Source organism: Limnohabitans sp. Hippo4 (assembly GCF_003063605.1).
Classification (GTDB): Bacteria; Pseudomonadota; Gammaproteobacteria; order Burkholderiales; family Burkholderiaceae_C; genus Limnohabitans_A.
This window is the reverse complement of the sequence record NZ_NESE01000002.1, coordinates 507,656-622,998: the sequence shown is the minus strand read 5'-3', so window position 1 is coordinate 622,998 and position 115,343 is coordinate 507,656. Positions and strand designations below refer to the sequence as shown.

Sequence of the window (115,343 nt, the reverse complement as noted above, 5' to 3'; positions counted from 1 at the left end):
AAATGAAAAAAGGATTGAAGCCTTCGCAAGCCTCAACCCCTTTGATTGACTGCGTGAGTACTTAAGCTGCGGCCAACTTGGCCTTGACTTGGTTCACGATGCCAGCAAAAGCGGCCTTGTCGTGCACGGCGATGTCCGCCAACACTTTACGGTCGATTTCAATGGCAGCCTTTTTCAGGCCATTTGCGAATTGGCTGTATGTCAGACCGCATTCACGGGCCGCTGCGTTGATACGCGCGATCCACAACTGACGGAACACACGTTTCTTGGCACGACGGTCACGGTATGCATACTGACCGGCCTTCATCACCGCTTGTTTAGCGATACGGAAGACATTACCGCGGCGACCGCGGAAACCTTTGGCCAGGGCCAATACTTTTTTGTGACGGGCTCGTGCCGTAACACCACGTTTTACGCGAGGCATATTTTCTCCTTGTTCGTCAGTGAATTACAGGCCAGCCGATGGCAGCATTTGTGCCATGTGACCCATGTTGGTCTCATGCACACCTACTGGGCCACGGAGGTGACGTTTGTTCTTGGTTGTCTTCTTCGTCAAGATGTGACGCTTGAAGGCTTGACCGCGTTTAACGGTACCACCAGGACGAACACGGAAGCGCTTTTTGGCGCTGCTTTTGGTCTTCATTTTGGGCATTTGACTGCTCCTTATTTTGTGCTCGTGAGGCGTCTGCAAACTCCTTGCAGCCTTGTTGGCCCCGAGCCACTTTTAATCAGCAATTCACCGAAGTGTTTTGCTGTTTGAGGTTGGTGACAACCTCATTTGTAAGAGCTCCCGAAGGAACTCTTCAAACTCACTCTGAAGCTGCCGGAGCACCTTCGTTGGCTGTTTTACCAGCCGGTTTTTTGCGACCTGGTGCAATCATCATGATCATTTGGCGGCCTTCCAACTTTGGAAACTGCTCCACCACAATCAGATCACCCAAGTCATCGCGAATGCGCTGCAACAGTGCCATGCCCAACTCTTGGTGGGTAATTTCGCGACCGCGAAAACGCAAGGTCACTTTGCACTTGTCGCCATCTGCCAAAAAGCGGCGGATGTTGCGCATCTTGATGTTGTAGTCACCGTCATCGGTACCGGGTCGGAATTTAATTTCCTTGATCTCAATGACCGTCTGCTTGGCTTTGGCTTCGGCAGCACGCTTTTGTTCTTGGTATTTGAACTTGCCGTAGTCCATCAATCGGCAAACCGGTGGTGTTGCGGTGGCTGCAATTTCAACCAAGTCAACATCCAACTCTCCCGCCATGCGCAAAGCATCTGCTAAAGAAACAATGCCCAAGGGCTCGTTCTCGGGTCCGGACAAACGGACTTCAGGGAAAGTGATTTCACGGTTCAGGCGATGCTTACGCTCTTCGCGCTGACGGCGGTCACGAAATTCGGTGGTAGCGATGGTTCAAATCCTTTTAATAAAAACTGCACAAGGCAGCCCAAACCGACGAGCAAGCGTCAAGCTAAAGCAATCGGAAAATATCTTCAAACTTTAGATTCAATGTCTGATTGGACGAGTTCAATGAACGCATCAACAGACATGACACCGAGGTCTTTGTTACCTCGGGCGCGTACTGCGACAGTACCCGCAGCCTTTTCTTTGTCGCCAGCGACAAGGATGTAAGGCGGCTTCTGCAATGAATGCTCGCGTATTTTATACGTGATTTTCTCGTTCCGGAGGTCTAAATCGACCCTAAGGCCTTGATTTCCCGCCAGTTTTTGCATTTTTTGGGCAATTTCACGACAGTAATCGGCCTGGGAATCGGTAATGTTGCACACCACCACCTGGATTGGGGCCAGCCAAACAGGCAAGGCACCAGCGTGCTGCTCGATCAAAATACCGATGAATCGCTCCATGCTGCCCACGATGGCGCGGTGCAACATGACGGGACGATGGCGGTTGCCGTCCTCTCCAACGTACTCGGCATCGAGTCGTTCAGCCATAGAGAAATCAACCTGAATGGTGCCGCACTGCCATTGACGGCCAATAGCGTCTTTCAGGGTGTATTCGATTTTGGGGCCATAGAAGGCGCCATCGCCAGGGGCAATTTCAAAGTCACAGTTGGAGGCACGCAAACTCTCCATCAGGGCATGCTCGGCTTTGTCCCAAATTTCATCGGAGCCAATGCGCTGAGCAGGACGCGTCGCAACTTTGTAAATGATGTCGGTAAAGCCGAAATCTTTGTAGACCTTTTGCAAGAGCGTTGTGAAGTTAACGCTTTCAGCCAAGATTTGATCTTCGGTACAGAAAATGTGGCCATCGTCTTGTGTAAAGCCGCGCACGCGCATGATGCCGTGCAAGCCGCCAGTAGGTTCATTGCGGTGGCATTGACCAAATTCGCCGTAGCGCAAAGGTAAATCGCGGTAGCTCTTCATGCCTTGCTTGAAAATCAAGATGTGGCCAGGACAGTTCATAGGCTTCAAAGCGTAGTCACGCTTTTCAGACTCTGTGGTGAACATGTTGTCGCGGTACTTGTCCCAGTGGCCCGTTTTTTCCCACAAGGACTTGTCAATGATTTGCGGACCTTTGACTTCCTGGTAACCGTTGTCTTGGTAGACCGCACGCATGTACTGCTCAACCTTCTGCCAAACAGACCAACCTTTAGGATGCCAAAAAACCAAGCCGGGTGCATGCTCATCGATATGGAATAAATCGAGCTCGCGACCTAATTTACGGTGATCACGTTTTTCTGCCTCTTCCAATTGGGTAAGGTAGTTTTGCAAATCTTCTTTGCTGGTCCATGCCGTGCCGTAAATGCGTTGCAGCATTTCGTTTTTGCTGTCGCCACGCCAGTACGCACCTGCCACCTTCATTAGCTTGAAATGCTTGAGCTTGCCAGTGCTGGGGACGTGGGGGCCGCGACACAAGTCTTCGAACGCGCCCTCTTTGTACAAGCTCACATCTTCATTGGAGGGAATGCTGCCAATGATTTCGGCCTTGTAGTGCTCACCCATGCCTTTGAAATACGCAACAGCCTCATCACGAGGTAGCACACGACGAACCACAGGCTCGTCTTTGTTGGCCAAATCGGACATGCGCTTTTCAATGGCGGCCAAGTCGTCCAAGTCGAACGGACGGCTGTAGGAAAAGTCGTAGTAAAAACCGTTTTCAATCACGGGACCAATGGTCACTTGCGCGTCAGGAAACAAATCCTTCACGGCGTAAGCGAGCAAGTGCGCCGTTGAGTGACGAACAACTTCCAAACCATCAGCATCTTTGCCCGTGATGATGGCCAGTTGCGCATTGGCCGCTATGGTGAAACTCGTGTCCACCACTTTGCCATCAACTTTGCCTGCCAAAGCCGCTTTGGCCAAGCCAGCGCCAATGGAGGCTGCAACCTCTGCCACGGTGACGGGACCGGGAAACTCACGCAATGAACCGTCTGGAAGTGTGATCTGAACCATGTTCGAACTGAAAAAAGGAAAGGCGCCCTTTTGGCGCCAGAAATGAAAAACGCGGCATTTGCCGCGTTTTCAAACGCTCAGGCCAGATTTTACGCTGTGCCCGAGGTCTTTTTCGATCAGTGGAACTGTTCTTCTTCGGTTGAACCGGTCAAAGCTGTGACGCTAGAGCGGCCACCTTGGATCACAGTGGTCACCTCGTCGAAGTAACCGGTGCCCACTTCTTGTTGGTGCGACACGAAGGAATAGCCACGATCGCGCGCTGCGAACTCAGGTTCTTGCACCTTCTCAACATAGGCAGACATGCCGCGCTGAACGTAGGCTTGTGCCAAGTCAAACATGTTGTACCACATGGAGTGAATGCCAGCCAAAGTGATGAACTGGTATTTGTAACCCATGGCGCCGAGTTCTTTCTGGAATTTGGCGATGGTCGCATCGTCCAAGTTTTTCTTCCAGTTGAAAGAAGGTGAGCAGTTGTAGGCCAACAATTTACCGGGGTGTTTCTTGTGAACAGCTTCAGCAAACTTGCGGGCAAATTCCAAATCGGGGGTACCGGTTTCACACCACACCAAGTCGGCGTATTCCGCATAGGCCACTGCGCGGCTAATGGCTTGCTCCATGCCTTTCTTGGTTTTGTAGAAACCTTCCGCTGTGCGTTCACCTGTCAGGAAAGGCTTGTCGTTTTCATCGTAGTCGCTGGTGAGCAAGTCAGCAGCTTCTGCATCGGTACGTGCAATCACCAAAGTGGGTACGCCGCAAACGTCAGCTGCCATGCGGGCTGCGATCAATTTCTGGCAAGCCTCAGTGGTTGGCACCAAAACTTTGCCACCCATGTGACCGCACTTTTTCACAGAAGCCAATTGGTCTTCAAAGTGAACGCCACCCGCACCTGCCGCAATCATGGCTTTCATCAATTCGAAGGCATTTAACACGCCACCAAAACCGGCTTCAGCATCGGCAACAATGGGCGCGAAGTAATCTGTGTACTCTTTGTCGCCAGGGTTGGTGCCTTTAGACCATTGAATTTCATCAGCACGGCGGAAGCTGTTGTTGATGCGCTCCACAACCTTTGGCACAGAGTCCACTGGATACAAAGATTGATCGGGGTACATCGATGCATAAGAGTTATTGTCAGCTGCAACTTGCCAGCCAGACAAATAGATGGCTTTGATGCCAGCTTTCACTTGCTGCATGGCTTGACCACCCGTCAATGCGCCCAAGCAATTGATGTAGTCTTCTGTGTGAAGCAGATCCCACAGTTTTTCAGCACCACGGCGAGCCAATGTGTGCTCAATGGGGAAAGAACCGCGCAAACGCACGACATCGGCAGCTGAGTAGCCGCGTTTGATGCCCTTCCAACGGGGGTTGGTGGCCCAATCTTTTTCCAAAGCGGCAATTTGTTGTTCACGGCTGAGTTGTTCAACGAGATTTTGTGGCATGACGTTTTCCTTAAGTGTGGTTGAAGTTGAGGCCAATTCATTCCCAGAAATCTTTGGCACTGGGGAAAATTCTAAGTCTTATAGAAGACCAAAAAAACATCTTATGTCTTATATAAGACAATTATTTTTATGTTTAAATTCAATGCGTTATGCAATTAATTTCTCATTGCGAAATATCATCTCTCATATTGAGAAAAATTATTGCGGTGCAACACTGCTATATTTTGTATTGTGAAATTAAATTTCCAAACTGCAAATGCCGCTTTTTCTCAAATCACCACATCAATGGCTCATCCAAGTCAAACAATGATTTTTTGCAAGAGGGATATCTGCAACATCACGCTTAAAAAAACTTAATTGCCCCTTGGAAACACGCACTTTCTCCAGTAGCATCCGCTCAGCCGGATAAATAAGTTTCCGGCTGCGAACCAACTTCCGACTTAAGGAATTTCAAAATGGCAACTGCAAAAAAATCTCCGGCAAAAAAAGCTGCTCCTGCAAAGAAGGCAGCACCCGCCAAAAAACCCGTAGCGAAAAAAGCGGCACCTGCAAAAAAAGCAGCACCCGCTAAAAAAGCTGCTCCTGCAAAGAAAGCTGCACCAGCTAAAAAGCCTGCAGCCAAAAAAGCCCCCGCAAAAAAGCGCACACCTAATGCCGCTTTCATGAAGGCTTTGACACCTAGCGCCGCTTTGGCTGCTGTGGTGGGTGCATCCCCACTGCCACGTACTGAAGTCGTGAGCAAGCTGTGGGTTTACATCAAGAAAAACAACCTGCAAGACAAAGTCAACAAGCGCAACATCAACGCTGATGACAAACTCAAAGCAGTCTTTGGCAAAGCCCAAGTCAGCATGTTCGAGATGGCCGGCCTGATCGGCAAGCACTTGAAGTAATTCAATGCTTCTCGAATGAAAAAAGCCGGGTCATCCCGGCTTTTTTTATGACTTCGATTTCAAAGCATTTTGTGTGATGGCCGAGAGCGTGCCTCGGGTGGTAATGACTTCCGGGTCCAACATGATTTCAATCAAGGTACCCTGCTCACGTTGAAGCGCCTCGATCAGTGCAGGCTCAAACTCTTCCGTCTTGGAAATTCGAATGCCTTCATACCCATATGCTTTGGCCAAATTGGCAAAGTGCGGATTGTTCAAGTTGGAGCCCATGTTGTGGGTCGGAAAATCGCGCTCTTGATGCATGCGAATGGTGCCGTACATGCCATTGTTCAATAGCACCACAATCGATTTGGCGCCATGCTGACAGGCTGTTGCCAACTCTTGGCCATTCATTAAAAAATCACCGTCACCTGCAATGGTGAATGCCACTCGCTTGGACACGATAGAAGCGGCGATACCTGCAGGCACGCCGTACCCCATGGCACCCACCGTTGGCGCCAATTGCGTCTTCAAGCCTTTGCTCAAGCCGTGGTGCTGGTAATAACGGTGGACCCAACTTGCAAAATTACCTGCACCATTGGTCAGCACGGCATCTGCCGGCAAATGCCGCTGCAATGCAGCAACCACCTCGGGCATGTTCACCAAGCCCTGGGCCGAGTCGTGTGGCAGGCCGGCTAAAGACTGTGGCTGAATATTGGCCCGGTAATCCGCATTGGCCTGTGCCGTCCAGTCCGACCAAGGCACTGACGGCGGCGCGGTCAACACTTCAAGGCTTCGTGCGGCGGCATTCATGGTGGCACAGATGGCCAAATCTGCCGAATACACACGGTGAAGCTCTTCAGCACTTGCGTGAATGTGCACGAGCTTTTGCTTGGGTTTCGGAACTTCCAAAAGTGTGTAGCCACTGGTGGTCATTTCTCCCAATCGGGGGCCAATGGCCAAAATCAAATCGCTGTCTTTGATGCGCTGCGACAGTTTGGGATTGATGCCAATCCCGACATCACCCGCATACAAAGGATGGAAGTTGTCAAAGGTGTCTTGAAATCGGAAGGCATTGCCAACGGGCAATTGCCAATTTTCCGCGAACCTTTGCAGCGCTTGTGCGGCTTGCGGGGTCCAACCGCCGCCGCCGGCAATCACAAATGGCCGTTTGGCCGCCAACAACATTTCTCGCAGTTGACGCAAACTACCGGGATCACTCCAAGCCTCCACGGGTTCTAGCTTTGGCAAGGGTTGGGCCGTCACCTCGTGGGTCAACATGTCTTCAGGTAAAACCAGAACCACGGGACCGGGTCGGCCGTTCATAGCGGTGGCAAATGCGCGTGCCACGTATTCAGGTATACGCTTGGCATCGTCGATGCGCTCGACGCGTTTGGCCATGCCCTTGGTGCTGGGTCCAAAAAAAGAACAGAAATCGACTTCTTGGAAGGCTTCGCGGTCACGTGTATCGGTGGCCACATCGCCCACAAACAAAACCATGGGCGTAGAGTCTTGAAACGCCGTATGAACGCCAATGGAGGCATTGGTGGCACCGGGGCCTCGGGTCACGAAACAAACGCCAGGACGGCCCGTTAAACGACCTTGGGCATCCGCCATGAAGGCCGCGCCACCCTCTTGCCGGCAAGTCACAAACTGAATCTGATCTTTGTATTTGTGAAAACCGTCCAAGACGGCCAAGTAACTTTCACCAGGGACACCAAAGGCGTGGGAAATGCCTTGCGCCACCAAACACTCCACCAGGAGGTGACCTCCCATTTGAGTCTTGGAGCCAGTTTCAGCTTGTTTGTCGTTTAGATTGCTCATACAGCCTCTTGTGATCAAGGCCGCATGATACTTTCAAAGCGAATTCTTCAGACGAAGCAAGGTCACCTGGTGATTCACTTTAGCTCACCACACGGTCAAATTTAAAAACGCCTGGGTCCTTCACTGGGTCGACATCCACAGGGATCACCGACTTTGGCAAGAACTTGCCCTCAAGGAGCAGTTTGGACAGCGGGTTTTCAATCCTTTGCTGCACGGCTCGCTTCAAGGGACGGGCACCAAACACAGGGTCAAAGCCCACCTTGGCCAGTTCCGCCAAAGCCGCAGGCGAGACCTCAAGGTGCAAGTCCATCTTCGACAAACGAGCTTCCAAAATTTGGAGTTGAATTTTGGCAATCGATTCAATGTGCTTGGCGTCCAAACTGTGAAAGACCACCGTCTCGTCGATGCGGTTCAAAAACTCGGGACGGAAGTGATTCTTCAATTCACCCCAAACAGCCTCTTTGATGTCGTCATTGGACTCTCCCACCATGGACTGAATCAAGTGAGAGCCAATGTTGGACGTCATCACAATGACTGTGTTTTTGAAGTCGACTGTGCGGCCTTGACCATCCGTCAAGCGCCCATCGTCCAACACTTGAAGCAACACGTTAAAGACATCAGGGTGCGCTTTTTCAACCTCATCGAGCAACAAAACCGAGTAAGGCTTTCTGCGCACGGCTTCCGTGAGGTAGCCGCCCTCTTCGTAGCCGACGTAACCAGGTGGCGCGCCAATGAGACGGGCAACCGAATGCTTCTCCATGAACTCACTCATGTCGATGCGAATCAGGTGATCCTCGCTGTCAAACAAGAAGCCCGCCAAGGCTTTACACAACTCTGTTTTGCCAACGCCTGTTGGGCCCAAGAACAAGAAGGAACCTGTGGGTCTTTGCGGATCGGACAAGCCCGAGCGTGAACGGCGAATGGCATGCGAGACAGCAGCGATGGCTTCATCTTGACCCACCACACGCTCGTGTAACTTGACTTCCATTTGCAACAGTTTTTCACGCTCACCCTGCATCATTTTGGACACGGGTATGCCAGTGGCACGACTGACCACTTCGGCAATTTCTTCAGCACCCACTTGCGTGCGCAACAAGCGTGGCGCAGAACCCGCTTCTGGATTCAATTCCTTAGCCTGTGTCTCAGACAAGAGCTTTTCAAGTTCAGGCAATTTCCCATATTGCAACTCTGCAACCTTGTTGAAGTCGCCTTTGCGGGTGAGCTCTTCAATTTGTTGACGCAATTGGTCAATTTTTTCGCGAACGTTTTGACTGCCCTGTGCTTGCGCTTTTTCGGTCTTCCAAATTTCTTCCAGATCGGCGGCTTCTTTTTTCAGCGTCACAATCTCTTCTTCAATCAGACCCAAGCGTTTTTGAGAGGCCTCATCGGTTTCCTTTTTGACAGCCTCACGTTCAATCTGCAACTGGATCAAACGTCGATCAAGCTTGTCGATCACCTCAGGTTTGGAATCAATTTCAATTTTGATTTTGGAAGCTGCTTCATCAATCAAATCGATGGCCTTGTCGGGCAAAAATCGATCGGTGATGTAGCGGTGACTGAGTTCTGCCGCCGCCACAATGGCAGGGTCGGTAATGTCCACACCATGGTGGATTTCATACTTCTCTTGCAAGCCCCGCAAGATGGCGATGGTGGCCTCCACGCTGGGCTCGCCCACCAAGATCTTTTGAAAACGACGCTCTAGTGCAGCGTCTTTTTCAATGTATTTGCGATATTCGTCCAAGGTGGTGGCACCCACGCAATGCAATTCGCCGCGTGCCAATGCAGGCTTGAGCATGTTGCCTGCGTCCATAGCACCCTCGGCCTTGCCTGCGCCCACCATGGTGTGCAGTTCATCGATGAACACAATGGTTTGGCCTTCGTCCTTGGCAAGCTCGTTAAGGACGGACTTAAGACGCTCTTCAAACTCACCGCGGAACTTGGCACCCGCCAACAAAGAGGCCATGTCCAAAGACAAGACCCGCTTACCCTTCAATGAATCGGGCACCTCGCCGGCCACAATGCGCTGCGCCAAACCTTCCACGATGGCCGTTTTGCCAACACCAGGTTCACCGATCAAGACGGGATTGTTTTTGGTGCGTCGCTGCAAAACCTGAATGGCTCTGCGAATTTCATCGTCGCGGCCAATCACGGGATCGAGCTTGCCCATGCGCGCCCGCTCGGTTAGATCAAGGCAATATTTTTTCAAGGACTCACGTTGTCCTTCAGCTTCTGCACTGTTCACGTTTTGTCCTCCACGCACTGCATCGACTGCAGTTTCTAAACTTTGACGGCTCAAGCCCGCCGCTTTGGCGTTCCGAGCCAACTCAGACTTGCTGTCTGCCAAGGCCAACAAAAAAAGTTCGCTGGCCACAAAAGAGTCACCGCGTTTCAGTGATTCTTTTTCTGCAGCCTGCAACAGTTTGACCAGATCGGGGCCCACTTGAACCTGATCTTGACCCGTGACCTGGGGCAATCGTTCGACAGCCGATGTGGCGGTAGACATCAAGGCTGACAGGTTGACGCCAGCCCGTTGTAACAAAGCCTTGGGGCCATCCTGTTGTTGCAGCATGGCCAACAAGACGTGTGCAGGGTCGATGTATGCATGGTCTTTGCCCAAGGCCAAGCTCTGGGCATCGCCAAGCGCTTCTTGAAATTTGGTGGTCAGTTTGTCAATTCGCATTTGAATCTCCTATTGAGATCCATTTTGGGCCGTTGTGGCTATTTTTCAAGAGGGCGACCAAATTGAGCCACCGCTCTGCCCAGAGCCTCTAGAATGTCAAGAATGAACATTCACCAAATGTCGGTCCAATATGACGAACGTCAAGATCGCTTGGCCTTGCGGGTCAGCAATCAAGACAGTCAGGAGTTCAGGCTGTGGCTCACAAGGGCCATGACACTGCGCTTGCTGCCACATCTGCAGGCCTCCGTGGTTCAACTTGAAGCCCGCGACCCCCAAGTGATGGCGACAGACACAACGGCTCAACAAATGTTGGCTGAGTTAAAGCGCGAGAACTTTCTGTCACAGGCCGATTTTTCAACGCCCTTTGTCTCGCAAAACCTCAGCCTACCTTTGGGCCCCACCCCCATGCTGGTGACCGATGTTCAACTGAATTTGCTCAATAGCGGCAGTTTGAATTTGTTATTTCAAGACAAGAGTGGCGAGAATGCCAGTGGTGCATCTTGTGAATTCAATCTTCAGGCAGCTTTGTTGCATGGCTTGTTGCACCTCATTGAACAAGCTTTGAAAAAAGCGCAATGGCAACAACCTGATTTTTCACAGCGCCCCGACAACTTGGACCCTGCCAGTGCTGAGCGGCCAGCTTACCAACACTGACTGCGTCTATTCATCCGTTAAGCGTTGCTTGACTTGATGCCCCAGCGAGCCAGGGCTTGGTCATCACTGACCCGCGCATCAACCCATTGCGCGCCTTCGGGGGTTTCCTCTTTTTTCCAAAAGGGCGCCTGGGTTTTCAAGTAGTCCATTAAAAACTCACAGGCCTTGAAGCTTTCGCCGCGATGTGCCGAGGTGACAGCAACCAACACAATTTGATCGGCAGGTTTCAAGTCGCCCACTCGGTGAATGACCTTGGCTTGGTAAAAATCAAAACGCTGATGCGCCTCTTCAATCATGGCCTCGATGGAAGACTCGGTCATGCCTGGATAGTGCTCTAAGGTCATTGAAACAACCTCATCCCCAGCTTGTCCGGTGAGCATGCGCGTGTCGCGAACCGTACCCACAAACGAGCAAACTGCACCCACCCTCAGGTCATTGGCGCGAAGCGCAGCCAGCACTTCAGCCACATTGAAGTCTTCAGTTTGAATGACCACGCGAGGCTGCATGTTTCAGCCCCCTGTCACCGGTGGGAAAAAAGCCAACTCGGCGTTGTCCGTAATGGGCGCATCCTCCTCCACCATGACTTGGTTCAAAGCCATTCGGACAGCTTTGCCGCGCGCCAAACACAAATACGCACCGCCTTGCGCAAGCAGTTGATCTCTCAACTCGCCCACTGTTTGCGCATCGGTCAGGAAGTCTTCGTGAGACTTTCCAAGCGACTCTCGCAATGAAGCAAAGTAACGCAAACGGAGTTTCATTGCAGCCACTCGGCAAAGGGATAAAACGACACCCAATCACCCACTTGAATGGCTTGCGCGCCTGGGTTGTCCACCACACCATCACCCCAAACGACGGAAGTCAAAACACCAGAGCTTTGATTGGGGAATAACTCTACCCCGCCTTGGGCATTGCGTTTGACACGCAAAAATTCGCGCCTTTTATCAGGTTTAGGAAGATCGAAATGAGCTTGCAAACGATAGGGCGTTAGGCGAACTGCCGCCACACCTTGCAAAGCCAACAAGAAGGGACGAACCAACAATTGGAAAGTCACAAAGCTTGAAACTGGATTGCCAGGCAGTCCCATGAAATATGTTTTATTGGAAGCGCAGGCGCCCTGTGGATTGAGAAAACCGAAGGCAAATGGTTTACCGGGCTTCATGGAAATTTGCCACAAATTCAAACCACCCAAAGCTTCGACCGCTGGCTTGACATGATCTTCTTCACCCACAGACACGCCGCCACTGGTCAAAATCAAATCATGGTTAGCAGCTGCCGTCTTCATCGCTTGAAGGGTTGAGCTCAAGTTGTCAGGCACGATTCCCAAATCAGTGACGTCGCAGCCAGCACGAACCAACAAGGCGCGAAGGAAAAATCGGTTGGAGTTGTAGATCGCGCCAGGTCGCATGTTCTGCGGCTCAACGTCGCCAGGCATCACCAACTCATCGCCCGTCGAAAACAAGGCCACGCGTGGACGGCGGACCACTTTCACTTTGGCAACGCCAATGCTGGCGGCCAAACCCAATGCGGCAGGATCTAGCCTCGTGCCTTTAGGCAACACAACTGCACCGCGAGTCACATCTTCGCCACTTCGCCGGATCCATTGACCCTGGCTGGGTATCACTTGGACAGCAACTTCAGGGACCTCAGTGGATGAATCGAGTTGGGTATCCTCTTGCATCACAACTGCATTGGCACCTGGCGGAATGGGTGCACCTGTAAAGATGCGCGCGGCTTCACCGGCTTGAAGCGCCTGACCGTTGTGACCCGCTGGAATGCGTTGGGTCACTTTCAATCTTGCACCCGCAACTGGCACATCTTCTAAGCGAATGGCATAACCATCCATCGAAGAATTGTCTTGCGGCGGCACCTGGAGTTGCGACACCAGGTCTTCAGCCAAGACACGACCGTCAGCCTCAAAGCTGGGCACTGACTCGTGTTCAGGGATGACGATGGCCCCTTTCAACACATGGTCCAAGGCCTCGTCCAAGGACATCAGGGGTGGGCGTTTGGGAGTGTTGTCGTTGGCCATCGGGATCAATCGCAGTGCTGCGCAATGTACTTTTTGACGGCGTCGACAGACTTGGGCATCACTTGAACCCGCTTGGGCAAGGCCTCAATGCCCTCAAATTTGGCTGGCCGATCGGGTTCACGTCCCAAGGCTTCCACCAAGGTGGCAGCAAACTTGATGGGCAAAGCCGTTTCCAATACAAGCATGTGAATGCCTGGTTTGGCCAGCGGCACAGCCACTTTCAAGCCATCGGCTGTGTGCGTGTCGATCATAATGTGATTGTCTGCAAAAACCTCTTGGATGGTTTTGAGTCGATCAGCATGTGTGCTCTTACCGCTGATGAAACCGAATTTGGTTTTGGCCGTAGCAAACAAAGGGTCGTGACCTAAATCAAACTGACCTTTTTGATTCAATTGGTCATAGAACAAATCTTTGGTTCGAACAGCATCGCGCTGAAGCAAGTCAAACACAAAGCGTTCAAAGTTGCTGGCCTTGGAAATGTCCATCGAAGGACTGGATGTTTCGTGGGTATCGGCTGTGCCTCGAACGCGATAGACACCCGTTCTGAAGAACTCGTCGAGCACGTCATTTTCATTGGTAGCCACTACCAATTGGTCAATGGGCAAACCCATCATGCGCGCCACATGACCGGCACACACATTGCCAAAATTGCCACTGGGTACGCTGAAGCTAACCTTTTGTGAGTTGTCTTGCGTGGCCTGAAAGTAACCCGCAAAGTAGTACACCACCTGCGCCAGTAGACGAGCCCAGTTGATGGAGTTGACGGTCCCAATTTTGTACTTGCGTTTGAAATCCAAATCGTTGCTGACAGCTTTCACAATGTCTTGGCAATCGTCGAACACTCCTTCGATGGCAATGTTGTGAATGTTCTCATCGAGCAAGCTGAACATTTGCGCTTGTTGGAATGGGCTCATGCGGCCTTGTGGGCTGGTCATGAACACACGCACACCTTTTTTGCCGCGCATGGCGTACTCTGCAGCACTGCCCGTGTCACCGGAAGTTGCACCAAAAATGTTCAACTCGGCATTGCGACGCGCCAACTCGTACTCAAACAAATTGCCCAACAGTTGCATGGCCATGTCTTTGAATGCCAACGTTGGACCATTTGACAAAGCTTCCAAACTCACTTGTGCGCCAGGCGCCGCATTGGTTTTGAGGGACTTCAAAGGCACAATTTCGGGGGTACCGAAAGCGGCTTCTGTGTAGGTCTTTTGGCAAAGGGCTTGCAGATCATTGGATGGAATGTCATCAATGTACAGAGACAGCACTTCGAACGCCAACGCTGCATAGCCTTTGGTTTGCCAAACTTGGCGCAGGTGCGTCAAGTTGTCTGCTGTAATTTGGGGGTACGTTTCGGGTAGATACAAACCACCGTCGGGCGCCAGGCCTTCCAGCAAAATTTCACAAAAACGTTTGCGATCAGCATGACCGCGGGTAGACAAGTAGCGCATCAGTTCAGCTCTTCTTTACGGATTTTGGTGATGGGCGCCATCACCGTGGGCAATGCTTGCATTTGCGCCAACACTTCATTCATCTTGCCCTCAACCGTATCGTGCGTGAGGATGATCACATCAGTTTGGTTTTCACCCGCTTGGCTGACCTGATCGGCTTCGCGTTGAAGCACCGCATCAATGCTGATGTTGGCCTCTGCCAACAGGCCCGTCAACTTGGCCAAAACGCCCGCCTCATCTGCCACGCGCAAGCGCAAGTAGTAACTGGTCACAACGTCGGACATGGGCAAAATTTTCAAATTGCTCATGGCATTGGGTTGGAAAGCCAAATGGGGCACGCGGTTCAAAGGGTCGGCTGTGTGCAAGCGCGTGATGTCGACCAAATCAGCAATCACAGCACTGGCCGTTGGCTCAGACCCTGCACCCTTGCCGTAGTAAAGCGTGGTGCCGACGGCATCGCCCTGCACCATCACGGCATTCATAGCGCCTTCAACGTTGGCAATCAGGCGTTGTGTGGGCACCAAGCTAGGGTGCACACGCAATTCAACACCTGCATCGGTGCGCTTGGTAATGCCCAACAACTTGATGCGGTAACCCAATTGCTCGGCGTATTTGATATCGGCCGCACCCAATTTGGTAATGCCTTCAACATAGGCTTTGTCGAATTGAACGGGGATGCCAAATGCCAAAGCACTCATGAGTGTGGCTTTGTGTGCTGCGTCAACACCTTCAATGTCAAAGGTCGGATCGGCTTCTGCGTAGCCCAATCGCTGAGCCTCTTTGAGCACCACATCAAAGTCCAAGCCCTTTTCACGCATCTCAGACAAGATGAAGTTGGTGGTGCCGTTGATGATGCCCGCCACCCACTGAATGCTGTTAGCCGTCAAACCTTCGCGCAGCGCTTTGATGATGGGAATGCCGCCCGCTACGGCTGCTTCAAAAGCCACCATCACGCCCTTGGCATGCGCAGCAGCAAAGATTTCTGTGCCGTGAACGGCCAGCAATGCTTTGTTGGCCGTGACCACGTGTTTGCCCGCAGCAATGGCTTCAAGCACCAACGTCTTTGCAATGCCATAGCCGCCGATCAGTTCAACCACAATGTCAATGTCGGGGTTGGCAATGATCTGGCGCGCATCGTTCACCACTTTCACATGATCACCACACAGCGATTGGGCCTTGGCCACATCCAGATCAGCCACCATGGTGATCGCAATGCCGCGACCGGCGCGTCGTTTAATTTCTTCTTGATTGCGCTTGAGCACATTGAATGTGCCGCTACCGACTGTGCCCATGCCCATCAGGCCGACTTGTATTGGATTCATAACTCTCTCACTTAAACCGCAGTACCAAAACGCAGACGCGCTTTTTCTAAAAACTTGGCCATTCTTGCAATGGCTTCACGCAAATCATCCAAATGAGGCAAGAACACAATTCGGAAATGATCAGGTTCGGTCCAATTGAAACCAGTACCTTGCACCAACATCACTTTGGTCTCTTGCAACATTTCCAGGAAAAACTGTTGGTCGTCTTGAATCGGATAAATTTTGGGATCGAGTTTGGGGAACATGTAAAGGGCCGCACTGGGCTTCACACATGTCACGCCAGGAATGGCTGTGATCAACTCATAAGCAAGGTCTCGTTGCTTGCGCAGACGTCCGCCCTCGTTCACCAATTCATTGATGCTTTGATGACCGCCCAAGGCTGTTTGAATGGCCCACTGTCCCGGCACATTGGCACACAGACGCATGTTGGACAACATGTTCAAACCCTCGATGTAATCTTTGGCGGGACGCTTGTCACCCGTCAGAAACATCCAACCCGCGCGGTATCCGCACGATCTGTAACTTTTCGACAATGAGTTGAAGGTGATGGTGAGGACATCTTGGCTGAGGCTGGCGATAGGCGTGTGCTTCACGCCATCGTACAAAACCTTGTCATAGACTTCATCTGCAAAAATCACCAACCCGTGTTCACGTGCAATTGCCACGATACCCAACAACAACTCGTCGGAGTAAAGCGCTCCCGTTGGGTTGTTGGGATTGATCACCACGATGCCTTTGGTTTTGGCTGTGATTTTGGCGCGAATGTCTGCCAGGTCGGGCATCCAGCCCTTGGTCTCATCGCAAAGGTAGTGAACGGGCGTTCCACCAGAAAGGCTGGCCGCAGCTGTCCACAAGGGATAGTCGGGCGCTGGCAACAAAAGCTCGTCGCCGTTGTCTAGCAACGCATTGGTGGCCATCACAATCAATTCACTGGCGCCATTGCCCAGATAAATGTCGTCCAATGTGACGCCTTTGATGCCCTGCTTTTGAGTCTCATGCATCACCGCCTTGCGAGCCGCAAAAATCCCCTTGCTGTCCGAGTAACCCGCCGAATTGGGCAGATTGCGAATCATGTCTTGCTGAATTTCTTCGGGCGCATCGAAGCCGAACACCGCCAAGTTGCCGATGTTCAATTTGATGATTTTGTGGCCCTCTTCTTCCATTTGTCTGGCGCGGTCCATGATGGGGCCGCGGATGTCGTAACAAACGTTGGCAAGCTTGGCTGATTTTTGGATAGTTTTCAAAATCCCTCCGAGGGGTGTTGGCGCTGGGGAAAACCTATAATTTGACCACAGAACTGGCCCTTTTTAAGAAACAATACCGCATGAAACTCCATCCTGATGCCAGCAACGCTTATTCGATTCAAAGCTATGGCGCTGAAGGTGTTGTCGTCAACGGCAAACTGCAAACTGGCCCCATGAAGTTGTGCGCCATCCAGGGCCCTCAAACATGGTCCGCAGTATCTTTTGCAGACCTGACACAAGACACCTTTGATGAATTGCTGGCCTTTGGGCCGGAATTGGTGATTTTTGGCAGCGGTCAACGGCTGCGATTCCCCGCCCCCAAGCTTCTCCAAGGCCTGATTCGTCAGGGAATTGGGGTAGAAACCATGGACAGCGGGGCTGCCTGCCGCACCTTTAACGTGTTGGCCGGTGAGGGACGGCACGTCGTTTTGGCCTATCTGCCTCTGAACGAGGCTTGATTGGGTGGTTTTGCGGACTATTTCAAAACCCCCTCGAGTTTCAGGATAAAATACGCGATTGCCGTCCGGTGATGTTGCTACTCAGCACCTGATCGGTTATGCGGTTCATTTCTGTCACGTGAGATTAGTTCTATGGCGATCGTTGTTAACAAACCCCTTCCCGAATTTGAAGCAAACGCAACGGGCGGCCTGAAGGTTTCAAACACATCTCACAACGGCAAAATCATGATTTTGTACTTCTACCCGAAGGACAACACCCCTGGTTGCACCACCGAAGCGATGCAGTTTCGCGACAAATACAAAGACTTCGCCAAAGCTGGCGCTACCGTCTTTGGCGTATCCCGCGACAACATGAAGTCTCATGACGACTTCAAGGCCAAGTTGGAACTGCCATTCGAGTTGATTGCCGACACAGAAGAAAAAATGTGCCACATGTTTGGCGTTGTCAAAAACAAAATCATGTACGGCAAGAAAGTCAAAGGCATTGAGCGCAGCACCTTCTTGATTGGCCCAGACGGCTTGGTCAAAGAAGAATGGCGTGGCCTGAAAGTCCCAGGCCACGTTGAAGAAGTTCTAAAAGCCGTTAAGGCCCTGAAAAAAGCCGCATAATGGCACCATGCCGCTGAAATTACAGCCCCATCCAGATTCAACCCTAAAGCAAAGCCGCCTTGGCCTCCAGGCGGCTTTTTCTTTGCGTTCTCGTTTTTAACTTTTCACCAGAGGCCACACTTCATGCCATTGCCCCCCGCTCCCACACAGCGCGCATCATTGATCTCCTCTAAAGCGCTCGCTAAATCAGAAAGTGCCATCAGTGCACCTGCCAAATCAATGCCGCATGACAACGTGACCAAGAAACCCATTGCGAAAAAAGCAATACCTGAGCTGCAAGAACAAAGCATTACACCCTCTTACTCGCGTGAGCCTGTTCCCCAGCAGGCGCCAAAGAAAACCAAGGCGTCTAAAAAGAACCAAGGCCCCACGAAATTGTTCGTTTTGGACACCAACGTTCTGATGCACGACCCCATGTGCCTCTTTCAATTTGAAGAGCACGACGTTTATCTGCCAATGATTGTTTTAGAGGAACTGGACAGCCACAAAAAAGGCATGACAGAAGTGGCGCGCAATGCACGTCAAACCAGTCGTTTCTTGGATGCATTGGCTGCAACCCCTGGCTCTGACATCAAACTGGGATTGCCACTCAATGCCACAGGTCACATCGACTCTGGCGGCAAATTGTTTTTCCAAACCCAAATCATGGATGTCAGTTTGCCCATGAGCTTGCCTCAGGGAAAAGCCGACAACCAAATTCTGGGTGTGGTTCAAGCCTTGGGCAAATTGCACGCCCCCAGAGAAGTGGTCTTGGTTTCCAAAGACATCAACATGCGCGTCAAAGCCCGCGCATTGGGCCTGGCAGCCGAGGACTACCAAAATGACAAAGTACTGGAAGATGGCGATCTGCTGTATTCCGGCGCCATGGCCCTGCCCCCTGACTTTTGGAACCGCCACGGCAAAGCCATCGAGAGCTGGCAACAAGGCAGTCACACCTTCTATCGCTTGAGTGGCCCCTTGGTGCCAAGCCTCTTGATCAACCAATTTGTGTACCTTGAAGCGCCGGGCGAACCCAGCCTCTACGCCCGGGTGACAGAAATTCGAGGCAAGACCGCTGTGCTGAAAACACTCAAAGATTTTGGCCATGCCAAAAATGCAGTGTGGGGTGTGACCACCCGAAACCGCGAGCAAAACTTTGCCATGAACATGTTGACCGACCCCGAAGTTGACTTTGTCACTTTGGCAGGTACCGCTGGCACCGGCAAAACATTGATGGCACTGGCCGCTGGCCTGACACAAGTCCTGGACGATCGCCGCTACACCGAAATCATCATGACGCGTGCCACCGTCAGCGTGGGCGAAGACATTGGTTTCTTGCCAGGCACCGAAGAAGAAAAAATGGGCCCTTGGATGGGTGCATTGGACGACAACTTGGAGTTCTTGGCCAAAGGTGATGGCGGCAATGCGGGCGAATGGGGCCGCGCAGCCACCAACGAACTCATTCGCAGCCGCATCAAAATCAAGAGCATGAACTTCATGCGCGGCCGCACTTTCATGAACAAATACGTGATCATTGACGAGGCGCAGAACTTAACGCCTAAACAAATGAAAACTTTGATCACTCGTGCAGGCCCTGGCACCAAGATCATTTGCATGGGTAACTTGGCCCAAATTGATACACCTTATCTCACTGAGGGCTCATCAGGCTTGACCTATGCGGTTGATCGCTTCAAGGGATGGGCGCATGGTGGCCACATCACATTGGCACGCGGCGAGCGTTCACGACTTGCCGACTTTGCCAGCGAAGTACTTTGATCTTGATGGGTAAATGAAGGCGGCGATTTTAATAATCGCCACTGTCACCGCCTGAGGCCAAACTCTCAAAGCGAGTGAGCGGTTTCAAGAACGTCAGGCGAACGGCGCCTGTTGGGCCGTTTCGCTGCTTGCCGATGATGATTTCGGCGGTCCCTGGGTCTTTGGAGTCTTTGTTGTAATAGTCGTCGCGGTAAATGAACATGATGATGTCTGCATCTTGCTCAATGGCACCCGACTCGCGCAGGTCACTCATCATGGGCCGCTTGTCGGTTCGCTGCTCGACGCCTCGATTCAACTGCGACAAAGCAATCACTGGGCACTGCAGTTCTTTGGCCAGCATCTTCAAACCGCGTGAGATTTCACCCAACTCGGTGGCACGGTTGTCGCCATCACCACCGGACGAACCACTCATGAGTTGCAAATAATCCACCACAATCAAACCTAGCTTGCCGCACTTTCGTGCAAGGCGCCTGGCATTGGCGCGAAGTTCGCTAGGCGTTAAGCCTGGTGTTTCATCGATGTGCAATGACACCGTACGCAAGCGCTCAATGGCATCTGTCAGCCGAGGCCACTCTTCATCGGTCAATTTGCCTGTACGCAGGTGACCTTGGTCAATCCGGCCAATCGAGCCGACCACACGCACAGCCAATTGAGCCGCGCCCATCTCCATTGAAAAGACAGCAACTGGCAAGCCTTCATTCAAAGCCACATGCTCCGCAATGTTGATCGCGAAAGCCGTCTTACCCATAGAGGGACGCGCCGCCAACACCACCAAATCGCCCGCTTGCAAGCCCGAAGTCATGCGGTCGAGATCGTAGAAACCTGTGGGGACACCGGTAATGTCATTGGGGTTGTCAGCCATCTCTTGGACACGGTCCATCAGGTCCACCACCAAGGTGTCCATGGACTGAAAGCCCTGTTTCATGCGTGAGCCCTCTTCACCGATGTTGAAGATTTTTTGCTCAGCCTCGTCTAAGATTTTTTCAACCGCACGACCCTGTGGGCTGAACGCATTGGTGGCAATTTCATCGCTGGCAGTGACCAATTTACGCAAGATGGAACGCTCGCGAACAATTTCTGCATAGCGCCGAATGTTGCTGGCACTGGGCACGTATTGCGCCAAAGAATTCAAATAACCTAAACCGCCCATGCCTTCGGCTTTGCCTTGATTTTGCAATTGTTCAAAGACGGTAATGACATCTGCTGGTTTGGAGCCATTGATCAAGCTCGAAATGGCACTGAAGATCAGCTTGTGTTCATGTCGATAAAAATCATTTTCCGACAACAAATCTCCCATGCGATCCCATGCGCTGTTGTCGAGCAGCAAGCCGCCTAAAACGCTGGACTCTGCTTCAATGGAATGGGGTGGAACTCGAAGTTGCGCGATCTGTTGATCTTGGGTAGGGGCTGAAAAACCCAACTCGGATTCTGAGTGCGACTGTGGAGGGAAAAGTGCTGACATGGACGTTCTAAATTGAATGCTCGATCTTACGCACGGATCGGCACTTGGTCATGGGACAAGCCTGTGGATAAGTCGTTGGTAAGTGCAGAAAGTCTTGTGAATAAATAAGAAATTCTGGCAGAAAAGAAAAAAGCCGCCAGTCATGCGACAGGCGGCTTTTTGAAGCGCTTGGTAATTAAGCTGTTTCGCCGTAAACAGAAACAGTCACTTCCACCACCACGTCAGTGTGCAATGCCACAGCCACGGAAGATTCGCTCACCGTTTTGATCGGGCCGTTAGGCATACGGATCTGAGCTTTGGACAAGCCATAGCCAGATTTGTTCAACTCTTCAGCGATGTCGTGGTTGGTGACAGAGCCAAACAAACGACCGTCAACGCCAGCTTTCTGAGTGATCTTAACCACTGCGCCAGCCAATTTTTCGCCTTGAGCTTGTGCTTCGGCCAATTTGGCAGCTGCTGCTTTTTCCAGTTCGGCACGGCGTGCTTCGAACTCGGCTTTGTTGGCTTCAGTGGCGCGACGTGCACGACCGCTGGGGATCAAGAAATTGCGAGCGTAACCGTCTTTAACTTTAACGATTTCACCCAAATTGCCAAGGTTCACAACCTTATCGAGCAGAATAATTTGCATGGTTGTTCTCCTTAAACTTTGTGCTGGTCGCTGTAAGGCAACATGGCCAAGAAGCGAGCGCGCTTGATGGCTGTGTTCAATTGGCGCTGATAAATAGCGCGTGTGCCTGTCAAACGTGCGGGGATGATTTTGCCGTTTTCGGCGATGAAGTCGCGCAATGTGTCGACGTCTTTGTAATCAATCTCTTCCACGCCTGTGACTGTGAAGCGGCAGAAACGCTTGCGCTTGAACAGCAATGACTGGGTGTTGCGCTTAGGGCGCTTGTCTTTGTTGAATTTTTTGAAAGTGGCCATGGGGCCTCCTGAAAATTAAAGTGTCTTGAATTCTTGAATATGCAGAATCACATTTTTTCCGTTTTTGGGGGTGGCCAAAAAACCGCTGAATCTCCAAACGCTGCCAATAGGCTGGGTTTGAATTCGCTCTGCAACAGATCCGATGGCGACAGCCTTGACTGTGGCTTTGACCTGTCTGAGAGTTCCCGCTTCTTGAATGCTAGAGCTGTGCTCTAGGACCAAGTCAATGACTGGCAAGCCAGCCGGTGTGTATCGAATTGCTTTTTGCTCTGCGATACCAGCGGTCAATTCAACGTGATTTTGTTCTGTCACTCCCGACGACAAATGTGATTAGCCTGCAAATTCGGCTTGTTGGGCTTTACGAGCTTCTTCGCGCTCGACTTGTTTCATCATGGAAGATGGGCCTGTTTCGGCTTTCTTCTTCAGAACAGTCATGTGACGCAAAACGGCATCGTTGAACTTGAAGGCGTGTTCGAGTTCGGCCATCACAGCCTGATCAGCTTCAATGTTCACGCACAAGTAGTGGGCTTTGCCCAACTTGTTGATTTGGTAGGCCAACTGGCGGCGACCCCAGTCTTCGACACGGTGAATCTTGCCACCGCCGGCAACGATCATGCCTTTGTAACGCTCCAGCATGGCTGGAACTTGTTCGCTCTGATCCGGATGAATCAGCAAAATGATTTCGTAATGACGCATTGAGACTCCTTTTGGGTTTTACCTTGAAGGTATTTGAAAAAAGCTACCCCCAGCGTCGGACGGGGTGCAGCAAGGTCAGCCCGCGATTATAGCCCAGGTTTTAGAGCCCTGGAAAGGGGTTATCTGAACGCTCAGGAGACGTATCGCCAGAGGACTCGACATGTGGCCATACCCAACTTGCCAGCCAAATCACCAAGAAACCCACAGGCACCCCCAAAATTCCCGCTGAAATGGGTTGAATACCGCCAACCATGCCCCCAAAAGGTGTCAAACCCCATAACACCCTTACCGAGGGGGCATTAAAGATCATGTAAGTCATGGTCACCCCCAAGCCCGTCAACATGCCCAAAACAACTGCTTGACGGCTGGTTCGCTTCCAAAAAATGCCCATCACCATGCCGGGAAAGAAAGCAGAGGCAGCCAGCGAGAAGGAGGCTGAAACCAGCGCAAGGATTTCAGCGGGCTTCCACGCCGCCACCAAGGCGGCTGACATGGCCACCGCCAACAGCGCAAATTTGGACAAGATCACCCTGCCCTCTGCAGTTTCCACGCCGTTTTTGGTGCCAAGGCGCATGTCATGCACAAAAGCATTGCTGATGGTCAGCAACAAACCGTCTGCGGTGGACAGGGCTGCGGCAAATCCGCCTGCTGCCACAAGACCAGAAATGACATATGGCAAGCCGGCCATTTCAGGACTTGCCAGCATCACCACGTCAGCACCCAACTTCAATTCACCAAATTGCAAGATGCCATCGAGGTTGACATCGGCCACCTCGACCAAAGCGCTGTCCACGCGAGACCATTGCGCAAGCCAATTCGGCAGTTCTGAAAAACGACTGCCCACCAAATTGTTCATCACTTCAAATTTGACGAGCACAGCCAAGGCGGGGGCACTCAGGTACAAAATGGCAATGAAGAAAAGCGACCAAGCCACCGACAGCCTGGCTTCAGCCTCGTTGGGCACTGTATAGAAACGTGTCAACAGGTGGGGCAAGCCAGCCGTTCCAGCCATCAAGCAAAAGATAAGCGCCACAAAATTGAGACGCGATTGGTTGAACACATTTTGTTCTTGCGCCGTGCCATGGGGATCACCCTGAAATGCCGAACCATGCAAAGGCATGCCGCCTAGCGGTTTGGCTCTTTCGTAATTTTCCTTCATGGCGCGTTGCCATGTTTCTTTGGCTGCCGCAGCATTCTCCGGCAGCGCTTGAAGCTCGCGACGAGCCTGTGCAATCAGAGAGAACTCTGCATTTTGCAATTTCAAATCACTCACCCTTTGGGTCAAGGCTTGTCGTTCTTGCAGCAAAGATTGCTCAACATTGACCAGACGTGCTTTGTAGGCTTCAGCCCGAAGCTGGAACTCTTGGCGCACAGCAACCTCAGCGGGATCAGAAATCAGACGTTGTTCAAGCTCCGTAATTTTTGACAACTGTGCACTGTATGCAAGGGGTGCCAGGGGTGTGCCCAACTGTTGATAAGCCAGCCATGAAACTGGAATTAGAAATGCCATCAGCAAAATCATGTACTGCGCAACTTGGGTCCAAGTGATGGCCCGCATGCCGCCTAAGAACGAACACAACAAGACGCCGCCTAGACCTAACAAAATGCCTATTTCAAACTGCACGCCAGTCAATCGCGAAGCGATCAAGCCAATGCCATAAATTTGCGCCACAACGTAGGTAAAGGAACACAAAATTGCAGCCCATGCCGCCAACAACCGTGGCCACCTTCCACCATAGCGTTGGCTGAAAAAATCAGGCAAGGTGTACAAATTCATGGCGCGCAAATGCGGCGCGATCAACAGAGCCACCAAACAAAAACCGCCGGTCCATCCCATCACGTAAGCCAAGCCACCTGCTTGACCACCGCTACCCGAAAAGCCCTGCAAATACAACGCACCCGCCAAGCTAATGAAGGAAGCCGCGCTCATCCAATCAGCTGCAGTGGCCATGCCGTTGTAGAAAGCGGGAATGCGGCGGCCCGCAACGTAATATTCTTCAGCGTTGGTGGTGCGGCCCGCCACACCAATCAACGCATACAGCATCACGGTTGAGAACAAAAAAATGGGGCCAATCAAATTCCTTGAAAGTCCCTCATGCTCCGCATAACCCATCACGCCAATCAAACTCAGCAGCAAAGCAAGGAACAACAGAACATTGCGATGCAAACGCCATTTGTAAATGGCGTACTTCTTCTGAAAGGACGTGATTGAATTCAATCGGCTTTTCCGAGTTGCGTCCAGGTTTCAACCACCGTATCAGGATTCAAAGAAATTGAACTGATGCCTTGCGCCATCAACCATTTAGCGAAGTCGGGATGGTCACTAGGTCCTTGACCGCAAATGCCCACGTACTTGCCTTGACTCAAGCAAGCCTTGATGGCTTGCGCAATGAGCGTTTGCACGGCCAAGTCACGTTCATCAAAGTCAAGCGCTAACAACTCCAAGCCCGAATCACGGTCCAGGCCCAAAGTGAGTTGGGTGAGGTCGTTAGAGCCAATGGAGAAGCCATCGAAGTACTCGAGGAACTTGTCGGCCAAGATGGCATTGCTGGGTACTTCACACATCATGATGACTTTGAGATCGTCTTGGCCCCGCTTGAGACCATGCTTGGCCAACAATTGTGTGACGCGATCGGCTTGACCCAAAGTGCGCACGAAGGGCACCATCACTTGCACATTGGTCAAACCCATCTCGCCTCGAACGCGTTTGATGGCTTCGCACTCCATCGCAAAGGCTTCTCCAAAATCTTCACTGATGTAACGCGCTGCGCCTCGGAAACCCAGCATAGGATTTTCTTCTTCTGGCTCGTATCGGCTGCCACCAATGAGTTTTCTGTATTCGTTGCTCTTGAAATCGGACAGGCGAACAATCACAGGCTTGGGCCAGAACGCGGCAGCAATGCTGGCCACGCCTTCTGTCACTTTGTCGATGTAAAAAGCTTTGGGTGATGCATGGCCACGTGCCACAGATTCAACAGCCTTCTTCAAGTCGGCATCAATGTTGGGGTAATCCAAAATGGCTTTGGGATGCACACCAATGTTGTTGTTGATGATGAACTCCAAACGCGCCAAGCCCACACCCTGATTGGGCAATTGCGCAAAGTCAAATGCCAATTGCGGGTTACCCACGTTCATCATGATTTTGGTGGCAATCTCAGGCATGGTACCGCGTGACACCTCGGTCACTTCCATCTCCAACAGTCCGTCGTAAATGTGTCCTGTGTCACCCTCAGCGCAACTGACCGTGACCAAGGTACCATCTTTCAATTGCTCGGTAGCGTGACCGCAACCGACCACAGCAGGAATGCCCAACTCGCGCGCAATGATGGCAGCGTGGCAAGTACGGCCGCCGCGATTGGTCACAATGGCACTGGCGCGTTTCATGACCGGCTCCCAATTGGGATCCGTCATGTCGGTGACCAGCACATCGCCAGGTTGAACTTGGTCCATTTCGGCAATGCTGTGAACCAACCGAACAGGACCCGTGCCAATTTTCTGACCAATGGCACGGCCTTCTGCCAATACGGCGCCCTTGCCTTTGAGTTTGTAGCGCAACTCTGCGGTACCTTTGGACTGGCTTTTGACAGTCTCTGGACGCGCTTGCAAGATGTACAAGAGGCCATCCGTGCCATCTTTGCCCCACTCAATGTCCATGGGGCGGCCATAGTGTTTCTCAATGACCATGGCGTATTGCGCCAACTGGGTGATGTCTGCATCGCTAAGGGAATAACGGTTGCGCAGCTCCATGCCAACGTCAACCGTTTTGACCAAATTGCCTGAGCTGGCCTTTTCTTCAGGCGTTGAGAAAACCATCTGGATCAATTTAGAACCAAGGTTGCGACGAATGACAGCATTTTTTCCAGCGGCCAACATGGGCTTGTGAACATAAAACTCGTCGGGGTTCACCGCACCCTGCACCACCGTCTCGCCCAAGCCGTAACTGGACGTGATGAAAACAACATCTTCAAAACCAGTTTCTGTGTCGATGGTGAACATCACGCCGGCAGCGCCCAAGTCGGAGCGAACCATGCGCTGCACACCTGCTGACAATGCCACCTCGGCGTGCGCAAATCCTTTGTGCACGCGATAACTGATCGCGCGGTCGTTGTAGAGGGACGCAAACACCTCTTTCATTTTGTGCAACACGTCTTCAATACCAACCACATTGAGGAAGGTTTCTTGCTGACCTGCAAAAGAAGCATCAGGCAAATCTTCTGCTGTCGCTGAAGAACGAACCGCAAAAGAAGCTTGCGCATTGCCCGCGCTCAGCTCTGCAAATTGGTCGCGAATGGCTTTTTCCAAATCGGCCGGAAAAGGCTGGGCTTCGACCATGGCACGAATTTCTGCGCCAACCGTTGCCAATGCGCGGACGTCCTCAACGTCCAAGGCGTCCAGTTTTTGGTTGATGCGGTCAACCAAACCGTCGTGCTTCAAAAAAGCACGAAAAGCAAAAGCGGTGGTGGCAAAACCTGTAGGCACGCGAACACCGCCTGGCAACTGAGAAATCATCTCACCCAAGCTGGCGTTTTTACCGCCCACAGACTCGACGTCCGTCATTCGAAGTTGCTCAAAGGGAACGACCAAGGCGTCCTTTGCAAAAAGGTTAGACATAAAAGCTCCAAAGTTAAAAAATCGGCAGTGCAGCCTGAACCAACTCTCAGAATCTTGGTTGTTGTTAGATTTGATTCTTGAGCGCCAGCAGGCGGTAGATAATGGATGTGATTTTAGGACGCAACGCCCCTCCTCCAACCTTAGAATTTCAACAATGCCCCATAGAACCGTATTTTTCATCTCCGACGGCACTGGAATCACGGCCGAAACCTTTGGCAACGCCATCTTGGCCCAGTTTGAGATGAAAACAAGGCATGTCAGACTGCCTTTCGTGGACTCCGCAGACAAGGCACACCAGGCCGTCAGGCAAATCAATCACACGGCTGAAATTGAGAACATCAAGCCCATTGTGTTCACCACTTTGGTCAATATGGAGGTCTTGGATGTCATTCGGGCCGGTTGCAAAGGCATGCTTTTGGACATGTTTGGCACCTTTGTGAACCCACTTGAGCAAGAACTGGGCTTGAAGTCGCACCACCGGGTGGGGCGCTTTTCAGATGTCAGTAAAAGCAAGGAATACCACGACCGCATCGAGGCCATCAACTTCTCTTTGTCTCACGACGATGGCCAAACCAGCCGGGACCTGGAGTCTGCTGAAGTGATCTTGGTGGGCGTCAGCCGCAGTGGCAAAACACCAACCAGCCTTTACCTGGCCATGCAGCACGGCCTGAAGGCAGCCAATTACCCCCTCATTCCGGAAGACTTTGAACGCAAGCAATTGCCCCCTGCATTGGTGCCCCACCGGAAAAAGATTTTTGGACTCACCATTCACCCTGAGCGTTTGTCAGAGATTCGGAGTGAAAGACGCCCTAACTCCAAATACGCCAGCTTGCAAAACTGCATTCAAGAAGTGGCCGATGCGGAATCCATGATGCGCAGGTCTGGCATCCGGTGGCTTTCAACCACGCACAAATCGATTGAAGAAATCGCCACCACCATCCTGCAAGAAATCAAACCCGAGCGCTTGATTTATTAACGCAGGGTTGCCGCTATTTTTTCTGCACAGCGCTGCGCCAAGTCGAGATCTTTGGCCTCCACCATCACACGGACCAAAGGCTCTGTACCACTGGCACGAATGAGCACACGCCCCGTATCGGCCAACTCAGCCTCCACGGCTTGAATGGCTGCAGCCAATTGAGGACTGCCTTTCCAGTTCTGGTCTTTGGCAATGCGCACATTGATCAGCACCTGAGGGAACAAAGTGACTTCGGCCAACAATTGCGACATGGTCTGCCCCGTAGCGACGCAGGCTTGCAAAACTTGCAACGCACTGATCAGGCCATCGCCCGTGGTGTGCTTGTCCAAGGCCAATAAGTGACCTGAACCCTCACCGCCCAGTAACCAAGACTTTTCAAGCAGCGCTTCTAAGACGTATCGGTCGCCGACTTTGCTGCGAATGAATTCGATGCCCTTGCGTTTCAATGCCACTTCAACGGCCATGTTGGTCATGAGGGTGCCCACCACGCCAGGCACAACTTCATCGCGTGCAATGCGATCGCTGACCATCAAATAAAGCAACTCATCGCCGTTGTACAAGCGGCCTGTGTTGTCAACCACTTGAAGGCGGTCGGCATCGCCATCCAAAGCGATGCCGTAATCTGCGCCGTGCTGCTTCACGGCTGCCACCAAGGCTTCGGGGTGCGTTGCGCCCACGCCTTTGTTGATGTTCAGGCCATCAGGAGAGCAGCCAATCGCAACGACATCTGCACCCAATTCATGAAACACCTTGGGTGCAATTTGATAGGCGGCCCCGTTGGCTGCATCCACCACAATTTTCATGCCCTTGAGGGTAAAGTCATTGCTGAAAGTGCTCTTACAAAATTCAATGTAACGACCCGCCGCGTCGTCTAGGCGCTTGGCCTTGCCCAATTCTGCGGAGGAGACCCAAACTGGCGGCTCATCTACCAAGGCTTCCACCTTGGTTTCCCACTCGTCACTGAGTTTGGCTCCTTTGGCGCTGAAAAATTTGATGCCGTTGTCTTCGTAGGGGTTGTGACTTGCACTGATCACTACACCCAATGATGCACGTTGGGCTCGTGTGAGGTATGCCACCGCAGGCGTCGGCACCGGCCCCAACAACACAACATCAACGCCAGCAGAATTGAAGCCCGACTCGAGTGCGCTCTCTAGCATGTAGCCCGAGATGCGTGTGTCCTTGCCAATGAGCACCACGGGATGTTTTTCGGTCTGACGCAAGACGCGTCCTACGGCGTGTGCCAAGCGCATCACAAAGTCGGGGGTGATGGGCGCTTGACCCACCGTGCCTCGGATACCGTCTGTTCCAAAATACCGTCGTGTCATGTTTGTCTACTTTAAAGGTCTGCTTGTCAGCGCAGCGTTGTCTTTATTTTAGGCCTTTGCAGCTTGCCAAAATCGCAAGGCTTGCACGGTTTCTAGAACATCGTGCACACGCACAAGCGAAGCGCCATTTTGAACAGCCATCAGTGCAGCGCCTACGCTGGCACCCACCCTGTTGTTAGGCTCTGGCATCACACCATTGACTGCCGTTAACTTGCCCAGTGTGCCTTTGCGCGACCAGCCCGCCAGCACCGGACGGCCTAAGCTCAAAAGTTCAGCTTGCCGGGTCAATAAGCTGAGATTTTGCTCTAGAGTTTTGCCAAACCCGACGCCGGGGTCCAAGACAATGCGACTTGGATCGACACCCTGCGCTAACAAGACCTGCAGCCTTTGAGATAGAAAATCTTTGACCTCCTGAAGTGCATCGCCTTGCATGGGTTGCTCGAACATGGTTTGAGGATCGCGGTGCATGTGCATCAGGCAAACACCGCAACCTGCATGCTGCCCGACCACGTCTACAGCACCCGCTTGGCGCAGGGCCCAGATGTCGTTGATGATGTCAACACCCATGTCCAGCACCACCTTCATGACGTCGGGCTTGGCGGTGTCCACCGACAGAGGCACATGCCAGTGAAGAGCCTCTTCGATGAAGGGCACGATACGGGCCAGCTCTTCTTCCACGCTAACGGCCTGTGCGCCAGGCCTTGATGATTCACCACCAATGTCCAAGATGTCTGCACCTTGCGCCAACATCGTTTGCGCGTGGTCCAACGCATGTTTCACATTCGTGTGCTGCCCCCCATCCGAAAAGGAATCGGGCGTGAGATTCACAATGGCCATGACTTTGGGCTGGGTCAGGTCAATGCTGAATCGAGAGGTTTGCCACACCGAGGTCGTCATGCGCTAAGGTTGATCCAAAATAAGAACGGGGCCGAAGCCCCGTAGAAAATCAAGAACGATCAGGCCGCATTGGGCTCAGGATCCGTTTTAACAGCTGGCGTACCGCCGGCATCGTCATTGCCCGAGGGCGGAATGCGCGGCGTCCAGTCTTTGGGCGCGGTGGGTTCGCGGCCAGCCATGATGTCGTCAAGCTGCGTGACATCGATGGTTTCCCATTCCAACAAGGCCTTGGCCATGGCGTGCATCTTGTCGCTGTTTTCTTCAATCAAGCGGCGCGCCAAGTTGTATTGCTCATCGATGATGCGACGAACTTCGGAATCAACCTTTTGCATGGTGGACTCTGACATGTTGGTGGTTTTGGTGACGGAACGTCCCAAGAACACTTCACCTTCGTTTTCAGCATAGACCATGGGGCCAAGGGCTGTGGTCATGCCATAACGCATCACCATGTCGCGTGCAATTTGGGTGGCACGCTCAAAGTCATTGCTGGCACCTGTGGTCATTTGCTTCATGAACACTTCTTCGGCAATACGGCCACCAAACAACATGCTGATTTGGTTCAGCATGTATTCGCTGTCGTAGCTGTAGCGGTCTTTTTCAGGCAGGCTCATGGTGACACCCAAGGCACGGCCGCGAGGAATGATGGTGACCTTGTGCACAGGATCGCACTTGGGCAACAGCTTGCCAATGAGGGCGTGTCCAGACTCATGGTAAGCCGTGTTGCGACGCTCCTCTTCTGGCATGACCATGCTCTTGCGCTCTGGGCCCATCAGAATTTTGTCTTTGGCTTTTTCGAAGTCTTGCATTTCCACAACGCGAGCGTTGCGGCGAGCAGCCATGAGGGCGGCTTCGTTGCAGAGGTTGGCCAAATCGGCACCGCTCATGCCAGGTGTTCCGCGGGCAATGACGCCGGGGTTCATGTCTTGGCCGATTGGGATTTTGCGCATGTGCACAGCCAAGATTTGCTCGCGGCCACGAATGTCCGGCAAAGTGACATACACCTGGCGGTCAAAGCGACCTGGGCGCAACAAGGCAGCATCCAAGATGTCGGGGCGATTGGTAGCAGCCACCACAATGACACCTAAGTTGGTTTCAAAGCCATCCATCTCAACCAACATTTGGTTGAGGGTTTGTTCGCGTTCGTCATTGCCACCGCCAAGGCCAGCGCCGCGCTGACGGCCGACAGCATCAATTTCGTCCACGAAGATGATGCAAGGTGCATTTTTCTTGGCGTTCTCGAACATGTCGCGAACACGGGCTGCACCCACACCCACAAACATTTCAACGAAGTCTGAACCCGAGATGCTGAAGAAAGGCACTTTGGCTTCGCCTGCAATGCTCTTGGCCAGCAATGTTTTACCGGTACCCGGAGGGCCGACCAACAGCAAACCACGCGGAATGCGTCCACCCAGTTTTTGGAAGCGTTGAGGATCTTTCAAGAAGTCCACAACCTCTTTCACTTCTTCTTTGGCTTCATCGCAACCCGCCACATCGGCAAAGGTCACTTGATTGGCGTTTTCATCCAGCATGCGCGCTTTGCTTTTTCCAAAACTGAAAGCCCCGCCTTTGCCGCCGCCCTGCATTTGGCGCATGAAATAAATCCAAACACCAATGAGGAGCAGCATGGGGCCCCAGCTGACCAGCAAGCTCATCAGCAAGGAACCCTCTTCGCGAGGTTTCACATCAAACTTGACGCCATTGGCAATGAGGTCACCCACCAAGCCGCGGTCGAGGTACGTCGCAGTTGTTTTGATGCGGCGATCATCGGTGGTGGTGGCCACAATTTCTGTGCCGCCTTGACCTTCTTGGATGGTGGCCGTTTTGATGCGGTTACTGCGAACTTCTTCGAGGAAGTCGGAGTAGCCCAAATAGCCAGATCCCGCACCGGTGCGGTTGTCAAATTGTTTGAATACGGTGAAAAGCACCATGCCAATCACCAGCCATACGGCAATCTTGGAAAACCAGGGGTTGTTCAAGAAGAGCTCCCATCAAAACGTCTAATTGGTCTTCATTCTAGGCTTTTGAAAGCCCAGAACATCTAATTTCACTTGACTAAGCCTTAAAAGTGCAGGGAAATTGGCTCTCTCGCACCTTGGAAGCAACAGTCACAGGGGAACAGGCCTGTTTTTAGGCTCGATTCCCACCAAAAACTGCTCGGATGATTTGTCTCGAGAGGCCTTGGGTTTGATGGGTTTGACCACCTTGAAAGAATCCTTGAAAAGCTTCACCAATTGGCTGTAGCCGCTTCCGTGAAACACCTTGACCACCAAGGCGCCCTGGGGCTTGAGGTGCATTTGGGCAAATTCAACGGCCAGCTCAATGAGGTGCGAAATACGGGCCGCATCCACAGAGTCAATGCCCGACAAATTGGGCGCCATGTCAGAGACCACCACATCAACGGGACGGTCACCCACAATGGCCTGTAATTGGGCGAGAACGTCTGCATCTGTGAAGTCGCCCTGAATGAAGTGGACGCCCTCCACGGGCTCCATTGGCAACAAATCGACCGCCAAAATGGTGCCATTCAAGTCACCAGCGGCAGCCCCCTGGGGCGATAAGCGTCGGCGCACGTATTGACTCCACGCCCCTGGGGCAGACCCCAAATCCACCACCAAGTTACCCGGTTTGATCAAACCAAAGGTTTCGTCAATTTCCTTCAATTTGTAGGCAGCCCTCGCCCTGTAGCCCTCTTTTTTGGCCAATTTGACGTAGGGGTCATTGACGTGGTCGTTCAACCACGACTTATTGACTTTTTTACTTTTGGTTTTTACTTTCATGTTCTTCCGTTCAAGCAGGGATAATAGCGCCATGCCTCAAATTCAATTGACTCCCGCTCAACGCAAGGTTCACCGAGCCGAAGCGCACCACCTCGACCCCGTTGTCATGGTTGGCAACGATGGCCTCACACCTGCCGTTGTCAAAGAAACCGACGCAGCTCTCAAGGCGCACGGCTTGATCAAAATTCGTGTTCTAGGCGACGACCGTGTCGCCCGCGAAGCCATGTTCAACCAGCTGGCCGAAGACCTTAACGCTGCGCCCATTCAACACATTGGCAAATTGCTGGTGTTGTGGCGCCCTGTGCCTGAAAAGGAAAAAACCGTTTCAGAAGACCGCATGGCCGGACCCCGCGATTTTAAGGTCTTGAAGTACAGCAGCCGCGGCGGCCAACGCCCTGAAGTCAAAACATTGCGCGTCTTGGGCAATCAACGCCTGACATCGGGCGGTCAAGTCAAGCGCGCCAAGGTCAAGCAAAAGTCGATCAAAAAGCGCAATCAAGCCTAAGTCATGACCGCGCAGTCTGCTCAACGCCACATCATCTGCATGAAATGGGGCACCAAGTACGGCCCCGAGTACGTCAACCGTTTGTACGCCATGGTGCGCAGGCACCTGACCGGCGATTTCAACATGGTGTGCCTCACCGACGATGCCCATGGCATTCGCAGTGAGGTGCAGTGCTTGCCTATCCCTGCATTGGATTTGCCGCCCGGCATTCCTGAACGCGGTTGGACAAAATTAGCATCCTTTGCACAAGACCTGCACGGCTTGCGAGGTACCGCTTTGTTTTTGGATGTGGATGTGGTGATCGTGGGCAACATGGATGGCTTTTTTGAAGCACCCGGTGACTTCATGATCATCCATGACTACAAACGGCCTTGGCGCATCACGGGCAACTCTTCTGTTTACAGATACGAGTTAGGTGCACACCCCGATGTGCTGGCGTATTTCCGCAACAACTTTGACAGCATTCGCAAACAGTTCAGAAACGAACAAGCCTATCTGTCGGACTTTTTGCACCGTCAAGGTAAGCTGGCTTACTGGCCCGCTGAGTGGTGTCCCAGTTTCAAGTACCACAGCATCCCGGCATGGCCTACCAATTACTGGACCGCACCCTCCATTCCCAAAGATGCCCGCATTGTGATTTTCCACGGCGAATGCAACCCGCCAGATGCCCTGGCCGGCAAACGCAATCGAAAGTTCAGATTCATCAAGCCTGCCCTTTGGGTGGCTGATCACTGGAAGGAATAAAAAAAGGCGCTCCACAGAGCGCCTTTTTTCGGTTCATGTCAGTCTGAACTTAGATGTAAGACACCGCCACAATTTCGTAACGTTTCTCGCCACCCGGTGCTTGCACCACGGCCACATCACCCTCTTCTTTGCCAATGAGTGCACGGGCAATCGGACTGCTGATGTTGATCAAGCCCAATTTGAGGTCAGCCTCGTCTTCACCCACGATTTGGTACTTGACCACTTCGCCAGTGCTTTCTTCTTCCAACTCAACAGTCGCACCAAACACCACACGGCCACCCGCATCGACAGATGCAGGGTCGATGATTTGCGCAGCAGACAGTTTGCCTTCCACCTCTTGAATGCGACCTTCCACAAAACCTTGACGGTCTTTGGCAGCTTCGTATTCAGCGTTCTCACTCAAGTCGCCTTGAGCGCGCGCTTCTGCAATGGCATTGATCACTGAAGGACGCTCCACCGTTTTCAATTGGTGAAGCTCTGCCTTCAGCTTTTCAGCACCGCGCAGGGTAATTGGAATAGTAGCCACGTAATGTCTCCGAGTTTTTCTTAAGCGGTCAACATGGCATGCATTTCTTGAACAGAAATGACATCCAGTTTGTCCATGTACTTCATGCCTTCAACAGCAGCCTCAGCGCCAGCAATGGTCGTGAATGTGGTCACGCGCGCCAGCAAAGCAGAAGTGCGAATGACACGCGAATCTGCAATGGCATTGCGGCGCTCTTCAACCGTATTGATGACCAAAGCAATTTCATTGTTCTTGATCATGTCCACAATGTGAGGACGACCCTCCGTGACTTTGTTGACTGCCTGAACAGTAACGCCTTCAGCAGAGATGGCCGCAGCCGTGCCTTTGGTTGCAAAGATCTGGAAACCCAAAGCCACCAAATCACGGGCAACTTTAACGGCACGAGGTTTGTCACCATTCTTCACCGTCAAAAATACCTTACCTTCTCTGGGTAATTTGGTACCTGCGCCCATTTGACTTTTCACAAAGGCTTCGCCAAATGTTTTGCCCACACCCATCACTTCACCGGTGGACTTCATTTCTGGGCCCAAGATGGTGTCAACGCCAGGGAACTTCACAAACGGGAACACCGCTTCTTTGACGCTGAAATAAGGGGGCGTGACTTCTTTGGTGATGCCTTGCGATGCCAATGATTGACCGGCCATGCAACGTGCGGCCACTTTGGCCAACTGAATGCCCGTGGCTTTCGAAACATATGGCACCGTGCGTGATGCACGGGGGTTCACTTCGAGCACATAGATGACATCTTTGCCATCGACGTGCTGAATGGCAAACTGAACGTTCATCAAACCCACCACATTCAAAGCACCGGCCATGGCGGCGGATTGACGTTTGAGTTCATCCACAGTGGCAGCGCTCAAGCTGTAAGGGGGCAAAGAGCAAGCAGAGTCACCGCTGTGTACGCCAGCTTGTTCGATGTGTTCCATCACGCCACCAATAAAGGTTTTACCTTCGGGGTCGCGCAAGCAATCAACGTCGCACTCAATGGCGTCGTTCAAGAAGCGATCGAGCAGCACGGGTGAATCGTTGCTAACCTTGACCGCTTCACGCATGTAGCGCTCGAGGTCGCGTTGCTCGTGAACAATTTCCATGGCACGGCCACCCAGCACGTAGCTGGGGCGAACCACCAAGGGGTAACCCAAGGCAGCGGCTTTTTCCAAAGCTTCTGGTTCGGTGCGCGCTGTAGCATTGGGCGGCTGACGCAAGCCCAATTCGTGCAACAATTTTTGGAAACGCTCGCGGTCTTCTGCGGCGTCAATCATGTCGGGGCTGGTGCCGATGATGGGCACGCCCGCCGCTTCCAAACCGAGGGCCAATTTCAAAGGTGTTTGACCACCGTATTGAACGATCACGCCGGTGGGCTTTTCTTTGTCCACAATTTCAAGCACGTCTTCTAGCGTCAGCGGCTCGAAGTACAAGCGGTCTGACGTGTCGTAGTCGGTTGAAACCGTTTCAGGGTTGCAGTTGACCATGATGGTTTCATAACCATCTTCGCGCATGGCCAAAGCGGCGTGCACGCAGCAATAGTCAAACTCAATGCCCTGACCAATTCGGTTCGGACCGCCACCCAAGACCATGATCTTTTTGTTGGTGGTCGGTTCTGCTTCGCACTCATCTTCATAAGTGGAATACATGTAAGCCGTGTCGGTTGAGAACTCAGCAGCGCAAGTGTCCACACGTTTGTAAACGGGACGCACATTCATGGCGTGTCGCTGGGCGCGCACTTCGTGCTCGGTTGTTTTGAGCAACTTGGCTAAGCGGCGATCTGAGAAACCTTTTTTCTTCAAAGCACGCAGCTCGTCTGCCGTGATGGCTTTCAAGTTGGTGGTTTCAAGTTCAAGTTCAATCTTGACGATGTCTTCAATTTGCACCAAGAACCAAGGGTCAATTTTGGTAAGGTTGAACACTTCATCCACCGTCAGGCCCATGGCGAATGCATCGCCCACATACCAAATGCGATCGGGACCTGGCTCGCCCAATTCTTTCTCGAGAACTTCGCGGTCTTGTGTTTTTTCGTTCAAGCCATCGACGCCCACTTCCAAACCGCGCAAGGCTTTCTGGAAGGATTCTTGGAAAGTGCGGCCCATGGCCATCACCTCGCCCACCGACTTCATCTGAGTGGTGAGGCGGCTGTCGGCTGTGGGGAATTTTTCGAAGGCAAAACGTGGAATTTTCGTCACCACGTAATCGATACTGGGCTCGAAACTGGCGGGTGTTGCGCCGCCTGTAATTTCATTGCGCAATTCATCGAGTGTGTAACCCACAGCCAACTTGGCTGCCACTTTGGCAATGGGGAAGCCTGTGGCTTTAGAAGCCAATGCAGAGGAACGTGACACACGTGGGTTCATCTCAATGACCACCATGCGGCCGTCTTTGGGATTGATGGAGAACTGAACGTTGGAACCACCGGTGTCCACACCAATTTCACGCAGCACAGCCAAGCTGGCATTTCGCATGATTTGATATTCTTTGTCCGTCAATGTTTGTGCAGGCGCAACCGTGATGGAGTCGCCTGTGTGCACACCCATGGGGTCTAAGTTTTCGATGGAGCAGATGATGATGCAGTTGTCCGCCTTGTCGCGAACCACTTCCATCTCGTACTCTTTCCAACCCAACAAAGACTCTTCAATGAGAAGCTCATTGGTGGGCGAAGCCTCCAAGCCGCGCTTGCAGATGGTCTCGAACTCTTCAGGGTTGTAGGCAATGCCGCCGCCTGTACCTCCCAGCGTAAAGCTGGGGCGAATGACGGTGGGAAAACCAACTTTGCGCTGAACATCCCACGCCTCTTCCATGCTGTGGGCAATGCCCGAGCGCGCAGAGCCCAAACCAATTTTGGTCATGGCGTCTTTGAACTTCAAGCGGTCTTCCGCTTTGTCGATGGCTTCGGGTGTGGCGCCAATCAGCTCGACTTTGTATTTGTCGAGCACGCCGTTGTGCCATAGATCGAGCGCACAGTTGAGCGCTGTTTGGCCGCCCATGGTGGGCAGGATGGCGTCGGGTCGTTCTTTGGCAATGATCTTCTCAACCGTTTGCCAAGTGATAGGTTCAATGTAGGTAACGTCCGCAGTGGCGGGGTCGGTCATGATCGTGGCAGGGTTGCTGTTGATCAAGATGACTTTGTAGCCCTCTTCGCGCAAAGCTTTACAAGCTTGCACGCCAGAGTAGTCGAACTCACAGGCCTGGCCAATGATGATGGGGCCAGCGCCAATGATGAGAATGCTTTTAAGGTCGGAGCGCTTTGGCATGTTATTTGGTCTCCATCAAGTTGATGAAGCGATCGAAGAGATAAGCAATGTCATGAGGACCCGGTGAGGCCTCGGGGTGACCTTGGAAACAAAACGCGGGTTTGTCGGTGCGGGCCAAACCTTGCAGGGTGCCGTCGAACAAAGACACATGCGTAGCGCGCAAGTTGGCGGGCAAAGATTTTTCGTCCACCGCAAAACCGTGGTTTTGGCTGGTGATTGACACACGACCCGAGTCGAGGTCTTTGACCGGATGGTTAGCACCGTGGTGACCAAACTTCATTTTGAAAGTTTTGGCACCGCTGGCCAAGGCCATGATTTGGTGACCCAAGCAAATTCCAAAAGTAGGAATGCCGGTTTCGATCAATTCTTTGGCTGCAGCAATGGCGTAGTCGCAAGGCTCTGGATCGCCAGGGCCGTTGGACAAGAAGATGCCATCGGGCTTGTGCTTGAGCACTTCAGCGGCGGGCGTTTTGGCCGGCACCACAGTGACTTTGCAGCCACGCTCGGCCAGCATGCGCAAGATGTTTTTCTTGACGCCAAAGTCGTAAGCCACCACGTGGAAACGCGGGGCAGTTTGTTGGCCATAACCACTGCCCAACTTCCACTCGGACTCGGTCCAAGCGTAGGAAGCTGAAACGCTGACCTTTTGAGCCAAGTCCAAGCCTGCCATGGCAGGTGCTGCTTTGGCAGCTTGCACAGCTTGAGAAGTGAGTTCGGGCGTGACAGCCTGACCTGCAGCCAAAGCCACAATGGCGCCGTTTTGGGCACCCTTGGTGCGCAAGAGCCGCGTGAGTTTGCGGGTATCAATGTTGGCGATGGCCACAGTGCCACTGCGTGACAAGTAGGCCGAGAGCGTTTCGGTTGAACGGAAATTGCTTGCGACCATGGGCAGATCTTTGATGATCAGGCCAGCAGCATGGACTTTGTCGGATTCGACATCCTCGGGGTTGACGCCGTAGTTGCCAATGTGCGGATACGTGAGGGTCACGATCTGCTGGCAGTAGCTGGGGTCTGTAAGGATTTCTTGATAGCCTGTGAGGGAGGTATTGAAAACCACCTCACCAACCGTGGAGCCTGGGGCTCCAATGGAATTGCCGACAAAGACTGTGCCGTCTGCAAGCGCCAAAATGGCTAAGGGGAAGGTTCCCTGAAGAGACAAAAGCACTGGGTTCTCCGGTATGGTTCGGGTACGCCCCAGCACGCGCAAGCATCACCTGAAAAGGTTTACTTTTTAGCTGCTTTTGAAGGGAAATGGCTTGTTGTGAGCGGGTGCGTACAGGTTGATGCGGGAAAGCCTCTCATTATAGCCGTGTCTCTTTGCAAGACCGCCGGCTCAACCATCGATTTTTTCAATTTAGGCGGCTGAACTGGTCGGATCAAAATCCGTCAATTAGAGGTGGCACTGGCATGCAAACAAATGGCCGCCGCTGTGGCCACGTTCAGGGACTCTTCCCCGCCAGGCTGTGCGATGCGAACCTTTAGGGCAACAAGCGCCATCAGCTCTGGTGAAACCCCCTGCCCCTCGTGGCCCATCACCCAGGCACACCGCCTTGGCAGCTTGCCCTGTTGAATCAATTCATGCAAAAAAGGACCTTCATGCACATCGGTTCCCAACAAAGGAACCTGCAGACCTTGCAAGTCGTCCAAACTGGCTGACTCGATCAGCCCCATTCCAAAATGCGCGCCCATGCCTGCGCGCAGCACTTTAGGCGACCACAAACCGGCTGTTCCTTTGATGGCCACGACTTGTTTGAAGCCAAAAGCGGAGGCACTGCGCAAAATGGCCCCCACATTGCCCGCATCTTGAAGCCGATCCAAAACCACCGTGGCGGCTTGTGGGTCTAAATCAGGAGTTGATGGCAACGTCATTAAAAAGCCCATTTTGGAGGGCGACTCCAGCGCACTCAAGCCCGAAAACAGATCGTCAGGTACCACCCAAACTTCTTCTGCACACTGGGCCCACTCAAACTCTGAGGCTTGCCAGATGGCTTCTGAAAAAACAGCCAGCTCGGGTTTGACACCTCGTGACAAAGCAGCTCTGCACAAATGGTCGCCTTCCATCCACACCAAACCCAGCTTGCGATAGGCTTGCGAGTCTTGTGCCAAACGGCGAATGGTTTTCAGACGGGGATTGTCCCGCGAAGTAATCAGTTTCATGATTTTGGCGATGCTTGCAGCACTTGCGTCACGGGTGCAAAAGTTTTGCGGTGAAAAGGGGTTGCACCCCAAGTTTGGAGTGCCTTCAAATGAACCGCGGTGCCGTATCCCTTGTGGGCATCAAAGCCGTATTCTGGAAACTGGCTGTGCATGTCGTCGCACAGTCGATCGCGGTGGACCTTGGCCAAAATGGAGGCCGCAGAAATTTCTTGCACCTTTTCATCACCCTTCACGATGGCCTCGGCGCGTACGTCCAAAATAGGCAGGCGGTTGCCATCTACATACACCAGCGTTGGTTTTAACCTCAATGCCTCTACAGCCCTTTGCATGGCCAACATCGTCGCTTGCAAAATATTCAGGGTGTCAATTTCTTCGACACTGGCTTCAGCAATGGCAAAGCACAAAGCCTTGGCTCGAATTTCATCGAACAAGCGCTCCCGTGTCTTGGCCGTTAATTTTTTGGAGTCGGCCAAGCCTTTGATGGGTTTGAGCTCATCCAAGATCACCGCGGCAGCCACCACAGGGCCAGCCAAGGGACCGCGCCCAGCCTCGTCCACGCCAGCCAACAAGCCAGGGACATCCCAAGCCAAGCTGACTTGCTCAGGCTTTGACAAGCGTTTGGATCGCATGGGCGGCCAATGTAGGGGTGTCACGCAACAAAGATGCGTGCAGGGTTTCAAAACGACGTGCCAAGGCTTGGGCTTTCTCGGGCGAGCGCAGCCAATCCAATACGGCATTTGACATGTTGATGGGTGTGGCCTGTTCTTGCAAAAGCTCAGGCACACAAAATTCTTGCGCCAAGATATTGGGCAAACCCACCCATGGCTGGAGCTTTTTGCGCTTCATCATTTGCCAACTGAGCCAGTTCATGTTGTACGCAATGACCATGGGTTTTTTGAAGAGCGCCGCTTCAAGAGTGGCGGTTCCACTGGCAATGAGCGTGACATCACAAGCGGCCAATGCAGCATGCGACTGTCCCTTCAAGATCTGAACCTGTGAAGCACCGACTTGATCGCGCAGGTTCTCAATGCGAGCCATCATAGAAGGCATCGCGGGCAGCACAAATTGCAATTGCGGTTGCTGCTGAGCCAGCAATTGGGCCGTTAGAAAAAACCGCTCGGCCAGGTACGTAATTTCAGATTCACGGCTGCCAGGCAACAGGGCCACAACCGGACGCTCTGGGTCCAGGTTCAATTCGCGTCTGGCCTTGAGCATGTCCACATGCATGGGAATGGCCTGCGCCAAGGGATGTCCGACATACGTGGCCGCAACGCCATGTTGATGCAGCAATTGCGTTTCGAATGGAAAAATGCAAAGCACGTGGTCCACGCTTTGTTTGATTTTTTCAATCCGCTCGGCACGCCAGGCCCAAATGGAGGGGCAGACAAAATGCACGGTGGGAATGCCTGCTTGTTTCAAATCGCGCTCTAAGTCGAGATTGAAATCGGGCGCATCGACACCCACAAACACTTGAGGTGGCTTGGCCAACAGTTGTGCTTTGAGTTGATTGCGGATGCCCACAATTTCACGGTAGTGACGCAACACCTCGACATAGCCGCGCACTGCCAATTTCTCCGAAGGCCACAAAGCATGAAAGCCTTGCGCTTGCATTCTGGGTCCCCCAATGCCATACAAGTTGGCATCGGGCCATTGCGCGCGAATACCCTGCATCATCAAGCCCGCCAAAAGATCGCCCGAAGTTTCGCCGGCCACCATGGCCATGGAAAAAGCCCCATCAGGGGCTTTTGAAAGCGAAACATTTGGCAAGTGTTGCACCTGTTATCTCACAATGCCGCGCTCGGGCGATGTGGCTTGCAAGAAGCTGAGCATCATGTCGACGTCGGCCTTGGCTTCTGGGTATTTTTGAGTGAGCAACTCAATTTCTGTTTGTGCTTGCGTCAAAGTGAGTTGCTGGCGATACAAGCTTTTGTGCATGGCCTTAACCGCAGAAATCCTCTCGGCAGAAAAACCGCGACGGCGCAAGCCTTCAAAGTTCATGGAGCGTGCTTGTGCAGGTTGACCTTGCGCCATCACAAAGGGCGGCAAGTCAGCAAAGAGCAATGAATGCATGGCCGTGAAACTGTGGGCACCCAATCTGCAAAATTGATGCACGACCGTAAAGCCACCCAAAATCACCCAATCGTCAACATGCACATGGCCTGCCAGTTGAGAGCTGTTGGCAAAAATGGTGTGATTACCCACCACACAGTCGTGTGCCAAATGCACGTAAGCCATGATCCAGTTGTCATTGCCCAACTTGGTGACACCTGTATCGCCGGGTGACCCAATGTTGAAGGTGCAAAATTCCCGAATGGTATTGCGGTCGCCGATGATCAACTCACAGGGCTCACCCGCATATTTTTTATCTTGCGGGACTGCGCCCAAAGAGTTGAACTGAAAAATTTTGTTGTCTTTGCCAATGGTGGTGTGGCCTTCAATCACGCAGTGACTGGCGATGGTGGTGCCAGCATCAACGCGAACATGTGGACCGATGACCGTGTAAGGGCCTACCGTGACACTGCTGTCCAGTTGGGCCGAGGGGTCAATGATGGCGGTTGGGTGAATGCGAGACACGGTGGTCATAGGCTTCTGAAATTAAGCAACCTTGCGCATGGTGCACATCAACTCGGCTTCTACCGCAATCTCTTCACCCACTTTGGCGCGCGCTTTGAATTTGAAAATTCCCGCTTTCATGCGGTCCAATTCGACTTCCAAAATCAGTTGATCGCCTGGCTCGACGGGACGCTTGAAACGCGCGCCATCAATGCCCGCAAAGTAGTACACGGTATTTTCGTCAGGTGTTTCACCCATGGTGTCAAAGGCCAGCAAAGCCGCGGCTTGCGCCAAGGCCTCCAGCATCAATACGCCAGGCATGACAGGGCGTGAGGGAAAGTGGCCCGTGAAATAAGGCTCGTTGACGGAGACATTTTTCAATGCCTTGATGCGCACGCCCTTCTCAATTTCCAAGACGCGATCAACCAACAAAATGGGAAACCGGTGTGGCAATTGTTTGAGAATTTGATAAATGTCCATCATGATGATTTTCCTGAAATGGGAGGCTGAGGGCGATGCGCCTCAAGCGCTTTGATACGGTCGCGAAGTTGATGCAATTGCTTGAGGCTGGCTGCATTTTTTTCCCAGGATGCATTGTCATCGATGGGAAACAGGCCGGTGTATTGGCCAGGTTTTTGAATAGAGCGCGTGACGACGGAAGCGGCAGAAATGTGCACACCGTCTGCCAAACTCAAGTGACCCAAAACAATGGCACCGCCACCCACGGTGCAGTGGGCACCAATGCGCGCGCTGCCCGCCACACCCACACAGCCAGCCATGGCAGTGTGTTTGCCAATGTGAACGTTGTGGCCAATTTGAATGAGGTTGTCGAGCTTGACACCGTCTTCAATGACCGTGTCTTGCAATGCACCACGGTCAATGCAGGTGTTGGCACCGATTTCGACATCGTTGCCAATCGTGACTGCACCAAGCTGTTCAATTTTTTCCCAAGCACCTTGATGCAAGGCAAAACCAAAACCATCGGCGCCAATGACCACACCAGCGTGAACAATGCAACGTTCACCAATTTGGCAATTTTCGCCCAGTGTGACTCTGGATTTGAGTTGCGTATGCGCGCCCACTTTGGCGCCCTGCTCTACAACACACAAAGGACCGATGATGGCCGTCTCGTGAACAAAGGCTGTGGGGTCAATGACGGCACTGGGATGAATTCGATGCGCAGGGACTGGCCTGGTTTTCTTTTTCCAAAGTTGCGTCAATCGTGCAAAGTAAAAGTACGGATCATCCGAAACAATGCATGCACCGCGCTCAAGGGCCAATTCCTTGAATTGAGGTGTGACGATGACACAGGCCGCTTGGGACTGCTTCAAATGGGTTTGGTATTTGGGGTGACTGAGGAAACTCAGGTCACGAGGACCCGCTGTTTCTAGCGGGGCCAGTTGCGCAATGGGAGTTTGTGGACTGCCGTGAAGGCTGCCGCCTAAAGCTTCAACAATTTCACCAAGCTGCAGCACAACACAGGTCCAATGCGCTCAGCAATTACTTGCCAGCGGTTGCGTTGAGTGACTTGATGACTTTGTCAGTGATGTCGTGCTTGGGATTGATGTAAACGGCCTCTTGAAAAATCACATCGTATTTTTCTGATTCGGCAACTTGCTTCACAGCGCGGTTGGCGCGTTCAATCACAACTTGCTGCTCTTCGTTCTTGCGCGTGTTCAAGTCTTCTTGGAACTCACGACGCTTGCGCTGGAACTCACGGTCTTGGTCCATCAACTGTTTTTGGCGCGTGTTGCGCTGCGTTTCAGACAAAGTGGGGGCTTCGCGCTCAAACTTGTCTGAAGCTGTTTTGATGGTGTTGCCCAAATCCACCAAGTCTTTTTCGCGCTTGGCAAATTCTTGCTCCAACTTGGCTTGGGCATTTTTGGCCGTACTGGCTTCGCGGAAAATACGATCGGTGTTCACAAAACCAATTTTGAATTCTTGTGCACTGGCGACCGTGGCGCCCAGTGCACCGAGAGCCAACAAACAGACTTGTGAGAAATGGCGAAGTGTTTTCATTAAAAGGAAGTTCCAATTTGGAATTGCAATCTCTGGATTTTATCCGCAACCTGGCGTCGCATTGGCATGGCATAGGAAAAGCGCAGAGGACCCATGGGCGAAATCCAGCTCAAGCCAACGCCGTAGGAGGATCTGAGCTCGGAAAGGCTGATTTTTTCATTCTCGCCAAAGGCTCGGCCGACGTCGGTAAAGGCAAATAATCTCAAAGTACGGTCGTTGCCAGCACCAGGGAATGGTGCCAACAATTCTGCATTCATGACAATTTTCTTGGGTCCGCCCAAATACAAGCTGTTGGTGCTGTCCGAAGGTCCCAATGTTGATTGCTGGAAGCCACGGACACTGCCCAAGCCACCTACAAAGTAGTTTTTGAACAAGGGATAAGGTCGGTTAGAAAGACCTTGACCCCAGCCCAAATCAACATTGAGTGCTAAAGTATACCTTTTAGTCAGCGGCGTGTATTGCTGAATTTGATAATTGGTTCGCACATAACGGGCATCGCCTGCCATGCTCAAATCCGAATTAAATCGCTGCAGCATGCCACGTGTTGGCACCAAAGCACTGTCTCGGCCATCCCTTGCCCAACCGACGGTCAATGGCAAGGAATTGCTGGTGTAACCAAACTGCTGCATGTATTCCACATAGGCATTGGGCAAGTTGGTTCCTGGACGAATGGACGTCTGCTCTAGGTTTGCGCCAAAGTACACGGTGTCAATTTCACTGAACGGCACACCGAAGCGCATGCCAGCGCCAGAACTCACCAAACTGTAAGCGTTCAAATCACCCAAGTAAGGCCGCGTGGTGCGGTGAAAAACATCAATGGTTCTAGAAATACCTTCAGGTGTGTAGTACGGGTCGGTGGTACTGATCACAATGGTTCGGTTGTACTTGCTGGTATTGACCTCTGTGGCCAAATAATTGCCAGAACCAAAAGCATTTTCTTGGCGAATACCAAAGCTCAAAGCCACTTTTTCGGTGGAAGAAAAGCCAGCACCCAAGGTCACACTGCCAGTGGGTTTCTCGACCACATTGATGGTCAAGTCAACTTGGTCGGTGGTGGCAGGCACCTCTTGCGTATCAATGTTGACTTCTGTGAAAAAGCCCAAGCGGTCGACACGGTCGCGCGACAGCTTGATTTTGTCACCGTCGTACCAAGCCGACTCCAATTGACGGAATTCTCGGCGAATGACTTCATCGCGTGTGCGGTTGTTGCCTGCCACATTGATGCGGCGCACATATGCACGGCGTGATGGCTCAGCTTGCAAAACAAAACTGACGCGGTTGTTGAGTCGATCGATTTCAGGACGTACATCAACGCGTGCAAATGCAAAACCAAACTTACCGAAATAATCGGTAAATGCTTTGGTGGTTTCAGCGACTGTTTCAGCGTTGTAGGGCTGGCCCAATCCAATTTTGACCAAGGCCTTGAACTCATCGTCCTTGCCCAAGTAATTGCCTTCAAGCTTCACGCCAGACACGACAAAACGCTCACCTTCAGTGACGTTGATGGCAATGGAGATGTCTTGCTTGTCAGGCGAAATGGCGACCTGCGTCGAGTCGATGCGAAATTCTAAGAACCCGCGGCTTAAATAATAAGAGCGCAAGGTTTCCAAATCGGCATTGAGCTTGGTGCGTGAGTAACGGTCTGATTTGGTGTACCAACTCAGCCACCCTCCGACATCTAAATTGAACTGGTCTTTCAGCGTGTCTTCCGTGAAAGCTTGGTTGCCTGTGATGCGAATTTCTTTGATCTTGGAAGGTCCACCTTCCGTCACTGTGAAGGTGAGCTTGACGCGATTGCGCTCTACAGGGGTGACCGTGGTGACAACCTCAGCGCCATACAAACTGCGAGTGATGTACTGACGCTTGAGTTCTTGTTCGGCTTTGTCTGCAAGTGCTTTGTCAAAGGGACGACCTTCAGAAATGCCCACTTCTTTCAGCGCTTTGACCAACACGTCTTTGTCAAACTCTTTGAGGCCCACCCACTCGACTTCAGAAATAGAGGGACGCTCTTCCACAATGACCACCAGCACATCGCCTTGTGCATCGAGACGCACATCTTTGAACAACCCCAAAGCAAACAAGGCGCGAATAGCAGCCGCACCAGACTCATCGTTGTAAAGATCGCCAACACGAAAAGGCAACGAGGCGAACACGGTACCAGACTCAATGCGCTGCAAACCTTCGACGCGAATGTCTTTCAATTTGAAGGGCTCAATGGCCCAAGCGGACATGCTGCCAAGTGCCGCTGCAATGAGGACACACAAAGGCTGCAAGCGAAACTGTTGAGGGAGAAAGTTCATGCGTTTGAATTAAGTAAAGAGTCGTGTCAGGTCATTGAAAAACGCCAAGCTCATGACGCCAATCAATAAAGCCAAACCCACTTTCTGCAAACCCCGCTGCCAAGCAACGGAAACCGGCTTGCCGGTGAGTGACTCCCAAAGATAATACATCAGGTGACCCCCGTCCAACATGGGCAAAGGCAGGAGATTGAGCAAACCCAAACTGACACTGATCAGGGCCAAAAAGCTCACATAAGAAGGCCATCCCCTTTGAGCCGACTGCCCAGCCTGCTCGGCGATGGTTAAAGGACCGCTGAGATGCTTCGAAGAGGCCTCTCCGATGAGCATTTGACCGATCATTTGGCCCGTCATTTGCGTAATTTGAGCAACTTTCCCAAAACCTTGTACCCAGCCCTCCCAAAAACCAGCTTTAACCCATTCTGTGTCGGAGGGAACGCCGACAACCGCCCCAATTCGTTTGACCGCACTGGCTTCAGGCTGACCAGGCAATGCCTTCAGCACGGGTTTGACGGCCAAGGACAGGCGCTGCCCCTGTCGGTCAATTTCCCAGATTGCGTCTTGGATTGAGCCTTCCTCGGTTTCTTTGACGTCATCCTGCGGGTCAGCGTCCCCTCGAATCAAAGCCCTTAGATGTTGGGCATCCTTGACCTCTTGCAAACCCACCTTCAAGACGCGATCACCCGCCTGCAAACCGGCCAAATCGGCGGGAGCACCTGCCTCAACTCGGCCGATGATGGGCAGAATTTTGGGGTGACCCCACCAAGCCAACGCACTGAACAAGACAACGGCCAACAATAAATTGGCCAATGGCCCGGCCGCCACGATGCATGCCCGCGCCTTGACGCTCTGACGATCAAAGGCCAAGGCAAGTTGTGAAGAAGGCACATCACCCTCTCTGCTGTCCAACATCTGAACGAAACCACCCAAGGGCAAGGCGCCAATTCGAAATTCTGTGTTTTGACCTGGCTTCTGATTTTGGGGACGCCAGCGGTAAAGGGTGTGGCCAAAGCCTATTGAGAAAACCAGTACAGGCACACCAAAGGCCACCGCCATGCGGTAATGGCCATATTCATGCACTGCAATGAGCAGTGTCAGTGCAAACAAAAAAGCTAAAAGCGTGAGCACGAGCGCCGTAAATTCAAAAAGATTTTCAGGCTACACCGATGCGGCCAACCAGCTCGACGGCTTGCGCACGGCTGAGCGAATCTAGCGCTAAAAGGTCACTCAAGCTTTGGGGCGATGAGGGCACCACCTTGGCCAATGTTTCCATGTTGACTTGGTGGATTTGATCAAACCTGATTTGCTTGTTGAGAAATGCCTCTACCGCAATTTCATTGGCTGCATTGAGGACAGCGCAGGTGCCCGGAGCAGCCTTCAAAGATTGCCATGCCAATTTCAAACCAGGAAAGCGTGCTTCGTGGCCATGGTCATCAATGGCTTCAAAGGTCATTGGCTTGAGGTTGTGAAAATCCAAACCTTGCGCACCTGATGTGATGCGCTCTGGCCAACTGAGGCCATAGGCAATGGGAACGCGCATGTCGGGTGTGCCCAATTGCGCCACCACGGACGTGTCTTTGTACTTCACCATCGAATGAATGATGCTTTGGGGATGAATCACCACATTCAATTGCTCGGGCGCTACACCAAACAAATAGCGTGCCTCGATCACTTCGAGCGCCTTGTTCATCATGGTGGCAGAGTCGACCGATATTTTGCGACCCATCACCCAGTTGGGGTGGGCACAAGCTTCTTCTGGCGTGACATCGCGCAGGCTTGAGACATCCCTGGTTCTGAAGGGACCACCCGACGCAGTCAGAATAATTTGCTCAATCCGATCGGCCCAGGTTGAAGGATTTTCGGGCAAGGACTGAAAGACGGCAGAGTGCTCGCTGTCAATGGGCAACAAAACAGCACCGCCTTTTTTGACGGCGCTCAAGAAAACTTCACCCCCCACCACCAACGCCTCTTTGTTGGCCAGCAACAGACGCTTGCCTGCGTTTGCTGCAGCCAAGCAGGGAGACAAACCTGCAGCGCCCACAATGGCGGCCATGACGGCATGGACATCTGGATGCGAAGCCACCGTGTCCAGCGCTTGCGCACCCCACAAAACTTCAACAGACAAACCTTCGGCCTTGACGCGGTCTGCAAGCAAGCGACCCGCGCTTTCTTGCGCCATCACGGCATAGCGCGGTTTGTATTGAACGCATTGCGCAAGGATGGCATCTACTTGAACAGAAGCTGTCAGCGCATAAACCTGGTATCGATCAAGATGACGTGACAACACATCTAAAGTGTTGGTGCCAATCGAACCGGTAGAACCCAAGATGGTGATGTTTTGTTTCATAACGCGAGTGCAGTTCATGCAGTTGGCCAGTGAAGCAACATAAGGGCAATGGGCAAGCTAGGCAGCAAGGCATCCAAGCGGTCGAGGACACCACCATGGCCAGGCAATAAATTGGAACTGTCTTTCACACCGGCACTGCGCTTGACCAGAGACTCAACAAGATCACCCACCACACTCATGGTGGTGATGAAAATCAAACTGAGTGCCCACAAGAAAACACCGTGCGTCATCATGTGTGTGAACAAGCTGGTACCCGGCCATTGATAGGTTTGCTCAAGTTGCATCCACACCCACGCCAGCACAAATACACCCAACAAACCACCGATGGCGCCTTCCCAACTTTTGCCAGGGCTGACCGTCGGGGCCAATTTGCGATGGATGATGCGTCCCCCTAAAGCTTTGCCGCAGAAATATGCGAACACATCCGCAGCCCACACCACACAAAAAATAGACAAAAGCAATTGAACACTGGCTGTGCGGGCTTGCGCCATGGCGAGCCAAGCTAACCAAAGCATGAACAGCCCCAGAAGCCAACGCAAATCGCGATGCCACAAGGCCCAACCTTGAACACCCCGCTGAAGCATCCAAGCCGTTAAGCCGACCCAACTGGCACCCGCCATCCACCATACCCACGCATCCGTGCTGGTGGTCCAACCAGCCCACCATGCAAAAACGCACAGGTCAACACAGATGACGCCCGAGAGAATGGCCTGGCGACTGGACATGCCATTCATGTTGCCCCACTCCCAAGCGCCAGCCCCAATCATGAGGATGGACAGAAGCAAAAAAGGCTGAGGTGAGTCGGCAAACAAGGCTGGCAACAAAACGGCCAGCAAGGCCAAAGCAGTGATGATGCGTTGCTTCAGCATCGAATCAACCGATGATCTTGAGAGATGGGATGATTCGATGCATCGGAACAGTTATCAAGGCCTTAAACGGCCATGATCTCTTGTTCTTTGCCTGTGACCAATTGGTCGATTTCGGCAATGTGCTTGTCGGTGACTTTTTGCACTTCGGCTTCTGAGCGTTTTTGTTCGTCTTCAGAAGCCAGCTTGTCTTTGACCAACTTTTTCACGGATTCGTTGGCGTCGCGGCGCAAATTGCGCACAGCAATTTTGGCGTTTTCGCCTTCGGTGCGAACCAACTTGGTCATTTCCTTGCGACGCTCTTCGCTCATGGGCGGCATAGGCACACGAATCAAATCACCCATGGCGGCAGGATTCAAACCCAAATCGCTTTCGCGAATGGCTTTTTCAATCTTGGCGCCCATGTTTTTTTCCCAGGGCTGAACGCTGATGGTGCGCGAGTCAATCAAAGACACGTTGGCCACTTGGGACAAAGGCACCATAGAGCCGTAGTAATCCACTTGGATGGTGTCCAAAATTGCGGGATTGGCACGGCCTGTGCGAATTTTGGTGAGGTTGTTTTTGAAAGCCGCAATGGACTGGTCCATTTTGGTTTGCGTGGTTTTCTTGATGTCTTCTAAGCTCATGAGATTCTCCGGGGCCAAATGAAGCAGGTTCAGTGGCGGGTACAAGAATTAGGCATACACCAAAGTGCCCTCGTCTTCGCCCATGACCACTCGCTTGAGGGCCCCATGCTTGAAAATCGAAAACACTTTGACAGGTAATTTTTGGTCACGGCACAGTGCAAACGCTGTTGCGTCCATGATGCCAAGGTTTTGAGAAATGGCTTCGTCAAACGAAAGTTTGCTGTAACGCGTAGCAGCAGCGTCTTTTTTCGGATCAGCCGTGTAAACACCGTCTACTTTGGTGGCCTTGAGGACCAACTCCGCACCAATTTCTGCGCCGCGCAATGCTGCAGCTGTGTCGGTGGTAAAAAATGGATTGCCAGTGCCTGCGGCAAAAATGACCACCTTGCCTTCTTCAAGATATTGAAGGGCTTTGGGACGGACATAGGGCTCGACGACCTGCTCAATGGCGATGGCCGACATGACGCGCGCAGTGAGGCCCGCTTTGTCCATGGTGTCGGCCAAGGCCAACGCGTTCATGACGGTGGCCAACATGCCCATGTAATCCGCAGTGGCACGGTCCATACCGACAGAGCCACCGGCCACACCTCTGAAGATGTTGCCGCCGCCGATCACCACAGCGACCTGGACACCCAGGCGCGTGACGTCTGCAATTTCTTCAACCATGCGCACAATGGTGGCGCGGTTGATACCAAACTGATCATCACCCATCAACGCCTCGCCGGACAGCTTGAGCAAAATACGCTTATGGGCTGGTTTGGCGATGGTCATGACGGGCTCCTCATAAAGACAGAATTAAGTTTAGCGTTGAATCGCCCTTTCGGGCGACCCTGTTTACCCGGGTTTTAACCCTGATAGCGGCAGATTAACCTGCGTTTTGAGCAGCAGCCACTTGAGCAGCCACTTCAGCAGCAAAGTCGTCGACCTTCTTCTCAATGCCCTCGCCCACCACGTACAAAGTGAAGGCTTTGACTTGGGTGGCTTCGGCTTTGAGCATTTGCTCAACAGTTTGCTTGTCGTTTTTCACGAAAGTTTGGTTGTTCAAAGACACTTCTTTCAGATACTTCTGAACGGAACCTTCGATCATTTTGGCTGCGATGTCGGCAGGCTTGCCAGACTCGGCAGCCTTGGCTGTTGCCACTGAACGCTCTTTTTCGATCAGGTCAGCAGGGACATCGTTGCTGGTCAAAGCCACTGGCTTCATAGCGGCAACGTGCATGGCAACGTCTTTGGCGGCTGTGTCTTTACCTTCGTACTCGACCAACACACCAATGCGGGTGCCGTGCAAGTAAGTGGCGATTTGCGCACCACCGGCCACGCGCTTGAAGCGACGGAAGCTCATGTTCTCGCCAATCTTGCCGATCAGGCCTTTGCGAACTTCTTCCAATGTAGGACCGAAGCCGTCTTGGCTGTAAGGCAACTCGCCCAAAGCAGCCACATCGGCTGGGTTGTGCAATGCGGCCAACTTGGCAGCGGCATTGGCCAAGGCCAAGAAGCTGTCGTTTTTGGTCACGAAGTCGGTTTCGCAGTTGACTTCGAGCATGGCGCCCGTGTTGCCTTCTGTGTAGGCAACGATCACGCCTTCGGCGGTCACGCGGGAAGCGGCCTTGCCAGCTTTTGTACCCAATTTAACGCGCAACAACTCTTCTGCTTTGGCCATGTCGCCTTCGGCTTCGGTCAAAGCTTTTTTGCATTCCATCATGGGGGCATCGGTTTTAGCGCGCAGTTCAGCGACCATGCTTGCGGTAATAGCAGCCATTTGATTTCTCCGTTTCGTCTTCGAATTAAGGTTCGAACTAAATAAAAATTGATAAAAACTCAGTGAGACTCAGGTTAAAAAAAAGGGGCAAGAAGCCCCTTTTCTCTGGTTGAGAGGGCATTAAGCAGAAGCTTCTTGCACTTCAACAAATTCGTCTGCGCCTTCAGCAGCCACAGCATTGACCACGTCTTGAACGGCGTTTGCACGGCCTTCAATGATCGCGTCGGCAATGCCACGAGCGTACAAAGTAACGGCTTTGGAAGAGTCATCGTTACCTGGGATGATGTAGTCGATGCCTTCAGGTGAGTGGTTGGAGTCCACCACGCCGATCAATGGAATGCCCAATTTCTTGGCTTCCAAAATGGCAATCTTGTGGTAACCCACGTCGATCACGAAAATCGCGTCAGGCAATGTGGCCATGTCTTGAATGCCACCGATGTCTTTTTCAAGCTTCTCGATTTCACGCTTGAACATGAGTTGTTCTTTTTTGCTCAAAGAGTCGAGGCCGACTTCTTGTTGAGCTTTCATGTCCTTCAAGCGCTTGATGGAAGTCTTGACGGTTTTGAAGTTCGTGAGCATGCCGCCCAACCAGCGTTGGTCAACGTAAGGAACGCCAGCGCGCTGAGCTTCAGCAGCCACGGTTTCACGGGCTTGACGCTTTGTACCCACCATGAGGACGGTACCGCGGTTTGCAGAGAGTTGTTTGACGAACTTCAATGCGTCTTGGAACATCGGCAGCGATTTTTCCAAGTTGATGATGTGGATTTTGTTGCGGTGACCGAAGATGAAGGGGGACATCTTGGGGTTCCAGAAGCGAGTTTGGTGACCAAAGTGGACACCGGCTTCCAGCATTTCGCGCATGGTAACGGACATATTGTTTCTCCGAAGGTTGGGTCTAAAATCCGGCTCACACATCGGTTGTTTGTGAAAACCCTGAAAGGGCCTTTAGCAAACAGCCAACACCTTGAAGGAGCCGGTTTGCGATTTACTTGCAGGGAAATTCCTGCTAAGCCTGTCGAGTATAGCATCCCAAAACCCACTTTTTCTAGCCCCTTCACACTCTTTACACACCCTCCCCACGCCATGCGCCCAGACCTGATTGCCACCCTAGAAGCCATCTCAGCTCAAAAGACCACGCCACTGGCCGAATGGGAAAAAAGCCAAGCCTTGGCTCAAAGTTCTGCATGTGACAAAGTATTTTTGACGCTAGAGACAAGCCCCATTCCAGCGCTTTTGCAGGAACCCAGCGTGGTCAATGCCCCACTCAAAGGCTTGGCTTTCTCGGTCAAAGACCTGTTTGATGTGGCTGGCAGCCCTACTTTGGCGGGCTCCACGGTCCTCCAAGGCACGCCAGCGGCACCATTTGACTGCCCTGCTGTGGCACGGATGAACCACGCGGGGGGCGCTTTTTTAGGCCGCACCAACATGGTGGAGTTTGCCTTTTCTGGCATTGGCAACAATCCCCATTTCGGCACACCCGCCGCTTGGGACGCCATTTCAGACAAGCCTGTCCTGAGCAACGGACAAGGTCATGTCCCAGGCGGCTCGTCATCAGGCGCCGCAGTTTCTGTGGCCACTGGCGCTGCCTTCATTGGTTTAGGCTCTGACACGGGCGGCTCCATTCGCATACCTGCTGCTTTAAATGGCATTGTGGGTTTTAAAAACACAGCCCGATTGGTGCCCACTGCGGGCGCCATTCCTTTGTCAACCACCATGGACACTGCCTGCGCCATGACGCGCAGTGTGCGAGATGCTGTGTTGGCGCATGAAATCTTGGCATCCCGCAAAGTAGCCCGGGCTTCCCGCGGACTCTCCAGCTATCGTTTGGCCGTTCCCACCAGCCTCATGCTGGACGGCATGACAGCCGGCGTGCAAAAAGCTTGGGAACGAAGCTTGCAAAAGTTGTCTCAAGCGGGTGCTCAAATTGTTGAAATTCCTCTGCTTGAAATCAAAGAGTTGGCTGGGCTTTTGGCCACGGGCGGTTTCAGTGCGGCCGAGAGCTACACCTGGCACAGACACTTGCTGACCCAAGGCGAAGCGCAGTACGACCCCCGTGTGGCTGCGCGAATTCTGAAAGGCGCCAACATGAAGGCCTTCGAATACTTGGATTTGCAAGCAGGCCGTGCAACCTGGATTGCACGCATGCAAGCGGCACTCCACGGTGTTGATGCAGCGCTCTCCCCCACTGTCCCCATCGAAGGCCCCACATTGGCCAGTGTGGCACCCGGCGCCGAACGGGACGATACATTTTTTGCCGCCAACGGCTTATTACTGCGCAACACCAGCGTGGTCAACATGCTCGATGGTTGCGCCTTGTCACTGCCCATGCACCATGCCGGCGAATTGCCCACCGGTTTGATGGTGTGGCAAGGCCCCATGAAAGACGATGATGTGCTGAACATTTCATTGGCGATTGAAAGCGCATTGAGGACGGCTTGAAAAAAATCAACTGGCAAGAACCGCTGGCATTGTTCGATGTGGCGCAAACACGCCAGCTTGAAAACTTGGCCACATCAAGGATCGGCAGCGGTCCCAGTTTGATGGCACAAGCGGGCTTGTCGGTGGCCAAGTTGGCCATGGCCATCAAGCCGTGCGCGACCTGCTTTTGGATTTTTTGTGGTCCCGGCAACAACGGTGGCGACGGCTTGGAAGCAGCCACCCATTTGCACCAATGGGGGCAACAAGTTCGAGTCGTGCTTTGGCAGCCTTCAGCAAAGCGACCGTCAGATGCAACGCTGGCCTTAGGCAAAGTCAAAGCATTGGGCATTTCCATTCAAGCAACACGGCCAGCACAGGGTGATGTCAGTCATCATGACTTGTGCATCGATGCCATGCTGGGCATTGGCTTGCGTTCAAGCACAACGGAGGCACATGAGGCCGCCACGTTAGAAGCCGAGCAAGCATTGCATTCTTGGATACACAGCATCTACCAATTGGGCGCAGATGTTTTGGCTGTCGACACGCCCTCGGGATTGAATGCCAACACAGGTCAGTTTCAAAACACGAAGGTGGTACCGCAAGACATTCAAGCGCAACACACCTTGCAGCTTCTGACCGCAAAACCAGGTTGCATGACAGCACATGGCAGAGATGCATGCGGCACGCTTTGGCTCGACACTTTGGGCTGCGAAGATTTGCAGCAAAGCCTCAACCCCGCAGCCCAATTGAACAGCCGTTTGCAAACGCCTGTGAAGCGGCAACACGCCAGCCACAAAGGCAGCTTCGGCGACGTGACTGTGATTGGCGGTGAAGCAGTTGACGTACGCGGCATGGGCATGACGGGTGCAGTCGATCTGGCCGCCTCCGCCGCACTGCATGCGGGCGCTGGCCGCGTGATGGCTTGTTTTTTGACGGACGATCTCAAGTCAAACCAAGCAAGGCCACGTTTGGCAGAAATCATGCAGCGCGAATTTTCCGCATTGAAGTTGCATTCAGGCGTGATTGTGTGCGGCTGCGGTGGCGGTGCCACTGTGCGCAAAGTGTTGCCGCAAGTTCTGCAGCAAAGCATGCACTTGGTTCTGGATGCCGATGCTTTGAATGCTATTTCACAAGACCCTTGGCTGCGTGAACTGCTGCGTCAACGCGCTACGCAAAACAAGCACACTGTGATCACACCTCACCCACTTGAAGCCGCTCGATTGCTAAGCTCAGACAGTGGCTCGGTTCAACACGATCGGCTGAGTGCGGCGCAAACGCTGGCCCATGATCTGAAGTGCACCGTGGTGCTGAAAGGCTCTGGCACTGTGATCGCCAAATCAGGTGAAGTACCTGTTGTCAACTTCACAGGCAATGCGCGCCTGGCAACTGGCGGCACAGGCGATGTATTGGCAGGCCTAATGGGCGCGCGCATGGCCCAAGGCCTGAGCGAATTTGAAGCCGCTTGCGCAGCCGTGTTTGAACACGGCCTGGCAGCCGATGAAACAAATTTGCCCACCCTCACAGCAGGCAAACTGGCAGCGCTTATCCGCGGCCCGCAAATGGCATCTTGGTAGCCATCACGGTGTGGAACATCACGTTGGCTTCCAATGGCAAGCTGGCCATGTACACCACAGAGGTACCTACCAAAGCCACATCCATCAAGGGTTCTGCTTTGATTTCCAAATTGGCTTGAGGCACACCTTTGGCCATCTTCATGGCCATGGGGGTTGCAGCGTTACCCACATCAATTTGACCCACAGCGATGTCGTACTGACGTCCGTCGAGTGAAGCGGTTTTGGTGAGGCCAGATACGGCATGCTTGGTGGAGGTGTAGGCAATGGAGAACGGGCGTGGTGTGGTGGCCGAGATCGAACCATTGTTGATGATGCGACCGCCCATGGGCTTCTGGTCTTTCATCACACGGAAAGCCTCACGAATGCACAAGAACATGCCGGTCAGGTTGGTGTCGACCACCCCTTTCCACATGTCCAAACTGAGTTCATGAATTGGGATGGCCGGCGTGCTCACACCCGCGTTGTTGAACAGCAAATCGACACGGCCAAATGCTTTCACGCATTGTGCAAACAAATTGGCCACAGAGTCTTCTTGCGTGACGTCGGTCGGAACGGCCAACACTTGGTAATTGGCGTTAAGCGCTTTGGCTTCTGCTGCCACCTCTTCCAAGTTGGCCAATCGACGACCCGCCAAGACGACGGACCAGCCGTCTTTCAGCAAAGCCAACGCCGTTGCCTTGCCAATGCCAGAACCAGCGCCTGTCACGATGGCAATTTTTGAAGCGTGTGTCATGAATTCTGTCTCCTGCTTGAATCTTGAATTGAAAAAAGATTGGGATGGATCTCGAAGGCCTAGCTTCAGCGACGACTCTTTCGCGCTTGACTGGACTTCTTAGCGCCCGATGACTTGGATGGCGCCCCTTTGGGACTGACCTTGCCATGCCGGGTACTGGGTTTGCCGCCTTCCGCTTGGCGGGCATTGAAAGGACGCGACTTGGATTTAGCACCCTCTGCGCCCCCCATTGAACCCCGCGTGTTGCCGTTGTCATTGCGACTGGCACCTTGTTTGCCAGGACCTTTGTCACGCATCTGACGAACACTGAATTCTTCAGCCGGATTCACCAAACGGAAGTCAATTTTTCGTCCGTCTAAATCGACGCGACTGACTTGAATTTGAACGCGGGTGCCAATGGCATAGCGAATACCGGTTCGCTCCCCCCGCAATTCTTGTCGTGCTTCGTCAAAACGGAAATACTCGCCGCCTAACTCGGTGATGTGCACCAAGCCTTCGACATACAAATTGTCCAAGGTCACAAAAATTCCGAAGCTGGTGGCCGAAGTGACCACGCCTGAATATTCTTCTCCCAAATGCTCGCGCATGTATTTGCATTTAAGCCAAGCCTCTACATCGCGGCTGGCTTCATCGGCGCGGCGCTCGTTGGCACTGCAATGCAGGCCTGCGGCTTCCCAAGCTTGTTGTTCGGCAGGCGACATTTTGATGCGCGGCGCGTCATCCATTTGTGCGCCAGCCTTGTTTTTCTGCAAACGCTTGGCGAGTTTGGCATGGGCCTCACCGGGCAATGGCAATGCTGGCAGCTGGTACTTCTTGTGCGCCAAGATGGCCTTGATGACACGGTGCACCAGCAAGTCGGGGTAGCGACGAATGGGGCTGGTGAAGTGCGTGTAAGCCTCATAGGCCAAGCCAAAGTGACCACTGTTGATGGGCGTGTAGATGGCTTGCTGCATGGAGCGCAGCAGCATGGTGTGAATTTGCTGGGCATCGGGCCGGTCTTTGGTGGCCTGTGCAATGTGCTGAAACTCGCTGGGTTTGGGCTCATCACTCACGGTGTAAGGCAAGCCCAAAGACTTCAAGTAATTGCGCAGCAAATCTTTCTTCTCGGGTGTTGGGCCTTCATGCACGCGAAACAAACCAGGGTGCTTGCTGGTTTGAATGAAATCGGCGCTGCACACGTTGGCTGCCAACATCGCCTCTTCAATCAGGCGGTGTGCTTCAGTGCGAACACGCGGGACGATTTTTTCGATGCGGCCGTTGTCGTCACAAATGATTTGTGTTTCGGTGGTTTCAAAATCGACTGCACCTCGAACAGCACGTGATGACAACAGCGCACGGTACACATCGTGCAAGTTGAGCAAATCATTGACACGTGCTTTTCGCTTGATGGCTTCGGGGCCACGTGTGTTGGCCAAAATAGCGGCCACTTCGGTGTAGGTAAAACGTGCGTGGCTGTACATCACAGCAGGATAAAACTGGTACGCGTGAATTTCGCCTTTGGCCGTGATCAACATGTCGCAGACCATGCACAAGCGCTCTACTTCGGGGTTCAGTGAACACAAACCATTGGAGAGTTTTTCCGGCAACATCGGAATGACACGGCGCGGAAAGTAAACGCTGGTTGCACGATCGTACGCGTCGATGTCGATGGCACTGCCTGTTTCAACATAATGGCTGACGTCGGCAATGGCCACCAGCAAGCGCCAGCCTTTGGCCTTGCCAATCTTGGCGGGTTCGCAATAAACCGCATCGTCAAAATCGCGAGCGTCTTCACCGTCAATGGTGACCAACGGAATGTCAGTAAGGTCGATGCGATCTTTGGAATCTTGAGGGCGAACCTTGTCGGGTAGCTCGCGGGCCAAATTCAAACAGGCGGCAGAGAACTCGTGCGGCACGCTGTACTTGCGAACGGCAATGTCGATTTCCATGCCTGGGTCATCAATCTCGCCCAGCACTTCTTTGACGCGTCCAACCGGTTGACCAAACAAAGCGGGTGGCTCCGTCAGTTCAACCACCACCACCTGCCCAGGTTTACCTGCGCCAATGCCTACTTTGGGAATCAGAATGTCTTGGCCATAGCGCTTGTCTTCAGGGGCCACAATCCAAATGCCGCCTTCATTGAGCAAGCGGCCGATGATGGGTTGAGCGGGACGCTCCAAAATTTCAACGACACGACCTTCAGGTCTGCCTTTTCGGTCTTGTCGGACGATGCGAACTTTGACACGGTCTTTGTGCAACACGGCACGCATTTCGTTGGGCGACAAGAAAATATCGCCATCACCATCGTCACGAATGAGAAAGCCATGTCCATCGCGGTGGCCTTGCACACTGCCTTCGATCTCATCGAGCAGTCCTGAGGGGTGGCTAATTTTTTTGATATACAATCCTTTTTTTCCTGAAAGCCCAGGTGGCGGAATTGGTAGACGCACTAGTTTCAGGTACTAGCGAGTAACTTCGTGGGGGTTCGAGTCCCTTCCTGGGCACCAAGTTTAAACAAAGCTGCACGTGATGCGGCTTTTTTTATGCGCATCATTTGCAAATTCACAGTCCAAGAGGCGTCACACATGCTTTTACAGGGCGATTGCAAATCAAATGGGCACCGCGATCAGGTCGTGGCCTTCAACGCCCACAATCCGTGCGCGCGTGAATTCACCCACCTTGTAGGTTTTGCTGATCTTTTCTGGCGGTAACAAACGTACCAAGCCGTCAATCTCGGGCGCATCCGCATAGGAGCGGCCAATGCCTCCCTTTTTGCCCATGGCCGAAGCAGAATCAACCAAGACTTGCATGGTGGCACCCACGCGTTGATGTAAACGCTGGATGGACACCTCTTCGGCCACAGCCATGAAGCGTGAACGGCGTTCTTCGCGCACGGCCTCCGGCAGCATGCCTGGTAAGTCATTGGCAGTGGCACCTTTGACAGGGCTGTACGCAAAACAACCGGCACGGTCAATTTGTGCTTCTCGCACAAAGTTGAGCAAGTGCTCAAACTCTTCTTCTGTTTCGCCAGGGAATCCTGCAATGAAGGTGCTGCGGATGACCAGTTGAGGACAAGTTTCGCGCCACTTTTGAATGCGCTCTAAATTCTTCTCGCCGCTGGCGGGACGCTTCATGCGCTTGAGCACATCGGGGTGGCTGTGCTGCAATGGCACATCCAAATACGGCAAGACCAAGCCGGTGGCCATGAGCGGCAAGATGTCGTCGACGCTGGGGTATGGGTACACATAGTGCAAGCGAACCCAAGCGCCATGCTTTTGCGCCATTTCACCCAGTGTCTGAACCAATTCCAACATGCGCGTTTTGATGGGACGACCCTCCCAAAAACCCATGCGATATTGGGTATCCACGCCATAGGCAGACGTGTCTTGGCTGATCACCAACAACTCTTTGACGCCGCCTTCAAACAAAGCTTGCGCTTCTTTCAAGACATCGCCAATGGGACGTGAGACGAGATCGCCACGCATCGAGGGAATGATGCAGAAGGTGCAGCGGTGATTACAGCCTTCACTGATTTTCAAATAAGCATAGTGACGGGGTGTGAGCTTGAGGCCCGCTTCGCCAAAGGCATTGGGCACCAAATCCAAGAAGGGATCGTGCGGCTTGGGCAAATGCGCGTGGACGGCATCCATCACCTCTTGGGTGGCGTGAGGTCCTGTGACTGCCAACACACTGGGGTGCATGGCGCGCACCATGTTGCCACCGCCTTCTGCTTCCTTGGCACCCAGGCAACCGGTCACAATGACTTTGCCATTGACGTTCAAGGCTTCTGAAATGGTGTCCAGACTTTCCTTCACGGCATCGTCAATGAAGCCGCAAGTGTTGACGATCACCAGATCGGCACCTTCGAAAGTTTTGGAAGTTTGATAACCCTCAGCACTGAGCTGCGTCAGGATCAGCTCTGAGTCCGTGAGCGCCTTGGGACAGCCTAGGCTGACAAAGCCTACTTTAGGGGCGGCCGACGAGGTGGTTTCAGTAGCGGCGCCTTGGCCGGTGCTTGCAATTTCGTTCATGGGGCTATTGTCCCAGTAAATCGATCGCCTAAGACGGCCCCGGGTTCACAGTTTCAGGTCTTCAGACCCAAAGCAGAGAAAAATTGAGCGGTTTGCTTTTGCATCTGTTCTTGCATTTGGCTCACGATGTTGGTCGACTGATGGCCCATTTTTGATTGCATTTGCATCAAAGACTGCAAATTGCTCTCTAAATAAGACCCCATGTAGCCTTGCATGGCGTGGCCATAAAAGCGAATGATGTTGGCCAGCACAGCCTCTGTGAACATGGGCGCACCGGCTGATTCCTCTTCCAAAATGATCTGCAACAGGATGCTGCGGGTCAGGTCATCCCCCGTTTTGGCATCTCTGACTGCGAAAGTTTGCCCGTCCATCACCAGGTGCTTGATTTCTGTCAGAGTGATGTAGCTAGAGGTTGTTGTGTCATAAAGCCGGCGATTGGGGTATTTTTTGATGACCCGTTGAGGCTTGCCTTCAGCAGAATCGGCGGCATTGCCAGCTTGGGCTGTCTTGGCCGACTTGGCCGACTTGGCAGCCTTGGCGGTCTTTTCGGTCTCGGGATTGCCACGGGTGGTGTCGGCGGCAGATTTGGCTGATTGACGGGCCATGATTTAGACTCTTCACAAAAGTAACGGTGCAATTTAAAGGGGTGCAACAATGAACCACAGTATGCTGCACCGCAACAGATTCTAAAGTTACCACCCTCCCGACTTCTACGAGGAGTTACCCTCAATCATGCTGAATGCCAATCACGCAGCGCTGTTTTTTACTGTGGCCATGCTGGCGGTCACCACCTATTTTCTGTTTGGGTCCATCCCCCTGCTCATTTTGAAGCACGACAACACCATGGACGCCAAGTTCATCAAGTCCTTCTACACCACCTATTTCAAGTTTGCGATTGTGGTGGCCACTGCAGCGACATTCAGTTACGCACTGGCCGCCAAACCCATGCTGACCCTAGAAGCCGCCATCATTGCAACCCTGACTTTGCTGCTCCGCTTCAAGTTCATTCCCAAAATGGAACAAATTGGCTCTGAAATACGCGACAACAGCAACCTGATGGCCATCCCTGAATTTAGAAAAATTCACAAAACCGCCATTTTGATCAACGCCACCCAACTCTTCACAGTCCTGGGTTCTCTCAGCTTAATTTAATTAATTGGGGTCAGATCATAATTAAAAGCATGCTGAACAGAGACTTGTAACCTTTCACCTCACAAAGCACACCATTGCAAAATATTCATCGTTGGCTCTTAGCCTTTACAGGACTCTTGATGAGTGCATGCACAACGCCAATGTCTATACAAAATTTGCAATACAAGCCTGTCGTTTTTGTTCACGGCAATGGAGATTCGGCAGCGCTTTGGCTAACCACTGTTTGGCGTTTTGAATCAAACGGTTGGCCTGCTAATTTGCTTCACACCATGGATGTCCCCTATCCCCTCGCACGGGACGCAGACGACAAACCGCAAGCTGGGCGCAGTTCCACCGCCGAACACATGCAAGTGCTCAAAGACAAGGTGGATGCTGTATTGGCACAAACAGGTGCCAAACAAGTCATCTTGATTGGCAATTCAAGAGGTGGTAACGCCATTCGCAACTACATTTGCAACGGCGGAGGTGCTCAGCGGGTTAGCCATGCCATCATTGGAGGTGGAACGCACCACGGGGTACAGGCGATTCCAGGCTTGAACGATGCCAGTGAGTTTTCAGGCGCTGGCCTTTTTCTCAAACAACTGAATGCGCCGAAAAACTCCCAAGGCGATGAGATTTGTGGTCCCACGCAATGGATGACCATTCGCTCGGACAACAACGATAAATATGCGCAGCCTGATGGTCTTTGGATTGGCATGAAGGGACGCGCCACGATGGTTGGTTTTGATGGACCCGAACTCAAAGGCGCCTTGAATGTGGTGATCCCCAAAATTGATCACCGCGAAACTTCGTTTTCGCCTGCGGCTTTTGAAGCCAGCTATCAATTCCTGACGGGACATGCCCCCATGCACAACATCACGACGCAATCGCAGATTGAACTGAATGGCAAAGTATTTGGCTTGGGCGTGAACCCTCTTCAAGCAGACAGCGGCAACTTTGTGAACAATTTGCCATTGCAAGGTGCCAAGTTAAGCATCTACGAAACGGACACCCACACAGGTCAACGAAGAGGTGCTGCAGTCCACCAATCAAGCATTTCCTCAGATGGCCATTGGGGCCCCTTCAAAGCCAACTCGCGCGCAGCCTACGAATTTGAATTGACTGCAGACGGCTATGCAACCACCCACATCTATCGCAGCCCCTTCGCAAGATCTAGCAATATCGTTCACATGCGCCCCGAGCGATTGGCGGCATCGGATCGCACGACGCAATCCTTGGTCATTTGGACTCGGCCCAGAGGCTACTTTGATGCCAACCGCGACGCAATGATGTTGGATGGAAAAACCGACATCCCTGGTGTCGCCAAAGGTATGAGTGCAGGCATTTCAAGCGTCAGAATCCGGATGGATGAATCGCCACAACGGTCTGTTGCAGCTGAATTCAACGGTGAACAACTGAAGGGTTTGACTTGGCCCGCTTCACAAGGTCACATCACCGTGTTAGAACTCACCTACTGATTGCGGCAAGGCCAATTCAAGAATATTTGAATTCGATGACATCAGCCCATTGTATTCTTCACAAATGAGAGCACCATGACTATACGAACTTTGTTTCTGTTAACCGCTTTCATGATGGGGCAATCTGCCATGGCCATTGAAGAACCCGCGTTCAAAGTCTCCCTGAAGGCCGACGCCTTTGAGGTCCGTCAGTATGCACCCACGCTGATTGCAGAAACCTTGGTCGAGGGCGACATGGACGAGGCGTCTAACAAAGGTTTTCGACGCATCGCAGACTATATTTTTGGCAACAATCGCGCTGCTCAGTCTGGCAGCAGCGCCAAGATTGCCATGACGGCTCCTGTGACGGTAGAGCCGCAATCTGAAAAGATTGCCATGACAGCGCCAGTCACGATGAGCGCAGCCACCAAGGACATGCGAGAAGCCAAACTTTGGCGTGTGCATTTTGTGATGCCTTCGCAATACACCCTGAGCAGCATCCCTCAACCGAACAATCCTGATGTGAAGCTCAAGGAAGTGCCCGGAAAGTTGATGGCTGTTCACAGTTACACCGGGTTCAATACGATGGCTAAAGTTCAAAGCAAAACCGATGAACTGCTCTCATGGTTGCAGCAAAAAAACTTCAAAGCCATTGGCGCCCCTCAACTCTCGCGCTACGACCCGCCCTGGACATTGCCCATGTTCAGGCGCAATGAAATCATGGTTGAGGTAGAAAAATAATTGGGGTCAGATCCACATTAATTTGGTCATTCAAAGGGGCTGAAGGCTAAGGGATGCTTCCTCATACTGGAGTACCAGAAATCGTTCAGCAACCCTTAGCCTTCAGCCCCTTTGAATGGAAATTAATGTGGATCTGACCCCAATTATTGTTTTAGGGCGACGCTAAATTCTCGCCACAAGAGGTACAGGCCGCTGAGTACGACGATGCCAGCACCCAGCACAACTGCGGCATCTGGAATTTGGCCAAAGACAAGCCAGCCACCTAAGCTCATGTAAATAATTTGCTGATACAAAAAGGGGCCGAGCACGGCAGCTGTCGCGTAGCGATGAGCCAATGCAGAGGCTGTGTGACCCAAGCCGCCCGTTAAACCCGCCAAAACCAAAACACACCAAACTTGCCATGAGTCGGGGGTCTGCCAGTACCCAATTGCAAACGGGGCCAGCACCACAGAAGGCACCATGGCCGAAGCCAGTTGCGTCGAAACGGGATGATCACTGCCAGCCAGTCGGCGGGTCATTAAATTGAAAGCGGCATAAAGCAAAGCATTCAAAATGCTCAACAAAATTGCCGGATGAAAGCCGTGACTTCCTGGTCGAATGATCACAAGCACGCCAACAAATCCCATGCAAATGGCCATCCACTTTTTGGCATCCAGCCGTTCATGCAGCCACAAAGCAGAAATGAGCGCAATCAAAATGGGCACTGAAAACTGCACAGCCCCAGTTTCGGCCAATTGCAAATACTGCAATGCAAAAAAGTTCAGCCCCGTCATGAGGGCCAACATCACCCCACGCAGCAATTGCAATCGCGGATTGTGAATTTTGAACAATGCCACACCCATCGATGGCATGAAGATGGCAGTGGTCAACAAGGTGTGAAACACAAACCTGAGCCACACCACTTGCAACACAGGCACCGTTTGCACCAACCACTTGGCACTGGTGTCGAGCACCGCAAACATCAAGGTGGTGGCGGTGACCAGCGCAATGCCGATTTGGCGATTTCGCGCTGTGTCACTTAAATGTTGATCTGACCCCAATGACGTCAATCCAGACTGAGGCCAATTTTGCGGGCCACAGCGCCCCACTTGGCAAAGTCTTTGTTGACTTTGACAACGGCCTCTTCTGGCGTGCTGCCAATCACAATTTGGTCGGTGGCTTTAAGGCGCTCAGCAGCTTCGGGCATGCGCAAAGCCTCTACAACCGCCATGCGAAATTTATTGACCACGTCATCAGGTACTTGACGGGGTGCCAACAAAATCAAACTGAAATCGGCCTCATAGCCTTTCACACCGGCTTCGGCAATGGTCGGCACGTCAGGTAGCGTAGGCGAACGACCATGCCCAGACACAGCCAAAGCCGTTAATTTCCCAGACTTCACATGCGGCAACACAGTTGGCCCCGCCAACAAACCACACGGCACCTGGCCTGCCAGCACATCCTGCATGGCGGGCGCTGGGCCCTTGTAGGGGATGTGCGTCATCTGCATGCCCGTCATGTTCAACAACAGCTCTGTCGACAAATGACCGGGCACACCCGCACCGCCAGAGGCGTAGCTCAAGGGAGTGGTTTTTGATTTGGCGATCAACTCATTCAAATTTTTCACGCCCAAGGATGGGTTGCACACCAAGGTTTGACTGAAAGAGGACAACACACTGATGGGCTTGAGATCGTCCAATTTGAAGGTCATCGACTTGTAGACATGCGGATTGACGGTTAGCAGCGTGTCGGTGGCAATGAGAAACGTATAGCCATCGGGCGCAGCACGGGCCACAGCAGCCGCGCCGATGTTGCCACCGGCACCGGGCTGGTTTTCAATGACGATGGGCTGCTTCAAAATGGCCTGAATTCGTTCAGACGCCGTGCGCATCACCAAGTCGCTAGGGCCACCCGGTGGATAAGGTGCAATCACTTTGATGGGTTTGGTGGGCCAACTTTGAGCCATGGCGGCACTGCCCACCAAAATGAAGGATGCAGCGCACATCCACTTTAAACAGGCAAATTGCAGAGGCTTCACAGTCATTTTCTCCATGTTCAGACCATGTTAGCCAACATGGCCGCCACAGCCTATCCCTATTAACGCTGATAACAGCCCTTCACAGGCAGGCATTTTCAAATACTGACTAAGATACGGCTCAATCTTTGAGACTTGGCCACCTATGAAATGCCCCTCCAAAAACAGCCCTAGGGATCGGGCATTTCCAATCCGAACCCCACTTCAACTCAGTGCGACTTATTTGGCGGTGTTGTGTTGGACTAGCGCCCCATTGAGCACCCTGGCGCAAGATGCCGCCATTGGCGGGCAAACGGAAACCACCAGCGGCGCTCAACCCAGCGTCGTTCAGCGCGTTGAAATTGTGGCGCGTCAAGGTTCCACCGAATTGAGGCGTGCCGCTAGTGTGGCCAAACAGATCTATGGCCGTGATGACTTGGACCGTTACGGTGACACCAACACCTTGGATTTTCTAAGACGCCTGCCCGGTGTTAACGTCGACACAGGCGGCCCTCGCATGCGAGGCTTGGGTGCTGGCTATACACAAATTTTGATCAACGGAGACCCCGCGCCTCAAGGCTTCAATTTGGACCAGCTGAGTCCCTCTCAAATTGAGCGCATTGAAGTCATCAAAGCCGCTACGGCAGATCAAAGCGCCCAAGCCATTGCCGGCACCATCAATGTCATCTTGAAAGAAACATCGCGTCGCTCCCTCAGCACGCTGCGAGTGGGCTTGGCTTCTGGTGGTGAAAGACCCTTGGGCAACCTCAATTATTCACTCAGTGAATCGACAGGGCCTTTCAACTTGTCCCTGCCTGTTTCCCTGTTTGAATGGGATCGACAAGTACGCAACACCATTGATCGCAAGATGGCAGGCTCGGATGGCCTGTCTTCCGTGTCGCAACAACTGGGCACCAGCAGATCAGATGGATGGGGCTACAACCTGGCACCGCGCTTGAACTACAAAATCAGCGACGAACAAACCTTGTCATTGGCGACTTTTTTCCAAAAAGGTTATTGGAATTACCGCACCGACTACGTCAATCGCGCTGTATCAGGTTTGCCTGTTTTTGACGATGACACACTGCAAGGCGGCTTCTGGGAAAACCGCCGCGGCAACATCACTTGGATTAACCGGTTCAGCGAAGACCAGCGCATCGAGATCAAAGCAGGTGTGCAGCAATTTCGCTCTGGTTTTGATTTTCGCAATCTGCGCGCAGGTGCCATGCAATTGCAAACCAGAGGCAACAACCTCGACGACGCCGTGACGCAAGCCGGCAAATACAGCCAACTGCTGGGCACTGCACACACCTTGACAGCCGGCTGGGACCTTGAAAACAGAAACAGACGAGAGCAACGCACCACCACCGATTCAATGGGTCAAGCCTTGTTGCCAAGCTTTGAAGGTCAGCCCTTCGAAGCGCAAATGCGCAGGCAGGCTTATTACATTCAAGATGAGTGGGATTTGTCGCCCCAATGGCAACTCTACATTGGATTGCGCAATGAACGCGTCGCTTCTGAAAGCACCAACGCATCGACCCCCGTTTCCAATGTCAGCAGTGTGCTGTCACCCCTTGCACACGTCACTTACAAGTTTGACCCCAAAAGCAGAGACATGGTGCGCGCCAGTTTGACGCGCAGTTACAAAGCACCGGGCCTCAATGCCTTGTTGGCTCGCCCAGTGATCAACGGCGCCTACACCAACACCAATCTCACCAATACTTACTTGGCACCAGACCGGCTGGGCAACCCTGCCCTTACTCCCGAACTGGCCACAGGTCTGGACATTGCCTACGAAAATTATTTGACCAACGATGGCATCTTCAGCGTGGGCCTGTTTCACCGCAATTTGAACAATGTCGTTAGGAATCTGACTGAGTTGCGCCAAGTCAGTTGGGCCAACGCACCGCGTTGGATTTCACAGCCCCAAAACTTTTCCGATGCGGTCACCAGCGGCGTTGAGTTTGAACTGCGTGGCCGTGCCGCAGATCTTTTGCCGCAATTTTTTAGCAACGTGAAAGCACTGAACATTCGGAGTTCCTTGAGCGTTTACAGATCTCGAATTGCTGCACTGCCAGGCCCAGACAATCGACTGGACGGTCAGCAACCTTGGTCGGCCAACCTTGGGTTTGATCAGCGCATCAGCGGCCTGCCGCTGAGCGTGGGCGGCAACTTGAGCCTGACACCCGGGTACGACACCCGACAGACTTCAGAGCTGCTGCTGAGGCGCACAATTTCTCGTGGCATTGATGTCTTTGCCATGATGCCTTTAAGTCCCACCATGTCCTTCAGGGCTGCCGCCAGCGCTGGTGTCCAGCAATTTGGACCACCCAATGGCAGCACCCTCAATTTGCTGAGCAACGGCGACTACACACGCAATGAGCGTTACGCGAAACCACAACTGAACCTTTCACTCGATATGCGCCTCTAATTTGGATGCTTGCATGCATTGGGTCAAACTGACAATTTGTGCACTGCTGCTTTTAGGAGGAGCCTTGAATGCGGCCACGCTTCAGGGCAAGGTGATTGGCGTTGCCGACGGCGACACCGTGACGCTGTTGGACGCGCAAAAGAATCAACACAAAATTAGACTGCAGGGCATAGACGCCCCTGAAAAAGCGCAGGCCTTTGGCAACAAGTCAAAACAATCCTTGCATGAGATGGTGCATGGCAAAGAAGTCATGGTCGATTTTCAGAAAAAAGACAAATACGGCCGAACCGTTGGCAAGGTTTTGATGAACAACACCGATGTTTGTTTGGAACAAATCAAACGCGGCATGGCTTGGCACTACAAACAATATGCCAATGAACAAGCCCCAGAAGACCGCGATATTTATGCACAGGCAGAATTGACAGCCCGCTCACAATCCCTTGGCTTGTGGAAAGACAAATCCCCCACCCCGCCTTGGTCGTTCAGGCAGCAGAACAAGTAAGTGCCCGGGCCTGGGCATGCCCATTGAATTGCCCAACACTAGGGTAATGCCGATTGAAATTTTGGCCAGTTGACTTAGTCTTAGATCCTCGTCAAACCTTACTTTGAAGTTCACCATGACTGTCCACGCACTTCACACATCCAGCTCGATCGATGCTGTTCAACAAGTCAAAGTCCACTTGGCCGCTGCACTGCGCATGGCTGTTTTGGATGGTTTTGAAGAAGGCATCGACAATCACTTCACTGCCTGCGTACCTGGCCGTACGGACCAATACTTTGTGTTGCCATTTGGTTTGCACTGGTCTGAAGCCAAAGCCAGCGACATGATGATTTTCAATGAGGCGGGTCAAACCCTGGAAGGCCAAGGCGTTGTTGAACTCTCGGCGCAAAGCATTCATGCCCCCTTGCACCGAATCACGGGCGCCAAAGTTGTTCTGCACACGCATCAACCTTGGGCCACGGCCCTCAACATGCTACAAGACAATCGCTTGCTACCCGCAACGCAAACTGCGGCCTTCTTTCACGGTCGAATTGCCTACGACGATACCTACACAGGTCTGGCCTCCTCGTTGGAAGAAGGTGAACGCCTAGCTCGCCTCATGGGTGACAAAACCGTGCTGTTCATGAAAAACCATGGTGTGGTCACTGTTGGTGATACTGTTGCACAGGCCTACCGCCGACTGTACAAACTTGAAAAAGCTTGCCAAACGCAAGTGTTGGCAATGAGCACGGGCAAAGCTTTGAACATCCTCAGTGACGATGTCATTCAACGCGTACTCACCCCGTCTGGCGCCGATCGCCATCCTCGCGGTGATCGTGAACGACTCTACTTCGAAGCCAACATGCGCATCCTAGATCGCACCAACCCCGGCTACGCTGACTGAGTCATTTAATTGGGGTCAGATCAACATTAATTCGAGTCATCAGGGGAAGCATTTGATGTCGTGAATTTTCATGTGTTCCAAGTCATCAAAAAGCTCAAGCTTGGAGCACCCTAAAGTTAGATTTAGTCATATCTAACCAAATATCTCAAGCGTTCCAAAAGTAAGAAAGTCAAATTCAAAGTTAGCTGGCGCAACTGAGAATGAAAGACGGACTTTAGAAACCCATTGAAACTCAAGCTTTCAACAAGCTAAGAGAACTTAAAGAGCCAAAACGAGTTCGCTCACTTCTTAAAAATCAAGATTACCAGCACCAGATAGTCCCTAAAGTTCACTTGAAGTACAACCCGATGGGTAACAAGAACCTGTCATAAATTCAAAGCAGATCCTGTGAAAATGAATTGACACTTTGGATTGACATGTGTCTCACTTGTGCGCTCTTGGATGCGCACTGCCTAGAATTTTGGGGGTTTTCTGCAGATGGCCACAGACACTATGCGATCGGTTGAATTGCAAACCGATGCGCAGTCAAAATTGCGACACATGTTGGCGCAAGCTCGCTGGGCTGAATTGAAAGCAATTTCACTCCAGCACCCCACAGAATTTCACTCTGCATTTGAACATATCGGTTTTACCCACAACTTAACCGAACAGGCACCACAAGCGTTGCTAATCTATGCCAATTTGAGTCTCAAAATTGGCGCGAATTCAATTGCTGGATGGTCGCTGTACTATGCAGCCCAAAAACTAGGAGGAGTTGAAAAGCTCCCTTTGCCGATGCAAAACGTCATGCTTCGGCATCATCCACTCTGGACTGAAGACGTGATGGGCGATCGCGTTATTTTGGCCAGGCCAAGAGAGAGACACCAGCAAGATCTGTTGGCTCTTTTTTCTGATCAAGACTTCACATCTCGCTTCAATGCATTTTTGCCGCCGCCAGAAATGGCCGCCAAGGAATTTATCAAACGAACGACTTCGCAGTTCGAAAATAACAAACAAATTCACTGGTTAATTCAGACGCGTCAAGGGCGTGCCGTTGGCTTGGTAACACTTTCCGGTTTTGACTACATCAACCGTCGCGCCGAAATCCAATTTGGATTCAACAACAGTCTGGCAGACGGTCGTGCACGCATGGAAGCATTTCAATTGGTGCTGTACTTGTCATTCAATGAACTCAAGCTCGCCAAATTGTGCAGCTTGGTTTACAGCACCAACCAGGCTGCTCAAAACATGACATTAAAGATGGGACTCACACAAGAAGGATGCTTGCGGAAGCACCTACTGCTGCCGGGACAGTCAAAGCCCATCGATATTTATGTGAATGCCATGTTGCTTGAGGATTTCAAAAACAGCCCAGTGGTCAAAAACCATTCACGTCTTGCTTTTAAAACATACGACCCCACCAAGCTCTTTGAGCAAAACCGGTCGGTTTCCATTTCACATTGACTAACTATTTAAACACCATGCCAATTTCTAAAATTCTTTTCATTGATGGTAAGGTCGAATCGCCAGACAGCTTGATTGCAGGTATCGATCCTTCTATCGAAGTGGTGATGCTCAATGATCAGGAGTCTGGTCTTGTCCAAATGGCGCGCGTACTCCAAGGACGTAAAAACGTGGGCACTGTGCACGTGATGTCTCATGGAGCTCCAGGTGGCATTTGGCTTGGCAATGGTCCCATCACAAGCGCAACCTTGACGCAAGATGCAGAGGCATTGGCAACCATCCGTCAAAACCTAGCACCAGGCGCTGATATATTGCTTTATGGTTGTGACGTAGGCGCAGGTGAGCAAGGTCAATCGTTCATCGATGCACTGTCAAAAGCTACAGGCGCAGATGTCGCCGCATCGATTGATGCCACTGGAAAAAGTGATGCAAATACTCCGAGCGATTGGTCGCTTGAAGCTATGACGGGTCCCATTGAAAGCATGGTGATCAATCCTACCGACTATGCCTATGACTTGGGCTATTGGCAGTATGTAGGCCTGTTGAGCGGAGACCCTTGGAGTATCAACAAAGGTTCTTGGTACACAGCCCGATTTGATTCGGATGGCGGAAAGTACGGTAAGGGCGGAGTGGGCACCAAAGTCAACTCTAGCAACGTTTCAAATTTATATCAAAGCAGCTCTAACTGGGGTGCAGAGTCGGTTGACTTTACTTTCAGAGCCTCGCCCAATGCCATCAATGGTTCGCCTTGGTACATCAACAACTGGGACTACGACGCAGGTTATGCCATCTTATGGGGCGCCTACGCCAACAACGTTCCCACCCAAGTTGCAGGTGCTGCTTCAATCACCATCGGTCAAGGCACCAGTTACACGGTCAACCTCAAAAATTTGGTGCAAGATGATTACTACACCAGTCCATCAGATTTCTGGCGTTATTTCAGAGGCGCCTCAGCTACCAACACAAGTTACGCTACAAAATCGGGTCAAAGTTTTTTAGTTGGCGTCAATTCCGACAAGGTTGTGACTTACACAGCAAGTAACGCAGCGTCCCTCAAAGGAACTATATTGCTTGGAACGGTTCGCTACTATGTGGACGACGGCTTTGACTACAGCCGATGGGGTAGCTTAAACCCCGACTATTACAGCGCTTATAGTCGCTACAAGCAAGCCGGCTTTGTGACCAACATCTACGGCAGTTTCAACAACGACAACATCACTTGGACAGGTTCGCCCGCAAACCAAAATTGGATCAGCCCGTCGAGGAGTGAATTCAGCTTTGCCAGAGGGGCTCAAGATCCTGACAGCATTGACTATGTGACTGGGTATAGCTTCCGAGGAATTCAGACACGAACAGGTACTGACAGTAGCAGCAATCCCGTCTATGGCACTTCCACAACAACTTTACCGACATGGCTGAAATTGGCCGCCAACGGCACTACTTTTTATGTAGAAAATTTGGCACCTGAATTCTCAGATCAAGAATATCTCATCACAGTTCGCGCCACATCCAATGATGGCACAACGATCGACAAAACGTTCACACTTCGGACAGGCTCCAAGGCCCAACTCAATGATGCACCGTCCAGTGCCGGAAATTCAATCACACTGAACGAAGACACCACCTATACGTTTGCCGCCAGCCAATTTAACTTCACGGACCGCGACAATACGGTAGGCAAGTCCACCTCGACCCTGGCAGCCAATGGCGCGGCACTTCAAAGTGTCAAAATTCTAACGCTACCAGACGCCAGCAAAGGCACCCTCAAATTGGGCGGCACTGCGGTTGCTGTCAACGCTTCGATTGCTGTTGCAGACCTTGGAACATTGACTTTTGAGACTGCTCCCAATGCCAGTGGCACCGCCAGTTTTACCTACAAAGTAAATGACGGCATTGACGATGCCAATGCCCCATCCACCATGACATTGAACGTCACAGCCATCAATGATGCGCCAGTGATTCAAGCCTACTCTTCTTTCGACAATGTCACCAGCGTTTACAGTGGTGATGTGACAACCCTCGCTGCCACGATTGCTGACACAGCATCAGCAGACACGACATTTACAGCGGCAACGGGTGGCGCCCTTAGCGGTTATCTCAAGGCCACCGATACCGAAAACACAACAACCACTCTCACGGTTGTTGGAGGCTCAGCAGCAGGTGGCGTGATCACTAAAGTTGGCAGCTATGGCAGCTTAGCGCTCACCAGCAGCACTGGTGCTTGGATCTACACCCCCAATGCCACCGCCGTCAATCAGTTGTCAACTCAAGCCCTTGATGTATTCACTGTCAAAGCAACAGATGCAGGTGGTGCAAGCTCAACCAAAAACATCACCATCACTGTCACTGGCGCCAACGATACACCTACAGCGACTGCATTGACGACACAAAACTTCAATGGCACTGGCGCTTGGAGCTACACCGTTCCGGCAGCAACATTTTCAGATGCAGATGGCAATGCACTGACATACAGCGCAACACTAGATAACGGCGCTGCATTGCCCTCTTGGCTTAGTTTCGATGCCACAACCAGAACGTTCAAAGGAATTCCTCCTGACGATACAACTTACGCATTGAAAGTCGTTGCTTCTGACGGCACCCTCTCTGCAAATGCTACTTTTGATTTGGTGGTTGGCAACCGAGCCCCTGTACTTACAAATCCAGCGGCTTATGTTAGCAAGACGACCCATGAGGTCAGTACAGTCACATTTGATCAAGCATTGAATGCAGGGGACGTGATCAAAGTTAACAACGTTCCAATCACCATCAATCTCGATGCAGAGTCTATAGAGACCGCCGTCGCAACTGCTTTGAGTTCGGATACAGCCATCACATCAGCGTATACCGTAAGCCGAGACAATGCCGCCAATACAGTAACGTTAGTTTCAAAAACTAAGGGCGATATATCTCCCAACCTTCAAATCGCCGGAGATGCAGCATCTTCAGTTACTGCAACGATTACGGAAGGCACTGGAAATGCATCAACGGGAACAAATGAAACAGTTGTTTTAACATTTTCAGCGGGTGCATATGCCACGAAAAGTTTAACAATAGGAAGTTCATCCAGCATCACCCTCCCGTCTTCTTCTATTTCGACAACACAGATAGCGCAGCAAGTCGCAGCCGGCACATTCACCGGATACACCACCTCAGTATCTGGCAGTACAGTCAAATTCATCGCCTCAACAACCGGCGATGTATCTGACCTCACAGTCACAAACTCAACGGGTGGCAATCTCACAGGCGTAACGGTAACGAAAGTGGATGGATCAACCGGCTGGTCCTACCAGATTCCGACCAACATTTTTGTTGATCCAGATGGAGACACATTAGCCTACACAATTACTTTAGACCCTGCCCCAGCGAATGCAGCAAATGTAACGATTACCGGAAATACATTAACAGGCGATGGAAGTTCATTTAACGGCAAAATTTTGGTTTCCGCTAGTGACGGCAACAGCCACACAGTCAGCACCAGTATTGGGTTGCAGGTCCATGACGGCACGCCAACAGTTTCTTTGGCTGCTGGCACATTGCCAGCGGGCTTGCCTGCGGGCTCTCCTGCCGGCACGATCCCTTTTGCAGATGGACAAGGTTCTTTCAACTACACCATACCAGCGGACTTATTTGCAGTTCAAGGCGCTCAGCCAACTTACTCTGCAACGCTTGCATCAGGTGCCGCATTACCAGCATGGTTAAGTTTTAATTCAACAACTCAAACATTTACTGGAAACCCACCAGGCTCTGTCACCTCCCCTGTGTCTGTGAAAGTCAAGGCAGAGATCTCTGGACAAACGGCCATCGAGCAGACACTGAATTTAACGGTCACGAATGCTGACGATGCCTTGGTACTTCTAAGCCCAATCGGCAATCAAACCATTACCGCTGGATGGACTGGCTTCACCTTGCCTGCAGCGAACACGGTATTCGACAACCCAGAGAACATCAGCTCATCTGAGCCCGTCACCGGCTACACCCAGGCAGAATATTTCAATGGCACTTCATGGATTGTCATGTCATCTGGCAATGCCAACAATTCAAGCGGCATTGTCTTCAATCCTACGGACCGCAAGTTCACAGGCTACCCCAAGGACTCAATTGAGTCCTTGCGAGTTCGCGTGACAGGAGAAACGGGCGTTCATTCCACAGGTACAACCGAGTTCAGTTTCTTGCTGCCTGCAAACGCAGCCGGCTCGGGAACATTGTCTGGAACTGGCAGCGTGGGCCAGACCCTGAGTGTGTCTGTTACAGACTCTGATGGCGCAACGGGAACCAAAACACATGAATGGCAAATTTCAAAGGACAACGGAAGCACTTGGCTACCCATTGCAAGTAGCAGCAATGCCAATACTTACGTCTTAACCCAAGCAGAAGCCAAATCCAAAGTTCGTGTTACCAGTTACTACACAGATGATCGTGGCCATACCGAAATTGTTGACTCTAATCAGGTCACAGTAGGTGCAGCTAACGTAACAGGACAAGTGTCAATTGTAGGTACCCCCGTACCCGGCGACAACTTGTTTGCGCAAGTTACGGATGCCAACGGCATCAGTGGCTCAGTCAGTTACCAATGGCAGCGCAGCGACACCTTAGGCGGTACATACACAAACATCACTGGCGCTACTTCGGCCTCTTACTCACTTCAAAACGAGGACGGCAGCAAGTTCATCAAGTTAACAGCAAGCTACACCGACGCAGATGGATTCGCAGAATCTGTCACTGTTACAGCAAATGGCGGCACTGCGATGCGTTTGGCGCCAATTGCACCGGTGGCAACTGACGACGTCGGACCTGGACTCACCGAAAACTACGGCGTGGGCAATGCAACGACGGGTACAGCCACATCGTCGGGCAATGTGCTTACCGATGGCACGGATGACAGTGATGCAAACAAGACGGAAGTGGGCGACACCACAGTCTTGTCTGTTGCCGAAATTTTACTCGGCAGCGCTGAAGGCGTGGGTGATGCAAGCACTCAAACGGGCGACAGAACATTCAACGACACCACAACAACTGCGGATACGCGAAGCTACACCCTGCAAGGCTTGTACGGTAGCATTGTGATGTCCTACAACGGCACCTACACTTACACCCTAGATCAAAACAATCCAGCTGTGCAGGCACTTGCTGAGGGTCAAACACTTACCGAGGTGTTCAACTACCGTATCGATGACGGTAAGCCCGCATTTCTGAGTGACAGTGCAACGCTAACCTTCACGATCAACGGCAAAAATGATGCCCCCATCATCACAGTACGTGTTGACAAAGCCGTTGATGCCAACGGCGCAGAAACCACGACGGATTTGCCGTTTGCCTCAGTCCTTGAAGACGCCGCAACCTACATTCCAACCAATAAATTGGTCTTTACCGACTTGGACATGGGTGCGACTGCCAATCGGGTCGATCACGACAATGACAACAGCACACCCACAGTCAACAACGACTTTGTGGTCACACTTTCTGTCAGCAGTGGCCGTTTAACGGTTCCAGATGCCACACCCTCTGGCATCAGCATCGTTGGCTCGGACACCTCGAAGTTAACGATCAAGGGGCCCATGGTCTCGATCAACAGCTGGTTGTCTGCAGATGTGGTCAAGTACTTGTCTGCTCCTAACGCTGTTGCTGACGCGACCTTGACTGTGACTGCCAACGATGGTTATGGTGCACAAAGCTCAACAGGTCACAGCATTGTGATCGCTGGACAAAACGATGCGCCTGTGTTGGACATGAACGGTTCGAATGGCGCAGGATTCTCATACAACGTTCTATTCCGTCCGCGAGGCGATGCAATTTACATCGTGGATACCGATGTTGCAATTTCAGATCCAGATCCCAACGACCGCATCATTGGCGCCACCATTGCCCTGACCAGCGGCGCCTTGGACAACCAGTTTGGTACGACATTTGAAACACTTTCAACCACCTACGCCGACACGTTCACACTCAATGCAGGCACTGCCAATGCACGCACTTTCACCCTCACAGGTAACGGCACACCGAACCTGAGCATTCAGGGTGAGGGTACGCATGCAGATTACGTCACCATTCTTAAAACAATCAAGTACGTCAACGACAATCCCAACGCATACGGTGGTGATCGCGAAGTCACCATTCGTTTGACCGACAAGTCAACGCAATTGATGGCGGATGGCTCAGTGGACGAGGCCAGTCGATCGGATTCCAACAAAGCCATTCTGATTTCTGCAGAAACAAACGGCAACACAGCAGTTGCTGCCGGTCAAAGAATCTTGGTCGACGGCGTAGACTCAGGCAATTTGATTGCTCAAGTTCTCGATAACAAGAACTACATCGTTAACAAGCCCATCAAACTGCTGACGCCAACCTCAACGATCCAGCTCTATAAAACTGCGGTTGTTGAATCAGCCCCTTCTGCTACTACCTTGGTGTTGCAAGTGGGCGATGATGCAATCAAGCCTGGTCAGGTCATTAAAGTTAACGGCACTCAAAAGGCCGTTGTTCAGTCTGTCAATACACCTGTCAATGGTGTGACCACGGTCACAACTGCGTCTGCGCACAACATCTCGGTGGGCTCAGGCCCTGTTACGGCAACTTTTGAAACGACATTGCCACTAACCGAAATCAAGTCGACACAGGTAGACCACGTAGCCACTAATGTCACGACTAGCACCACCTTGGTACTTGCAGACATTGACATCTACATTGAACCTGGTCAGCGTATTTTTGTTAATGGTGTCGACAGTGGTGCTACTGTCAGTGCAATCGCTCACGATGCGATCACCAAAACGACTGTCACTGCAAGCGCAGCCATGACGGTCAATACTGCAGCCAACATCACGTTCCGTACTTTTGCAACCAATACATCGCCAGATGCTCGCGCTGTGGTGAACAACTTCTGGACCACAGAAATTGACCTGAACGGCATCTTGTCTAGCGGTCGAGATTACGAAACTGCATTTACCGAAGGTCAAGCCTTACCCGTTGAAATTGCGGCTGGTTCAGCTAGCTTGGACAATCAGGTGTCCAAAATCCGCACCTTGGTGGTCGATCTCAGCAACCCCAAAGATGGTGATGCGCTGTTGGTCAATGCTGCCTACACCATTGGTTTGCTGGGACGTGGCATCTCAAGTGCCTTGAGCAACAACAATCACACCGTCACAATTTCGGCCATCAATCAGAGCACCGGTGTGAGCTCCGCAGATATGCAGATGGCATTGCGTGCAGTTCAATTTAAGAACACTGCTGAAAATCCTGACGTCACGCCAAGGGTACTCAATGCCACGGTCACGGATGTGACCGGCGAGACAGGCGTTTCTGCCAAAACTACGATTTTCATTACACCTTTGAACGATGCACCAACACTGCTGGGTGACTTTGCCGCCACTTTGGATGAAGGTGGCGTCTATGCATTGAACAGTGTGTCGGGGCAAAAAGAATTCCTACCTGCCGACGAGGACAACGATGTCAACACCTTGACATATACGGTCACATCGTTGCCTGCCAATGGACTCACTTTGTTCCGTGACAGCAATGGCGATGGGACGATTGACCCCAATGAGGCTCTCCTTGTTGGCGCAAAATTCACCCACGGCGAAGTTCAGGCGGGTGTCATCAAAGTTCGACAGTCTGGCGCGGACCGAGCATTTGCCGGATTCACCCAAACAGAAGCTCAGGATTTGATCAATGTTGTGCGCTACGAAAACACGCGCGGTACAGATGGACTGGCTTCGACTCAAGCTTCGTCAGGCATGCGCAAAATTACTCTTGCCTCCACGGACACTTGGAATGCATCGGGCGTGCAAACAACCACTACGCTGGGAACTACGACTGCCGAAGTGATTGACACGGCAACAGCCAGCACTTTATTCACAGGCGCCACCGCCGTCACACTGGCAGATCCCGGAGCAAATGGCTACAAGTCAATCACCTTCAAAGTGACTGATGTACTCGACGGTGCTTCGGAGCAATTGAATTTTGGAAATGTCAGCGTACCGCTGAAACCAGGGAGCTACAACAACAGCGGTACCGTATACAAAGTGGTCACAGGAACTGAAGTGGTTAGCTCGGTCACCAAAACTTATTATCTGGTGACGGTATCTAAAACTTCTTATGCATTGGGCTTGAACATGGCCGATGGCGGCCAAGACGGCAGCTTGCCTGTGCCAACGTCTGTTGATTTTACAATCACGCCCATCAACGATGCTCCCACCCTGACTGCCTCTCCGGTCGGTAACGCGTCTTTCACAGAGGGCAATGCATCACCGACCACCTTGTTCCAGTCTGTTTCATTGTCGACTGGCGATACAAGCGGAGTTGCTCAGACCATTTCGTCTATCGCAGTCACAGTGAGTGATGTCCAAAACGACGCTGATGAAAAATTGCACCTTGGCAACCAAGCCGTTGCACTAACTCCTACCACAACCACAGCCATGACTGTGGTTCTAAACAGCCAAAACTACAGCGTGAACAAAGCCGTCACCGTTACCAATGGCGTGGCAACTGTGACTTTGTCTGGCAATCAAACTGCAGCAGTTTGGCAAGCTCTGTTGGGCTCTTTGGCCTACAGCAATGCCAGTTCAGACCCCATTGGTACTTCGCGCAAGATCACGATCACCACTGTCACAGACAGTGGGTCGAACAGCGCACCCAACGTCAATACAGCCACCTTCTCTCTTGAGAGCAATGTGGGTTTGATTGCCGTCAACGTAGCGCCGGTCTTCGATGGCACCAAACCATTCACGCAAAGTGTTCTGGACGGTGCCACTCAAACAATTGGCAGCGGACAATTGGCAGCAACCGACGCAGATGGCAACTCGGCAACTGCCAAACTCAGTTACAGCCTATTGACTTTGCCAAGCAAAGGGCAACTGTTCATTGACGCCAATTCAAATGGAGTTGCGGACTTTGGCGAACAGCTCGTATTGGGCACCAGCAGTACGCAAAACGGTCAGTACCGAAATTCATTTACACAAACTGATCTGAACAACAATTTGCTTAACTATCAAGCAAATGGAACCACAACTGGCACAGACACGTTCAGTCTCAGTGTCAGTGATGGTATAGCTGCTGCAATCAATCACGATTTCACAGTGTCAATTGTTCCGGCTTCTACAGTTCGCGGCGCCATTAACACTGCAGCAACAACAGATGTGTTTACCAACGTTTCAGTTGCCACTTTGCCAGCAGGACAAACCATCAAGTCATTGACATTTACCGTCAGTGGCGTGACTGATCCCAACGAAAAGTTGACGATTAGCGGAACTGATGTTGCTTTGTTTAACGGCAATAGTGTGACTGTTGGAACCAGCCCCAATACTGTCACTTACACAGTGTCCGTGGATGCACAGGGCAAAGCGACTGTGGTTGTCACAGACGATGTATTGCCCGGCTTTACCAATATCCAAGCTGCATCGCTGATTGACAGCATCACCTACAGCAATACATCCACACCTGCCACAGTGGGGTCGCGTGTGATTGAGATGACCAGCATGGTCAATTACACAGCAAGTGGTCAGACATTGCCTGAGACGCCCATTCAGCAAGGCACCGTAACGGCTACACCTTCCAATCCTGTCACGGATGTTACTGCTGGCACCAGCGTCACCAGCAGCACAGATGGTACACAGCCGCTCTTCAGCAGCGTTGATGTAAACATGCCTACCGGTGAAGTCATCAACACCCTCAGCTTCACGGTTGACAATGTGTTGGATGGCAACAAGGAAGTGTTGACCATCGACGGAACTGCAATTGGATTGGGTTCCCCCTACCCTCACACAGTTGCTGGCACTGGTGTCACGTACACGGTTTCATTAGGACAAGACGGACAGGTTTTGGTCACTGCAGTGTATGCAACGGCACTGAGCGAAACGGCCATCGAGGCGACCTTGGCCAGCGTACGCTATGAGAACACCGAAGTACCTCCTACCGCTGGTCAACGATTGGTCAGTGTCGCCAGCATGGGCGATTCAGCGCACCCCAACGATGCCATTGCTGTTGACTTGATAGGCGTTGTCAATGTCAAAACTAGCTTAGATCCCTTTGGAAGTTCTGCCACCAATGCGTTGGACACGGCCGTTCCAACAGGTGGCGCTGTTCAAAGTCTCACCTTCACCGTTGATGGCATTGTTGATGGTGCCAACGAAGTGCTGAAAATCAATGGTCAAGAAGTTCCGTTGGTGAATGGCACTGTAGGCCCTGTTGACGGTTGTACATATACAGTGACTGTGGTCAATGGCAAAGCGACTGTGTTGGTTAGTGCATCACCCGCTTTGACTGAAACTCAAGCGCAAACCTTACTGGACAGTGTCACATACACCAACAATGCAGAGCCCGCTACCAGTGCCGTTAAGTCAATTGAATTGACCCAAGTGGGTGTTCTGGCCACTTCTACGGCCACTACTGCTACTCAGACGCCCATCTCTGGCACAGAAGTCAGCGCTACGCTGGGCACGCCTGCATTCGACCCCTTCAGCGCGGCCGAAATCACGCAAGTCAATTCAGCCATCACAAGTGCGACTACCGGTTTGACTTTCACCGTCAGTGGCGTCAAAGATGGTTCGAGCGAGGTGCTGAAATTTGGCACTGTTACCGTCCCCTTGGTCCCCGGAACCGTCGGCCCTACTGCCAATGGCATCACCTATACCGTCACGGTTATCAATGGCACTGCCACTGTCGTGGCTTCGGGCTTAAACTCGGAAGCGCAAGGCGAATCTTTGGTGGCCGACATGACTTACCAAAACACCGCCAATCCGGCCACATCCGGGGAACGCACAGTCAACCTGGCATCGGTCAGTGCTGGCGTAACTTCAACCAATGTCAACTTGGGCGGCGCCGTTCAAATCTTGGGTGAATTGCCAACACCACAAAGCATTGACCCCTTTGGAAGCGCTGCAGTCACAGCCGTAGACAACGCGGTGCCAACCGGTAGCACAGTCGGCGCTCTGACTTTCACGGTACAAGGTGTATCCGATGGTGCTAAAGAAATTTTCACGATCAACGGTCAAGCAGTCCCCCTGATCCCAGGCACTGTCACCATTGATGGCGTGACCTATTCAGTCGCAGTCAATGGCAGTGGCACAGCAACCATCACGGTCAGCACAGGGGCACCAGGCTTTACTGAAGCTCAGGCCAAGACCATGGTGGATGGCGCGAGCTACACCAATACCGACAGCACCCCAACGGCTGGCGCGAAGACCATCACCTTGCAAGACATTGCTGTCATTACAGGGGGCGTCAGCAGCACTGTTCCGTTGAATGATCTCAGCGCTGGCGTCGTCATTGGCAATGGGGCGCTAAGCCCCCTCAGCTCATCCGACCTGACCACCGCCAATGCTGCCATCACCGGAACACCATCATCACTGACTTTCACAGTTTCTGGCGTCAAAGACGGTGGCAACGAAGTCCTGAAATTTGGTAATACAGTTGTGCCGCTCATCAATGGAACAACTGTTGGACCAATTGACGGCATCACCTATACGATCAGTGTCGATGCTGATGGCGTTGCCACAGTCGTCGCTTCTGGCATGACCTCTGAGGCTGCTGCCGAGAGTTTGGTGGCCGGCATGACTTACCAGAACACCGATTCCAATCCAACTGTTGGAGACCGAACCGTTGCGCTGACCAAAGTGGGAGCCACGACAGTCAGTGGCGTCAGTGGTTCTGCACAAATAGGCTCAGGCTCGGTGCCCAATGTCGCGCCTGTCTTGACTGTCAATGGATTCACCATGTTGGAAGGTGGCATTGTCAATGTCACAAAAGACATGGTGTCAGTGACAGATGCAGACGATGCATTAGAGACACTTAAATTCAAACTCACTGGACTAACCGACGCCACCCTTTTCCGCGATAGCAATTACAACGGTGTTGTCAACCCTGGCGAAGAAATTGGCGTGGGCCAGTCGTTTGCTTATCAAGACATTGTGAATGGCGTACTGAAAATCCGTCACGATGGTGATCAGCCGAACAGCAATTCTTTGAGTTTGTCTGTTTCTGATGGCACGACGACTGTCTCTGGCAGTCATGTATTCACAGTCACCAACGTGAACGACGCACCCATTGGTTTGCCCACTATCACAGGACAAGCCAAGCGCGCGATGGTCCTGACAGCCAACACCTCTGGCATCCAAGATGCTGACCTGTTCAACAATCCTGCCAACCTCTCTTATCAGTGGAAAGCGGACGGCATTGACATCAATAGCGCCACCAACAGCACATACACTGTGGCGCGAGCTGATATCGGCAAAAAAATCACCGTATTGGTCAGTTACACAGACGCAGGTTCACGAAATGAATCTGTGCTCAGTTTGCCGACAGAAGCCGTGCAAAACGTCAATGAAGCACCTACCCTTTCTGCTGGCGCGATTTCTGTCGCAGAAGGTGGATCGATAACGTTGACAACCAGTCAAGTGAATGCGAGTGACGGAGATGGCTTGGGCAGCAACCACTTGTTGACCCTGGCCAATTCCCCAACCCATGGCACTCTTTATTTGGATCAAAACGGCGATGCCAACCTGGATGTAGGCGAATCACTCGCAGACAACAGCCAGTTTGCTTGGACTGATTTGGCTGCAGGCAAGGTTCGCTACAAGCATGATGGATCCGAAGAAAATGACAGTTTCCAACTTCGACTCTCCGACTCACAAGCACAAACAGGCTTCGTAAGCTTCGCCATCAATCGAACAGCGGTCAATGACGCACCCGTTATTTATGGCTTGAACACCGTCAGCGGCGCTTCCGTGGTCAACGATGTGCTGACTTATGCGACCAGTGGAACACGGCAGTTGCTGGATCAAGGTTCGGTCTTCGCAACCATCAGTGATTCTGACAGTGCTGATTTTGATACGGGCGTACTGCGTGTTTCAATTGCACAAAACAGAAATGCGGCAAGAGATGTTCTGAGCATTGAATCGATCACTACGGAGGGACACACGGTCTCTTTGGACACGACAGATACCAATGCAGCTGACGGCATCAACATCAAGTACGACAACACTGTAATTGGTTCTGTCAAAGGCGGATCAGGCGCAAATGACCTTGAGGTGACATTCAATGCCAACGCTAACAGTGAGAAGGTTGCAGCGGTTATTCGATCAGTCGCCTTCACCAACCTAGAGAAAGTTCCCGCCAACTCTAGCCGAGTGGTCGCTTTTGAGCTGAGCGATGGTGATGGTGGCACATCAGCTGCCTCTCAGGTCTCGATCAACTTGACCGCAAGTGCAGCGCCGATCATCCAGAACAACGCATCTGAAATTTACGTCCAGGAAAACAATTTGGATGTTGGTTTCTTTGTAGCGCTTGATCCTGGCAACAAAGCCTTGACTTACAGTATCAGCACATCAGCCGCATCAAACAACGCTGACCGTGGCAAATTTGTCATCTCAGCGGCTGGATTGCTTCAGTTCACTGCTTTGCCTGACTATGAAAACCCGACCGATGTTGGTTCAAACAATGCTTATCAGGTGATTGTCAAAGCGACAAACTCAGATGGCCTGGCCGACGAATCCATCTTGACAGTTAATGTGACCAATGCCACCACAGGTGTTGGCGAAAACGAAGGTACGCCACCTAATTTCTTGGTTGCTACCGTCAATGGAGCTCAATTAGCCTTGATGTTTGCTGATGCCAATTTGCTTGATGGCACAAACTTGCCATCAACTTCGCAGTTTACTGTGACAAGCAATGGGCAGCCAGTCCCGGTTTCGGGTTACTTGGTCAATACCGGAACCAAGGTTGTGACATTGACACTGGGTAGAAGCATTGCGTATGGCGAGAATGTACTCGTTTCATTCAATGACCCATCCGCACAGAACGACGTCAATACGCTGCAAGACATTTACGGCAATGACGTTGTTAGTTTCTCGGGTCAAAGCGCCTTGGTCTTGACACCCATGCCTGAAGCAGTCACTACTGGCGGAGGCAGCACTGCCCCAATCCCAATTATTGTGCCAAAAACAGATACCAACATCGTTACAACAACGACAGCGGAAACAGCCGTCAAGTCTGTTGTTTATGTTGCAGCCGATGGCACCAAAAAAATCATCGAAGGTGATGGCAATGGTGACGGCATCAAAGACTCTGCGCAAAACGCCGTATTGTCCGTACCACTCAAAATCTCTGACAGTGTGAGTACCGCCGGTTCAACGACGCCAGAATCGTACATCACGCTGGTTACAGCGTCTGTGAGTGGCAAAGTATCTGCCAATGAGGTGGCGGCCATCACTGAGATCAATCAATTAGATGCGCCTGCGGGTCTTCCAGACAACGTCAAGATGCCTTTGGGTCTCATTGCCTTTAAGTCAACACTTGCAAATGTCGGCGCCAAGGGCTCCTTCAGCCTTTACGTAGACCCTACACTAGATTTCAATGGCTACTGGAAGCAAAACGGTCAGGGCGTATGGACCAACTTAGCAACGCCCGCTTATGGCGGTCAAATGACCATGGAAGATACCAAGATGCGCATCGATTTTGTCATCCAAGATGGTGGCGAATTCGATGAGGATGGTGTTGTCAACGGCGTCATTGTTGACCCAGGCGCACTCGGTGAACTGCAGTTGTCCGTGATGGGTTCTGTGGCAACCATGCCCCTCAATATTTTGTGGTTCTAACAGTTTTGAAAGTTGGTATGAAGAAAATATTCACAATTGCTAGCGCAACACTTGCTTTGTCTTTGTTGCTAGTTGCCTGCGGAGGTGGTGGCTCATCTGAGTCCACTACACCTACACCTACACCTACACCTACACCTACACCTACACCTACACCTACACCTACACCTACACCTACACCTACACCTACACCTACACCTACACCTACACCTACACCCGTTCCAAGCACGCCTCCTGTGCTTTCGGGGCGCTGGGTGAATGACCAAGGCGTTTGGATCGCGAGATGGCTGAACCCAGCTCAAGGGGAAACTCAATCACCCGTTTGGCTTTTGTCCACTGATGGTCAAAGGCTTGCCTATTTAACAGCTACGGTGAATGTCAATGGAGACGTAAAAGCCAGTGGATCCGCTTTCAATTTAGATCCCGCCATCAATACGATCATTCCTATCAACTGGTCAGGAACTTACAATGCCAAAACTGCCAAAGTTAGTTTTGACAACGGCACTTCCATGACGCAGGATGTACCGCAAAGTCCTGCTGTTCAAACAGAGGTCACAGGCACTTGGGCAAGCTCAGTGGGCAACCCTTTAATTGGCCTAACCTTTGTCATTGATTCGCAGGGCGTTTTAACTGGCAATAGCACCACAGGCTGTACCTATGCCGGGTTGGTGGCTGTCAGACCAGAAAGCTTTGTTTATGACACCAGAGTTACAGAAGCTTGCCCCAACAAGACACAGGTTTTGTTAAATGGAATTGCAAGTCTGAGTGCCAACAAAGCAAATCTCACATTCACTTTACTGACTGTGGATCGACTTTACGCCAAAGCACTTTTCTTCGGAAAACCTTGATGTTGCTAGGCCAACGTGTGCCTAGAAACACCCTTGGGATAAAAAAAAGCACTTAGTGATACTAAGTGCTTATTTTTTGAATGTTGGTAGGCGCGATTGGACTCGAACCAACGACCCCCACCATGTCAAGGTGGTGCTCTAACCAGCTGAGCTACGCGCCTACAAATTCAGCCCGCATTGTAGCATCAAAAAATAGGCACTTTTTGAGCACAGTTAGGTCAAATTCAAAGTCCCTGCCCTAATTTCGCCTTACCTGCCCCACCCCAGCCACCGACTTCACACTTTGCATCACCCGCTTTAATAGCGACGCATCGGCCACTTCAACCGTAAAAGTCATCCAAGCCGTTCCCTTGACCGACTGAGTCTGCACGCCAACGACGTTCATTTTTTCCTTGGCAAAGACCTCTGAAATATCACGAAGCAAGCCCTGTCTGTCGGTAGCTTCTACAGAAACCTCTACGGGATACAAAAGCGTCTGACCTGGTTTTTGAACACCCCATCGAACTTCAATGACCCGCTCGCTGTGTTTGGCCAACAAAGACTGAAAGTTGCGACAGTCATCCCGGTGAATGCTGACTCCTTTGCCTCGGGTCACAAAGCCACTGATGGCATCGGGCGGCGCAGGTCTGCAGCACTTGGACAATTGCGTCAGCAATGAATCCACGCCCACCACCAATACACCCGATTGCGACTTGGGCGGCACTACGCGTGATTTTTTGAGCAGCACAAAATCATCGGGCTGCATCACGGGCTCTGGCGGCCGCAAGAACACCTCGATGTTGCGCAAGGAAAATTCATCCTTGCCCACTGTTTCAAACAAGGCCTCAGACGACTTGAATCCCAAATCTGAAGCCAGGTCTTCTAACTTGATGGAAGTCTTGCCTTCACGCTGCAAAATTTTCTCAACAGCCTCGCGACCCTTGGCGATGTTCTCATGCGTGATTTGTGCATTGAACCAAGCACGCACTTTGGCCCGCGCCCGGTGGCTGACCAAAAAACCGAGCTCGGTGTTCATCCAATCGCGCGAAGGGCCACCCTCCTTCACGGTGGTGATTTCGACGGTCTGGCCGTTTTGCAAAGGTGTGTTCAATGGAATCATCACGCCATCGGCTTTGGCACCTCTGCATCTGTGGCCCAAGTTGGTGTGCACGGTGTACGCAAAATCGATGGGCGTTGCCCCTTTGGGCAGCTCCACAATGGCGGCATTGGGTGTGAGCACGTAAATGCGATCGTCAAAGAGCGCGGTTTCATCGGCAGATTGTCCTGACCCTGCTTTTTCTGTCGCACCAGCAGGCCCAGAAACCTCGGAAGACATCTCGCGTTCCCAAGCCAAGAGCTGCCGCAAGACTGCAATTTTGGCGTCGTAATCACTGTTGGCACTGACGCCCACATAACCCTTGGCACCCGCCTCTTTATAGGCCCAATGCGCCGCAACGCCATGCTCTGCATGGTCGTGCATGGCTTGCGTGCGAATTTGGATTTCAATGGGTCGACCTGAAGCATCACGCACCACGGTGTGCAATGACTGGTACCCATTGGGCTTGGGTTTGGCGATGTAGTCGTCAAACTCAGAAGTGATCGGAGAAAAGCTGGAATGCACCCAGCTGAGCGCCTCATAGCAATCGGCCACATTGGACACAATGACGCGCATGGCACGGATGTCAAACACTTGCGAAAAGTCGAGCGACTTGCCGCGCATTTTTTTCACAATGCTGTAGATGTGTTTGGGCCGGCCTTGCACTGAGGCTTTGATGTTTTGCGCCGCCAATTCGGTTTGCACTTGTTCGCGCAAACGCTGCATGTTGCTTTCGCGCTCCACGCGTTTTTCGTCTAGCAATTTGGCAATTTTTTTGTAAGTGTCTGGCTCCAAGAACCGGAAAGACAAATCTTCCAATTCCCATTTGATCTCCCAAATACCCAGCCGATTGGCGAGAGGCGCAAACACCTGCAAAGACTCTTTGGCCAAGCTGGCCGGCACCGCTTGTTTGCTGCTGGCAAAGTAGCGCAGCGTTTGCAAACGCGATGCCAAGCGCAACATGATGACGCGCAAATCTTTGCTAAAGGCCAGCAACATTTTGCGCACGTTTTCTGTTTGCGCGCGCGGATCGTCTTGCAATTGCGCAGCCGACGTTGCCGTGCGCGACAGACGCTGCACTTCCACCAATTTGGTGGTTTCTACGGCCAGCGATGCAAACTCATCGCCAAAGGTTTTGGCAATGACCTCATGCGGGCGGCTGAGGTGTGGGCAGGTGTAAACCAAATAACTGGCCGCCTTCACATCGTTGCCGCTGTTCATGGTGTCCAAAATGGCCACGACGGCATCGGCGTGCGCAAGCAGGTTTTCGCCAGTGTCTAACAACTCACCAGACAAGAAGGGTTCTGCAAAGGCCCTTGCACGAACTAAAATGTCTTCATAAGACTCACTCATGCACGCAGCCCCAAAAACGCCAGCACCAAGTCGATTTGATCTGGGTGCGTGAGGGTTGGCGCGTGGCCGACACCTTGCACAGTGGCCACTTGCACGCGCGGTCCCCGCTGGGTCATGGCTTGCACGGCATCCCTGCTTAACAGTTCTGATTCAGCGCCGTGTATCAGCAAAGTTTTGCAACGAATGGCATCGTAGATTTGCCACAGCGCTGCCTCACCCGCCTTGGCAGATGCTTCAGTGACGGCGCTGATGGGCACCCTCAACTGCGGGTCGTAGTGCAAACAGTACGCGCCATCTTCTAGGCGCTTCACCATGTGCTGCGACAAGGCCAACCACTCGGCATCCGAGTGCGGACCAAAAGATTTTGAAATCTCCCACATGGCATTGGCGGCGTCTTGCACCGTTGCAAAGTGGCCCACCTCTCCCACATAGGTCTGCATGTTTTGAATGGACTTCCATGACACGGGGGGGCCAATGTCGTTCAGCACCAAGTTGCGAATGGGCACGGGCAACTCTTGCGCAGCCAACAACATGCCAATCACGCCGCCCATGCTGGTTCCCACCCAATCAAGTCTTTGAATGGGGTGCTGGCTGTTCAAGCTTTGAATCAACACAGCCATGTCGGATGCATATTGCGGAAATTGGTAAGCCATGGGGTCCGTCAGCCAATCGCTTCGGCCACGTCCCACCACATCGGGGCAAATGACGCGAACAGGCGGCAATTGGGCCGCTTCTGCAGCAGCCACCATGGCTTGGGCCAGCAGGTCAAAGTCGCGTCCTTGACGGGTGAGCCCATGCACGCAAAACACCACATGGGAGGCCGTGGCAGGCCCCCACGAGGCATAAGCCATGCGGTGGGAGCCCTTTGCATCAGGGCAATTGACGTACGCAATAACGGGTTCGGACATGCAGTTTCACTTGATTGAATGACCGCTGTCAGGCCCACGTGGCCTGACCGCGCCATAATTCACTTTTCCACATCGTAAATCATTCGGAGAACACCATGCTGAAAGGCAAAACCGCACTCATAACCGGCTCGACCAGTGGCATCGGCCTGGGCATTGCCAAAGCCTTGGCAAAACAAGGCGCCAACATCGTTTTGAACGGCTTTGGCGACCATGCGGGTCCAGAGGCCGAAATTGCGGCTTTGGGCGCCAATGTGGCCTACCACGGCGCAGACATGAGCAAGCCCGCCGAAATCGAGGCGATGGTGAAGTTTGCTGAAGACAAATTTGGCCGTGTTGACATCTTGGTCAACAACGCCGGCATTCAGCACGTGGCGCGTGTTGAAAACTTCCCAGTTGAGCGTTGGGATGCCGTGATCGCCATCAACCTGTCCAGTGCCTTCCATGCATCGCGTGCTGTCTTGCCCGCCATGCAAAAAGCCAACTGGGGTCGCATCATCAACGTGGCCTCAGTGCACGGTTTGGTAGGCTCTGCCGAAAAATCAGCCTATGTGGCCGCCAAGCACGGCATTGTGGGATTGACCAAAGTCACAGCCCTGGAAAACGCCACATCGGGCGTCACCTGTAACGCCATTTGCCCTGGCTGGGTGTTGACGCCTCTGGTTCAAAAACAAGTGGATGCCAAAGCCGAAGCTTTGGGCTTAAGCAACCAAGCAGCCACCGAATTGTTGTTGGGTGAAAAAGAACCCTCCAAGCAATTCACTACGCCAGAAGAGTTGGGCGAGTTGGCGGTGTTTTTCTGCTCCGCAGCGGGCAACAACATTCGCGGCGTGGCCTGGAACATGGACGGCGGTTGGGCCGCTCAATAAGCCTCCCAAACAAATGCCACCTTCAAGGTGGCATTTTTCTTCAGGGCTTGTGAATCAAGACCACGGCCCTGGCCTCCATGCTGAGGCCCTCGCCCACTGGCCCCATTTTTTCAGCCGTTTTGGCTTTCACGTTGACATGGGATTCGGGCACACCCAAAACCTTGGCAATGGACGATCGAATGTCTGAGCGATGTGGCGACAACTTGGGTGCTTGGGCCACGATGGTGCAATCGACATTGCCCAAGTGCCAGCCCAGTTGCTTGACGTGGTCGTAGGCTTTTTTCAACAACACCACAGAATTGGCACCCTTGTAGGTGGCATCGGTGTCTGGAAAATGCTGACCAATGTCGCCCAAGCCTGCAGCGCCCAACAACGCATCGGTGATGGCATGCAACAAGACGTCTGCATCGGAATGCCCCAGCAGGCCTTTGTCGTGTGGAATTTGAACGCCACCCAGCATCAAGGGTCGGCCTTCAACCAAGGCGTGTGTGTCCCAACCTTCGCCAACTCGAATGTTCATGTTCTGCTCCCCAGTAAATCTTCCGCCAAAGCGAAATCGGGTGGATAAGTGACTTTGAAATTGTGGGGGCTACCGACCACCAACTTGGGGGCAAAGCCCGCCATTTCCATGGCGCTGGCTTCGTCGGTGATGCCTTCAAAATTCTCAGCTTGCTTGGCCTTTAATGCGGCATGCAACTGACCTGCGCGAAACATTTGGGGTGTTTGGGCCAACCATTTGTCTTGGCGCGGCAAGGTTTGACTGACGCGGCCATTGACCGCTGCTTTCAAGGTGTCGGGCAAAGGCAACGCCAGCAGGCCGCCCACGTCGTCGTCGATGCAGGCATCGATCAGGCGGTTGATTTCCAATTCAGTGATGAGGCAGCGGGCTGCGTCATGCACCAAGATCCAGTCGTTCGCTTGAACACCCTCTGGCTTGTGCTCACCTTCTTTGAGCAAGTAAGACAAGCCATTGAAAACTGATTCGGCGCGGGTATCACCACCACAGGCAATGCGCTCAAAAGGACGGCGACCCCGTTGTCCTTCCGCCCCTTCTAGCGCATCTGGCGCATCTGGCCAAACATGTGTATCGCTGGGTGAAACCACCACAAGCACTTGCTGCAGGCGTTCAACGGATCCCAAAGCGGCCAAGGTGTGCATCACCATGCTTTGGCCAGCAATCAGCTCGTACTGCTTCGGCTTGAGAGTGCCAGCGCGCGAGCCCGAGCCCGCACAGGGCACCAACGCAAAACAGCGCGCAACGGGCAAACAACTGTCAGTGCAGGGAGGACTGTCTTTTTCAGAGGAATTCACGGCCTGTTGCTTTTTTCAATGTCTAAAAATTGACTTCATAGGAAGCCTAAGCCCACATTTTGAAGGACTTCAAGCAGATTTGGAGACTTTCAAGGACTTTTTAGCAGCAAGCTGCGCCAACACAACAAGCCCTCTTAAAATACAAACCAAGTTTTATTCACACCCCCCTCCATCTCGGCGGGGGGTGTTTGCCATTGGTGTTTCATGCAATTACCCGCGCTGAGCTTAGGAAAACGCTTTACCCTGCCCCGCCCCATCGGCTCGGCAGATGCTGTGCTGTTGGCCCAACTGGCCGAACGAGAGAAAGCACAAGGCCGCCTGACGGCCGTGGTGACATCGGATGCGGCCGACACACAAAGGCTGATGGACGAGGTGGCCTTCTTTGCACCTGGCCTTCGCATTGCCATTTTTCCCGACTGGGAAACATTGCCCTACGACACCTTCTCGCCCCACCAAGATCTGATCAGCGAACGTTTGGCCACCTTGTGGCGCATCAGTCAGCGCGACAAAGCCGAAGGGGCCGACTTGGTGTTCATCCCGGCCACCACCGCCTTGTACCGCTTGGCACCGCCTTCGTTTTTGGCAGGCTACACCTTTCAATTCAAAACCAAACAAAAGCTGGACGAAGCCAAGCTCAAGTCGCAGCTCACTTTGGCCGGTTACAGTCACGTTAGCCAAGTGGTGAGCCCGGGCGAATATGCCGTGCGCGGTGGCCTGATTGATTTGTTCCCCATGGGCTCTCAGGTGCCCTACCGTGTCGATTTGTTTGACAACGAAATTGACTCCATTCGCACCTTCGACCCCGACACACAGCGCAGCTTGTACCCCGTACCCGAAGTGCGTTTGCTGCCGGGTCGAGAGTTTCCGATGGACGAAGCCGCGCGCGCCAAGTTTCGCAGCCGATGGCGCGAATTGCTAGAAGGCGACCCCACCAAAAGCCGCATCTACAAAGACATGGGCAATGGCGTCGCCACGGCCGGCATTGAATATTATTTGCCGCTGTTCTTTGAAGAAACCGCCACAGTATTTGACTATTTGGGTGCAGGAACGGACATGCCGGCCACCTTGGTCTTGCTCGGCGATTTAGAGCCTGCCTTTCAACGTTTTTGGCAAGACACCAAAGACCGCTATCGATTGGTGCAAGGCGACCCAGAACGGCCCGCCTTACCACCCGAAGCATTGTTCTTATCGGCTGAGCAGTTCTACACAGGCACCCACCAGCATGCGCAATTGGCGCTCAGGCAAGGTGCAGATGCTGACGCAGACAACACACTGGCGCAAGCCCTGCCCGACCTCACGGTGGTGCGCGGTGCGGAAGAGCCTTTGGCCAAACTTCAAGCGCACATTCGAAGCACACCCCATCGCGTCTTGATTCTGGCCGAGAGTGCTGGCCGACGAGAAAGTTTGCTCGACTTTTTGCGAACTGGCGGTGTCAGCCCTCCGGCCTTTGATGACCTGCAAGAATTTCAAGCCAGTGACGAAAAAATAGGCATTGCCACGGCCGCCTTGAATGCTGGTTTCCACTGGTTTGAAGCAGGCATTGATTTGGTCACAGAGACCGAATTGTTTGCAGCAGGTGTCACCACGCGTCGCCGTAAAAAACAAGAACAAGTCAGCGATGTTGAAGCGCTGATCAAAGATTTGTCCGAGCTCAACGTGGGCGACCCTGTGGTGCACAACGCCCACGGCATTGGCCGCTACCGCGGTTTGGTGAACATGGACTTGGGTGAGAAAAACCCAGACGGCACGCCCGCCTTGCAAGAGTTTTTGCATTTGGAATACGCCGACAAAGCCACGCTGTATGTGCCCGTCAGCCAGTTGCAATTGATTGGCCGTTACACCGGTGTGAGTGCCGATGAAGCGCCGCTGCACCGTTTGGGCAGTGGTCAGTGGGAAAAAGCCAAACGAAAAGCGGCTGAGCAAGTGCGAGACTCCGCCGCAGAACTGCTCAACATCTACGCGCGCCGCGCAGCGCGCGAAGGCCATCCCTTCAGATACAGCCCACAAGACTACGAAGTCTTTGCCAATGACTTTGGTTTCAGCGAAACAGCCGACCAAAACGCCGCAATTCATGCCGTGATTCAAGACATGATCAGCCCCCGCCCCATGGACCGTTTGGTTTGTGGCGATGTGGGCTTTGGCAAAACCGAGGTGGCCTTGCGCGCAGCCTTTGTGGCCGTGACGGGTGGCAAGCAAGTGGCAATTCTGGCGCCCACCACCTTGCTGGCCGAGCAACATTTCCAGACACTGAAAGATCGCTTTTCGAAGTGGCCTGTGAAGGTGGCAGAGGTGTCGCGCTTTCGCTCGACCAAAGAGGTGAATGAGGCGCTCAAAGGTTTGGCCGATGGCACCGTGGACATTGTGGTGGGCACACACAAACTGCTGAGTGAATCGACCAAGTTCAAAAACTTAGGACTGCTGGTGATTGATGAAGAACACCGCTTTGGTGTGCGTCACAAAGAGGCCATGAAGGCCATGCGCGCTGAAGTGGATGTGCTGACCCTGACAGCTACGCCCATTCCGCGCACCTTGGGCATGGCGCTAGAAGGCATTCGCGATTTGAGCGTGATTGCCACGGCGCCGCAACGCCGCTTGGCCATCAAAACCTTTGTGCGCAATGAAGGCACCGGCGTGATCCGAGAGGCGGTTTTGCGCGAATTGAAACGCGGTGGTCAGGTTTACTTTTTGCACAACGAAGTGGAGACGATCGAGAACCGCCGTCAAAAGCTGGAAGAGATATTGCCGGAAGCACGCATTGCAGTCGCCCACGGCCAAATGCCCGAACGCGATTTGGAAAAAGTGATGCGAGACTTTGTGGCGCAGCGCTACAACATCTTGCTCTGCTCCACCATCATTGAAACCGGCATTGATGTGCCCACCGCCAACACCATTGTGATTTCGCGCGCCGACAAATTTGGCTTGGCGCAGTTGCACCAATTGCGCGGCCGTGTGGGACGCAGTCACCACCAGGCCTATGCGTATTTGATGGTGCCTGACATGGATGGTCTCACCAAACAGGCTTCGCAGCGCTTAGACGCCATCCAACAAATGGAAGAGCTGGGCAGTGGTTTTTACTTGGCCATGCACGATTTGGAAATTCGCGGTGCCGGTGAAGTGTTGGGTGAAAACCAAAGCGGCAACATGATGGAGATTGGCTTTCAGCTTTACAACGAAATGTTGAACGAAGCGGTTCGTTGCTTGAAGGCTGGCAAGGAACCCGATTTGCTCAGCCCCTTGTCTGCCGCCACCGACATCAATTTGCACGCCCCTGCCCTGCTACCCAATGACTACTGCGGCGATGTGCATTTGCGTTTGTCGTTCTACAAGAAATTGGCCACAGCCAAAACGACCGACCAAATTGATGGCTTGCTAGAAGAAATTGTGGACCGCTTCGGCAAGCTGCCAACGCAAGCTCAAACCCTGATGGATGTGCATCGTTTGCGCGTCATGAGCGTGCCTTATGGCGTGGTCAAGGTAGACGCCACACCCAACGTGATTGTGATCAGCTTCAAACCCAATCCACCCATTGAGCCGATGCGCATCATTGAGTTGATTCAAAAGAACAAGCACATTCAATTGGCCGGCAACGACAAGTTGCGAATTGAACGTGAGCTGCCCGATCCAAAAGCACGAGCCCAGATGGTGCGAGACATTTTGAGGTCATTGGGACAACCTAAAATTGAGACTGTGGAAGGATAAAGAATGAGCAACACCCCATCACTTCAGGGCATGACTCTGAAGGGCTTCACACCGCCCCTGCAACTGAGCCATTTCAAATTGATTGCCTTTGACATGGACTCCACCCTCATCAACATTGAATGCGTGGATGAAATTGCCGATGCAGCAGGACGCAAAGCAGAAGTGGCGGCCATCACCGAAGCCGCCATGCGCGGCGAAATTACCGATTACAAAGACAGTTTGCGCAAGCGGGTGGCCTTGCTCAAAGGCGTGACCGTGGCTCACATGGAAGAGGTTTTGAACAACCGACTGCAATTGAACCCTGGTGCAGAAAAACTGGTGAAGGCTTGCCAAGCTGCAGGCATGAAAGTGCTGTTGGTTTCAGGGGGCTTTACGTTCTTCACTGACCATGTGCGTGACCGACTTGGCATCAACTGGACACGGTCCAATGTGTTGGAAGTGGTGAATGGCGAGTTGACCGGCCGCATGGTGGACCAAGACTGGGGCGACATTTGCGACGGCGAAGAAAAGCGCAAGATGTTGTTGCAAACCTGTGCGCAAATGGGCATTGCGCCTTCTCAAGCTATTGCCATGGGCGATGGTGCCAACGACTTGCCCATGATGGGTGTGGCCGGTTTGTCGGTGGCCTATCACGCCAAGCCCAAGGTGCGTGAGCAAGCCATGGTGGCCATTGAAGAAGGCGGCCTGGACCGCCTGCTGGAAGTGTTTGAAAAAGCTGCGTAAGCTGCGGCTTAAGCTTTGCGGTGAACCTGAGGCACCCCCGCCTCTACCTCAAACTTGGCCAAGGTTTCAATCTTAGTTTGGGGTTGACGCACATCGTCGACCACGCGCAATTCGGTTTGAATTTGATTGGGCGTGAACTCCACCACACCGTAGCCTTTGCGCTCGCTGTCGGCAAAAATGAAGTGAGGATTTTCAGCCAAACGCTCTGCCAATTTGGCGTTGCCAGCAGAGCGCGCCGTGATACCAGCACCACAAAACTCCACCCCCAATTTGGCACTGTCGTCCTTATTGGCATCAGCCATGACATGACCTACCCAGTTTTCGTGCACATCGCCGCCAATGAGAACAGGATTCTTTAAAGCATTATTTTGCATGGACTGCGTCATGCGTAGGCGGGCCGCTGCATAGCCATCCCAGCCATCGTTCCACAAATATTGTCCAGCGCCTTGCCTGTAATCACGCCGGCCAAACAGCGTCTGTTGGGCAAGGACATTCCATACGCGTTGATCGTTACGCGCGTTGGCAAAGGATTGATGGAGCCACTGCTCTTGCGAGGAACCCAGCAGGGTTCTTTGTGGGTTGAGCCATTCTTCGCATTGGGCTGGATCGACCCAACCCGAGCCAAATCCCAAGCCTTTGTTGCAGACTTGCCGATCGCGGTATTGTCGATCGTCGAGCAAATAAATGTTGGCCAATTTGCCGTAAGTCACTTGCCCATAAATGCGCATTTCTGCCCCGCGCGCCAAACCTTCAAGCGAGCGCGTGAGTGCACTGGCACGCAGCGGCATGTGCTCGTAAAACGCTTGATAAGCTTGGGCACGCTGCGCTTCAAAATCAATCGTGATGTTGCCACTGAAACCTCGCACCAAACCTGCGTAGTCGTTGGACACTTCGTGGTCGTCCCATGTGACCAGCCATGGGCATTGGGCATGCATGGCTTGCAAACTCTTTTCACTTTTGTGCAGCGCATACCGATTGCGGTAATCCGACAAACTGGTCACCCAACCGCCAGTGGGCAAGCGAACTGAATTGGCGGCTGCCGCGTATTCGTAGATATAGTCACCCAAGAACAAGACTATGTCGAGGTTTTCTTGGGCCATGTGCTCGTAAGCACTGAAGTAGCCGTGCTCCCAACGCTGGCAGGACGCATAAGCCACACGGAGTTTTTGCACCATGGCTTCGGGGTGTGGCAAGGTTCGGGTGCGTCCGATCGCGCTTTGTGCATTGCCAAATTGAAAGCGGTAGAAATACCAACGATCGCTCTGCAAGCCTTCTAACTCTAGATGAACCGAGTGGGCCAATGCTGCCAAGGCCATCACCTGCCCTGTGCGACGGTTGAGTTTGAAGTGTTCGTCATCGGCCACTTCCCAAGTGACCGAAACATCACCCAACGCCAATGGCAATGTGCCGCTGCCGCCTTCGGGCATGAGGCGTGTCCACAACACTACCGAGTGGTGATTGGGGGAACCGCTGGCCACACCTAAACTGAATGGATTGTGCTTGAGAGGTGCCTGCGCAGAGGACACTGCATAGGTGAGTGGCGCAGCAGCGGCAACCGACCACCTGAGCCAGTCTCGCCTTGAATATGAATTCAAAAAGGATGCAGAAGATGTATCGGATTTTTTCAAATCAACCCAACCATTCTTTCAGCAATGCATTGAATTGTTCTGGCTTGTTGCTCATCACCCAGTGACCTGTGTCAAAGCCTTCAACCCTGGAGCCGGGGTGTGCCGCAATTTTTTCAAGCCACCGCTCTGAGTGAAACATGAAGGGCTTGCGTTTGCCGTAGATGTACAACATGGGCCGTGCTGTTGGCAAAATTTTGAGCGCGTTGCAAGCCAACTCAAAACCTTCCAAGGTGCCCATCCACTTCATGGCATAGGGGACGTTCATGCCCACATGCATGTCCCCTAATGGGCTGGGGCAACGCAAAGCTTTGGCCATGTAACGTGTCATGCGATTCGCCAATGGGCGTCCCATAGCACCAAAGATGTTGACCAGTTGCCAAGCCAAGGCCAACCAAATTTGATAACTGAACACGCCCCACTTGGCCTTGCCACTTAAAGAGGCATGAAGCGCTTTGGAGTTGTGGTCGCCAACATCCACAGCCACCATGCGATGGACGCGGTTGGGATGAACGGCAGCGTACTCGTAACCAAAAACACAACCCCAATCGTGCAAGACCAAGGTCACTGGCTTGTCGGGGCTCACAGCATTGACAACGTCGTTGATGAAGCTGACCATTTCGATCAGCGACTTGGGGGCCACCGGCGCATTGGCATCAAATGCTGGCAATGTGAAGCGCACGCAGCGATGTGTGTCCCGAAGGGCTAAAACCGTATCATTCCAAAGCGCCAGCGTGTCGGGCCAGCCATGCAACATCAGCAATGTGTCGGGGCCATTGCCTTCAATGTGAATGTCGACGCCTTGAATGTTCATGGGCATCAATGGGACGACGCCATGGCTTGTTTCAAACGCGCCACACCTTCCAAGATTTTGTCTTCGCCCACGGTGGCAAAACTCAAACGCAAGGTGCTGTGGTCTGGGTTTTGACAATAGAACGGTGCGCCAGGTACAAAGGCCACGCCTTGGTCGATGGCCATTTTGGCAAAGGTGTTGCCATCATTCACGTTGCCATTGGCACCCGTGAGATGGGCCCACACAAACAAGCCGCCTTGTGGCTGTACAAATGAAATGGCGTTGCCCAAATCTTTGCGAAGTGCATCGCACATGGTTTGCGCGCGACCCGCATACACTTTGCGCACTTTGTCCAAGGTGGCAGGCATTCGGCCTGCTTTGAGGTAGTGCGCGGCTGTAGCTTGTGCAAACGTACTGGTGTGCGCATCACTGAACTGCTTGCACATGACCGCGCGACTTAAAAGCTCAGAAGGCGCAATCATCCAACCCACGCGCAGGCCAGGGCTGAGTACTTTGGACAAGGAGCCGCAGTGCACCAACCAATCTCGGCTACCAGGCACCTGTGCACTCAGGGCCAACAAACTGGGCGGTGGTGCCTCGTTGAAATACAAATCGCCGTAGGGGTCGTCTTCCACCATCAGGGTTTGGTATTTGACGGCCAGCTCTAACAACTTTTTGCGGCGCGCCAAACTGAGCAAGGCACCGGTCGGGTTGCCAAATGTGGGGATGACATACACAAACTTTGGGCGATGTTCGGCAATGAGTTTTTCTAAGGCGACAGTGTCGACACCTTCGCCATCGACCGGAGCAGAAATGAGCTCGGCACCATACAACCTGAAGCACTGAATGGTTGCCAAAAATGTGGGGCCTTCCACAATCACTTTGTCGCCAGGGCTGATCATGGTTTTGCCAAGCAAGTCGAGTGCTTGCTGGCTGCCAGTGGTCACGATCAATTGATCGGCGGCCAAACCAGTCGCGCCCTTTTGTGCCATGAAGTGCGCCAACTGCTCGCGCAGGGGGCCGTAACCCTCGGTTGCGCCATATTGCAATGCAGCACCGGGTTCTTGAGACAAGGCTTGCGACGAAGCTTCGCGAATGCCTTCAACGTCAAACATGGCGCTGTCGGGGAAGCCACCGGCAAAGCTGATGATGCCGGGCTTGCCCAGAAGTTTGAACAACTCCCGAATGGCGGAGGTCTCGACATTGTTCAAACGATCGGCAAATTGCAAGGACATGGTGTATCTTCCACAAAACTCTTTGATAACAAAACAGCTGGCAAGCGACTATTCTGACTTGAAATCACAAGTCTGCAGCCTCATTCAGCTGATATTTTCTCTCATGAACGCACACAACATCGAACTCTTTTTTCATACGCTGAAAGAGGCCAATCCACTGCCCACCACCGAGCTGGCCTACACCTCGGTGTTTGAGTTGCTCACAGCCGTGCTTTTGTCTGCACAGGCCACTGATGTGAGCGTGAACAAAGCCACGCGCAAATTGTTTCCAGTGGCCAACACACCGCAAGCCATCTTGGCACTGGGCCAGGAGGGCCTTGAAAGTTACATCAAGACAATCGGCCTGTATCGCAACAAGGCCAGCAATTTGCTGAAAACCTGCCAAATTTTGATGGACCAGTACCAAGGCGAGATCCCCCGCTCACGCGACGCACTAGAGTCCTTGCCAGGGGTGGGCCGCAAAACCGCCAACGTGGTGCTGAATGTGGCCTTTGGTGAACCCACCATGGCCGTTGACACGCACATTTTCAGATTGGGCAACCGAACTGGCTTGGCGCCGGGCAAAACCCCATTGGCCGTGGAATTGAAATTATTGAAACGCATTCCGCCCAAGTATTTGGTGGATGCACACCACTGGCTCATTCTCCATGGCCGCTACGTCTGCCAAGCACGCAAGCCTTTGTGCCACCAATGCGCCGTGTCGGCTTGTTGCGACTTCAAGCCCAAAACGACACTTTAGGGTTTGGTATTTACTTGGGCAGTGCCACCCACCGAGTCGCGCCCTCTACATCGCCTTGCCATTCGCGCCACTGCAAGCGGTTTTGAAAGACACCGGACAAGGCTTGATGTGTGGCGGGATCATCGGGCAAGCCCGAGTGCACCAAACGACCTTCTGCCATCACCCACAGTGAATCAGCCTGCAAGGCCAAGTTCAGTTCGTGCAACACGCTGACCACCGCTGCACCTTGCTCTGTCAGGCACCGCACCCACTCCAACCAGTCAGCTTGATGCGGCACATCGACGCCTGCCAAAGGCTCATCCATGAGGTAGACCTTTGCCTGCACGGCCAAGGCTCGCGCCAGCAAAACCCGCTGGCGTTCGCCGCCTGAGAGTTGTCCCAAACTGCGCGCGCGCCACTCCCATGCCTGCACCGTTTTCAGTGCGACTTCAACTACCGCTTTGTCTTGCTCACTGGGCGATGCCAACCAAGACTGATGGGGCAGCCGGCCCAACATGGCCACATCGTAGACCGTTAAATCGTCTTGCCCTGCTTCTGCCTGACCCAGCCAGGCCAGTGATTGCGCTCGCTCTCGGCGATGCCATGAAGCCCAGGGTTGACCCAACAAACTAAGCTCGCCCGATGGCAAGGTCAATCCTGCCAAGGCTTTGAGCAAACTGGATTTGCCTGCGCCATTCGGCCCCACCAAGGCAATCCATTCACCTGCGTGCAAGGTGATGGACACATCATTGACCGCCTTGAAATCATCGTGAAGCACCGATACATGCTTGGCCGACAACACCGCCGCTGACTTGGCGTTCATGCGCGACCTCCCCTGCCACTGGTAGATTTTGGCGACATGCCGCGCATCAAATACAGCATGTAGCCGCCGCCCAAAATGGCCGTGAGCACACCCACCGGCAATTCAAGGGGTGCCATCAAACCCCGTGCCAACAAATCGGCGCCGCCCAACAACACCGCGCCCATCAGGCAAGACAAGCTGAGGGTTTTGCCATGAACGCCTTTGTAACGCGCGCGCACCAGGTGCGGTGCAGCCAATCCCACAAACGCGATCAAGCCCGTCTGCGCGACAGCGGCCGCCGTGCACAAGGCCAATACAGCCAACAACACCCAGCGCAAGGACTTGACCGGCAGCCCCAAGCTCAACGCGGTCGATTCACCCAATGCCAGGCCATCCAAAAGTGGACTGGCCGCATACGACACCAAGCCAGAGACGATCAAAACCCCCAACATGAGACCACAAGCAGGCCAACTGACGTAGGCTGTCGAGCCCAACATGAAGGACTGAACAGAACCTTGAATTTGCGGATACATCACAAGCAGCAATGAGGCGATGGCGCCCAACACCACCCCCACCACCACGCCAGCCAACAACAAACGCAAGGTGTGCTGAACACCCCACGACAGCAACAAGGACAAAGCCACAGCCAGCCACGCCCCCATGAAAGCCATGCCGGTGATGCCCACGCGCACAAACCAAGGCGATACGTCAAGTTGGCTGAGCATCACCATGCCCACGGCCACACCTAAACTGGCACCGGAGGCACTGCCCAACAAGTAGGGATCGGCCAAGGGGTTTCTAAACAAGCCTTGTGCCAAAGCCCCTGCCAAGCCCAACAATGCACCTGCCAAACATGCACCCAACGTTCTAGGCAATCGAATGTCGGCAATCAATGCGGCATCGGCTTGAAAGGCTGAGACAGCCCACCCCTCGCTTCCCACCACCGCGCCTGCCAACACCATCAGTGTGAGCAACAAGCCCAACTGCCATGCGAGTTGAGAAGCTGAAGATACTTTGCGAGCGTTCATGGCAATTTCATTCTGCACTCAAGCGGGGTAAAGCCGCTTCAGGCAAGCCACCATCAAATCAGCCGCTTCTGGAATGCGAGGCCCAGATCGAACAACGATGTCGGACTGCTCTGGGCTGAAGCTGCAAATTTTGTGCTGTTGAATGGCTTCAATGCGCTGCCAACCGGGTCGGGTTTTCAGATCCGTTGCCGCGCGTTCACCCATGAAAATAATTTGCGGATTGGCTTTGACCACAAACTCTGGATTGACCTGCGGAAAAGAACCCATCGATGCCCCAATCACATTGACCAAGCCCAATCGCTTCAGTGTTTCACCAATGTAGGAGGCTTCGCCCGCTGCAAAGTAACCACTCCCCGCTTCAAAATAAATGCGCGCACCCACTGCAGATTTGGGAACGCGCGCTGCAGCAGCGTCTAATTTTTGTTGAATGCTTTGCCACAAAGTTTCTGAGCGAACTTTGGCATCGGGCAAATGCAATGCGCCAGCGATGTGGTGAATCACGCGGCGCATGTCCTCTTGACTTTGAGGCTCCAAGGCCACCACTTTGATGCCCATCGATTCCAAGCGCTGGGTCACACGGGCCGACCGCGCCAGCAACACCAAGTCGGGCTTCAACTTCACCAAAGCTTCCAACTGGGTGTCGTCCAAGCCGCCCAATTGAGGCAAGCTTTTCACGCGCTTTGGCCAATTGCTGTAGCGATCAACGCCCACCAACAGATCGCATGCTTTGAGCTCGCAGACAATTTCGCCCAAAGAAGGCAACAAAGTGATGACGCGTTGCGGCGCCTTGTCGACCACCACCACGCGGCCGCGGTCGTCGGTCAGCGTGTAGGGCGTGATGCTTGGAGACGCTGATGTGCCTTGCGCAAGTGCAGTGGACGCCATGGAAATAGCACCTGCAGAGACCACTGCACAAGCAGTGGCCCCCCACATTGTTCGCAAGCATTTCAACGTGTTCATGCGCATGTCAGACGTGATGCCCAAGCGTTAAAGCTTAGGCGTCCAATTCAAGCCAGCAAACACACCACGCTTGGGCATGTTGTAGCCATAAATGGTTTGGTAGTTGGCATTGCCTGCGTTTTCAAGCCGCATGTTCAAGCGCAGCTCTGGGGTCAGAGCTTGGCTGGCAGTGAAGTCCAGCACAGCATACGATTTGAGCGTTTTCGAATCGTCTGTGCGTGCGCCGTTGTAGCGCCACTGAATGCCCGTATCCCACTTGCCAATGCTTTGCAGCAATCCAACCTGCGCCAGCGTTTTGGCACGACGCGCCAACGCTTGGTGCGTGATTTCGTTTTGCGGATCTTGCGACGTGAAGCTCAAGCGCCATTGTTGGGCGCCCACGCCTGGCAATTGCCATTTGCCAGCCAGTGCCACTTCCACACCTTGGTTTTTGGCCTTGGCGATGTTGGTGCGCGTCCAATTGGCATCGTTGTCAATCAGGTCGGTGTAACGGTTTTCAAAGGCTGTGAGGCGTGCATTCCAGGAAGCTTGCGTGTATTGCATACCGACTTCGTTGGACCGCGCTTGCTCAGGCTTGAGCAAAGGATTGCCACCCCATGGGTAGTACAAGTCGTTGAAGGTTGGCGCCATGAAACCAGTTGATGAACTGGCCTTCAAGCGCAAATCTGGCGTGACGAAATACGCATAGCCTGCATACCAGGTGCTTGCGTTGCCAAGGTCAGAGTACTGATCGCGACGCACATTCAATTGCCACTGCTGATTTTCCAGTTTGGCTTGATAACCCAAACGCAATGAATTGAGGGTGCGCTCGGACAAACTGTATTCGGTATCACTCGCCAATTTTTGACGCGTGTTTTCATACCCCGAAGTGATCGAATGATTCGGCCAAAGTGTCCACACGGCACCCACTGCAGAGGTTTGCGACTGTGAGTTCACAAAGTAAGGATAGGCCGTCACGGCGGCGTTGAGCTTGTCTTCTTGCTGCCCCACAGACACATCCCACTGCAAATCTTTGGAAGCCTTGTAAGAGCCATTCAGCAAGACGTTGCGCAACACACTCTTGGATTCATCGGCTTGGTTGGCAGGTCCCCACTGGCTGTCGTATTGCACCGTGGCATGCGTTTCGCGCAGCATCAAACCCATGCGACCCGCTTCGAATTCTTGCGACAAGTTCACAGCATGTGACGTGTGGCTGTAACCATCGCGATCGGGGTTGGTGCCAAGCCGTTGCAAGGAATTGATGGCGTTGAAGCCTTTGCTTTCTGTTGTTTCAGTAGACGCATTCACACCAAAACCAGAAGCCCACTTTTGGCCCGCACTGACCTGGGCGCTTCTGAAGCCCTCAGAGCCCACTTGCCCTGAAGCCTCTAGCCATGGGCCTTTCAAGCCCTCGCCTGCATTTTGTCGTGTGAAGATTTGAATCACACCGCCCAAAGCAGCACTGCCGTACAGACTCGACACATTGCCACGAACCACTTCGATGCGCTCAATGCCATTCAAGGGCAAATGCTCCAGCGCGGCCAAATTGAAATTGAGGTTGTTCATGGGCAAGCCGTCCACCAACACCAAGGCGTGACGCGACTCTGCACCCCGCATGAACAAGGAAGCCACCCCACCCATGCCACCCGATTGGGTGATTTCCATGCCCGCCAAGTTTTGCAAGAGCGTCGGCACATCTTTGGCCTGCGAACGCTCAATGTCAGCGCGTGTCAGCACCGACACATCGGGCAGTGCATCCTGGGCGCGCTGCATGACGCGGCTGGCCGTGATGACGGTGTCTGGTAAAAAAGTTTGTGCCAATGCGTGAGAGATCGCCATAGGCGACACGGCCATGCTGGCAACGAGGACTTTGCAAGTGAGTTTCATGGATAACCTAACAGTTTTGTGTTCTCACCGCCTTCCCCGACAGTGCATGAACGTACGGTTCTCCGTGAGGAAAACCACCTTGTTGGCCGGTATCCGGGCTAAGCAGATCGACCTCCATCACCTTCCCAAATGCCTGTTTCAGGGCACTCAGTGGCGATTGATGAAAGCGGGGCTTTGAAAAAGCCCGTCTGCTGACCGTTGCGGGGGCAGCGCAGGTGGAGTTAACCCCGAGGGGGATGGCTCTCCTGCTTCCCGTTGAACTGAAACTTGCGAACCAAGTCTCGAGCACCAACAAAGTACATTGTAAGATGTCACCTTGCACCAAGCCTACAATGCTAGAAATTACAATGGCTCTGACATGACGAACCCCACCACCGTCGACCAGATTGCAGAACGCGTCGAGCACCTCTTGCTCAGGCACGAAGAATTGCAAAAGACCAATGCACTGCTGCTGCAGCAGGTGCTGGCAGTTTCCCACGAGCGCGACTTGCTCAAGTCCAAGTTGGCCGCCGCCCGTTCTCGCGTAGACGCCCTGATTGAGCGACTGCCCCAAAACTCCTCTTCTGACACCGACGCATGAGCACCAAACAGCTTGAAGTTCAAATCATGGGCCAAAGCTACCTGCTGGGCTGCCCAGTGGGGGGAGAAGATCGCCTGTTGGCTGCCGTTGACAAAGTCGACCAAGCCATGTGCAAGGTCCGCGACGCCGGCAAAATCAAAGCACGTGACCGCATTGCGGTATTGGCAGCCCTCAATCTGGCCTTTGAACAAGCCGAAGCCCCGCCTTCGGCTGACAAGCAAGCCTCCGCTACTGAAACCCCCGAAACCACCGCAGCCCTGAGTGACTCCGATCACGAACGCTTGGGTCAGCTGTTGAAAAAACTGGATCAGGCCCTCCACCAGGATGGTCAACTGATTTAGTCTCACAAGCCCGGCTTTGAGTTAAGCCTACAATCGCGCTGTCTGCAGTGCATGCTGGGCTTTATATTTCCTTGAACCAATGCTCTTAGAGCCCGGGCTTGGTACATTGTCTGGTGAGCGTGATCGTCTCGCGTCAGATGAACCCAACGCCAGTCTGCCCTCGCCCACCTGAACCCCGGTTCAGGATGCCGGTCCAGTGGCACTTGCAGACACCTTATTCAATCATTTCTCAAAGCCCTTCTTATGTTTTTAGAACCTACCCTCATCGCTGAACTGGCCGCACTGGGCCTGCTCACTGGATTTTTGGCGGGACTATTGGGCATTGGCGGCGGCATGGTCATGGTGCCCTTTCTCACCCTCATGCTGGGCGACGAAGGGGTTAGCGCCGATTTGGCCGTCAAGATGGCCATTGCCACCTCCATGGCCACCATCATCTTCACCTCCATCTCCAGTGTTCGCGCGCACCACAAAAAAGGCGCTGTGCGTTGGGATCTGGTCAAAGGACTGGCCCCGGGCATTGTGATGGGCAGCTTCTTGGCCAGCATGGGTGCTTTTGCCGCACTCAAGGGGTCTTATTTGGCGCTGTTCTTTGCGCTGTTTGTCGGCTTCTCTGCCACTCAAATGTTCTTGGACAAAAAACCAGCCCCCAATCGCCAAGTGCCAGGCACGCCCGGCTTGTTAGGCGCTGGCGGTGTCATTGGCTTTTTGTCGGGCATGGTAGGCGCCGGCGGCGGTTTTGTCAGCGTGCCCTTCATGACTTGGTGCAACGTGGCCATTCACAATGCTGTGGCCACCAGCTCAGCATTGGGCTTCCCCATTGCTTTGGCCAACGTCATTGGCTATGTGGTTGCAGGACAAGACGTCCCCAATTTACCTGAGCACAGCTTTGGTTATTTGTGGCTGCCAGGTTTGGTGGTCATCGCCAGCTGTAGCGTGTTCATGGCCCCCATGGGTGCAAGTGCGGCGCACAAACTTCCTGTTAAACAATTGAAGCGCACATTTGCCTTCGTGCTGTATTTGCTGGCCGCTTACATGCTGTACAAAGGTTTTACGGCCTAAATCACCGTCAGGTCACGCACCAAGGGGCTTGGTTGTGCGCCAAGCCCATCCACAAGGCCCAGCCCGATGTGCAGGCCAGCGCCAGACCCGCCAGGCGAATGCCCCAAGCACCGTCCCCAAGGGTTTTCAGCTTCAAGAGCAACCAGGGCGCCAATCCCAAGCTCACGCCACTGCCCAGCGCAAAACAAGCCATGGTGAGTGCACCGTCAAGCACATTGCCCGTGAGGGCCGCCACCATGAGGGCTGAATAAAGCAGGCCGCAGGGCATCAGGGCCCACAAAACACCAACGACCATCGGTGCAATTTTTCCCCAATGGGCATTCAAGCGCCGAATTTTGGCCCAGAGTTGCTGCGCACTTTGATCGAGCCAAACGGGTTGTTTGGCCTGCCAAATCAACAAGAGGCCCAAGACGACGGCCGCCACATGCAACATGCTCCAGACGGGCCTCAAGGCCGCTGACTCAACAGTCAGCCAGCCCAAGGCTTGGACACTGAGGGCCGCCAAGCCGCCCATCAGGCTGTAGCCCAGCCAGCGTCCTATTTGGAAGGACAACAGCGCCCTGTTTTGATTCGCGCCTGCCACCTGCCCCATGCCTGCACAGGCAGCGCCGCACATGGCGACGCAATGTGGCCCACCGGCCAATCCCATGATCAAAGCCGTGAGGGCTAAGGAAGTCTGCATGCAGCGTTAGATGATTTTCGAAAAGCGAGTTCGGTTGCGGTCAGCTTGCAAATACTTGTCAAAGACCATGGCCACACCCCGAACAAAAAACCAGCCCATGGGTGTGACTTGCAATCCGCCATCCGACAACTCTACCAAACCTTGCGTCTGCAAGCTTTCAAGTTGGCTCAATTCACTGGCAAAGTATTTTTTGGCATCGATCAGCCAAGCTTCGTTGAAGGCATCGTACTGAACATGGCCCTGACACATGATAGCCATGATCCAGGCACGGCGGATCAGATCATCTCGCGACAAAGCCAAACCCTTGACGATGGGCAATTGGCCGTTGTCGAGCATGTCGACATACTCTTCCATGGTCTTTGCGTTTTGGCTGTAGGTACCGCCCATGCGGCCAATGGCCGATACGCCAAGGCCGATCAAATCGCAATCGGGCTGGGTACTGTAGCCTTGGAAGTTTCGGTGCAAACGGCCTTGGCGCTTGGCCACGGCCAAGGCATCGCTTGGCAAAGCAAAGTGGTCCATGCCTACATACACATACCCCGCATTCATGAGCGCATCCATGGACCGTGACAGCATGGCAATTTTGCTGGAAGCCACTGGCAATTCAGCGGCCAAAATTCGGCGCTGCGGTTTGAAACGCTCTGGCAAATGGGCATAGGCGTACAAGGCAATACGGTCCGGACGCAGCTCATTCACTTGCTTCAAAGTGCGGTCAAAAGATTCAGGCGTTTGCTTGGGCAATCCATAAATCAAATCGACATTGACCGACTCAAACCCCATCTTGCGTGCAGAGGCCACCAACGCAAAAACTTGGACTGCAGGTTGGATTCGGTGTACTGCTTTTTGCACCTCGGGGTCAAAGTCTTGAACGCCAAAGCTCAAGCGGTTAAAGCCCAATTCAAGCAGCAAAGCCAAGCGCTCGTCATTCACCGTGCGGGGATCGACTTCCACCGAATATTCGCCGCCTGCAACAAAGTTGAAACTGCGCTTGAGCACAGACATCAATTCGCGCAACTCATCATTGCTCAAAAAAGTGGGCGTGCCGCCACCCAGGTGCAACTGGCTGACCGACTGACCTATGCCAATGGACGAGGTGTACAGCTCAACTTCCTTGGCCAAATAGCGCAAGTAGGGTTCGGCTTTTTCGTGGTGCTTGGTGATGATTTTGTTGCAAGCACAGTAGTAGCAAAGCGACTCACAAAATGGAATGTGCACATAGATCGACAAAGGCCTGTTTTTTTGTCCCAGACCTTGATTGCGCAAATCCAGCGCCTGACGCAAATCCTGCTGGGAAAATGCTTCCACAAACCTGTCTGCTGTGGGGTAGGACGTATAGCGGGGGCCTGGCACGTCAAAGCGTGTCAGCAATTCAGGCGTCAAAAAGGACATGCGGAAGTTCCCAAGGCTGGCATATTTATAGGCTTTAGCTAATGTGCCTTTTCAAGGAGCGCCAAAACTTGACTTAAATCAAATTAAGCGTACTTGGGCCCCTTAAAAAAGTTTAATGAAAGCTTGAGATGCGTCAATCGCATCAAGTAGGTATAAGCTAAGGCCTTGACTTGTCGCAATGTCATTTTTCAGAACCGAGAACGCTATGAAACCAGAAATTATCAAAGTCGCATGTTCCAACTGCAACTTACGCGAACTCTGCATGCCAATGGGCCTGTCTGACAACGACCTTCAAAAGCTAGATGAGGTGGTGGCCACTCGCCGCAAAATCAAACGTGGCAGCACCTTGTTCAGCAATGGAGAAAAGTTCACCTCCCTGTATGCCATTCGCACAGGTTTTTTCAAAACTTGCTTGGCGTCCGAAGACGGCCGAGACCAAGTGACCGGCTTTCAAATGGCTGGCGAAATCATTGGCCTAGATGGCATCGTGAACGACCGTCACAGCTGCGATGTAGTGGCCTTAGAAGATGCCGAAGTTTGCGTCATGCCCTTTGATCGCATTGAAGAAATTTCCCGCGAGGTAACCGCCTTGCAACACCATGTCCACAAAATAATGAGCCGAGAAATCGTGCGCGAACATGGCGTCATGCTGTTGTTGGGCAGCATGCGTGCCGAGGAACGTTTGGCGGCCTTTTTGTTGAACTTGGTGCAGCGCTTGCACTCACGCGGTTTTTCACAGTCAGAATTGGTTCTGCGCATGACCCGCGAAGAAATTGGCAGTTACTTGGGTCTCAAACTTGAAACAGTCAGCCGCACTTTCTCCAAATTTGTCGAGGATGGCATTGTCGAAGTGAAACAACGCCACGTGAAAATTTTGGACACCGAGGCGCTACAGCGCATGGTGAATACGCAACCTCAATGCCATTGAGGCACAGTTCAAAGACTTAGCAGCAACCCTTGTCGCCCTCTGCACCTTGCGTGCAATTGGGGGGGCGTTTGTCCACCGGCACAGGACATCGATTGACCTCGAAGGGTGACATGGACAACAGCGTGGTGAGGCTACTCGACACCATGGCCAATGCCCAAAACACAAAAAATGACACGGTGTACACGCCTTGCCTTGACAGGGTCATTTGCTGACCGAACCAATGCATGTCCTCGGGGTCAAACATGCCAAACACCACCAACTCTAGCAAGCCTGCCACCAAAAAGGCGGGCCACACAATCCACATCAGTCTTTGAGCCAGCATGTTTGTCTCCAGTTTTGTTATTTTTTCGAGGCTGGAACGACGCCCGTTGCTGCGTGGTTTCGAGCTTGCAGCGCAGGGGCCATGGCAGCGTCTAATTTTTCTTGATTTTCAATGGCATTGCGTGGGTTCAGTGCCTCAGTTGGCAGGACCGGGTCGGGAATGGTGATCGCCAAGTAAAGCGTCGCAAAAGCCGCCACCACCACCACAGCTGGGCCAGCAATGATCATCCAGACCATGCCAAACGACCACCAAGGCTTGGCTTGGCTCACATTTGAATGCGTCAAAGTGTTTGTATTCATGAAGCGCTCGTTTCTTGATGTGTGAGTCGGATGAAGCTTATCGCGGAATTAAAAAGACAGACTTCTCTTCAAGCAGCGTATGGCCTGTTTCGTTGTCATCCGAAGCTTCAATGGTAAATCGCACAGGGTATGAACCAGGCACGGCGGAATCATAAGGAACTTGAAGTCGAACTGAAACCCAACGTGATTGGGTGGACTCCACCGTCAAATCTTCGGAGTCTGTGAGCACTTTCAGTTCATACATGCCCTCAGCCGTCACTTTGAAATGTTGGCGTTTTTCAGCGGCATTCATGATCTGCAAACGGTACACATTTTCAATGTTGCCGCCGCTGACGATCCGCGCCAATGTTGCCCTGTCGCGAACCACATCCACTTTGAAGGACTTTCGCGTCAGCAAACTGCCAAACAACAAGGCCACGACCAACAACAAAATACCTGTATAAATGAGCACCCGAGGCCTGAAGATGTGCTTCAAGGTTTGCGACGAAGTCCACTTGTTTTGCATCGCATGTTGGGTGGAATATTTCACCAAGCCCCGCGGATATCCCACCTTGTCCATCACGGTGTCACAGACATCGGCACATGCGCCGCAGCCAATGCATTCGTATTGCAAGCCATTGCGAATGTCGATGCCTGTGGGGCAAACTTGCACACACAAAGTGCAATCAACGCACGCACCTAAACTCAGGGTGGCCAAATCTGCTTTTTTGGAACGTGCGCCCCGCGGTTCACCGCGCTCTGCGTCGTACGTGACAATCAGGGTGTCTTTGTCGAACATGGCGCTTTGAAAGCGCGCATAGGGGCACATGTACTTGCAAACTTGTTCGCGCATGAAGCCGGCATTGCCGTAGGTGGCAAAGCCGTAGAAGAAGACCCAAAACACTTCCCAGGACGACATGTTGCCCAAAAAGAATTCCATGCCCAGTTCACGGATGGGTGTGAAGTAACCAACAAAGGTAAAGCCAGTCCAAATGGACAAACCAATCCAAAGGAAATGTTTGTACCATTTCTTGACCAGTTTCTCCAAGGACATGTCTTGAGAGTCAAGGCGCATGCGCGCTGTGCGATCGCCCTCCACTTTGCGCTCTATCCACATGAAAATTTCGCTGTAGACCGTTTGAGGGCATGCATAGCCACACCACAAACGACCCGCGATGGCGGTGAATAAGAACAAAGAAAATGCGGAGATGACCAACAAGCCTGTCAAATAAATGAAGTCTTGTGGATAGAGAACGATGCCAAAAATATAAAAGCGCCTGACACCCAAATCAAAGAGCACCGCTTGGCGCTGCCCCCACTCTAGCCAGGGCAAGCAATAAAAAATAATTTGCGTTAAAAAAACGAACCCCCAGCGCCATTTGGCAAAAATGCCTTGAACACTTCGCGGGTAAATTTTTTGATGGGACGCATAAAGTTCACCCCATGCGCCCTCTTCGGAGGCATCGATCGCCCCTTCTTGGGAAGGAACAATGGGGATCACTTTACGCTTTGTCTGATCTGCAGATTCCAAAACAGTTCTCTTGATGATTTAGCCGCAGATTATTTAGCAGCCGGCTGATTGGAGAGACCCCAAACATACGAAGCCAAGACATGAAGTTGTGGATCTGTGAGTTTGCCTGCTTGTGCGGGCATCTGATTGACCTTGCCGTTGTTGACCATGGCAATGATGGCGTTTTCACCCCAACCATGAAGCCAGATGTCATCCGTCAGGTTAGGCGCACCAATGGTTTGGTTACCTTTGCCATCAGGGCCGTGACAAGCCGCACAGGCTACAAACTTAGGCTTACCCAAAGAAGCGCGCAACGCATCGTGCGGGCTGTTGGACAAACTCAAGACATAGTGCGCCACATTGCGAACATCGTCAGCAGATCCCACAGCAGCTGCCATGGGGGGCATATTACCTATGCGCCCCTTCACCAATGTTTCTTTGATTTTTTCGTGGGTGCCACCGTATAACCAATCTTTGTCGGTCAAATTGGGGAAGCCTTTGCCACCTCGCGCATCAGAGCCGTGGCACTGAGCACAATTGTTCATGAACAAACGATCGCCGATGGCCATGGCTTGGGGATCTTTGGCCACGTCTTCTGGCGGCATGCCAGCAAATTTGGCGTACAAAGGTTCAAGCGCTTGATTGGCTTTGGCCACTTCTGCATCGTATTGACCCGCTGATGACCAGCCCAATTTACCCGCACTGTTACCCAAGCCCGGGTACAGCGCAAGGTAAGCCAATGCAAACACGATGGTGATTAAAAACAGACCCACCCACCAACGTGGCAATGGATTGTTCATTTCACGCAAATCGCCATCCCAAACGTGCCCTGTGGTGTTGTCGTGGGCGGTCATGGCTTTGGCTTTGCCGCTGAAGTACAGCAACAGCAAACATGCCACGATGCCGACCAACGCAATGCCGGCCACATACAAAGACCAGAAATTGCTTGTGAAGTCACTCATTTCAGATTCTCTTTCTATTCGTTGATCTGGGGTCTTCAGTCGTCTTGACCGAAGGGCAGCTTGGCCGCCTCTTCAAAGTCTGCTGAACGACGCTTAGACAGTGTCCACACCAAAATTCCAAGGAACAAGATGAAGGTAAGCACGGTCACAACCGATCGAAGTGTGTTGACATCCATGTTCTGTGCTCCCTTTATTTGCGGTGAATGCCCATGCCTTGCAGGTAGGCAATCACAGCATCCAATTCAGTTTTGCCTTTCACGTCTTCCGTGGCTTTGGCAATTTCTTCGTCGCTGTAAGGCGCACCGAGCTTGCGAAGCCCGTTCATGTGAGCCGGCAAGCTGTCACCATCGACTGGCGCTTTTTCCAACCATGCGTACGCAGGCATGTTGGATTCAGGCACCAAATCACGTGGGTTGATCAGGTGAATGCGATGCCAGTCGTCTGAGTATTTGCCGCCGACACGTGCTAGGTCGGGACCTGTGCGCTTGCTGCCCCATTGGAAGGGATGGTCGTACACAAACTCACCCGCCACGGAGTAAGG

The 115,343-nt window shown here is 52.6% G+C and carries 94 protein-coding genes, 2 tRNA genes and 1 riboswitch (1 of these 97 cut by a window edge); of the genes, 28 read left to right on the top strand and 68 right to left on the bottom strand.

The annotated features are described in order from the left end of the window. Positions 1-61 precede the first annotated feature (61 nt). From rplT to aceA, 5 genes are all read right to left on the bottom strand, one after another. Positions 62-424 carry a 50S ribosomal protein L20 gene (gene rplT, locus B9Z46_RS08350; RefSeq protein ID WP_055360961.1) on the bottom strand — a complete coding sequence of 121 codons (363 nt, stop codon included), beginning with the start codon at positions 422-424 and terminating at the stop codon, positions 62-64. A 24-nt stretch (positions 425-448) separates the two neighbouring features. Further along, the gene (gene rpmI, locus B9Z46_RS08345) at positions 449-652 is read right to left on the bottom strand and encodes a 50S ribosomal protein L35 (RefSeq protein ID WP_055360962.1); all 204 of its coding nucleotides are present in this window, start codon (positions 650-652) and stop codon (positions 449-451) included. 157 nt (positions 653-809) lie between these two features. Next, the gene (gene infC, locus B9Z46_RS08340; RefSeq protein ID WP_082466785.1) at positions 810-1,406 is read right to left on the bottom strand and encodes a translation initiation factor IF-3; all 597 of its coding nucleotides are present in this window, start codon (positions 1,404-1,406) and stop codon (positions 810-812) included. 83 nt (positions 1,407-1,489) lie between these two features. Then, positions 1,490-3,409: a threonine--tRNA ligase gene (gene thrS, locus B9Z46_RS08335; protein ID WP_108255531.1), complete on the bottom strand. Its 1,920-nt coding sequence runs from the start codon at positions 3,407-3,409 to the stop codon at positions 1,490-1,492. Positions 3,410-3,525: 116 nt separating this feature from the next. Next, positions 3,526-4,845, bottom strand: coding sequence for an isocitrate lyase (gene aceA, locus B9Z46_RS08330; RefSeq protein WP_108255529.1), 1,320 nt, complete (start codon positions 4,843-4,845; stop codon positions 3,526-3,528). A gap of 455 nt (positions 4,846-5,300) precedes the next feature. Between aceA and B9Z46_RS08325 the strand changes: the two genes are divergently transcribed. Beyond that, entirely contained in the window at positions 5,301-5,735 is a 435-nt protein-coding gene (locus tag B9Z46_RS08325; RefSeq protein WP_055360966.1) for an SWIB/MDM2 domain-containing protein, read from the top strand. A 45-nt stretch (positions 5,736-5,780) separates the two neighbouring features. On the opposite strand, the gene B9Z46_RS08320 is transcribed toward B9Z46_RS08325, so the two are convergent. Together B9Z46_RS08320 and clpB are read right to left on the bottom strand one after the other, a co-directional pair. After that, positions 5,781-7,535: a thiamine pyrophosphate-binding protein gene (locus tag B9Z46_RS08320; protein ID WP_108255527.1), complete on the bottom strand. Its 1,755-nt coding sequence runs from the start codon at positions 7,533-7,535 to the stop codon at positions 5,781-5,783. A gap of 79 nt (positions 7,536-7,614) precedes the next feature. Beyond that, positions 7,615-10,215 carry an ATP-dependent chaperone ClpB gene (clpB, locus tag B9Z46_RS08315; RefSeq protein ID WP_108255525.1) on the bottom strand — a complete coding sequence of 867 codons (2,601 nt, stop codon included), beginning with the start codon at positions 10,213-10,215 and terminating at the stop codon, positions 7,615-7,617. 102 nt (positions 10,216-10,317) lie between these two features. On the opposite strand from clpB, the gene B9Z46_RS08310 reads away from it, so the two are divergent. Continuing rightward, positions 10,318-10,869: a hypothetical protein gene (locus tag B9Z46_RS08310; RefSeq protein ID WP_199220574.1), complete on the top strand. Its 552-nt coding sequence runs from the start codon at positions 10,318-10,320 to the stop codon at positions 10,867-10,869. Positions 10,870-10,886: 17 nt separating this feature from the next. Here the strand turns inward: B9Z46_RS08310 and B9Z46_RS08305 are convergent, their stop codons facing one another. The 6 genes from B9Z46_RS08305 to B9Z46_RS08280 are packed head-to-tail and all read right to left on the bottom strand — an operon-like array spanning position 10,887 to position 16,915. Then, positions 10,887-11,375 (bottom strand): molybdenum cofactor biosynthesis protein MoaE, encoded by a 489-nt coding sequence (locus B9Z46_RS08305; protein ID WP_108255523.1) that lies wholly within the window; start codon positions 11,373-11,375, stop codon positions 10,887-10,889. 3 nt (positions 11,376-11,378) lie between these two features. Continuing rightward, a complete protein-coding gene (gene moaD / locus B9Z46_RS08300) occupies positions 11,379-11,627 on the bottom strand; it encodes a molybdopterin converting factor subunit 1 (protein WP_055360970.1) in 249 nt (82 codons plus the stop codon). Beyond that, positions 11,624-12,898, bottom strand: a complete 1,275-nt coding sequence (glp, locus tag B9Z46_RS08295) for a gephyrin-like molybdotransferase Glp (RefSeq protein WP_108255521.1) — start codon at positions 12,896-12,898, stop codon at positions 11,624-11,626. Before glp ends, moaD begins: the two co-directional genes overlap by 4 nt. A 5-nt stretch (positions 12,899-12,903) precedes the next feature. After that, the gene (thrC, locus tag B9Z46_RS08290; RefSeq protein ID WP_108255519.1) at positions 12,904-14,349 is read right to left on the bottom strand and encodes a threonine synthase; all 1,446 of its coding nucleotides are present in this window, start codon (positions 14,347-14,349) and stop codon (positions 12,904-12,906) included. Then, on the bottom strand, positions 14,349-15,671 hold the full coding sequence (locus B9Z46_RS08285; protein ID WP_055360973.1) for a homoserine dehydrogenase: 1,323 nt from the start codon (positions 15,669-15,671) through the stop codon (positions 14,349-14,351). The genes thrC and B9Z46_RS08285 overlap by 1 nt, the downstream gene beginning before the upstream one ends. An 11-nt stretch (positions 15,672-15,682) precedes the next feature. Further along, positions 15,683-16,915 (bottom strand): pyridoxal phosphate-dependent aminotransferase, encoded by a 1,233-nt coding sequence (locus B9Z46_RS08280; RefSeq protein ID WP_108255517.1) that lies wholly within the window; start codon positions 16,913-16,915, stop codon positions 15,683-15,685. An 80-nt stretch (positions 16,916-16,995) separates the two neighbouring features. Here B9Z46_RS08280 and B9Z46_RS08275 point away from each other — a divergent pair, with 80 nt between their 5' ends. The 3 genes from B9Z46_RS08275 (at position 16,996) to B9Z46_RS08265 (ending at position 19,737) form a co-directional block, all read left to right on the top strand. Next, the gene (locus tag B9Z46_RS08275; RefSeq protein WP_108255850.1) at positions 16,996-17,373 is read left to right on the top strand and encodes an Mth938-like domain-containing protein; all 378 of its coding nucleotides are present in this window, start codon (positions 16,996-16,998) and stop codon (positions 17,371-17,373) included. A 132-nt stretch (positions 17,374-17,505) separates the two neighbouring features. Then, positions 17,506-17,982: a peroxiredoxin gene (locus B9Z46_RS08270; RefSeq protein ID WP_055360976.1), complete on the top strand. Its 477-nt coding sequence runs from the start codon at positions 17,506-17,508 to the stop codon at positions 17,980-17,982. A 123-nt stretch (positions 17,983-18,105) separates the two neighbouring features. After that, a complete protein-coding gene (locus tag B9Z46_RS08265) occupies positions 18,106-19,737 on the top strand; it encodes a PhoH family protein (RefSeq protein WP_108255515.1) in 1,632 nt (543 codons plus the stop codon). 28 nt (positions 19,738-19,765) lie between these two features. Here the strand turns inward: B9Z46_RS08265 and dnaB are convergent, their stop codons facing one another. From dnaB to ppsA, 7 genes are all read right to left on the bottom strand, one after another. Next, positions 19,766-21,199 carry a replicative DNA helicase gene (gene dnaB / locus B9Z46_RS08260; RefSeq protein ID WP_055360978.1) on the bottom strand — a complete coding sequence of 478 codons (1,434 nt, stop codon included), beginning with the start codon at positions 21,197-21,199 and terminating at the stop codon, positions 19,766-19,768. A 175-nt stretch (positions 21,200-21,374) separates the two neighbouring features. Continuing rightward, positions 21,375-21,827 carry a 50S ribosomal protein L9 gene (gene rplI / locus B9Z46_RS08255; RefSeq protein ID WP_055360979.1) on the bottom strand — a complete coding sequence of 151 codons (453 nt, stop codon included), beginning with the start codon at positions 21,825-21,827 and terminating at the stop codon, positions 21,375-21,377. An 11-nt stretch (positions 21,828-21,838) separates the two neighbouring features. Further along, a complete protein-coding gene (rpsR, locus tag B9Z46_RS08250; RefSeq protein WP_055360980.1) occupies positions 21,839-22,120 on the bottom strand; it encodes a 30S ribosomal protein S18 in 282 nt (93 codons plus the stop codon). Positions 22,121-22,135: 15 nt separating this feature from the next. Then, positions 22,136-22,432 carry a primosomal replication protein N gene (gene priB, locus B9Z46_RS08245; RefSeq protein WP_231717622.1) on the bottom strand — a complete coding sequence of 99 codons (297 nt, stop codon included), beginning with the start codon at positions 22,430-22,432 and terminating at the stop codon, positions 22,136-22,138. Positions 22,433-22,450: 18 nt separating this feature from the next. Beyond that, positions 22,451-22,816, bottom strand: a complete 366-nt coding sequence (gene rpsF / locus B9Z46_RS08240; protein WP_055360982.1) for a 30S ribosomal protein S6 — start codon at positions 22,814-22,816, stop codon at positions 22,451-22,453. A gap of 100 nt (positions 22,817-22,916) precedes the next feature. Beyond that, positions 22,917-25,034: a VC_2705 family sodium/solute symporter gene (locus tag B9Z46_RS08235; RefSeq protein ID WP_233245949.1), complete on the bottom strand. Its 2,118-nt coding sequence runs from the start codon at positions 25,032-25,034 to the stop codon at positions 22,917-22,919. Next, the gene (gene ppsA, locus B9Z46_RS08230; RefSeq protein ID WP_055360983.1) at positions 25,031-27,427 is read right to left on the bottom strand and encodes a phosphoenolpyruvate synthase; all 2,397 of its coding nucleotides are present in this window, start codon (positions 27,425-27,427) and stop codon (positions 25,031-25,033) included. The genes B9Z46_RS08235 and ppsA overlap by 4 nt, the downstream gene beginning before the upstream one ends. A 154-nt stretch (positions 27,428-27,581) precedes the next feature. Here ppsA and B9Z46_RS08225 point away from each other — a divergent pair, with 154 nt between their 5' ends. Further along, positions 27,582-28,403, top strand: coding sequence for a pyruvate, water dikinase regulatory protein (locus tag B9Z46_RS08225; protein ID WP_055360984.1), 822 nt, complete (start codon positions 27,582-27,584; stop codon positions 28,401-28,403). Here B9Z46_RS08225 and glmM read toward each other — a convergent pair. From glmM to B9Z46_RS08205, 4 genes are all read right to left on the bottom strand, one after another. Beyond that, the gene (glmM, locus tag B9Z46_RS08220) at positions 28,400-29,728 is read right to left on the bottom strand and encodes a phosphoglucosamine mutase (RefSeq protein WP_108255513.1); all 1,329 of its coding nucleotides are present in this window, start codon (positions 29,726-29,728) and stop codon (positions 28,400-28,402) included. The two genes, B9Z46_RS08225 and glmM, sit on opposite strands and share 4 nt — an antisense overlap. A 48-nt stretch (positions 29,729-29,776) precedes the next feature. Next, complete coding sequence (gene folP, locus B9Z46_RS08215) at positions 29,777-30,625, bottom strand: dihydropteroate synthase (RefSeq protein ID WP_108255511.1); 849 nt, start codon at positions 30,623-30,625, stop codon at positions 29,777-29,779. Positions 30,626-30,684: 59 nt separating this feature from the next. Beyond that, positions 30,685-32,601: an ATP-dependent zinc metalloprotease FtsH gene (gene ftsH / locus B9Z46_RS08210; RefSeq protein ID WP_055360987.1), complete on the bottom strand. Its 1,917-nt coding sequence runs from the start codon at positions 32,599-32,601 to the stop codon at positions 30,685-30,687. Between the two features lie 129 nt (positions 32,602-32,730). After that, positions 32,731-33,402 (bottom strand): RlmE family RNA methyltransferase, encoded by a 672-nt coding sequence (locus B9Z46_RS08205; RefSeq protein WP_108255509.1) that lies wholly within the window; start codon positions 33,400-33,402, stop codon positions 32,731-32,733. 31 nt (positions 33,403-33,433) lie between these two features. Here B9Z46_RS08205 and B9Z46_RS08200 point away from each other — a divergent pair, with 31 nt between their 5' ends. Continuing rightward, the gene (locus B9Z46_RS08200; protein ID WP_108255507.1) at positions 33,434-33,907 is read left to right on the top strand and encodes a YhbY family RNA-binding protein; all 474 of its coding nucleotides are present in this window, start codon (positions 33,434-33,436) and stop codon (positions 33,905-33,907) included. 3 nt (positions 33,908-33,910) lie between these two features. Then, complete coding sequence (locus B9Z46_RS08195) at positions 33,911-34,651, top strand: glycosyltransferase (RefSeq protein ID WP_108255505.1); 741 nt, start codon at positions 33,911-33,913, stop codon at positions 34,649-34,651. A gap of 49 nt (positions 34,652-34,700) precedes the next feature. Here B9Z46_RS08195 and greA read toward each other — a convergent pair whose 3' ends face one another. From greA to rpsB, 18 genes are all read right to left on the bottom strand, one after another. After that, the gene (greA, locus tag B9Z46_RS08190) at positions 34,701-35,177 is read right to left on the bottom strand and encodes a transcription elongation factor GreA (protein WP_055360991.1); all 477 of its coding nucleotides are present in this window, start codon (positions 35,175-35,177) and stop codon (positions 34,701-34,703) included. A gap of 20 nt (positions 35,178-35,197) precedes the next feature. Continuing rightward, the gene (gene carB, locus B9Z46_RS08185; RefSeq protein WP_055360992.1) at positions 35,198-38,422 is read right to left on the bottom strand and encodes a carbamoyl-phosphate synthase large subunit; all 3,225 of its coding nucleotides are present in this window, start codon (positions 38,420-38,422) and stop codon (positions 35,198-35,200) included. 1 nt (position 38,423) lies between these two features. Continuing rightward, complete coding sequence (gene carA / locus B9Z46_RS08180) at positions 38,424-39,587, bottom strand: glutamine-hydrolyzing carbamoyl-phosphate synthase small subunit (protein WP_199220573.1); 1,164 nt, start codon at positions 39,585-39,587, stop codon at positions 38,424-38,426. Positions 39,588-39,808: 221 nt separating this feature from the next. Next, positions 39,809-40,579, bottom strand: coding sequence for an RNA methyltransferase (locus B9Z46_RS08175; protein ID WP_108255503.1), 771 nt, complete (start codon positions 40,577-40,579; stop codon positions 39,809-39,811). Continuing rightward, a complete protein-coding gene (rnhB, locus tag B9Z46_RS08170) occupies positions 40,576-41,208 on the bottom strand; it encodes a ribonuclease HII (protein ID WP_055360994.1) in 633 nt (210 codons plus the stop codon). The genes B9Z46_RS08175 and rnhB overlap by 4 nt, the downstream gene beginning before the upstream one ends. Continuing rightward, positions 41,180-42,295, bottom strand: coding sequence for a lipid-A-disaccharide synthase (gene lpxB, locus B9Z46_RS08165; protein ID WP_108255844.1), 1,116 nt, complete (start codon positions 42,293-42,295; stop codon positions 41,180-41,182). The genes rnhB and lpxB overlap by 29 nt, the downstream gene beginning before the upstream one ends. Positions 42,296-42,358: 63 nt before the next feature. After that, positions 42,359-43,162, bottom strand: a complete 804-nt coding sequence (lpxA, locus tag B9Z46_RS08160) for an acyl-ACP--UDP-N-acetylglucosamine O-acyltransferase (RefSeq protein WP_108255501.1) — start codon at positions 43,160-43,162, stop codon at positions 42,359-42,361. Between the two features lie 12 nt (positions 43,163-43,174). Then, complete coding sequence (gene fabZ / locus B9Z46_RS08155) at positions 43,175-43,615, bottom strand: 3-hydroxyacyl-ACP dehydratase FabZ (RefSeq protein WP_055360996.1); 441 nt, start codon at positions 43,613-43,615, stop codon at positions 43,175-43,177. Beyond that, positions 43,612-44,607: a UDP-3-O-(3-hydroxymyristoyl)glucosamine N-acyltransferase gene (gene lpxD / locus B9Z46_RS08150; protein ID WP_108255499.1), complete on the bottom strand. Its 996-nt coding sequence runs from the start codon at positions 44,605-44,607 to the stop codon at positions 43,612-43,614. The genes fabZ and lpxD overlap by 4 nt, the downstream gene beginning before the upstream one ends. A gap of 25 nt (positions 44,608-44,632) precedes the next feature. Then, the gene (locus tag B9Z46_RS08145; RefSeq protein ID WP_108255497.1) at positions 44,633-45,151 is read right to left on the bottom strand and encodes an OmpH family outer membrane protein; all 519 of its coding nucleotides are present in this window, start codon (positions 45,149-45,151) and stop codon (positions 44,633-44,635) included. Next, on the bottom strand, positions 45,151-47,451 hold the full coding sequence (gene bamA, locus B9Z46_RS08140; protein WP_108255495.1) for an outer membrane protein assembly factor BamA: 2,301 nt from the start codon (positions 47,449-47,451) through the stop codon (positions 45,151-45,153). Before bamA ends, B9Z46_RS08145 begins: the two co-directional genes overlap by 1 nt. A gap of 9 nt (positions 47,452-47,460) precedes the next feature. Further along, positions 47,461-48,576 (bottom strand): RIP metalloprotease, encoded by a 1,116-nt coding sequence (locus B9Z46_RS08135; RefSeq protein WP_108255493.1) that lies wholly within the window; start codon positions 48,574-48,576, stop codon positions 47,461-47,463. 25 nt (positions 48,577-48,601) lie between these two features. Further along, positions 48,602-49,795 (bottom strand): 1-deoxy-D-xylulose-5-phosphate reductoisomerase, encoded by a 1,194-nt coding sequence (ispC, locus tag B9Z46_RS08130; protein ID WP_108255491.1) that lies wholly within the window; start codon positions 49,793-49,795, stop codon positions 48,602-48,604. A gap of 14 nt (positions 49,796-49,809) precedes the next feature. Next, entirely contained in the window at positions 49,810-50,664 is an 855-nt protein-coding gene (locus B9Z46_RS08125; RefSeq protein WP_055361001.1) for a phosphatidate cytidylyltransferase, read from the bottom strand. A 62-nt stretch (positions 50,665-50,726) separates the two neighbouring features. Further along, positions 50,727-51,287, bottom strand: coding sequence for a ribosome recycling factor (frr, locus tag B9Z46_RS08120; RefSeq protein ID WP_055361002.1), 561 nt, complete (start codon positions 51,285-51,287; stop codon positions 50,727-50,729). Between the two features lie 48 nt (positions 51,288-51,335). Next, positions 51,336-52,058 (bottom strand): UMP kinase, encoded by a 723-nt coding sequence (gene pyrH / locus B9Z46_RS08115; RefSeq protein WP_055361003.1) that lies wholly within the window; start codon positions 52,056-52,058, stop codon positions 51,336-51,338. Between the two features lie 94 nt (positions 52,059-52,152). Continuing rightward, positions 52,153-53,046: a translation elongation factor Ts gene (tsf, locus tag B9Z46_RS08110; protein WP_055361004.1), complete on the bottom strand. Its 894-nt coding sequence runs from the start codon at positions 53,044-53,046 to the stop codon at positions 52,153-52,155. A 120-nt stretch (positions 53,047-53,166) separates the two neighbouring features. After that, positions 53,167-53,919, bottom strand: a complete 753-nt coding sequence (rpsB, locus tag B9Z46_RS08105; protein ID WP_108255489.1) for a 30S ribosomal protein S2 — start codon at positions 53,917-53,919, stop codon at positions 53,167-53,169. Between the two features lie 210 nt (positions 53,920-54,129). Between rpsB and B9Z46_RS08100 the strand changes: the two genes are divergently transcribed. Both B9Z46_RS08100 and B9Z46_RS08095 read left to right on the top strand, forming a co-directional pair. Next, complete coding sequence (locus B9Z46_RS08100; RefSeq protein WP_108255487.1) at positions 54,130-55,485, top strand: amidase; 1,356 nt, start codon at positions 54,130-54,132, stop codon at positions 55,483-55,485. Then, positions 55,482-57,038 carry an NAD(P)H-hydrate dehydratase gene (locus B9Z46_RS08095; RefSeq protein WP_108255485.1) on the top strand — a complete coding sequence of 519 codons (1,557 nt, stop codon included), beginning with the start codon at positions 55,482-55,484 and terminating at the stop codon, positions 57,036-57,038. Before B9Z46_RS08100 ends, B9Z46_RS08095 begins: the two co-directional genes overlap by 4 nt. Here B9Z46_RS08095 and B9Z46_RS08090 read toward each other — a convergent pair. Both B9Z46_RS08090 and rnr read right to left on the bottom strand, forming a co-directional pair. Further along, positions 57,007-57,771, bottom strand: coding sequence for an SDR family oxidoreductase (locus B9Z46_RS08090; protein WP_055361008.1), 765 nt, complete (start codon positions 57,769-57,771; stop codon positions 57,007-57,009). The two genes, B9Z46_RS08095 and B9Z46_RS08090, sit on opposite strands and share 32 nt — an antisense overlap. A gap of 65 nt (positions 57,772-57,836) precedes the next feature. Continuing rightward, the gene (rnr, locus tag B9Z46_RS08085) at positions 57,837-60,155 is read right to left on the bottom strand and encodes a ribonuclease R (protein WP_108255483.1); all 2,319 of its coding nucleotides are present in this window, start codon (positions 60,153-60,155) and stop codon (positions 57,837-57,839) included. A gap of 17 nt (positions 60,156-60,172) precedes the next feature. Between rnr and B9Z46_RS08080 the strand changes: the two genes are divergently transcribed. Continuing rightward, a tRNA-Leu gene (locus tag B9Z46_RS08080) sits at positions 60,173-60,257 on the top strand. A gap of 102 nt (positions 60,258-60,359) precedes the next feature. Here the strand turns inward: B9Z46_RS08080 and rimO are convergent. Together rimO and phaR are read right to left on the bottom strand one after the other, a co-directional pair. Beyond that, the gene (gene rimO, locus B9Z46_RS08075; protein WP_108255481.1) at positions 60,360-61,781 is read right to left on the bottom strand and encodes a 30S ribosomal protein S12 methylthiotransferase RimO; all 1,422 of its coding nucleotides are present in this window, start codon (positions 61,779-61,781) and stop codon (positions 60,360-60,362) included. 53 nt (positions 61,782-61,834) lie between these two features. Next, on the bottom strand, positions 61,835-62,386 hold the full coding sequence (gene phaR, locus B9Z46_RS08070) for a polyhydroxyalkanoate synthesis repressor PhaR (RefSeq protein WP_108255479.1): 552 nt from the start codon (positions 62,384-62,386) through the stop codon (positions 61,835-61,837). A 127-nt stretch (positions 62,387-62,513) separates the two neighbouring features. On the opposite strand from phaR, the gene B9Z46_RS08065 reads away from it, so the two are divergent. The 3 genes from B9Z46_RS08065 to B9Z46_RS08055 all read left to right on the top strand — a co-directional run bounded on the left by B9Z46_RS08065 (position 62,514) and on the right by B9Z46_RS08055 (position 65,110). Beyond that, a complete protein-coding gene (locus B9Z46_RS08065) occupies positions 62,514-62,933 on the top strand; it encodes a hypothetical protein (protein ID WP_108255477.1) in 420 nt (139 codons plus the stop codon). Positions 62,934-63,073: 140 nt separating this feature from the next. Further along, positions 63,074-64,390, top strand: coding sequence for a twin-arginine translocation pathway signal (locus B9Z46_RS08060; RefSeq protein ID WP_233245948.1), 1,317 nt, complete (start codon positions 63,074-63,076; stop codon positions 64,388-64,390). 75 nt (positions 64,391-64,465) lie between these two features. Further along, entirely contained in the window at positions 64,466-65,110 is a 645-nt protein-coding gene (locus B9Z46_RS08055; protein ID WP_233245947.1) for a heme-binding protein, read from the top strand. A 143-nt stretch (positions 65,111-65,253) separates the two neighbouring features. Here B9Z46_RS08055 and B9Z46_RS08050 read toward each other — a convergent pair whose 3' ends face one another. Beyond that, on the bottom strand, positions 65,254-66,150 hold the full coding sequence (locus B9Z46_RS08050) for a DMT family transporter (protein ID WP_146179237.1): 897 nt from the start codon (positions 66,148-66,150) through the stop codon (positions 65,254-65,256). Between the two features lie 5 nt (positions 66,151-66,155). Next, positions 66,156-67,142, bottom strand: coding sequence for a tripartite tricarboxylate transporter substrate binding protein (locus B9Z46_RS08045; protein WP_233245946.1), 987 nt, complete (start codon positions 67,140-67,142; stop codon positions 66,156-66,158). Between the two features lie 235 nt (positions 67,143-67,377). On the opposite strand from B9Z46_RS08045, the gene B9Z46_RS08040 reads away from it, so the two are divergent. The 6 genes from B9Z46_RS08040 (at position 67,378) to B9Z46_RS15220 (ending at position 87,789) form a co-directional block, all read left to right on the top strand. Beyond that, positions 67,378-69,534: a TonB-dependent siderophore receptor gene (locus B9Z46_RS08040; protein ID WP_158268413.1), complete on the top strand. Its 2,157-nt coding sequence runs from the start codon at positions 67,378-67,380 to the stop codon at positions 69,532-69,534. Between the two features lie 13 nt (positions 69,535-69,547). Then, positions 69,548-70,036: a thermonuclease family protein gene (locus B9Z46_RS08035; RefSeq protein ID WP_108255838.1), complete on the top strand. Its 489-nt coding sequence runs from the start codon at positions 69,548-69,550 to the stop codon at positions 70,034-70,036. Positions 70,037-70,151: 115 nt separating this feature from the next. Further along, a complete protein-coding gene (locus B9Z46_RS08030; RefSeq protein WP_108255469.1) occupies positions 70,152-70,919 on the top strand; it encodes a class II aldolase/adducin family protein in 768 nt (255 codons plus the stop codon). Between the two features lie 492 nt (positions 70,920-71,411). Continuing rightward, positions 71,412-72,362 carry a GNAT family N-acetyltransferase gene (locus B9Z46_RS08025; protein WP_158268412.1) on the top strand — a complete coding sequence of 317 codons (951 nt, stop codon included), beginning with the start codon at positions 71,412-71,414 and terminating at the stop codon, positions 72,360-72,362. A gap of 17 nt (positions 72,363-72,379) precedes the next feature. Further along, positions 72,380-86,944 carry a DUF4347 domain-containing protein gene (locus tag B9Z46_RS08020; protein ID WP_108255465.1) on the top strand — a complete coding sequence of 4,855 codons (14,565 nt, stop codon included), beginning with the start codon at positions 72,380-72,382 and terminating at the stop codon, positions 86,942-86,944. Between the two features lie 17 nt (positions 86,945-86,961). Then, complete coding sequence (locus tag B9Z46_RS15220; protein ID WP_199220572.1) at positions 86,962-87,789, top strand: hypothetical protein; 828 nt, start codon at positions 86,962-86,964, stop codon at positions 87,787-87,789. An 84-nt stretch (positions 87,790-87,873) separates the two neighbouring features. Here the strand turns inward: B9Z46_RS15220 and B9Z46_RS08005 are convergent. The 3 genes from B9Z46_RS08005 to B9Z46_RS07995 all read right to left on the bottom strand — a co-directional run bounded on the left by B9Z46_RS08005 (position 87,874) and on the right by B9Z46_RS07995 (position 91,125). Continuing rightward, a tRNA-Val gene (locus B9Z46_RS08005) sits at positions 87,874-87,950 on the bottom strand. Positions 87,951-88,027: 77 nt separating this feature from the next. Next, the gene (locus tag B9Z46_RS08000) at positions 88,028-90,217 is read right to left on the bottom strand and encodes a bifunctional (p)ppGpp synthetase/guanosine-3',5'-bis(diphosphate) 3'-pyrophosphohydrolase (RefSeq protein WP_108255459.1); all 2,190 of its coding nucleotides are present in this window, start codon (positions 90,215-90,217) and stop codon (positions 88,028-88,030) included. After that, positions 90,214-91,125, bottom strand: coding sequence for an alpha/beta fold hydrolase (locus tag B9Z46_RS07995; RefSeq protein WP_108255457.1), 912 nt, complete (start codon positions 91,123-91,125; stop codon positions 90,214-90,216). Before B9Z46_RS07995 ends, B9Z46_RS08000 begins: the two co-directional genes overlap by 4 nt. A gap of 95 nt (positions 91,126-91,220) precedes the next feature. Here B9Z46_RS07995 and B9Z46_RS07990 point away from each other — a divergent pair, with 95 nt between their 5' ends. Beyond that, complete coding sequence (locus tag B9Z46_RS07990) at positions 91,221-91,991, top strand: 3-hydroxybutyrate dehydrogenase (RefSeq protein ID WP_108255455.1); 771 nt, start codon at positions 91,221-91,223, stop codon at positions 91,989-91,991. A 40-nt stretch (positions 91,992-92,031) separates the two neighbouring features. Here the strand turns inward: B9Z46_RS07990 and ispF are convergent, their stop codons facing one another. Together ispF and ispD are read right to left on the bottom strand one after the other, a co-directional pair. Beyond that, on the bottom strand, positions 92,032-92,511 hold the full coding sequence (ispF, locus tag B9Z46_RS07985) for a 2-C-methyl-D-erythritol 2,4-cyclodiphosphate synthase (RefSeq protein WP_108255453.1): 480 nt from the start codon (positions 92,509-92,511) through the stop codon (positions 92,032-92,034). Next, positions 92,508-93,302 (bottom strand): 2-C-methyl-D-erythritol 4-phosphate cytidylyltransferase, encoded by a 795-nt coding sequence (ispD, locus tag B9Z46_RS07980; protein ID WP_233245945.1) that lies wholly within the window; start codon positions 93,300-93,302, stop codon positions 92,508-92,510. Before ispD ends, ispF begins: the two co-directional genes overlap by 4 nt. A gap of 204 nt (positions 93,303-93,506) precedes the next feature. Between ispD and mfd the strand changes: the two genes are divergently transcribed. Continuing rightward, complete coding sequence (mfd, locus tag B9Z46_RS07975; protein ID WP_108255451.1) at positions 93,507-97,001, top strand: transcription-repair coupling factor; 3,495 nt, start codon at positions 93,507-93,509, stop codon at positions 96,999-97,001. A 3-nt stretch (positions 97,002-97,004) separates the two neighbouring features. Further along, entirely contained in the window at positions 97,005-97,724 is a 720-nt protein-coding gene (gene serB / locus B9Z46_RS07970; RefSeq protein WP_055361024.1) for a phosphoserine phosphatase SerB, read from the top strand. 8 nt (positions 97,725-97,732) lie between these two features. On the opposite strand, the gene B9Z46_RS07965 is transcribed toward serB, so the two are convergent. From B9Z46_RS07965 to B9Z46_RS07955, 3 genes are read right to left on the bottom strand one after another with little or no spacing between them, the layout of a single operon-like run. Further along, positions 97,733-99,319 carry an alkaline phosphatase gene (locus B9Z46_RS07965; protein WP_108255834.1) on the bottom strand — a complete coding sequence of 529 codons (1,587 nt, stop codon included), beginning with the start codon at positions 99,317-99,319 and terminating at the stop codon, positions 97,733-97,735. Between the two features lie 34 nt (positions 99,320-99,353). Further along, positions 99,354-100,163, bottom strand: a complete 810-nt coding sequence (locus B9Z46_RS07960) for an alpha/beta fold hydrolase (RefSeq protein ID WP_108255832.1) — start codon at positions 100,161-100,163, stop codon at positions 99,354-99,356. 5 nt (positions 100,164-100,168) lie between these two features. Continuing rightward, positions 100,169-101,371 carry a PLP-dependent aminotransferase family protein gene (locus tag B9Z46_RS07955; protein WP_199220582.1) on the bottom strand — a complete coding sequence of 401 codons (1,203 nt, stop codon included), beginning with the start codon at positions 101,369-101,371 and terminating at the stop codon, positions 100,169-100,171. A gap of 109 nt (positions 101,372-101,480) precedes the next feature. On the opposite strand from B9Z46_RS07955, the gene nth reads away from it, so the two are divergent. Continuing rightward, positions 101,481-102,116, top strand: coding sequence for an endonuclease III (gene nth, locus B9Z46_RS07950; protein ID WP_108255830.1), 636 nt, complete (start codon positions 101,481-101,483; stop codon positions 102,114-102,116). Between the two features lie 10 nt (positions 102,117-102,126). On the opposite strand, the gene B9Z46_RS07945 is transcribed toward nth, so the two are convergent. From B9Z46_RS07945 to B9Z46_RS07930, 4 genes are all read right to left on the bottom strand, one after another. Next, the gene (locus B9Z46_RS07945) at positions 102,127-102,918 is read right to left on the bottom strand and encodes an ABC transporter ATP-binding protein (RefSeq protein WP_108255447.1); all 792 of its coding nucleotides are present in this window, start codon (positions 102,916-102,918) and stop codon (positions 102,127-102,129) included. Beyond that, positions 102,915-103,925 (bottom strand): iron ABC transporter permease, encoded by a 1,011-nt coding sequence (locus B9Z46_RS07940; RefSeq protein WP_108255828.1) that lies wholly within the window; start codon positions 103,923-103,925, stop codon positions 102,915-102,917. The genes B9Z46_RS07945 and B9Z46_RS07940 overlap by 4 nt, the downstream gene beginning before the upstream one ends. Positions 103,926-103,943: 18 nt before the next feature. Continuing rightward, the gene (locus B9Z46_RS07935) at positions 103,944-104,810 is read right to left on the bottom strand and encodes an ABC transporter substrate-binding protein (RefSeq protein WP_108255445.1); all 867 of its coding nucleotides are present in this window, start codon (positions 104,808-104,810) and stop codon (positions 103,944-103,946) included. Positions 104,811-104,912: 102 nt separating this feature from the next. Then, positions 104,913-106,751, bottom strand: coding sequence for a TonB-dependent receptor domain-containing protein (locus tag B9Z46_RS07930; RefSeq protein WP_108255443.1), 1,839 nt, complete (start codon positions 106,749-106,751; stop codon positions 104,913-104,915). Positions 106,752-106,817: 66 nt separating this feature from the next. Beyond that, a riboswitch (cobalamin riboswitch) is annotated at positions 106,818-107,059 on the bottom strand. 50 nt (positions 107,060-107,109) lie between these two features. On the opposite strand from B9Z46_RS07930, the gene B9Z46_RS07925 reads away from it, so the two are divergent. From B9Z46_RS07925 to B9Z46_RS07915, 3 genes are all read left to right on the top strand, one after another. Next, positions 107,110-107,331: a DUF904 domain-containing protein gene (locus B9Z46_RS07925; protein ID WP_108255826.1), complete on the top strand. Its 222-nt coding sequence runs from the start codon at positions 107,110-107,112 to the stop codon at positions 107,329-107,331. Then, entirely contained in the window at positions 107,328-107,672 is a 345-nt protein-coding gene (locus B9Z46_RS07920; protein ID WP_108255441.1) for a cell division protein ZapA, read from the top strand. Before B9Z46_RS07925 ends, B9Z46_RS07920 begins: the two co-directional genes overlap by 4 nt. Positions 107,673-107,915: 243 nt before the next feature. Further along, the gene (locus B9Z46_RS07915) at positions 107,916-108,731 is read left to right on the top strand and encodes a sulfite exporter TauE/SafE family protein (RefSeq protein ID WP_108255439.1); all 816 of its coding nucleotides are present in this window, start codon (positions 107,916-107,918) and stop codon (positions 108,729-108,731) included. A gap of 7 nt (positions 108,732-108,738) precedes the next feature. Here the strand turns inward: B9Z46_RS07915 and B9Z46_RS07910 are convergent, their stop codons facing one another. Then, positions 108,739-109,413, bottom strand: coding sequence for a sulfite exporter TauE/SafE family protein (locus B9Z46_RS07910; RefSeq protein ID WP_108255437.1), 675 nt, complete (start codon positions 109,411-109,413; stop codon positions 108,739-108,741). A 6-nt stretch (positions 109,414-109,419) separates the two neighbouring features. Next, positions 109,420-110,802, bottom strand: coding sequence for an oxygen-independent coproporphyrinogen III oxidase (gene hemN, locus B9Z46_RS07905; protein WP_108255435.1), 1,383 nt, complete (start codon positions 110,800-110,802; stop codon positions 109,420-109,422). Positions 110,803-111,007: 205 nt separating this feature from the next. On the opposite strand from hemN, the gene fnr reads away from it, so the two are divergent. Continuing rightward, positions 111,008-111,730, top strand: a complete 723-nt coding sequence (gene fnr / locus B9Z46_RS07900) for a fumarate/nitrate reduction transcriptional regulator Fnr (RefSeq protein ID WP_108255433.1) — start codon at positions 111,008-111,010, stop codon at positions 111,728-111,730. A 16-nt stretch (positions 111,731-111,746) separates the two neighbouring features. Here fnr and B9Z46_RS07895 read toward each other — a convergent pair whose 3' ends face one another. The 6 genes in view from B9Z46_RS07895 to ccoO are tightly spaced (at most 37 nt apart) and all read right to left on the bottom strand, a layout consistent with a single transcriptional unit that may run on beyond the window. Further along, a complete protein-coding gene (locus B9Z46_RS07895) occupies positions 111,747-112,052 on the bottom strand; it encodes a hypothetical protein (RefSeq protein WP_055361037.1) in 306 nt (101 codons plus the stop codon). A 17-nt stretch (positions 112,053-112,069) separates the two neighbouring features. Next, complete coding sequence (locus B9Z46_RS07890; RefSeq protein ID WP_108255431.1) at positions 112,070-112,351, bottom strand: nitrogen fixation protein FixH; 282 nt, start codon at positions 112,349-112,351, stop codon at positions 112,070-112,072. Positions 112,352-112,388: 37 nt separating this feature from the next. Then, positions 112,389-113,861: a cytochrome c oxidase accessory protein CcoG gene (ccoG, locus tag B9Z46_RS07885; RefSeq protein ID WP_108255429.1), complete on the bottom strand. Its 1,473-nt coding sequence runs from the start codon at positions 113,859-113,861 to the stop codon at positions 112,389-112,391. A 29-nt stretch (positions 113,862-113,890) separates the two neighbouring features. After that, complete coding sequence (ccoP, locus tag B9Z46_RS07880; RefSeq protein ID WP_108255427.1) at positions 113,891-114,802, bottom strand: cytochrome-c oxidase, cbb3-type subunit III; 912 nt, start codon at positions 114,800-114,802, stop codon at positions 113,891-113,893. A gap of 35 nt (positions 114,803-114,837) precedes the next feature. Further along, entirely contained in the window at positions 114,838-114,978 is a 141-nt protein-coding gene (locus B9Z46_RS07875) for a CcoQ/FixQ family Cbb3-type cytochrome c oxidase assembly chaperone (RefSeq protein WP_055361041.1), read from the bottom strand. 14 nt (positions 114,979-114,992) lie between these two features. After that, a protein-coding gene (gene ccoO / locus B9Z46_RS07870; RefSeq protein WP_108255425.1) for a cytochrome-c oxidase, cbb3-type subunit II crosses the window boundary here: on the bottom strand, positions 114,993-115,343 show its 3' portion. It continues 276 nt past the right edge of the window; the window shows 351 of its 627 coding nt (coding positions 277-627); its start codon lies off the right edge, out of view — the gene reads right to left on this strand; its stop codon occupies positions 114,993-114,995.

What these genes read in the sequence shown, in the direction of transcription:
- B9Z46_RS08320 (WP_108255527.1), bottom strand. Translation starts at nt 7,535, where the DNA reads ATGAGCAATCTAAACGACAAACAAGCTGAAACTGGCTCCAAGACTCAA.
- B9Z46_RS08060 (WP_233245948.1), top strand. Translation starts at nt 63,074, where the DNA reads ATGTCTATACAAAATTTGCAATACAAGCCTGTCGTTTTTGTTCACGGC.
- aceA (WP_108255529.1), bottom strand. Translation starts at nt 4,845, where the DNA reads ATGCCACAAAATCTCGTTGAACAACTCAGCCGTGAACAACAAATTGCC.
- B9Z46_RS07945 (WP_108255447.1), bottom strand. Translation starts at nt 102,918, where the DNA reads ATGAACGCCAAGTCAGCGGCGGTGTTGTCGGCCAAGCATGTATCGGTG.
- B9Z46_RS08310 (WP_199220574.1), top strand. Translation starts at nt 10,318, where the DNA reads ATGAACATTCACCAAATGTCGGTCCAATATGACGAACGTCAAGATCGC.
- rpsF (WP_055360982.1), bottom strand. Translation starts at nt 22,816, where the DNA reads ATGCGTCATTACGAAATCATTTTGCTGATTCATCCGGATCAGAGCGAA.
- clpB (WP_108255525.1), bottom strand. Translation starts at nt 10,215, where the DNA reads ATGCGAATTGACAAACTGACCACCAAATTTCAAGAAGCGCTTGGCGAT.
- rpsR (WP_055360980.1), bottom strand. Translation starts at nt 22,120, where the DNA reads ATGGCCACTTTCAAAAAATTCAACAAAGACAAGCGCCCTAAGCGCAAC.
- B9Z46_RS08275 (WP_108255850.1), top strand. Translation starts at nt 16,996, where the DNA reads ATGAAACTCCATCCTGATGCCAGCAACGCTTATTCGATTCAAAGCTAT.
- B9Z46_RS08145 (WP_108255497.1), bottom strand. Translation starts at nt 45,151, where the DNA reads ATGAAAACACTTCGCCATTTCTCACAAGTCTGTTTGTTGGCTCTCGGT.
- B9Z46_RS07995 (WP_108255457.1), bottom strand. Translation starts at nt 91,125, where the DNA reads ATGTCCGAACCCGTTATTGCGTACGTCAATTGCCCTGATGCAAAGGGC.
- glmM (WP_108255513.1), bottom strand. Translation starts at nt 29,728, where the DNA reads ATGACACGACGGTATTTTGGAACAGACGGTATCCGAGGCACGGTGGGT.
- fnr (WP_108255433.1), top strand. Translation starts at nt 111,008, where the DNA reads ATGAAACCAGAAATTATCAAAGTCGCATGTTCCAACTGCAACTTACGC.
- B9Z46_RS07895 (WP_055361037.1), bottom strand. Translation starts at nt 112,052, where the DNA reads ATGCTGGCTCAAAGACTGATGTGGATTGTGTGGCCCGCCTTTTTGGTG.
- B9Z46_RS08265 (WP_108255515.1), top strand. Translation starts at nt 18,106, where the DNA reads ATGCCATTGCCCCCCGCTCCCACACAGCGCGCATCATTGATCTCCTCT.
- B9Z46_RS08305 (WP_108255523.1), bottom strand. Translation starts at nt 11,375, where the DNA reads ATGCAGCCTCGCGTGGTCATTCAAACTGAAGACTTCAATGTGGCTGAA.
- thrC (WP_108255519.1), bottom strand. Translation starts at nt 14,349, where the DNA reads ATGCGCTACTTGTCTACCCGCGGTCATGCTGATCGCAAACGTTTTTGT.
- B9Z46_RS07960 (WP_108255832.1), bottom strand. Translation starts at nt 100,163, where the DNA reads ATGAACATTCAAGGCGTCGACATTCACATTGAAGGCAATGGCCCCGAC.
- B9Z46_RS07935 (WP_108255445.1), bottom strand. Translation starts at nt 104,810, where the DNA reads ATGGCGTCCACTGCACTTGCGCAAGGCACATCAGCGTCTCCAAGCATC.
- folP (WP_108255511.1), bottom strand. Translation starts at nt 30,625, where the DNA reads ATGACGACCTCGGTGTGGCAAACCTCTCGATTCAGCATTGACCTGACC.
- mfd (WP_108255451.1), top strand. Translation starts at nt 93,507, where the DNA reads ATGCAATTACCCGCGCTGAGCTTAGGAAAACGCTTTACCCTGCCCCGC.
- B9Z46_RS08035 (WP_108255838.1), top strand. Translation starts at nt 69,548, where the DNA reads ATGCATTGGGTCAAACTGACAATTTGTGCACTGCTGCTTTTAGGAGGA.
- hemN (WP_108255435.1), bottom strand. Translation starts at nt 110,802, where the DNA reads ATGTCCTTTTTGACGCCTGAATTGCTGACACGCTTTGACGTGCCAGGC.
- fabZ (WP_055360996.1), bottom strand. Translation starts at nt 43,615, where the DNA reads ATGATGGACATTTATCAAATTCTCAAACAATTGCCACACCGGTTTCCC.
- B9Z46_RS08195 (WP_108255505.1), top strand. Translation starts at nt 33,911, where the DNA reads ATGACCGCGCAGTCTGCTCAACGCCACATCATCTGCATGAAATGGGGC.
- B9Z46_RS08205 (WP_108255509.1), bottom strand. Translation starts at nt 33,402, where the DNA reads ATGAAAGTAAAAACCAAAAGTAAAAAAGTCAATAAGTCGTGGTTGAAC.
- thrS (WP_108255531.1), bottom strand. Translation starts at nt 3,409, where the DNA reads ATGGTTCAGATCACACTTCCAGACGGTTCATTGCGTGAGTTTCCCGGT.
- rplT (WP_055360961.1), bottom strand. Translation starts at nt 424, where the DNA reads ATGCCTCGCGTAAAACGTGGTGTTACGGCACGAGCCCGTCACAAAAAA.
- B9Z46_RS08200 (WP_108255507.1), top strand. Translation starts at nt 33,434, where the DNA reads ATGCCTCAAATTCAATTGACTCCCGCTCAACGCAAGGTTCACCGAGCC.
- B9Z46_RS07920 (WP_108255441.1), top strand. Translation starts at nt 107,328, where the DNA reads ATGAGCACCAAACAGCTTGAAGTTCAAATCATGGGCCAAAGCTACCTG.
- B9Z46_RS08125 (WP_055361001.1), bottom strand. Translation starts at nt 50,664, where the DNA reads ATGCTGAAGCAACGCATCATCACTGCTTTGGCCTTGCTGGCCGTTTTG.
- B9Z46_RS08055 (WP_233245947.1), top strand. Translation starts at nt 64,466, where the DNA reads ATGACTATACGAACTTTGTTTCTGTTAACCGCTTTCATGATGGGGCAA.
- B9Z46_RS07925 (WP_108255826.1), top strand. Translation starts at nt 107,110, where the DNA reads ATGACGAACCCCACCACCGTCGACCAGATTGCAGAACGCGTCGAGCAC.
- rimO (WP_108255481.1), bottom strand. Translation starts at nt 61,781, where the DNA reads ATGAACGAAATTGCAAGCACCGGCCAAGGCGCCGCTACTGAAACCACC.
- lpxB (WP_108255844.1), bottom strand. Translation starts at nt 42,295, where the DNA reads ATGGTGGCCGGCGAAACTTCGGGCGATCTTTTGGCGGGCTTGATGATG.
- B9Z46_RS08090 (WP_055361008.1), bottom strand. Translation starts at nt 57,771, where the DNA reads ATGACACACGCTTCAAAAATTGCCATCGTGACAGGCGCTGGTTCTGGC.
- nth (WP_108255830.1), top strand. Translation starts at nt 101,481, where the DNA reads ATGAACGCACACAACATCGAACTCTTTTTTCATACGCTGAAAGAGGCC.
- rpsB (WP_108255489.1), bottom strand. Translation starts at nt 53,919, where the DNA reads ATGTCCGTTACCATGCGCGAAATGCTGGAAGCCGGTGTCCACTTTGGT.
- B9Z46_RS07875 (WP_055361041.1), bottom strand. Translation starts at nt 114,978, where the DNA reads ATGGATGTCAACACACTTCGATCGGTTGTGACCGTGCTTACCTTCATC.
- B9Z46_RS08285 (WP_055360973.1), bottom strand. Translation starts at nt 15,671, where the DNA reads ATGAATCCAATACAAGTCGGCCTGATGGGCATGGGCACAGTCGGTAGC.
- B9Z46_RS08030 (WP_108255469.1), top strand. Translation starts at nt 70,152, where the DNA reads ATGACTGTCCACGCACTTCACACATCCAGCTCGATCGATGCTGTTCAA.
- B9Z46_RS07915 (WP_108255439.1), top strand. Translation starts at nt 107,916, where the DNA reads ATGTTTTTAGAACCTACCCTCATCGCTGAACTGGCCGCACTGGGCCTG.
- glp (WP_108255521.1), bottom strand. Translation starts at nt 12,898, where the DNA reads ATGGCCAACGACAACACTCCCAAACGCCCACCCCTGATGTCCTTGGAC.
- B9Z46_RS08175 (WP_108255503.1), bottom strand. Translation starts at nt 40,579, where the DNA reads ATGAAACTGATTACTTCGCGGGACAATCCCCGTCTGAAAACCATTCGC.
- B9Z46_RS08100 (WP_108255487.1), top strand. Translation starts at nt 54,130, where the DNA reads ATGCGCCCAGACCTGATTGCCACCCTAGAAGCCATCTCAGCTCAAAAG.
- B9Z46_RS08000 (WP_108255459.1), bottom strand. Translation starts at nt 90,217, where the DNA reads ATGAGTGAGTCTTATGAAGACATTTTAGTTCGTGCAAGGGCCTTTGCA.
- ispC (WP_108255491.1), bottom strand. Translation starts at nt 49,795, where the DNA reads ATGAAACAAAACATCACCATCTTGGGTTCTACCGGTTCGATTGGCACC.
- lpxA (WP_108255501.1), bottom strand. Translation starts at nt 43,162, where the DNA reads ATGACCACCGTGTCTCGCATTCACCCAACCGCCATCATTGACCCCTCG.
- phaR (WP_108255479.1), bottom strand. Translation starts at nt 62,386, where the DNA reads ATGGCCCGTCAATCAGCCAAATCTGCCGCCGACACCACCCGTGGCAAT.
- bamA (WP_108255495.1), bottom strand. Translation starts at nt 47,451, where the DNA reads ATGAACTTTCTCCCTCAACAGTTTCGCTTGCAGCCTTTGTGTGTCCTC.
- B9Z46_RS08065 (WP_108255477.1), top strand. Translation starts at nt 62,514, where the DNA reads ATGCTGAATGCCAATCACGCAGCGCTGTTTTTTACTGTGGCCATGCTG.
- dnaB (WP_055360978.1), bottom strand. Translation starts at nt 21,199, where the DNA reads ATGTCAGCACTTTTCCCTCCACAGTCGCACTCAGAATCCGAGTTGGGT.
- ppsA (WP_055360983.1), bottom strand. Translation starts at nt 27,427, where the DNA reads ATGTCTAACCTTTTTGCAAAGGACGCCTTGGTCGTTCCCTTTGAGCAA.
- rpmI (WP_055360962.1), bottom strand. Translation starts at nt 652, where the DNA reads ATGCCCAAAATGAAGACCAAAAGCAGCGCCAAAAAGCGCTTCCGTGTT.
- B9Z46_RS07910 (WP_108255437.1), bottom strand. Translation starts at nt 109,413, where the DNA reads ATGCAGACTTCCTTAGCCCTCACGGCTTTGATCATGGGATTGGCCGGT.
- tsf (WP_055361004.1), bottom strand. Translation starts at nt 53,046, where the DNA reads ATGGCTGCTATTACCGCAAGCATGGTCGCTGAACTGCGCGCTAAAACC.
- frr (WP_055361002.1), bottom strand. Translation starts at nt 51,287, where the DNA reads ATGAGCTTAGAAGACATCAAGAAAACCACGCAAACCAAAATGGACCAG.
- carB (WP_055360992.1), bottom strand. Translation starts at nt 38,422, where the DNA reads ATGCCAAAGCGCTCCGACCTTAAAAGCATTCTCATCATTGGCGCTGGC.
- B9Z46_RS07930 (WP_108255443.1), bottom strand. Translation starts at nt 106,751, where the DNA reads ATGAAACTCACTTGCAAAGTCCTCGTTGCCAGCATGGCCGTGTCGCCT.
- B9Z46_RS08270 (WP_055360976.1), top strand. Translation starts at nt 17,506, where the DNA reads ATGGCGATCGTTGTTAACAAACCCCTTCCCGAATTTGAAGCAAACGCA.
- moaD (WP_055360970.1), bottom strand. Translation starts at nt 11,627, where the DNA reads ATGAAACTCCGTTTGCGTTACTTTGCTTCATTGCGAGAGTCGCTTGGA.
- B9Z46_RS07990 (WP_108255455.1), top strand. Translation starts at nt 91,221, where the DNA reads ATGCTGAAAGGCAAAACCGCACTCATAACCGGCTCGACCAGTGGCATC.
- B9Z46_RS08025 (WP_158268412.1), top strand. Translation starts at nt 71,412, where the DNA reads ATGCGATCGGTTGAATTGCAAACCGATGCGCAGTCAAAATTGCGACAC.
- B9Z46_RS08325 (WP_055360966.1), top strand. Translation starts at nt 5,301, where the DNA reads ATGGCAACTGCAAAAAAATCTCCGGCAAAAAAAGCTGCTCCTGCAAAG.
- serB (WP_055361024.1), top strand. Translation starts at nt 97,005, where the DNA reads ATGAGCAACACCCCATCACTTCAGGGCATGACTCTGAAGGGCTTCACA.
- rnhB (WP_055360994.1), bottom strand. Translation starts at nt 41,208, where the DNA reads ATGCGATCCAAACGCTTGTCAAAGCCTGAGCAAGTCAGCTTGGCTTGG.
- ccoP (WP_108255427.1), bottom strand. Translation starts at nt 114,802, where the DNA reads ATGAGTGACTTCACAAGCAATTTCTGGTCTTTGTATGTGGCCGGCATT.
- B9Z46_RS08020 (WP_108255465.1), top strand. Translation starts at nt 72,380, where the DNA reads ATGCCAATTTCTAAAATTCTTTTCATTGATGGTAAGGTCGAATCGCCA.
- ispF (WP_108255453.1), bottom strand. Translation starts at nt 92,511, where the DNA reads ATGAACATTCGAGTTGGCGAAGGTTGGGACACACACGCCTTGGTTGAA.
- B9Z46_RS15220 (WP_199220572.1), top strand. Translation starts at nt 86,962, where the DNA reads ATGAAGAAAATATTCACAATTGCTAGCGCAACACTTGCTTTGTCTTTG.
- B9Z46_RS08225 (WP_055360984.1), top strand. Translation starts at nt 27,582, where the DNA reads ATGCCCCATAGAACCGTATTTTTCATCTCCGACGGCACTGGAATCACG.
- B9Z46_RS07940 (WP_108255828.1), bottom strand. Translation starts at nt 103,925, where the DNA reads ATGAACGCTCGCAAAGTATCTTCAGCTTCTCAACTCGCATGGCAGTTG.
- B9Z46_RS07890 (WP_108255431.1), bottom strand. Translation starts at nt 112,351, where the DNA reads ATGAATACAAACACTTTGACGCATTCAAATGTGAGCCAAGCCAAGCCT.
- rplI (WP_055360979.1), bottom strand. Translation starts at nt 21,827, where the DNA reads ATGCAAATTATTCTGCTCGATAAGGTTGTGAACCTTGGCAATTTGGGT.
- pyrH (WP_055361003.1), bottom strand. Translation starts at nt 52,058, where the DNA reads ATGACCATCGCCAAACCAGCCCATAAGCGTATTTTGCTCAAGCTGTCC.
- B9Z46_RS08045 (WP_233245946.1), bottom strand. Translation starts at nt 67,142, where the DNA reads ATGGAGAAAATGACTGTGAAGCCTCTGCAATTTGCCTGTTTAAAGTGG.